Origin of the sequence: Bradyrhizobium sp. 61 (assembly GCF_023073075.1) — a bacterium.
Classification (GTDB): domain Bacteria; phylum Pseudomonadota; class Alphaproteobacteria; order Rhizobiales; family Xanthobacteraceae; genus Bradyrhizobium; species Bradyrhizobium barranii.
On the sequence record NZ_JADPIU010000084.1, the window covers coordinates 114462 to 229804 of the forward strand.

Here is a 115343-nt window from a genome sequence, read left to right on the forward strand (position 1 = left end):
GGTGTCGCCACGCGTCGGTGTCCTGTTCAAGCCGCTCGAAAACCTGTCGATCTACGGCAGCTACAGCATCTCGTATCTGCCGAGCGCCGGCGACCAGTTCAGCGCTCTGACACCGGGCCTGGCCATCGCAGCGCCCGAGAAGTTCGTGAACAAGGAAGTCGGGCTCAAATACGACATCTTCCCGTTCCTGCAGTTCGCTACGGCGATCTACGAACTGGACCGGACCAATCAGCGCTTTGCCGATCCCAACAATGCGGGATTCTTCATCCTGAGCGGAGCCACCAAGACCCGCGGCCTCGAAGCGTCTCTGACAGGCTACGTGACGGACGCCTGGCAAATCACGGGCGGCTACGCTTACACGGATGCGCGGATCACCAGCAACAACTCCGCGACCATTGTCGCCGGCAACCGCGTGGGACTTGTGCCGTACAATACCTTTTCTCTCTGGAACAGGTATCAGTTCACGGAGCAGTGGGCCGCGGGCCTCGGTGTGATCCACTACTCGAACTTCTTCGCATCGTCCGACGACACCGTGCTGATTCCGGAGTTCACGCGGGTGGACGCCGCCGTGTTCTTCAGGCTCAACGAGACCTGGCGGGCCCAGCTCAACATCGAAAATCTCCTCGATCGAAAATACTATTCGACCGCCGACGGGAATAACAACATCACGCCGGGGTCTCCACGTGTGTTCAGATTGTCAGCCACGGCGAACTTCTGATGGTTTTGAGATGACACGCGCGAGTGGCCGAGCTGAAGGCAGGTCGACGGCACGCAAGAGCAATCGCGCCGCACAGGCGGCGCGACAGCGCTGCTTCGTGCTGGAGATCAACCAGAGGCCGGTTCTTGCATTCTCGGCCAGCTCACTGCGATCCGCCAAGGCGCGCGTGCAGGAAGCCTGGTTCGTCGAGGAATTGGAGAGCATGCGTTCAGGTGGGCGTCCTCTCCTGTGCCCGGATCATGTCCGACAGGTCAGGCTCGCGCTTCCCGCCGAGATTGCCGCGGTGGAACTTGGACGCGGCCTCGATGAGGCGCGCGGCGAGGACGCCAAATATGGCTTCGCGTTTCTCGTTCCGATCGACGTGCCGCCGAATTAACGGCGCCGACCGCTTTTTCTATTGAACCGCGAAGCGCGCGAGCGCCTCGCGGTCGATATCGATACCCAGCCCCGGTCTGTCAGGCACCCGCACGAAACCCTTCTGGTGCTCGATCGGCTCCTTCAAAATCGCCTGTCGGATTGGATGCTCGGTGCGGTCGAATTCGAGCATCGGCTCGATCGGCGCAAGCGAGGTCGGCGTGTGTGACGGCAGCACGGCGAGAAGCTGCAGCGAGGCCGCGATCGCGATCCCGGTGCCCCAGACATGCGGATTGTAGCGGATGCCGAACGCCTCGCTCATGTCGGCGATCTTCTTGCATTCGGAGAGGCCACCTGCCGCGCAGGTGTCGGGCTGGGCGATGTCCAGCGCATGCGATGCGAACAGGTCGCGGAAGCCGAAGCGGGTGAATTCGCATTCGCCGCCGGCGATGGGAATCGTCAGCGCGGATCGCACGGCGCGATAGCCCGCGACGTCTTCCGGCGGCACCGGCTCCTCGAACCAGCCGATGTCATCGCGCTCGATCATGCGGCCGAGCCGGATCGCCGCCACCGCGTCATAGGCGTGGTTCGCATCGACCATCAGCGCGACATCCGGGCCGATCGCCTCGCGCACCGAGCGCGTGACCGCGGCGTCCTCGGCGATGCCGAAGCCGACCTTCAGCTTCACGGCGCGGAAACCTTCCGCGGCGTAGCCGGCCGCTTCCTCCGGCAGGTATGTTAGCGGATCGCCTGATTTGCGCCGGTAGAGCCCGGTCGCATAGGCGGCCACCTCCTTGCGCGCGGCGCCGCCGAGAAGCTGATGCGCGGGCACACCGAAATGCTTGCCCTTGATGTCCCACAACGCGATGTCGATGCCGCTCAGGCCCTGGATCACGACGCCCTTCTGGCCGTGATCGCGCAAGCGGGCGTAGACCGTCTGCCACAGCACGTCGGTGCGCAGCGGATCCTCGCCGATCAGCCAGGGCGCGATGCTCTGCACCACCGCCGCCGTCATCCGCGCCGGCCCGTAGCATTCGCCCCAGCCGGTCAGACCGTCATCCGTCTCGATCTCGACCAGCATCGCGGTGCGCGTGTCGTACCAGGCGCGCGAATAGGCGAAGGGCTGCGAGAGCTTTGCTTCGAGGATGTGCGTGCGCACCTTGGTGATCTTCATCGTCGATGTTCCTTCAATCCGTTCACCGCGCCTCGTCCAGCACGCACGTCACCGTGCAGACGACGCCGCGTGGCAGGAAGTCGACCGTCGCCTCGCCGCCGAGCTGGTCGCGCGCGCTGCGCTCGATCAGGCGCGATCCGAAACCGCGCTGCACCGGCTCCGTCACCGGTGGTCCGCCGATCTCACTCCAGATCAGCCGCAGCCGGGGCTTCGGCGTGTCGGCGATGACCTCCCAGTCCAGCGTAACCCGGCCGGTCTCGTTCGACAGCGCGCCGTATTTCGCGGCGTTGGTGGCGATCTCGTGCACGATCATCGACAGCACCACGGCGAGCCGCGGCGACAGCGGCACGGCGGGGCCGGCCATGCGGATGCGACCGGGATTGCTCAGCAGGAACGGCTGGAGCACGCGCGCGATCACATCCCTCAGCTCCGATCCCGCCCATTTCTCCTGGCTCAGGAGATTGTGCGCCTCGGCGAGCGCACCGAGTCGTCCCTCGAACTTCGTCCGCTCGTCCCGGCTTGAACTTCGGAAGGTCTGCACTGCGATCGCCTGCATCAAGGCCAGCGTGTTCTTGACGCGATGGTTGAGCTCCTCGATCAGCAGATTGTGCAGCATCTCGCCGCGCGCGATCGTGGTCGCCATCCGTACCGCGAAGGTCAGGCCGGTCAGCAGCAGGATGCCGCCGATCAGGCTGGTGATCGCGATGTCGCGCCAGAGCGGGGCGATCAGCGATCTCTCGGCGACACCGGCCACGACCGTCCAGCCGGTCAGCCGCGATCTCGTATAGGCGGAGGACAGCGCGACGCCGTCGAGCGAAACGGTGGAGAGGGTCGCCTCCGGGGTCCGGGCCATCGCATCGTTCAGTGCGCCGGAGGCCTGCTTGCCGAACGTCTCGGCCGGATTGGGCGCGCGCGCGAACACGCGACCCTTGGTGTCCAGCAGCGACACCGTCCACTGATCGTTCGGCCGCTGCTGCTCGACCAGTTTCTGGAATGTCGCGATTGGCGGGCTGAAGGAGAGCGCGTAGACGACCTCATCGTTGCGCAGCACGGGAACTTCGACGGTCACGATCGGCCGGTTCTTGGTCGAGCCGGTGAACAGGTCGGAATATTGCGGTGACTTGCTCGCAAATACCCGCTCGACGATCTCGCGATTGTTGCGGGGCGGCAGGTTTGTCGTTTCACTCGTGACGGTCGAGAACAGCTGGTGCCCGCTCCCGTCCGCCACCAGCAGGACGCTGTCCTCGCCATATTGGCTGATGAACCCGGTTGCCAGCCGGCGGAAGTCGTCGAAGTCGCCGCTTTGCAGGGCGTTGCTGAGCGCCAGCACCTGCAAGCCGCCGGTCATTCGCTGCACTTCGGAATCGAGCACGAGGCGCATGCTTCGCACCGTCTCCAGCACGCGTCGTGTCGCGTCGCTGCGGTCCTGGCGATAGTTGGAATAGGCAATACCGACCGCAAAGACGATCAGCGGCAACATCGTTCCCGTGACCAGAAGAGCGAGCCGGACCGGCAGAGTGAGCTTTGACAAACGCGGGCGTCCCGGTTCCAGCGCCGAGGCGCCGGATTATGATTTTGGGGAGACCATACGGGTGAGACTTGCACCGCGCCACGGTTTTCGCGGCCGGCGAGCACGTCAGAGAGGGATTTTGCAGCGCGGTCGCGGGCGTCAAGTCGCGCACCGAGGCCGAAAGCGGCATGAAGACCGTCAAGGTCTGCACGTCCAACTGAGGAGGATGACGCAGTTCTGATTTTGTGGGCCGTGCCCGCCGTTCTGGTGCTCGGCGGCTGAATTTATCTGATCGGCCATATGCACTAGGCAACGACGGGCCCTCGCGATCGATCGCGAGGGCCCGTTCTTGTTGAGACGCAGATCAGAGATTGCTCTCGGTGATCGCGGCATAGACCATGCTGCGCAGTTCGCGCCGGAGCGGATAGGCGCTCGACGGCAGCACCTGCGTCATGAAGATGGTGATCAGCTCCTCGGCCGGGTCGATCCAGAACGAGGTCGTGGCCGCGCCGCCCCAATTATATTCGCCCGGGCTGCCGGCGATCAGCGTCTCCGCCGGCCGCATGGTCACGGCGAAGCCGAGACCGAAGCCGATGCCGTTATAGGTGGCTTCGGAGAACAGCGAACGCGATACCTCCGGCAGCGCGCGGCCGCCCGGAATGTGGTTGCTCGTCATCAGCGCGAGCGTCTTCGGCCCGAGCAGGCGGACGCCGCCCAGCTCGCCGCCATTGAGCAGCGCACGGCAGAAAGTGAGATAGTCGGCGACTGTCGAGCATAGTCCGCCGCCGCCCGAGATGAACGAGGGCGGGGACAGGAACGAGCTCTTGGTCGGGTCGTCCTGGAGCGTCAGGCCCTCGCGGCGCTGGCCGGCATGGAAGGTCATGCCGCCACCCGGATCGGCGGAGTAGCAGGCGGCGAAGCGATGCGCCTTGGCGGCCGGCACGTGAAAATCAGTGTCGGTCATGCCGAGCGGATCGAGGATGCGCGTTTTAAGGAACTGCTCGAAGGGAATCCCGGAGATCTTTCCGACGAGATAGCCGAGCACGTCGGTCGCCACCGAGTAGTTCCAGGATTCGCCCGGCGAGAACTCCAGCGGAATCTTTGCCAGCGCCTCGATCATGGTCTGCAGCGTGCCGGCTTTCTCGACCTCGCCGATCTTTTCGGTGCGATAGGCGGCATCGACGTTGGAGCGCTGCTGGAAGCCGTAGGTGAGACCGGCGGTGTGCCGCAGCAGGTCGACGATCAGCATCGGCCGGGACGGCGGCCGGGTCAGGAAGGCCGGCGCGGTGCCGGCGACGAACACGCCGACATCCTTCCATTCCGGAATGTATTTGGCGACGGGCTCGTCGATCGCGACGAGGCCTTGCTCGACCAGCATCATGAAGGCGACGCTGGTGAGCGGCTTGGTCATGGAATAGATGCGGTAGATGGTGTCGTCCTTGACCGGCGCCTTGCGCTCGACGTCGGCAAAGCCCTGCACCGAGCTGTGGGCGACCTTGCCGCGGCGGTAGACCAGCAGGTGCGTGCCCGGAAAGCGGCCGGCATCGATGTAGCGGCTCTTCAGATGCGCATCGACGCGGTCGAGCGCGGCCTTGGACATGCCGACGGATTCGGGCGAGGCGGGGGTAGGGGCGAGCATCAGTTCCTCCGGGGCGTTTTGTCGGAAAGTTGATAGCGAAATGCCGGCCCCATTCCAAGCCGGTTGCGCTTAACGCGGCCGGGCCTGCTGGTGTAGGCTGCACTCTGGAACGCCTCCAAGGAGCCCATCCGGGCCAACGAGAAAACTCAGGGCAAACGCACCATGACCCAGTTCAACGAGACCGAACTCACCGAAGCCGTCGTCAAGAGCTTCGACAATACGCCTGATCCGCGGGCAAAATTCCTGCTCCAGGAATTGGTGAAGTCGCTGCACGATTACGTGAGCAAGACCGGTCTCACCTTCGAGGAATGGGAATACGCCATCGATTTCCTGACCCGCACCGGCCACAAATGCACCGACACAAGGCAGGAGTTCATCCTGCTCTCCGACGTGCTCGGGGTCTCCATGCTGGTCGACGCCGTCAACCACAGGGATCGCGAGGGCGCCACCCAGACCACGGTGCTCGGCCCATTCTATGTCGGCGAGCACAAGGTCACGGCCCACGGCACCGACATCTCGCCGAACAATCAGACCGGCGAGCGGATGTTCGTGCAGAGCCGCGTCACCGACCTCAAGGGCAAGCCGCTCGCGGGTGTCCCCGTCGACGTATGGCACGCCGACGATGACGGCTTCTACGATTCACAGAAGCCGAACTACGACGAGGTCGGCGCCTCGGCGCGGGCGCGCTTCATCACCGACAGCGACGGCCGCTTCTTCTTCCGTACCATTTTGCCGTGCAGCTATCCTATTCCGACCGATGGCCCTGTCGGCGAGATGATCATGCAGACCAAGCGCCATCCGATGCGTCCCGCTCATGTGCACTTCCTCGTCAATGCGAAAGGCTATGAGCCGCTGATCACGCACGTCTTCATGGACGGCGACAAATATCTCGATTCCGACGTGGTGTTCGGGGTCAAGGACGACCTCGTCGCCAAGGTCGAGCCGCGCAACGACCCGGCGATGCCCGACGGCTCCAAGGCAAACGGGCAGTGGCACCTGATGACCTACGAATTTCACCTCAAGCCGGGCGGCGGCATGGCGCCGAAGCCGCTGGGCGTGAAGGCGGAGGAGCCGGCGTGAGGGCCCGCAGCTGGAGCGCACATTCGGCCGCTCGGTAGTCAGGGCGCGTGCGACGTCCGCTGTGCTTCTGGTAGCTGCGCAACAGCGGACCTCACTGGATGTCCGAGTTGGGCCAACAACAAACATACTGCGAACATAAAGAAGACGCGAGGCGAGCCGGCCTTAACGCCCCCGGAGCGTCCCGATTAAGCAGGTCGGATACCGCCTGTTCGTGCAGCGCGTGGGTTCACATGCCACTCCCTCCGCCACCGCCGCCGCCACCACCAGCTTGTCTGGACGCTTCGAGATTTCTGTCTAAACGACTGGGTTCATTAGGCGCGTAACCGAAAGCTCCCGGATAGCCCTTCTTCGATCCCATTGTTTGCAGCTCATGCAACGGAGCGTAGCCGGGGGCGCCCGGGTGATGTCTCTTAGAGATCTTATGCTGCAGACCAACTGCTTTGCCTGGTACACCCTGCGCAAGCGCGGCTGGTGCGGCGGCGATGAGAGCGGCGGCACAAAGTGCGATGATCGTTGTCTTCACTTTTCGGTCCTCCCTCCTTGAAACAAAAGAGCCCGCGTTGCGGATTCAACGCCGTCGCGACGGCATAGTCGAGCGCAAAAACGTCTAGCCGCAATCAACCTTTAAACCCGGCTAATCGCGCGATGTTTGGGCTATTTGGCCGATGTCGCATATGGGTCACCAGCGGCAATGCTCTGGCGAACGATAATGGTTCCACTTGGCCGCTAGAAGTGGACGTCTGCGCCCTATCGCCCGTGCAGCAGCGCCAGCAGCACGACGACTGCGCAAGCAAGCGCTGCCGTGGTCAGCTTCCAGAACATCAGCGGGCTGCGCTCCAAGAGCGGCGTGATCCGTGTGTCGAGATGGGCCGGATTGGGCGTGCGAAGCTCGAAGACGAATTCGGACAGATCCTCGTGCCGCTTGTAGGGATCCGGATGGAGCGCGCGCCTGAGCGCGCCGTCGACCCAGGCCGGCACGTTGCGATCGTCGCCGGCCGGGCGATATTGAAGTCTCCGCACGTCTGCCTTGCGCCGGATCCTGGCGATCTGGGTGCCATAGGGAAGCTTTCCCGTCAGCATCTGGTAGCAGATCACGGCCAGCGAAAACATGTCGGAGCGCGGCGAGCCGCCTTGCCCCAGAAAGTACTCCGGCGCCGTGTACTGGACCGTTCCCAGGATGTCGTCGGCCTCGTCTCGCGGCGCGGCTTCCGCGACGCCCGCGACCCTGACCGACCCGAAGTCGATGATCTTCGCGGTGCCCGTCTTGTCGATCAGGATGTTGTCGGGCCTGAGGTCCTGATGCAGCATTTCCATGCGGTGGAAGGCGCGCAGCCCCGCGGCGATCTGCTCGATGATACCGCGGACGGTTTCGAGGTCGGGGCGCGGATTGTCGGTCATCCACTGTTTCAGGGTCTGCCCTTCGACGAATTCGGTCGCGACGTAGAGGTAGCTGCGCCGTCTCGACTGTGACAGCGGCTTCAGCACGTGCGGGCTGTCGATCCGGCGCGCGATCCACTCCTCCATCAGGAAGCGCTTGAGATAGGCGGCGTTGTCGCGCAAGTCGATCGACGGCAGCTTTAGCGCGACCGGCTGGTCGGTCTCCACATCGACGGCGAGATAGATATGACTGCGGCTGCTGCCGTGGATTTCCCGGATAATCCTGTAACCGTCGAAGACTGCGCGCGACTCCGGCAGCGGCGGAAGCGGCAGCTGTGACGTCTGATTGAAGATACCGGACGGCTCGCGCTGCGGCACCGCGTCGATGCGCAGGATCTGGACGGTGATGTTGTCGTCGCTGCCGCGCCGGTAGGCTTCCTCGACGATCGCCTTTGCCGCGCCGTCGAGCTCGGCTGCGTGCTCGCCGAGTGCGCTGGTGATGAAACGCTGATCGACGAATTCATAGGCACCGTCGGTCGCCAGGATAAAGGTATCGCCGGCCTCGATCTCGAAAGTCTGGTAGTCGATCTCGAGCTGCGGATTGATGCCGAGCGCGCGGCCGAGATAGGTCTGCTCCGACGACACGATGATGCGGTGATCGTCGGTCAGTTGCTCGAGCGCCTTGCCGGCGACGCGGTAGACGCGACAGTCGCCGACATGGAAGATGTGCGCCGTGGTCGCCTTGATGACCATGGCGGTCAGGGTGCAGACATAGCCCTTGTCGCGATCATAGGCATATTGGCTCTTGCGCGTCTGCGCGTGCAGCCAGGAATTGGTCGCGTCCAGCACGCGGCGGGCGGAGGTCTTCACCGTCCAGGATTCCGACGTGCAGTAATAGTCCATCAGGAAGCTCTTGACCGCCGACTCGCTGGCGATCTGGCTCACCGTGCTGCTGGAGATGCCGTCGGCGAGAACGGCCGCGATGCCCTTCAGGCTGAGCAGCGGCTCTTCCGGAATCAGGACGCCGTGAAAATCCTGATTGACGGGCTTGCGCCCCTTGTCGGAGTGCTGGCCGACAGAGATCAGGAGTCCGCGGGTCATCGTCATCACCAGGCGAAGGGAGCCTCACCCTGGTCGGGCGAGGCTCCTCTGTCGAGACGTATCAGGCCGCAACGCGGGTCGGCGCGGCCTTGCCGGCCTGGCGCTTCGGCTTGGTCATGACGTGGGTGGCATAGAGGGTCATGCCGGTGAAGGCGAGGCCGCCGACGAGGTTGCCGAGCACGGTCGGGATCTCGTTCCAGATCAGATAGTCCATGATCGAGAACTTTGCGTGCAGCATCAGGCCCGACGGGAACAGGAACATGTTCACGACGGAATGCTCGAACACCATGTAGAAGAACAGCATGATGGGCATCCACATCGCGATGACCTTGCCGGGGACCGAGGTCGAGATCATGGCGCCGACGACGCCGGTCGAAACCATCCAGTTGCACAGCATGCCGCGCATGAACAGCGTCGCCATGCCGGCCGCGCCGTGCGCGGCATAGCCGAGCGTTCGGCCTTCGCCGATGTTTCCAATGGCCGCTCCGACCTTGTCGGGGTCTTGCGTGAAGCCGAACGTCGTCACGAAGGCCATCATGAAGGCGACGGTGAAGGCGCCGGCGAAGTTGCCGACGAAGACCAGGCCCCAGTTGCGCAGCACGCCGCCAAGCGTGACGCCGGGACGCTTGTCGATCAGGGCGAGCGGCGAGAGCACGAACACGCCGGTGAGCAGATCGAAGCCGAGCAGGTACAGCATGATGAAGCCGACGGGAAACAGTATCGCGCCGATCAGCGGCTGGCCGGTGTTCACGTTGATGGTGATGGCGAACCATGCGCCGAGTGCGAGGATGGCGCCGGCCATGAAGGCGCGGATGGCAGTATCCCGGGTGGACATGAAGATCTTGGACTCGCCCGCATCCACCATCTTGGTGACGAATTCCGAAGGCGCGAGATACGACATCAATGGTTCCTTTTGCTTCGTAAGTGAGATCGACACGCCCGAGAGAGCGCAGCTGAACATCATTGGCCGTGCGGACAGCTCTGCCGCGCACGAGGGCTATGGAAGGTTTGGAAGCCTTGGGAATCGCGTCACGAGGACTGAGCCGGGGAGGGCCGCGAAGCAGTTGAGCTTCCGGGATGCAGCCGCCAGAGGCTGCAACAATGCGGCGAGCCGCAGTCTTCGTTGACGTCGGTGAGGAAGCAAGTTGCGTGCCGTATGGGCGTGTTAGAAAAGGCTAGTGATATCAGACGGATGCTGCGCGCGTTCAGCTGACTTTTGCGGACGCACGGCCTTTTGCTTGGGCGGCTGCATAAGATTTGTGCGGCGCACAAGGAATGAGCAATCCGCAAATTCCGCGTGCGCAGCAAGCCTGCGACAGTCTGGCGCGGCATCAATAACCCATTCATTTTTCGACGTTTTTCGGAGTGGCGGGCTTGGCATGAAGCTTGAATCATTCAAGCCGACGCCATTGAAGCCGTCCCGCGAGACTTCTCATCCGATTTGCCGACGCCACCAGACGGGGGTCTCCCCCGCCATGCGTTCGCATGCGCCTCTTTCTGGCGTCACGGACGGACGGGCCGCTCGCGCGCACTGACGCCATCAATTCTGCAACGATGCAAAGGACGACACTGCCTATGACCAAGCGCACCCGCCAGCCCTCGGGCCTGAGCCGCCGTCAATTGTTGAAGGCCGCCGGCAGCACCGCCGCTCTTCTCGCCGCCGCCAAGCTGAATTTCCCCGCCGGCGCCTTCGCGCAGGACGCAGGCCCCGAGGTCAAGGGCGCCAAGCTCGGCTTCATCGCGTTGAGCGATGCCGGTCCGCTCTTCGTCGCCAAGGACAAGGGCCTGTTCGCCAAATACGGCGTGCCCGACACCGACGTGCAGAAGCAGGCCTCATGGGGCACCACGCGCGACAATCTCGTGCTCGGCTCGGAGGGGAACGGCATCGACGGTGCGCACATCCTGACCCCGATGCCGTATCTGATTTCCGCCGGCAAGGTGACGCAGAACAACCAGCCGACGCCGATGTACATTTTGGCGCGGCTCAATCTCGATGCGCAGTGCATCTCGGTCGCCAAGGAATATGCCGACCTCAAGGTCGGTGCCGACGCGTCGGTGCTGAAGGCGGCGTTCGAGAAGAAGAAGGCCGATGGCAAGTCGGCCAAGGTCGCGATGACCTTCCCGGGCGGCACACATGACCTCTGGGTCCGCTATTGGCTCGCCGCCGGCGGCATCGATCCCGACAAGGACGTCGAGACCATCACCGTGCCGCCGCCGCAGATGGTGGCGAACATGAAGGTCGGCACCATGGACGCGTTCTGCGTCGGCGAGCCCTGGCCCGGGCAGCTCGTGCATCAGGGCATCGGCTACACCGCCGTCAACACCGGCGAGATCTGGAGCAAGCATCCCGAAAAGTCGCTCGGCATGCGCGCGGCCTGGGTCGACAAGAACCCGAAGGCTGCCAAGGCGATCCTGATGGCCGTGATGGAGGCGCAGCAATGGGCCGACAAGATGGAGAACAAGGAAGAGCTCGCGACCATCATGGCGAAACGGCAGTGGATCAACTGCCCGGTCGAGGACATCGCCGATCGCGCCAAGGGCAAGTTCGACTACGGCAATGCCGGCAAGGTGGTCGAGAACTCACCGCACATCATGAAGTACTGGCGCGACTTCGCCTCCTATCCGTTCCGGAGCCATGATCTCTGGTTCATGACCGAGGACATCCGGTGGGGCAAATATGAAGCTTCCTTCGACAGCAAGGCGCTGATCGGCAAGGTCAACCGCGAAGACATGTGGCGCGATGCGGCCAAGACCCTCGGTGTCGCGGCTTCCGAGATCCCGGCCTCCACTTCGCGCGGCAAGGAGACCTTCTTCGACGGCAAGGTGTTCGATCCCGAAAATCCGGCTGCCTATCTGAAATCGCTCGCGATCAAGCGCGTCGAAGTCTGATGGAGCCCGCGGCCGCCGTCAGGCGGCCGCGTCGTCCTTTGAAGCCGGAGAGGGATTTTCAATGAACATGCCTGCCACGAAGATTGAGGTTGAGACCGCAACGCCTGCGGGTGCTTCCGCGCCGGTCGTCGCGATGACGCTCAAGCGTCCGCCGCGCAGCGAGGCCTACGCGCGTATGGCGAGGGAGACCGCCGTGCGCGTGATTCCGCCGCTGGTCGTGATCGCGCTGTTGACGCTGGTGTGGGAGCTGGTGTGCCGCCGCGCCGGCTCGGCGCTGCCGCCGCCGTCAAAGGTGTTCAAGGACACCAAGGAACTGATCTTCGATCCGTTCTTCGATCATGGTGGCATCGACAAGGGCCTGTTCTGGCATCTCTCTGCAAGCCTTCAGCGCGTCGCGCTCGGCTATTCGTTGTCGGCGATCGCCGGCATCGCGCTCGGCGTGCTGGTCGGGCAGTCGGTCTGGGCGATGCGCGGGCTCGATCCGCTGTTCCAGGTGCTGCGCACCATCCCGCCGCTCGCCTGGCTGCCGCTGTCGCTCGCGGCGTTCCGCGACGGCCAGCCATCGGCGATCTTCGTCATCTTCATCACCTCGATCTGGCCGATCATCATCAACACCGCGGTCGGTATCCGCAACATCCCGCAGGACTACCGCAACGTCGCCGCGGTGGTGCAGCTCAATCCGCTCGAGTTCTTCGGCAAGATCATGATCCCGGCGGCGGCGCCCTACATCTTCACGGGCCTTCGCATCGGCATCGGCCTGTCCTGGCTCGCCATCATCGCAGCCGAAATGCTGATCGGCGGCGTCGGCATCGGCTTCTTCATCTGGGACGCCTGGAATTCCTCGCAAATCAGCGAGATCATCCTGGCGCTGTTCTATGTCGGCATCGTCGGCTTCGTGCTCGACCGCCTGATCGCGGGCATCGGCAAGATCGTCACCCGCGGCACGGCGCAGAACTGAGGGAGAAGGGCACATGACCGCCTATCTGAAGCTCGACCATATCGACAAGGTCTTTACCCGCGGCGTCGCCAGCACGGAGGTGCTGAAGGACATCAACCTGACGATCGAGAAGGGCGAATACGTCTCGATCATCGGCCATTCCGGCTGCGGCAAGTCGACCCTGCTCAACATCATCGCGGGCCTGACCGGCGCCACCACCGGCGGCGTGCTGCTCGAGAACCGTGAGGTCAACTCGCCGGGGCCCGATCGCGCGGTAGTGTTCCAGAATCACAGCCTGCTGCCGTGGCTGACCGTCTACGAGAACGTCAAGCTCGGCGTCGACAAGGTCTTTGCCAGGACCAAGTCCCGCGCCGAACGCGACGCCTGGGTCATGCACAATCTCAACCTGGTGCAGATGGCCCACGCCAGGGACAAGCGTCCCTCGGAAATCTCCGGCGGCATGAAGCAGCGCGTCGGCATCGCCCGTGCGCTGGCGATGGAACCGAAGGTGCTGCTGCTCGACGAGCCGTTCGGCGCGCTCGACGCGCTGACCCGCGCGCATCTGCAGGACTCGGTGATGGCGCTGCATCAGAAGCTCGGCAACACCATTCTGATGATCACCCACGACGTCGACGAGGCGGTGCTGCTATCCGATCGCATCGTGATGATGACGAACGGGCCGAGCGCGCGCATCGGCGAGGTGCTGGAGGTGCCGCTCGCACGTCCCCGCAAGCGGCTCGATCTTGCGACCAACTCCACCTATTTGAAGTGCCGCCACCGCGTGCTCGAGTTCCTCTACGAGCGTCATCGCTTCGTCGAGGCCGCGTAAACCAAGGTTTAACGAGGATGATAAGCGCGCCTAAATAATCGACACCTCGCTCAATCCTTGTGCGCCGCACAAGGATTGAGCGAACCGCTAAATTTGCGAGCGAAATACGCCTGCAAGAACTTCGGGCAATGCGAACAAGCTCCTGAATTCCCTGTATTTCCCGTACGCGCGCAATTGGCACGGAAATTGAAATACCTTTTCCGACGCCAACGACGACGTCCCTCAACATCATCAATCAGCATCGTGAACTCGCCACCGGGGCATGGCCTCGGCGCGCGCCTCCGCGTGGAGGCTGAGCCTGCAACGACGCAGCGGTGAGCCAAGAAGGGATTATCAATGACGACGAATCCGACTCGAAATCCGACGTGGATTTCTGATTGGCGCCCCGAAGACGAGGCGTTCTGGAATGCGGGCGGCAAAGTGATCGCCCGGCGCAACCTGATCTGGTCGATCGTGGCCGAGCATATCGGCTTCTCCGTCTGGCTGATCTGGAGCATCGTCACCACCAAGCTGCCGCAGGCGGGCTTCCACTACACCACCGACCAGCTGTTCCAGCTCGTCGCGGTGCCAGGGCTGATCGGCGCATTGATGCGCTTCCCCTACACGTTCGCGGTCACCACCTTCGGCGGCCGCAACTGGACCATTTTCAGCGCGGCTGTCCTGTTCATCCCGACGCTGTCGCTGGCCTATTTCGTCAGCCAGCCCGACACCCCGTTCTGGCTGATGCTGCTGATCGCATCGACCGCGGGTCTCGGTGGCGGCAATTTCGCCTCCAGCATGACCAACATCTCCTTCTTCTTCCCTGACCGGATGAAGGGGTGGGCGCTGGGGCTGAACGCGGCCGGCGGCAATATCGGCGTCTCCAGCGTGCAGCTGCTGACCCCGATCCTGATGACGCTCGCGGTCATCAACCTGTTCCAGGCGTCCCCCGTCGACGGCATCTTCCTCCAGAACGCCGGCCTGATGTGGGTGCTGCCGATCGCGATCGCGGTGTTCGGCGCGGTGTTCTTCATGAACAACCTGACCACGGCCAAGTCGTCGATCAAGAACCAGCTTGCCGTGGTCAAGCGCAAGCACACCTGGATCATGGCGTATCTCTATATCGGAACGTTCGGATCCTTCATCGGCTACTCGGCGGCGTTCCCGCTGCTGATCAAGACGCAGTTTCCGGCGATCTCGATCTCGATCGCGTTCCTCGGGCCGCTGGTCGGTTCGTTGTCGCGACCGCTCGGCGGCTTGCTCGCCGACAAGATCGGCGGCTCCATCCTCACCTTCTGGAATTTCATCGCGATGGCGGGCGCCACCGTCGGCGTGCTCTACTTCGTCGGGCACAAGGACTTCACCGGCTTCCTTGCGATGTTCCTGATCCTGTTCGTGACGACGGGCATCGGCAACGGCTCGACCTACCGCATGATCCCCTCGATCTTCCGCGAGCAGAACCTGTTCAGGGTGCGCGGCAAGGGCGATGCGGCGCGCGCGGCGGCCTTGAAGACCGCGAGCATCGAGAGCGGTGCGGCGGTCGGCTTCATCGGCGCGATCGGCGCGGTCGGCGGCTATCTGATCCCGACCGGTTTCGGCAAGTCGATCGCCATGACCGGCGGCCCGTCGCTCGCGCTCGCGATCTATCTCGCTTTCTACGCCTCCTGCCTCGGACTGACCTGGTGGTTCTACCTGCGTCGCAGCCCGCAGGGTGAGGGCGCGTCAAGCCTCGCGGAAGCGCGAGTCTGAGTTTGGCACGAATGTCGCTTCTCCCCGTACGCGGGGAGAAGACTCTCTGATGACGTTTGACCCATGAACCTTGTTCGCAATGGCGCGGACAAAGGCAGACCGAAACAGATAGGAGAACATCATGACTTCAGAACAGATCACCCTCGTCCAGCAGAGCTTTTCCAAGGTCGCGCCGATTTCAGAGGCGGCCGCGGTGCTGTTCTACGATCGCCTGTTCGAGGTGGCGCCGTCCGTGCGCGCGATGTTTCCCGAGGACATGACCGAGCAGCGCAAGAAGCTGATGGGCATGCTCGCCGCCGTCGTCGGCGGACTGTCGAAGCTCGAGACGATTCTTCCCGCGGCCTCGGCGCTCGCCAAGCGTCACGTCGCCTATGGCGCCAAGGCCGAGCACTATCCGGTGGTCGGCGCGACCTTGCTGTGGACGCTGGAAAAGGGCCTCGGCGAGGCCTGGACGCCCGAACTCGCCACGGCCTGGACCGACGCCTATGGCGTGCTGTCCGGCTACATGATTTCCGAGGCCTACGGCGCACAGGCGCAGGCCGCCGAATAGGAGATGCCTTGTGAGTGAACCGCTGGTCATCGTCGGTAACGGTATGGCGGCCGCGCGTCTGGTCGACGAGCTCGCCAAGACCTCGCTCGGCCGCTACGCGGTCGCGGTGATCGGCGAAGAGCCGCGGCTCGCTTACAATCGCGTGCTGCTCTCCTCCGTGCTGGCCGGCGAGACCGGCTCGCACGAGATCGAGCTGAGACCGGCGGACTGGTGGCGCCATCGCGGCATCACGGTGCGCTACGGCTACCGCGTCACCGAGATCGACACCGGCCGCCGCGAGCTCAAGATCGAAGGTGAAGAGAGCGTGGAATATTCCAAGCTCGTGCTCGCCACCGGCTCGACGCCGCTGCGGCTCAACGTCCCCGGCGCCGATCTCACCGGGGTGCACACCTTTCGCGATACGCGCGACGTCGATCTGCTGCTGACGCTCGCTGCGGCGAAGAAGCGTGTCGTCGTGGTCGGCGGCGGCCTGCTCGGGCTCGAAGCGGCCTATGGCCTCGCGAAAGCCGGCGCGCCGGTGACGCTGCTGCACCTGATGGACCGGCTGATGGAGCGCCAGCTCGATCTGCCGGCGGCCGACCTGCTGAAGACGCTGGTCGAACGCAAGGGTATCCGCATCCTGCTCAACGCCTCCACCGCCCGCATTCACGGCGAGGGCCATGTCGAAGCCGTCGAGCTGGCCGACGGCACGCGCATCGAGGCGGATGCCGTGATCTTCGCCGCCGGCATCAGGCCGAATGTGGCGCTTGCCAAAGAGGCGGGCATCGCGGTCAACCGCGGTATCGTCGTCAACGACGAGATGCAGACGGCCTCTCCGGACATCTACGCGCTCGGCGAATGCGCCGAGCATCGCGGCACCTGCTATGGCCTGGTCGAGCCGGCCTACGAGCAGGCGCGCGTGCTGGCGCGGCATCTCGCCGGACGTCCCGCCGCCTATCAGGGCAGCGTGGTCTCGACCAATCTGAAGGTCTCCGGCGTCAGCGTCTTCTCCGCCGGCGACTTCATGGGCGGGGATGGCAGCGAGAGCCTGGTGCTGTCAGACCGCAGGCGCGGCACCTACAAGAAGCTCGTCATCGCCGACGGCCGGCTCACCGGCGCGGTGCTGATCGGCGATACCGTCGATGCGCTCTGGTATCTCGAGCTGATCCGCAATCGCGACAAGGTGACGGCGATCCGCACCGACATGATGTTCGGCCGCGCGCTGGCGCGTCCTTCCAAGGCGGCTTGATAAGGCAGCTCGATATGACGGCGATCGATCCCACGCTCCGCGCCACCAAGACGACCTGTCCCTATTGCGGCGTCGGCTGCGGCGTGCTGGCGACGCCCGACGGCAAGGGCGGGGCGGCGATCGCGGGCGACCCGGATCATCCCGCCAATTTCGGCCGGCTGTGCTCCAAGGGCTCCGCGCTCGGCGAGACCGTCGGGCTCGAGAGCCGGTTGCTCTATCCGATGATCCGCTGCAAGGGCGTGCTCGAACGCGTCGCCTGGAGCGATGCGCTCGACCACGTTGCCCACCGCATGCAGCACATCGTCGCGCGCGATGGCGCCGACGCGGTCGCGTTCTATCTCTCCGGCCAGCTTCTGACCGAGGACTATTACGTCGCCAACAAGCTGATGAAGGGCTTTGTCGGCACCGCCAATGTCGACACCAATTCGCGGCTCTGCATGTCGTCCTCGGTCGCCGGCCACCGCCGCGCCTTCGGCGCCGACACCGTGCCCGGCTGCTACGAGGATCTCGACCAGGCTGACTTGCTGGTCTTCGTCGGCTCGAATGCGGCCTGGTGCCACCCCGTGCTGTTCCAGCGCATGGTGAAGAACCGGCAGGAGCGCGGCGCACGCATGATCGTGATCGATCCGCGCCGGACCGACACGGCCAGCGACGTCGATCTGTTCCTCGGCCTCAAGCCCGGTACCGACACCGCCTTGTTCTCCGGCCTGTTCGTCCATCTCGCCGACAGCGGCGCGCTCGACCAGGATTACATCGCGCAGAACACGTCTGGCTTCGATGACGCGCTGGCGCGCGCGCGCAACATCGCCGGCAGTGTCACCGCGACCGCGCTGGCGACGGGCCTGTCCGAACAGGACGTCGCCGCCTTCTTCAAGATGTTCCGCGACACCGAGCGCGTCGTCACGCTCTATTCGCAGGGCGTCAACCAGTCGGCGCAGGGCACCGACAAGGTCAACGCGATCCTGAACTGCCATCTCGCCACGGGGCGCATCGGCAAGCCGGGCGCCTCGCCGTTCTCGCTCACCGGCCAGCCCAACGCGATGGGCGGCCGCGAGGTCGGCGGCCTCGCCAACCAGCTCGCCGCGCATATGAACTTCACGCCGCCCGACATCGACCGTGTCAGGCGGTTCTGGAAGGCGCCGCGCATCGCCACCCATGAAGGGTTGAAGGCGGTGCAGCTGTTCGAGGCGATCAACCGCGGCGAGGTCAAGGCGCTGTGGGTGATGGGCACCAACCCGGCGGTGTCATTGCCGGACGCGGACGTCGTGCGCGAAGCGCTGAAGAAGCTCGAGCTGTTCGTGGTCTCCGAGAACGTGCTCTCCAACGACACGGTCGAAGCCGGCCCGCACGTGCTGCTGCCCGCGCTCGCCTGGGGCGAGAAGTCGGGCACGGTGACCAACTCCGAACGCCGCATCTCGCGCCAGCGCTCGTTTCTGCCGGCGCCGGGCGAGGCGCGGCCGGACTGGTGGATTCTGAGCGAGACCGCAAAGCGGCTCGGCTTCGGCGACAGCTTCAACTACAAATCCGCCGCCGATATTTTCCGCGAGCATGCCGCGCTCTCTGCTTTCGAGAACGACGGCAGCCGCGATTTCGACATCGGCGCGCTGACCGCGCTCTCGGACGAGGCCTTCGACGCCTTGAAGCCGGTGCAGTGGCCGGCGCGCGAAGGCGAGGCGGCCCGCGAGCGCTTCTTCGCGAACGGCGGCTTCTTCACCAATGACGGCAAAGGCCGCTTCGTCGCGCCGGAGGTGCCGTCACTGCGCGGCGAGACCGGCCCGTCGCGCCCGCTGCGGCTCAACACCGGACGTATCCGCGACCAGTGGCACACCATGACGCGCACGGGTCTCAGCCAGCGTCTCGGCGCGCATCTGCCGGAGCCGTTCGTCGAGATCCACCCGGATGATGCCAGCAAATACGGCATCGCGCATGATGGCTACGCCCGCATCACCACCGATTACGGCCAGTGCATCCTGAAGGCCGTCGTCAGCGACCGTCAGCAGCGCGGCACGCTGTTCGCGCCGATCCACTGGAGCGCGATGAACGCCTCGCACGGCCGCGTCGGGGCGCTCGTGCAGTCCTTCACCGATCCGTTCTCGGGCCAGCCGGAGTCGAAAGCCACGCCGGCGGCGATCTCGCCTTATGAGTACGTCTTCCGCGGCTTTGCGCTGTCGCTCAAGCAGCTCGATCTGCCGCAGAACCTGATGTGGACCCGCGTCACGGTCGCCGGCGGCTTCGGCTATCTCTTCGCTGACAATGCGGATCTGTCGCGCTGGCCGGCCTGGCTCGACGGCGTCGCCGGCGAGGACGTCGCCGACTATCGCGACTTCGGCGGCGGCGTTTATCGCGCAGCCTCGTTCGCAGGCGACCGCATCGAGACCTGCCTGTTCGTCGGCCCCGCGCATGATGCCGGCGACTGGGAGGTGGTGAAGAGCCTGTTCGTGGCCGATCACGTCACCGACGAGCAGCGCCGCATGCTGCTGTCAGGCAAATCGACGGAGGGCGCGGCCTCGACCGGCCCCATCGTCTGCGCCTGCTTCGGCGTCGGCCGCGGTACCATCTGCGACACCATCGCGAGCGGCGCGCGCACGGCGGCCGAGATCGGCGCCAAGCTCAGGGCCGGCACCAATTGCGGGTCATGTATCCCCGAGCTGAAGCGGCTGATCGCGACGACGGAAGTGGCGCCGGCGAAGCAGGCGAAGGTCGCGGCGGGGTAGGTCCCTTTCTACGGGACTGCCTCGTGCCCCGGACGCTGCGCAGCACGAAGTGATGCGCTGCAGAGCCGGGGCCCATCTAAAGCAGAGTGTTTGGCCTTTCTGGGTCCCGGCTCTGCGCAGCAGCGTTTCACGCTGCAGCGCGTCCGGGACACGAGAGTGACGTGGACGCAGCCATGTCCTTCGCCCAATCGACGCGCCCGCGATTGTGCCCTATGTTGCCGCGATCCCCCTCCACATGCACAAAAACAACAATGATGTACCTGGAAACGCCGCCGCGCCTGATCGAAACCAAGATCTTCTCCACCATGCCGGACCAATTCCGCCGCAAGGGCGTGCGGACCGATTGGGCCGATGCCAACCGGCCGGGTGTGCCGACCGATAGTTTTGTCGAAGGGCCGTCGTTCGACAAGGACGGCAATCTCTACATCGTCGACATTCCCTTCGGCCGCATCTTCCGCATCGCGCCTGATGGCGCGTGGTCGCTTGTGATCGAGTACGACGGCTGGCCGAACGGATTGAAGATCGCCGCCGACGGCCGCATCCTCGTGGCCGACTACATGCACGGCATCATGGAGCTCGACGCCGGGGCAGGGCGCATCAGGCCCATCCTGACCGCCCGCAACTCGGAATCGTTCCGTGGCTGCAACGATCTGCATCTCGCCTCCAACGGCGATATCTTGTTCACCGATCAGGGCCAGACCGGCCTGCACGACGCAAGCGGCCGCGTCTATCGCCTGACGCCGAGCGGCCGGCTCGATTGCCTGCTCGACACCGGCATCAGCCCGAACGGCTTGGTGCTCGACCCCAGCGAAACTGTGCTGTTCGTCGCCATGACGCGCGACAATGCGGTGTGGCGGTTGCCGTTCATGAAGGACGGCAGCGTGTCGAAGGTCGGCCGCTTCTGCTCGCTGTTCGGCACCAGCGGTCCTGACGGCATGACGATGGACGCGGCCGGTCGCCTGTTCGTCGGCCACGCCTCGCTCGGCCACGTCTTCGTGTTCGCGCCGAACGGAGAGCTGATCGCGCGGATCAAGTCGTGCGCGGGTCCGAGCTGCACCAATGTCGCCATCGGTGGCGTCAAGAAGGATCGGCTCTATATCACGGAGTCAGGGACCGGCAGCGTACTGGTTGCGGATATCAGCGGATTGTAGTTCTTCGCCTCTCTCCGCTTGCGGGGACCCCGTAAGGACGGGGAGAGGGAGAATGAACAGCGGAGAATGACATGAACACAAAACCCTTCGGCAAGACCGGCGCGAACGTCTCCGTCATCGGGCAGGGCACCTGGTATCTCGACCATGGCGACCGCAAGCGCGCGATCGCGGCGCTTCAGCGCGGGCTCGATCTCGGCATGACCCACATCGACACCGCCGAGATGTACGGCGATGCCGAGCTTGTCATCGCCGATGCGATCGCAGGCCGCCGCGATGAAGTGTTCCTGGTCTCAAAGGTGCTGCCGAGCAACGCCTCGCGCGGCGGCACCATCACGGCGTGCGAACGCTCGCTGAAGCGGCTGAAGACCGATCGTCTCGACTGCTATCTGCTGCACTGGCGCGGTTCCTATCCGCTCGAAGACACGGTTGCCGCGTTCGAAGAGTTGGTGAAGGCCGGCAAGATCAAATCCTGGGGGGTCTCCAATTTCGACGCCGACGATCTCGACGAAATTCTCGACGTCTCCGGTGAAGGCCGCATCGCGTGCAATCAAGTGCTCTATCATCTGAAGGAGCGCGCGATCGAGCATGCGGTGATCCCGTGGTGCGAGAAGCGTGGCGTCGCTGTCGTTGCATACTCTCCTTTCGGCCACGACGATTTTCCCGCAAGCAACAGCAAGGGAGGCGCGGTGCTGGCACGCATCGCGGAGGTGCGTCGTGTGACACCGCGGCAGGTCGCGCTGGGCTTCCTTACCCGTGCGACTACGGTGTTCGCGATCCCGAAGGCCTCGTCCGCGGAACATGCCGGCGAGAATGCGGCGGCCGGCGATCTCGTGCTGACGAAAGACGAGATTTCGGCGCTCGATGCGGCGTTTCCGCGCGGTTCGAAGCCGCGCAGCCTACCCATGCTGTAGTGCACAAACGCCTATTATTAATGGAGTATTGACGCGCGGGGTCGTCAGCGCATATCGGCATCCTGTTTTCGGAAGTTGTGAAAGCGGCGCATTTGTCGTTTTTTACGATCGTTCCCGAATCGTAGTTTTCCCAGGTTCCAGCCGTGACACCGCCGCCCGCCGTAGCCGCAAGGCTCGACAGTATTCCCATGCCCGTGCCGGAGAAGAAGCAGGAGGCTCGCCGCGCGCCTGCGCGCGTCGATCATCCCTTCAAGGGCATCGCGCTGGTGCTGCTGTCGACGGTATTCCTCGGCTGCTCCGACGTCACCGCAAAGTATCTGTCGACGAGCCTGCCGTCGATCGAGATCACCTGGATCCGCTTCGTCACGTTCGCGCTGATGTTCACGCCGGTGATGCTGCCGGGCTCGCCGCTGCATGCGATGCGCACCGATCGCCTTGGCCTGCAATTGATGCGCGGCGTCGCGCTGCTCGGCTCCTCGCTATTCTTCATCACCGGTCTCCGTTTCCTCCCCATCGCGGAAGCCTCGGCCACCGGCTTCGTCTCGCCGCTGTTCGTCACCGCGCTGTCGATCATCTTCCTGAGCGAGAAGGTCGGCATGCGCCGCTGGATCGCGACTGCGATCGGTCTCATCGGCGTGATGATCATCCTGCGTCCGGGCTCCAATGCGTTCCACGCCGCCGCGTTCTTCCCGATCATCTCGGCATTCTGCTGGGCTGCTGCGCTGATCCTGACGCGCATGATGAGCGGGCGCGAAGCCGTCCTCACCACCATGGCCTATTCGGCGCTCACGGGCGTTGCGATCCTCAGCCTGATGGTGCCGTTCGTCTGGGTGACGCCGAGCTGGACCGCGATCGGGCTCGGCATCGTGATCGGCGTCGCGTCCACCGTGGGCCAGTGGATCATCGTGCTGGCCTATCGCTACGGCGATGCCTCGGTGTTGGCGCCGTTCTCGTACACGCAGTTGCTGTGGGTCAGCATTCTGGGCTTCTTCCTGTTCGGCGAAGTGCCTGACGTCTGGACCGTCACTGGTGCTGCCTTCATCGTCGCCAGCGGTCTCTACATCGCTCATCGCGAGCGCATCCGCCGCGCCCAGCTGCTGGTGCTGGAAGAGCGTTCCCCGAACCCCTGACGCAAGTTCGCGCGTCCCGCTTCGTGCTATCAACGGCTCCAACAACACGGGAGGAGCCGGATGCGCGCTGCGATTTTCAGGAACGGTGAGATTGTCGTCGACCGGATGGTCGAGCCGAAGCCGGGCCCCGGCCAGGTGCTGGTCAGGACGCTCGCCTGCGGCATCTGCGGCTCCGACCTTCACGCGCGCCTGCATGCTCCCCGCATGGTGGAGATGGCGAAGAAGACCGGCCGCAAGCCGATGGATCTCGCCCGCGACGTCGTGTTCGGCCATGAGTTCTGCTGTGAGATCGTCGATTACGGTCCCGGAACCGCGCGCAAGCTCAAGCCCGGCACCCGCGTCTGTTCGCTCCCAGCGCTCGTGACGCTACAGGGCATCGAGGGCATCGGCTATTCCAACGACAATATCGGCGGCTATGCCGAGGCGATGCTGCTCAGCGAGCCCCTGCTGCTTGAGGTGCCCAACGGTCTAGCGCCCGAACATGCGGCGCTAACCGAGCCGCTCGCCGTCGGCGTGCACGCCGTGGCGAAAGCCAACATCCGGGGCGGCGAGGTACCGCTCGTGATCGGCTGCGGCCCGGTCGGGCTCGCGGTGATCGCAGCGCTGAGGATCAAGGGTCTGCATCCGATCGTCGCTGCCGACTATTCGCCGGCGCGGCGTGCACTGGCCGCAAAGCTGGGGGCCGATATCGTCGTCGATCCCAGGGTGACGCAGCCCTACGCGACCTGGGCCGAGCACGCGCAGATGTCGGAGGCCGAGAAGGCGGCGCGCCCGCCGTTGCAGGCCATGCTGCCGGCACTGAAGCCCGCGATCATCTTCGAATGTGTCGGCGTGCCCGGCCTGTTGCAGCAGGTGTTCGAGGGCGCCCCGCGTGATGCGCGCATCGTGGTGGTCGGCGTCTGCATGGAGACCGACAGGAGCGAACCCATGCTCGGCATCATGAAGGAGCTCAATGTTCAATATGTGCTCGGCTACACGCCGGATGAGTTCGCAGCGTCACTGCGCCTGATCGCCGACGGGCAGGTCGATGCGGCCGCGATGGTCACCGCCGAGGTCGGCCTCGATGGCGTCGCAAAGGCGTTCGCCGATCTCGCCAATCCTGAGGCGCACACCAAGATCATCGTGCAGCCGTGGAAATAGGGAACGGCTGAAGCACGCCGCCGTCGGGTTTCGCCGCGACGTCGGCATCGCTCATCTGGACGATCACGGCGCGGCGATCGACGATCGCCTGGTGGAATTGCGCCAGCACGAGACCGAAGGCGGTGAGGTCGCCGTCTTCGATGGCGCCGTCCTCGTGACAGGCCAGCGTCTCGCGCAGGATGTCGTCGGCTGCGCTCTGCATCGCCGCGAGATCGTCGAGCGACGTCGCCTCCCGCACGCTCGAGATCGCCGTCAGCAACCGGTCGCGATGCAGCGCGTTCTCGCTGCGCTCCTCGCGCCGTAGATAGTGCCGCAGCCACGCGGCCACCGAGCCGAGGCCCGAGAGCAGCAGCACCAAGCCCCAGATGTAGTCGCTGTACTTGTCCATGAAGCTGCGCTCGTTGCCGTCGATATAGGCGGCAGCTCCCGGATGGGCCGGCAGCGCGGCGTCCTTGTCGGTGTCAGGCTTCTGGATGTGACTGGCGCCGGGCAAGTCCTTCACGAGCGACTGACGGACCGTAAACAGCTCGCGGGTGAAGGCAGCGACCGTGTCCTCGGACAATGAAGCAGGCGCGACAATCAGATGATTGACGGCGATGGTGTCGATCTTGTCGTCCGGCCGCTGCGGCGTTGTGGAGAATGCGCTCGCGGGAATTTCCTCGGATTCGTAGAGCGGATGCCGCTCGGCGATGGCGTCGGAGACGTCGACGGACAGGAACTTGGGCTCGCCGCGCAGGCGTGCGGTGGTGGCGATCGTGCTTGCGATCGCCTTGTCGTCGAGTGCGCCCACCATCATGAAGGCGTCGAGCGTTGAGTCCTGGGCCATCTCGGAGATGCGGTCGATACTGAACTGTGCGATCGTGACCTTCTGCGGATTGACGCCTGACTCGGCGAGGATGACACGGAGCAGATTGAGATTGGCATCGCCAAGGCCGACGACACCGATGCGGCGCCCGGTGAGGGAGGCGATCTCCATGATCTTCGGCCTGGCGGCACCCTTGCGCGCCGCTGGCGCCCACAACACCACGAAATTCCGCCGCAGGATCGCCACCGAATTGGTGTCGGCCGGCATGGCGAAGTCGCCGCGAGCCACCGCGAGGTCGGCCTTGCCGGCGCCGAGCAGATTGAGGCTTTGCAGTGTGCCGTCGGTCTCGATCGGCACGAGCCGCACCGCGCCACCCCTGGCGTCGAACGCCTTCGCCACCGCCGCAATCAGCGCCTGGTCGTCACTGCCGGCCGGCCCGACCGCGATGCGTAGCGTCGCCGGCTGCCAGACCCAATAGGCGAGGGCAAGAACGACCGTGAGCACCGAGAGCACGCTTGCGAGCGCGAGCCACGGGCCAAAGCGATTGCGGCGGCGAGACGACGCGTCTCTCCTCACGCTCAGATCGCTCGGCACGGGCATCTCGCTTTCCTCATCGGCAAGCTCGCCAGCCGGCAGGCGCGGCGGGTGCCGTCAGTATTTCGAAGGCACGTACATCTCCGGCGGAATCGGGCCGCGGTGGTAGTCGGGGTTGCGCACGCGCGGCGGCAGCACCACGGGCACGCGGGCGACCTCCTGGTACGGCATCTGGCTGAGCAGATGCGCGATGCAGTTGAGGCGGGCGCGCTTCTTGTCGACGGCGTCGACGATCCACCACGGCGAGTCCGGAAGATGCGTGTGCTCCAGCATCGTCTCCTTGGCCTTGGTGTACGCCTCCCAGCGGCTGCGTGCCTCGACGTCCATCGGGCTCAGCTTCCACTGCTTCAGCGGATCCCTGATGCGCATGCTGAAGCGGAACTGCTGCTCGTCGTCGGTGATCGAGAACCAGTATTTGACCAGGATGATGCCGGAGCGGATCAGCATCCGCTCGAACTCCGGCACCGTCTTGAAGAACTCCTGGTATTGCTCTTCGGTGCAGAAGCCCATCACGCGCTCGACGCCGGCGCGGTTGTACCAGCTGCGGTCGAACAGCACGATCTCGCCGCCGGCCGGCAAATGCGACACATAGCGTTGGAAGTACCATTGCGTGCGCTCGCGCTCGCTCGGGGCGGGGAGCGCCGCGACACGGCAGATGCGGGGATTGAGCCGCTGGGTGATGCGCTTGATGACGCCGCCCTTGCCGGCGGAATCGCGGCCCTCGAACAGCACCACGACCTTCTTCTTCTCGCTCTGTACCCAGTCCTGGAGCTTGACCAGTTCGCCCTGGAGGCGGAGCAATTCCCGGAAATAGAGCCTGCGATCCACCGTCGGGCGGAGCGCGTCCGTCTCGTCCAGCAGCTCGTCGAGCCTGCTGTCATCGAGCTCCATTTCCAGCTCTTCGTCGAGATCGTCGGTCATTTCCCGGATGATGCGCTCGCGTTTGGCCATTTCAGGGGTGCGGTCGGATGCGGTCATGGGTCCTTCTTTCGGCAGGGTGCCTGTCGTCCGTGACCATCGGCGGGGTTTATTGCGCCCATGTGACACCGGTTCCGAAATAGCCCGGCGGGGCCGTCAGACCGGCAGGGCGATCGAATATTTGACCTGGCTGAGCGCGAAGCTCGACTCGATCGAGGCAATGCCGTCGAGCCGGGTCAGCTTGGTCTTCAGGAAGGTCTCGTAGGAGGCGAGGTCGGCCGCCACCACGCGCAGGAGATAATCGCGGTTGCCGGTCATCAGATAGCACTCCAGCACCTCGTCCCATTTCGAGATCGCGCGGGCGAAACGATTCAGATCCTCCTCCTTCTGCCGCGCCAGCTTGATCGAGATGAAGACGCTGACATGCAGCCCCAGCGCCTTCTGGTCGACGGTCGCAATGTAGCGGCTGATGACCCCGCGTTCCTCCAGCAGCTTGACCCGGCGATGGCAGGGCGACACCGAGAGCCCGACCTTGTCGGCCAGTTCCTGCATGGTCAGCCGGCTGTCGTTCTGGAGCAAAGCGAGGATTTTACGGTCGATGGCGTCGAGGTCTGGCATTGGGATGAAACCTGTCTGAAGTGCTGATCCATTGGTAAAGTATCCCAATATTTGGGGGTATGGCGTGAAAAATTGAGAAGTTTGGCGCCGCCCGCAGGCGTATCATCGTCGGACCTGTTTCCGGGAGCCATTGTGATGCCCGTTGATACCGCCCGTCTGGACACACTGACCGCGCTGGCCCGCAAAGCGCTGTGGCTGTCGTCATGGACCATCCACCACGCCAACCACATCCGCCCGAGCACGGACGGCCTCAAGGTCGGGGGACACCAGGCCTCGTCGGCCTCGCTCGCCACCATCATGTCGACGCTGTATTTCAGCGTGCTGCGGCCTGAGGATCGCGTCGCGGTGAAGCCGCATGCGAGCCCGGTGTTCCACGCCATCCAGTACCTGTTCGGCCGGCAGACGCGCGAGAAGCTGGAGAACTTTCGCGGGTTCAAGGGCGCGCAGTCCTATCCCTCGCGCACCAAGGATGTCGACGACGTCGATTTCTCCACCGGCTCCGTCGGCCTCGGCGTCGCGCAGACGCTGTTTGCCTCGCTGGTGCAGGACTACGTCAAGGCGCATGGCTGGATGAAGGATCGCCGCGAGGGGCGGATGATTGCCCTCGTTGGCGATGCCGAGATGGACGAGGGCAACATTTTCGAAGCGCTCGCCGAAGGCTGGAAGCACGGCCTGCGCAACACCTGGTGGGTGGTCGACTATAACAGGCAGTCGCTCGACGCCGTCGTGCGCGAAGGGCTCTGGGAAAAATTCGAGACCATGTTCCGCAATTTCGGCTGGGACGTGGTGATCGTGAAATACGGCCGCCTGATGCGCGAGGCCTTTGCCGAGCCCGGCGGCGAGGCGCTGAAGCGCTGGATCGACAATTGCCCGAACGCGCTCTACGCCGCGCTGTGCTTCCAGGGCGGCGCCGCCTTCCGCAAGCATCTGCACGACGAGATCGGCGACCAGGGCCCCATCACCAAGCTGATCGACAAGCGCAGCGACGAGGAGCTGCTGGCGCTGATGTCGAATCTCGGCGGCCACGACATGGCGAGCATGCTGGAGGCGTTCGAGTCGATCGACCACGATCGCCCGGTCTGCTTCATCGCCTACACCATCAAGGGCGTCGGCCTGCCGTTCCAGGGCCACAAGGACAACCACGCCGGCCTGATGACGGTCGCGCAGATGGAGAAATATCGCGAGAGTCAGAACATTCGCCCAGGCCACGAATGGGAGAAGTACGAAGGCCTCGCGCAGGACGCTGCGGAGCTCGACGCCTTCCTCGCGCGCGTGCCTTTCAACCAGGACGGACGCCGGCTGACCGCGCCCGTGGTCGAGGTGCCCCAGCAACTCGCGTTCAAGCCGTCGCCGCAGATGTCGACGCAGCAGGGCTTCGGCCTCGTGCTGAACGAGATCGCGCGTGACGACAGCGAACTGGCCAGACGCATCGTCACGACCTCGCCCGACGTCACGGTCTCGACCAATCTCGGTCCGTGGGTGAACCGGCGCGGCCTGTTCGCGCGGGGCGAGAAGGCGGACTTATTCCGCAGCGAGAAAATTCCCTCCACGTTCAATTGGGACTTCTCGCCCAAGGGCCAGCATCTCGAGCTCGGCATCGCCGAGATGAACCTGTTCATCATGCTCTCGGCGCTGGGCCTGTCGCACCAGATCAATGGCGAGCGGCTCTTGCCGGTCGGCACCCTCTACGATCCCTTCATCGAGCGCGGCCTCGATGCATTGAACTACGCCTGCTACCAGGATGCGCGCTTCATGGTGGCGGCGACGCCCTCGGGCATCACGCTGGCGCCTGAAGGCGGCGCGCACCAGTCGATCGCGACGCCGTTGATCGGCATGGCGCAGGACGGGCTCGCCTCGTTCGAACCAGCTTTCGTCGACGAGCTCGCCGTGATCATGGCTTGGGGCTTCAATCACATGCAGCGCGATCCGGGCGAGGGCGGCTCGGTCTATTTGCGGCTCTCGACGCGCAGCATCGAGCAGGCGCAGCGGATCATGACGCCGGAGCTTGCGCAGGGCATCACCGACGGCGCCTATTGGCTGCGCAAGCCGGGGCCCAATGCCGAACTCGTGATCGCCTATACCGGCGCGGTCGCGCCCGAAGCGATCGAGGCGACCGGCTTCATCGGCGAGAGCCGCCGCGACATCGGCCTGCTCGCGATCACCTCGGCGGATCGTCTGCATGCGGGTTGGACCGCTGCGCGGAAATTGCGGCGCGATCGGCGGGGTGTGCAGCATCTCAGCCACATCGAAAAGCTGCTCGCGCCGCTGCCGCGCGACTGCGGCATCGTGACCGTGATCGACGGCCATCCCTCCGCGCTCGGTTGGCTCGGCAGCGTCCGCGGCCATCGCGTCGAGGCGCTCGGCGTCGAGCAGTTCGGCCAGACCGGCACCATCGCGGACCTCTACCGCCATTACGGCATAGATGCGAACGCCATCATCGATGCGGCCGAAAGCCTCACCACCGGCGCACCGGTGCTGCATCGGAAGATGGCGGTGTAGTTGAGGTAACTGCCCTGTCATTCCGGGGCGACGCGTAGCGTCGAGCCCGGAATCCATACTCCCGATCGTGGTTATGGATTCCGGGCCCGCGCCAGGTGGCGCGTCCCGGAATGACACCTGAGGGAGCCTTGCCTCGTTCCCGCCATCGGCTCATATATCCTCCGTCCGCCGCAACGCTGGCCCCGCATATGGCGGGTTCAATTGCCGGCGCTTTCGTGCAAGGATGCCTGCCGAAACGCCCCCTCCAAGCCCCCAAGAAGAGGTTAACGATGGTCAATCGCATGCAATTCTACATCGACGGCGCCTGGGTCGATCCCGCCGTCAAGAAGTCCACCGCCGTGGTCAATCCCGCGACGGAAGAGGCGATGTACGAGGTTGCGCTGGGCTCCAAGGCTGACGTTGACAAGGCCGTCACTGCTGCCAAGCGCGCCTTTGCAACTTTCTCCCAGACCAGCCGCGAGGAGCGCGTCGCGCTGCTCACGAAAGTCATCGAGGTCTACAAGGGTCGGCTCAAGGAGATCGGCGCCGCCGTCTCCGACGAGATGGGCGCGCCGCTGCCGATGGCGGAGAAGCTCCAGGCCGGCGCCGGCCTCGGCCACCTCATGACCACGCTCGACGTGCTCAAGAACTATCATTTCGAGGAACCGGTCGGCACCGCCATGGTGCTGCGCGAGCCGGTCGGCGTGGTCGGCATGATCACGCCCTGGAACTGGCCGCTCAACCAGATCGCCTGCAAGGTCGCGCCTGCGCTCGCCGCCGGCTGCACCATGATCCTGAAGCCGTCGGAGTTCACCCCGACCTCGGCTTTGATCTTCGCGGAAATCCTCCACGAAGCGGGTGTGCCGAAGGGCGTGTTCAACCTCGTCAACGGCCTCGGCCCCGAGGTCGGCGCCGCCATGAGCGAGCATCCTGATATCGACATGATCTCGTTCACCGGCTCGACCCGCGCCGGCATCGACGTGGCCAAGCGCGCCGCGCCGACCGTGAAGCGCGTCAGCCAGGAGCTCGGCGGCAAGTCGCCGAACGTCATCCTCGAAGGTGCCGACCTGACCAAGGCGGTGACCGGCGGCGTGATGCACATGTTCAACAACTCCGGCCAGTCCTGCAACGCACCCTCGCGCATGATCGTGCCGCTGTCGAAGATGAAGGAAGTCGCTGCGATCGCGAAGGCTGTCGCCGACAAGACCAAGGCCGGTGATCCCCGCGCTGAAGGCACTACCATTGGTCCGGTCGTCAACCGCGGCCAGTGGGACAAGATCCAGGGCCTCATCAAGAAGGGCATCGACGAGGGCGCGACGCTCGTCGCCGGCGGCCCGGGCCTGCCTGAGGGCGTCAACAAGGGCTTCTACGTCCGTCCGACCATCTTCGCCGACGTCACTCCCGACATGACGATCGCCCGTGAAGAGATCTTCGGACCGGTGCTGACCATCATCGGCGCCAAGGACGAGTCTGAGGCCGTGCACATCGCCAACGACACGCCGTATGGCCTTGCCGGCTACGTCTCGGGCGCCTCGGTGGAGGACGCCAAGCGCGTCGGCCGGCAGATCCGCGCCGGCAACGTCAACCTCCAGGGCGTGCCCAACGACCGCTCCGCGCCGTTCGGCGGCTACAAGCAGTCGGGCAACGGCCGCGAGTGGGGCAAGTACGGTCTCGAGGACTTCCTCGAAGTGAAGGCCGTCGCCGGCTTCAACGCGGCGTAAGTTTTTTCGCCTGAACGAACAAAGCGCCGGAGCGGGAGACCGCTCCGGCGTTTTCGTTTTGCTCCGTTGTCATTGCGAGGAGCGCAGCGACGAAGCAATCCAGGCTGTCTCCGCGAAAACAGTCTGGATTGCTTCGCTTCGCTCGCAATGACGGAGGAGGGACCTCGTAGGGTGGGCAAAGGAGCCAAGCGACGTGCCCACCATTCCGCGACGAACAAGAAGCGGTGGGCACGCTTTCGCTTTGTCCACCCTACGAGACCGTCTCTGCGGAACGCCTATCCCCCGACCGCGCCTTGCGTGTTCACATACAGCGCGTAGATCGACTGGCTTGCCGCCATGAACAGGCGGTTGCGCTTGACGCCGCCGAAGCAGAGATTGGCGCAGCGCTCGGGCAGCGCGATGCGGCCGATCATGACGCCGTCGGGCGCGAACACCACGACGCCGTCCAGCTCGGGATCGCCCATGCCCCAGCCGCACCAGAGATTGCCGTCGATGTCGCAGCGCATGCCGTCCGGAGTGCCCGGGCCGGCATCGATGTGGACGCGCTTGTTGGAAATCGTGGTGCCGTCGGGCGAGACGTCATAGGCGAGGATCTTTCGGTTCGGCACGCCGCGCGATTCCACGACATACAGAATCTTCTCGTCGGGCGAGAAGCACAGCCCGTTGGGACCGAGTACGCCCTCGGCAACAATGGTCGCCTTGCCGGTCGCGGGATCGAGCCGATAGACGTTCGGCTCGATCTCGGGCTCCGCCTTGTAGCCCTCGTAATTGCCAAGCAGGCCGAAGGTCGGATCGGTGAACCAGATCGAGCCGTCGGACTTCACCACCACGTCGTTCGGCGAGTTCAGCCGCTTGCCGCCGAACGAGTCCATCAGCACGGTGATGCTGCCGTCATATTCGGTGCGCACCACGCGGCGGCCGCCATGCTCGCAGGTGACGAGCCGGCCCTGACGATCCCTGGTGTTGCCGTTGGCGAAATTCGAGGGCTTTCGGAAAACCGAGACGGTTCCAGTCTCCTCCTCCCACTTGATGATGCGCTGGTTCGGGATGTCGCTGCACAGGAGATAGCGGCCGTCGCCGAACCACACCGGACCCTCGGCCCAGCGCAGGCCGGTCGCCAGCCGCTCCACTGCCGACAGCTTTAGCCAGTATTTTTCGAAGCGGGGGTCCAGTGCTTTTATCGCCGGATCGGGGTAGTAGGTCGCCGGCCGCCAGCCTTGAGTGTGGGACGATGCATCGTTCATGTGCAGGTCTCTTTGTTGCGTTCCCTCTGTCCAAGTCTGCTAGCATCAGTTATCTACGGCCGCAAATCGGTCACCACAGGCGAGGGAAGACATGCCGCGTATTTTGATGACGGGAGCTTCGGGCGGAATCGGCACGAGCCTGCGAAAACTGCTGCCGCCGATCTATCCGGATCTCCTGCTCTCCGACATCAAGCCGCCCGCCGATCTCGGCGCGAACGAACAATTCAAGGCGGCGGATCTCGCCGATCTCGCGCAGTGCGAGGCGATCTGCGAGGGCGTCGACGGCATCATCCATTTCGGCGGCTATTCGGTCGAAGGCACCTGGGACCAAATCCTCCAGGCCAACATCATCGGCGGCTACAATTTGTTCGAGGCCGCCTACCGCAAGGGCGTCAAGCGCGTGGTGTTCGCCTCGTCCAACCACGCCGTCGGCTTCTATCCCCGCCACCACAAGATCGGGACCGACGTCACCCCGCGCCCCGACGGTCGTTATGGCGTCAGCAAGGTGTTCGGCGAGGCCGTCGGCGCGCTCTACGCCGACAAGCATGGCCTGAGGGTGACCTGCCTGCGCATCGGTAATTTCGGCGACATGCCGCTCGACCAGCGCCGGCTCTCGATCTGGCTGAAGCCCGACGACCTCGTGCAGCTCTGCCGCATCGGGCTCGAACATCCCGACATCCATTTCGAGGTCTTCTACGGCGCCTCCCTCAACGAGCGCGCCTGGTGGGACAACCACCGCGCCTACGAATTCGGCTATCGCCCGACGGGGCGCGCCGAGGATTTCCGCGAGCACGCGATGGCCGAGCAGGCCAAGCTGAAGCCGGATCCGGTCGGCGACCACTACCAGGGCGGCGCGTTCTGCAGCAACGAGTTCGACGGCGATGCGAGCCGGATCATTGATTGGAATAAGCGCTGAAATGCCATGCCCCCTCTCCCCAGTTATGAGGTGAGGGGGCCTCTCCGCGGCACTCGTGCCGGCATGCAGCCTAGTCCATGCCTTCATCGGGAATGTTCAAGACGGTGCCACACGCTTTGCAATGCACCGCGTCGACATCGTGGCGCTGCAGGGCGCAAACCGGACAGGGGAAGCGTACCTTGGAGGGCGCGAGCAGCGCCTTGGCGAGATTCAGGAAAAGGGTCACGCCAAAGATCATGATGACGACGGTGATCAGGCGGCCGACGGTCCCGGGCAAGGTGATGTCGCCGAAGCCGGTCGTGGTCAGTGCGGTGACCGTGAAGTAGAGCGCGTCGGCATAGTTGGCGATCTGGTGATTGTGAGACTTCTGCGTCTCGTAGACGATCCCGGTCATCACGAAAATGAACACGCCGAGGTTCACGACGGCAAAAACGACTTCCTCGTTTCGGCGGAAGAAGGGGCTGTCGACCCGGAGGCGCGCCACCATCTGGTAGTCGCGCAGCAGCCGCAATGTTCGAAATGCGCGCAAGAAGCCGCCGGCCTCTCCGGCGAGCGGCGCAAGGAACGAGATGATGACGACGATGTCGGTCCAGGTCGAAAGCCGCGCCAGGTCGTGCAGCGGCCGGCGGCTGATGATCATCCGTGCGGCGAAGTCCGCAAGGATCAGGACGCCGAACACGACATCGAGCGACTCGACGGCCCTGTTGCGAGGCAGGAACGAGGTCGCGATGATGAACAGAACCGTGACGATGTCCAGCGCGAGCAGGGCGTATCGGAATTTTATGCAGCCGAACGTGTCGCCTTCGTAAAGTTGCCGGATCCTGCCCTTCAGGGCCTCAAATGGGACGGCGACGGCGTCGAGCGGCCCATGTCCCTTCGTACTGTTGCGATAAAATGCCATGGTCAGCGACCGCCGCGCCTATCTCGGTAGCCTACGCTTCCGAAGGATCGAGCATTTCGCCGATCTTGTTGACGGCGACATTGATCGACATGCCCAAGTAGTCGCCGGGATCGCCGAACCACGAGCCAGTCAGCGGCACGGCCTGGCCCGGATGCCGCGCAATGGCCACCGGAATGAGGTCGAAGCCGGCGCTCAAACTGTTGGTTGGATCGTAATCCAGCCAGCCGGCGCCGGGCAGGAATACCTGCACCCATGCGTGGGTCGCGCCGGAGCCGGTCATGCCCACGGCGCCGCCATCGAGCGCCGCATCATAGAGATAACCGCTGACGAAGCGTGCGGCAAAGCCGAGCCGGCGCAACGTCTCGATCATCAGCCAGGCGAAGTCCCGGCAGGTGCCCGATTTCGTGCGCAGCGTTTCGCCGGGTGACTGTGTGCCTTCGGCATCTCTGCCGTGATAGCTGAAGTCGCTCCGAAACTTGCCGAGCATTCGGCGCAGCACGTCGGCGGTCTGATCCTGATCGCCGGCAACGAAGCTCTTGGTCCACGCCGCATGACTGCCGTCTGCATCGTCGGCATGCGGGCGCAGGTAACCGGCAAGGTCGGTCCATTCGTCCGGGGTGTACTGCACGGGGACCTCCTCGGCCCGGGGCTCCAGCGGAAATGTCTCCAGACCCTTGATGCCGAAATAGACGCCACGAACCCTAAACGTGAATGTCAGCTCGCTGCCGGGTTCGCTGAAGTCCATCACGGTGACGGCATTGGAGCGGGAGTCGGTGACCCAATGCACCTTTGACGGCAGGCTGGTAGCAGCGGACCAGCGAAGCAGCCGGGTCGCGGCGCCGCGCCGCGGCAGGAACATCGCCCGGTGCGTGCCGAACGTCACCGGCTTTGCATAGCGGTAGGTCGTGGTGTGCGTGATCTCGCCAATGATCGCCATGCATTGATCCGCTTCGCGTTGCGGAGCGCATTGAGCGCCTTCCCGCGCAAGAGAGAGCAGGCGCCAGCTTTCGGCCCGGCCGCTTCCACCCATTGATCTAGATCAACGTCGTTCCCGGGATCGTCTGGCCCATCAAGCGATCACGCATTCCTTCAGACGTTGATGTGCAAACCGACCGAATGGAGCGATGGACATGGGTATCCTTTGGACGATCATCATTGGATTTATCGTCGGCGTGGTCGCGAAATTCATCATGCCCGGCGACAAGTCCGAGCCCACGGGGTTCATCCTGACGACGGTCTTGGGAATCGTCGGCGCGTTCGTCGCGACCTGGCTCGGTCAAGCCGTGGGCTGGTATCATTTCGGAGAGGCCGCCGGCTTCATCGGCAGCGTGGTCGGAGCCATCATCCTCCTCTTCCTGTACGGCCTTGTCATGGGTCGTCAGGGGCGCGCTTGAAAATCACGCTATCAGCCGTCGCGATGCTCGCGATGATCGTGACAGGACCATTGCAAGCCGCAACGCTCAGCGACGCCGAGGCGACGTTTCTCGACCAGCTCGTCACCGCATCCGTGGTGCTGGAGCAGCGATGCGACGGTTACGAGGTCGACGGCGCCGGCGGCGTTCAGCTCGGCGCCCGGCTTCTCGGTAGCCCTGAGGCGGCGATGGCCATGATCGACACCTATGCTGCCGCCATCAAGGCCCGCGACGGCGAGACCTACGATCCCGGCAAGTTCCGCCCCGAGGTGTCCGACGCGGCGGGCAAGACGTTCAGGCGCGTCCGGACGGACTTGATCAAGAACCCGACAAGGGGCTGCGCTGACTACGGCGATGCCAGCGTGGACCGCGGTTTGCTGAGGCGGTACTGAACGCGAACAAGCTCTGATTGAGAAGGACCTGTCACTCGCGTCATGCTATCGTCTGTTCCGGGACGTGCATTGCCGTCCCAGGCAACAAGAACAGGGAGGATGGCTATGAAGACGTTAGCGATGTCAGCGTTAATCCTTGCTACCTTGTCGATCGCGCCGGTGAGCGCCGCACCGATCGGTCCCGCGGCTCACCTGAACCCAAACCAACGTCCGGGATGCTCGCTCTCCGGCGGCGCGGTTGCGAATTGCAAGAACGTCCTCAACTTCAAGTCCTACTACGAGTGCCGTAGTAACCGCATGGAGCGAGGCTGGACGGGCGTTGAGAGCGGCTACTACTGCCGGGCTCTCGACCTCAAATAAGAGCGCGGGTCAGTTCAGAATTTTGGGAGGCCGCCTGCGTTGGCGGCCTCTTCTATCGCGATGAGTGTCAGGCACGCATCCCGATCGCCGGACGAAATGGCGGGCCGTCCCAGGGCTGCGGTGCGGCGGCATAGCGGTCGAAGCGCATTGTGTGGCGGGCGAGCCCCTGGCTCAACACGCGCAGGCTGTTCGCATAGCCGAACATCGCTATGAGCGGTACCGTCGCATCGATCGCGACCGTGTCATCGTCGACGACCCTGGAGTGGGCGGTCCCACGCCGTGATGTCAGGTCGTCAACGATCGATTGTGCGAACGGCGTCGGTGTCACCACTTCGACCTTCATGATCGGTTCAAGCAAGACCGATTCCGCCGTTTGCAGGGCCTTGCGGAAGGCGGCATTGGCCGCGATCTCGAAGGCGAGCGGTGAAGAATCGACGTCGTGATACTTGCCGTCGATCAGCTGGACCCTGACGCCGGCCACCGGAAAGCCCGCAATCACGCCGCAGGCCAGTACGCTTTCGAGCCCTTTCTCGATCCCGGGCATATATTTGTTCGGTAGCGCATCCACACCAGTCTTGCGTTCAAGCTGGTATCCCGTGCCAGGCTCATTCGGCTCGATGGCAAGCTTGACGGCGGCAAACTCCCCCTTGGGCCCGTAGATCTTTTTGTGAGTGTATTCCGCCTCCGCACGTTTGGTCGGATGCTCAAGAAATGCCACCTGCAGGGCACCAATATTGACGGCTATTCCAGAGGTCCGGTTGAGGGCGTCGATCGCGCTCTCGATGTGGGTTTCGCTCGTTCCCTTCAGGATGATCTGAGCAGAGTCTTGATCGACCGACACGGCGAGCGCTCCGTCCTTGGCGGTGAGCTTCAAGAGCGCAGCAACGAGCTTCTCATGATCGGCCCTGGACTTCGCTTCGATGGCGACGTCAACAAGCAGGGGTGGCGTGCTCACATCATGCGGCATTGTAAGACCTGTAGCGTTGCCTTGGTCTAGCGTCAGCTCTCCTCACCCGCAATCCTTGCCAGATAATCCGACTTGCTGAACTGCATGTGATCCACACACAGCTGCGCCAGCGCCCAGCTGTCGCGGCCCTTCAACAGCTCGATCATCAGCTCGTGCTGGCGCCGCGATTGCGCCAGTCCCTCGCGGTCGGCGAGGTTCTTGGCGCGCATCGGCAGCGTCAGGTTCATGTAGTCCTGGAGCGATCCGACGAGATACGGATTGCCGCAGGCCGAGAACAGCGCGAGGTGGAAGGCGTCGTTGGCCTCGTGGATGCCGCGCAGATCCCGCACATCGGCCTTCGCGCAATATTGCCGCTGCAGTGCGGTCAGCTCGTCGATCAGGCCTTGCGGCGCGGGCAGGGGAATCATCAGCGCGGCCTGCCGCGTCAGCATCTCGCGCACCTCGTAGATCTGCCGGACTTCCTCGGCCGAGTAGAACCGCACGGTGGCGCCAACGTTCTTCTCGCGGCGGACGATGCCGCGGCGCTCGGCATCCACCAAGGCCTGCCGCACGAAGTGTCTGGAGGTGCCGTAGCGCGACATCAGCGCGTCTTCGGTGAGGCGCGCGCCCGGCGGCAGGCGGCCGAAGATGATGTCCTCTTCCAGCCGCGCGACGACGTCGTCCGGATCGTCGCGCCGGACCGGCATGGCGTCTGCGGTGCGAATGTCGGACATGCCCTCAGCCTCCGGCATCTGCCGGTTCGTCTTGTGGAGCAGGGCGAGGTCCGATTGTCAATAATTTGTGTCCGCAGGCAGTGTCTGGAGCCAGAAAGCGCGGCGATCCGGCCCAATCTTATTGACAATCAGGGGGCAGGCTGTAGCACAATGGCAAGCGAGAAGGAGCGGCATGATGACGAGTGGTTTGCGCAAGGGTCTGACGAGCTATGGCGATGCCGGCTTCTCGCTGTTCCTGCGCAAGGCGTTCATCAAGGCCATGGGCTATTCCGACGACGCGCTGGAGCGCCCGATCGTCGGCATCACCAACACCTATAGCGACTACAATCCCTGCCACGGCAACGTCCCGCAGATCATCGAGGCCGCCAAGCGCGGCGTGATGCTGTCGGGCGCGATGCCGTTCGTGTTTCCGACCATTTCGATCGCCGAGAGCTTTGCGCATCCGACTTCGATGTATCTGCGCAACCTGATGGCGATGGACACCGAGGAGATGATCCGGGCCCAGCCGATGGATTCGGTGATCGTGATCGGCGGCTGCGACAAGACCCTTCCTGCGCAGGTCATGGCCGCGATCAGTGCTGATTTGCCGACCGTCGTCATTCCCGTCGGTCCCATGGTGGTCGGCCATCACAAGGGCGAGGTGCTCGGTGCCTGCACCGATTGCCGCCGTCTCTGGGGCAAGTATCGCGCCGGCGAAATGGATGATGCCGAGATCGAGGCGGTCAATGGCCGCCTCGCGCCGTCGGTCGGCACCTGCATGGTGATGGGCACGGCCTCGACCATGGCCTGCATGATCGAAGCCATGGGTCTGTCGCTGCCGATGAGCGCGACGATTCCCGCGCCGCATGCCGAACGCTTTCGCCTTGCCGAAGCGAGCGGCAGGGTTGCCGCCGAGATGGCCAAGACCAAGGGGCCGAAGCCGAGCGAATTGCTGACGCCGGCGTCTTTCAAGAATGCGCAGGTCGTGCTCCAGGCGATCGGCGGCTCGACCAACGGCCTGATCCATTTGACGGCAATGGCGCACCGCTCGCCCCACCGCCTCGATCTCGAGGTGTTCGACCGGATTGGCCGCGAAGTGCCGGTGCTGGTCGACCTCAAGCCGTCGGGCGAACACTACATGGAGCATTTCCACCACGCCGGTGGCGTGCCGAAATTGCTGGCGCAGCTCGGCGATCTCGTCGATCTCGACGCGAAGACCATCAGCGGCCAGACGCTGCGCGATGTCGTCGCGAATGCGGAGGACGTGCCGGGCCAGGATGCGATCCGTCCGCGCGACAATCCGATCAAGAAGGAAGGCGGCCTTGCCGTCCTGCACGGCAACCTCGCCCCGCGCGGTGCCGTCATCAAGCAGTCGGCCGCGAGCCCCAAGCTGTTGCAGCACACGGGGCGTGCGGTGGTGTTCGAATCCGTCGAGGACATGACCTTGCGGGTCGACCATCCCGATCTCGACGTGAACTCCGACGACGTGCTGGTGCTGCGCAACGCCGGCCCTAAGGGCGCGCCCGGCATGCCCGAGGCGGGTTATCTGCCGATCCCGAAGAAGCTCGCGCGCGGCGGCACCAAGGATATGGTGCGCATTTCGGATGCGCGCATGAGCGGCACCGCGTTCGGCACCATCGTGCTTCACATCACGCCGGAATCCGCTGTCGGCGGACCGCTCGCGCTGGTAAAGAACGGCGACATGATCCGGCTGGATGTTGCCAAGCGCAGCATCGAGCTGCTGGTCGATGCCGCCGAGCTGGAGCGTCGGCGCGCCGCATTGAAGCCGGCCGCAGCACCCGATGAGGCGCGGCGCGGCTACGCCTGGCTGTTCAACGAGACCATCATGCAGGCCGACGAGGGCTGCGACTTCGATTTCATGCAGAGGACTGGGAAGCAGACTGAGAAGGGGTGACGAACCACCCGAACGAGCGCTCAGACCGCACAAGCGGCGGGCGATAAAACAGGGGGAAACGATGATTGCACGATCCATGCGTGGGTTGGTGGCCATGGCCGCCGTACTTTTCGTCACCGGGGCCGGGGCACAGGAGGTGAAGCATTATCGCTTTGCCTACGATCAGCCGCGCAACACCGGCTATTCCATCGCGGGCGACCTCTTTGCCGATAAGCTCAAGGAATTGAGCAAGGGCACCATGATCATCGACCAGTATCCGGGCGCGCAACTCGGGCAGGAGCCGCAGGTGCTCCAGCTCGTGAAGGCCGGCGACATCGAATTCGCCATCATCTCCTCGGCCAACACCGCGACGATCTCCCCGCAGGCCGGCGTGATGTCGCTGCACTTCCTGTTCCGCGACGAGAACCACGTGGTCAAGGGGCTGGCCGATCCCCGCGTGTTCGAAGCGCTCAAGACCATGATCGACGAGACCACGCAGGGCCTGCACGTGATTGCGACCGGTTCGCAGGGTGTGCGCCACATGTACTCCAAGAAGGAGATCCACAATGTCGGCGACATCAAGGGGCTGAAGATCCGCGTCCAGGCGACCGCGACCGAGGACATGATGTTCCCGGCCTACGGTGCCCAGACTGTGCACATGCCATTCGGCAGCGTCTACACCAGCTTGCAAACCGGCGTCGTCGACGTCGCCGAGAACAGCATCAACGTCTACCTCGTCAACAAGCACTACGAAGTCGCCCCGGTCCTCAACATCACCGAGCACGAGGCCAACAACGCGCTGGTGTTCGTCTCCGACAAGCTCTGGCAGAGCCTGTCGGCGCAGCAGAAGGGGTGGGTGCAGGCGGCGGCCAACGAGGTCAGCACGAAAGAGCCGCAGAAGGCGTTCGACCTCGAGCGCACCGCGGCCGACAAGCTGAAGAAGATGGGCGTGAAGATCGTCGACAACGTCGACAAGAAGAGCTTCACGGTGATCGCCGATCCCTATCTCGACAAGCTCGCCAAGGAGCTCGGCCCGCATGCCGAGAAGATCAAGAATTTGATCCGGTCGGTGAACTAGTTCCAGCAAAGTCGTCATGCCCGGGCAGAAGCGCGAAGCGCGCCTTCGCGCCAGATGTCCCGGGCATCCACGTTCTTCCCTCGAGCCCGCACCAAGTGCGTGGATGGCCGGGACAAGCCCGGCCACGACGGAAAGCTGCAGCCGGGAGCAACAATGCCCATCGCCGACAAACTGCTCGTTCAACGCCAGCGTCACCTCAAGTGGCGCTGGCTCGACTGGCTCGAGCTTGCGCTGATGATCCTCTGCGGCGTGCTCTGCTTCGGCTTCTCGCTCTCGGTCACCGCCGACATCGTCACGCGCACCATCGGCCACCCCTGGCTGTGGCTTCAGGAAGTCACCTCGACGCTGTTCATCTATGCGATCTTCGTCGGGACCGCGGTCGCGACCCGGCGCAACGATCACCTCTATCTCACGGCGATCTCCGAAGCGATGCACGGCACGGCGCGGCTGATCGTCGAAGTGATCATTCGTCTCGTCGTGCTCGGCGTCGCCTTCTGCCTGATCTGGTACGGCTATCAGAACTATCTCCGCGGCTTCGGCAGTTTTCGCCTGCCGTCGGGCACCCCGATCGCCTCGCTCTATGCGATCATCCCGCTGTCCGGCGTGCTGATCGGCCTGTTCACCATCGAGCAGCTCGTCAACGGCTTGCGCAACGGCTTTGACCATCACGAGCCGCCCGAAGAGGACGGAGCGCCCGTCATCACGGACGTGCAGATGAGGGCGCAGCCGTGAGCGCACCCGTTGTCCTGGCGTTGATGTCGATCTGCTTCCTGTCGTTCGGCTATCTCGGCGTGCCCGTGCCGTTCTCGCTGATGGCCGGCGTGTTCATTGGTGCGCTCCTCTCCGATGTCTCGCTGGCCGCGATCATCCAGAAGATATTTGACGGCGTGGACTCCGAGGCGTTGTTGGCAATCCCGTTCTTCCTGCTGGTCGGCGAGCTCATGAGCTCGGCCAACGTGGTGGTACGAATAGCCAACCTGTCAGTATCGCTGGTCGGACACATCAGGGGCGGGCTGTCGCAGGTCGTCGTTGTCTTCAGCATGTTCTTCTCGGAAATGTCGGGCTCGACCACTGCCGACGTCGCCGTGATGAGCCGCGCGCTGGGCGGCCCGATGAAGCGGGAGGGCTATGAGCCCGCCTTCATCGCGGCGATCATCGCCTCCGCCTCGACGATTGCGGCGCTGGTGCCGCCGAGCATCACGGCGGTGGTCTATGGCGCCGTCGGCAACGTCTCGATCGCCGGCCTGTTCATGGCGGGCGTGGTGCCTGGGCTGATGATCGGCTTCGGGTTGATGATCTATTGTTACTTCTTCGGCCCTTCCGGCCTGCGCAAGCCGCGCGCGCCGCTGCGGCAGGTGGTGTTCGCCGCGGGTGACGCCGCCCTGCCGCTGATGATCCCTGTCATTTTGCTCGGCGGCATCCTCACCGGCTGGTTCACGCCGACGGAAGCCGGCGTCGTTGCGGTGGTCTGGATTGTCGTCGTCGTGATCCCCGCGCTGAACCGCGGGCATATCAAAAAGATCCCATATGATTTCTGCCTTGCAGGCCTGATCTTCTCGCTGCCGCTGATCACGATCGGCGCTGCCAATGCCTTCGGCTGGATGCTCGCTTACTTACGCGGTGCGAGTTACATCGCCGACATGATCACCTCGATTGCCGGCAACGATCCGCATCTGATCATGCTGCTGATGGTGCTGCTCTTCACTGTGGTCGGTGACTTCATCGAGCCAGTGCCGACCATCATCATCTTCATGCCGCTGGTCAACGCGCTGACCGAGGCCGGCGACATCAACGCCGTGCATATGGGCGTGGTGCTGATCGCCACGCTCGCCTTTGGCCTGATCACGCCGCCATACGGCCTGGTGCTGCTGATGGCCTCGAAATTCGTCGGCATCAGTTTTGCGAAGGCCTTACGCGCCGCCTTGCCGATCTATGTGGTATTCCTGGCCACGATCGCGTTCGCGATCTACTTCCCGAGCGTGGTGCTGTGGCTGCCGCAGCACGTGCTGCCGGAATCGGTCGGCTGCTTCAAGTCGCCGGCAGGGACGGGCTACATCTGTCCTAAGTGACGAGCTGCTCGACGCGCCATTGCTCGCCTTCGCGCACGTAGCGAAACGGCGTGCCGTGGCTGTTCTTGAAATAGCTGCCGGCGAGCGATTTCGCCATTCCCTGCATCACCGCGTCGTGGCAGACGAACAGGAAGTCGTCGTCAGGATGACGGTCGAGCCATGCGGAGACGCAAGCCAGCGACCGATCGGTCATGGCGTCCCAGTTTTCGCCGTCGGCGGGCAGGATCGAGACGAGGCCCGTCGCTGAGTTGATGCCGTGCTTGATCATGAGGTCGCGGACAGGCAGGCCCTCAAAGCTTCCGAAATCGAACTCGATGATGCCGTCGTCGATCGAGAGCGGCACTGAGATGGCGTCCGCGATGATCTTGGCCGTTTGCGCCGCGCGCACCAGCGGGCTCGCGACGATGCGGCTGATGCCGGTCCCGCGCAACATGTCCGCGGCCTCGTGCGCCTGCGCGAGGCCGTCCGCGTTCAGCGGGTTGTCGGTTCGTCCCTGAAACAGCCCCTGCCTGTTCCAGTCGGTCGCGCCGTGGCGCAAGCCGCAGAACGAGCGCGCCGGTGCCGGCGCGCTCACTTGCCTTTGCTCGTGAATTTTTTAACGGCGACGCGGAAATCCTCCGTGTTCATCGCCATGATGATCTTGTGCTCCTCGGCATCGAGCTGCTGCTTCACCGGCGTGGTCGCGGCCTGGTAGACCAGCGACTTGGTGCCGGCGATCGCCCCCGGCGGATTCTGCGCCAGGCGCTCGGCGAGTTTTCGCGTGGCCGCCTTCAACTCCGCGGCGGGGACGACCTTCGCAACCAGGCCCCATTCATGGGCCTGCTGCGCGGTAAAATTGTCCTCCGACAGGAAGATCTGGAGCGCACGTCGCGATCCGACCGTACCGACGATCCCGACCGTCGAGCCGCCGTCCGGCGACACCCCGATCTTGGCATAGGCCGGCGTGAACTTGGCATCCTCCGCGGCGATGCAGAGATCGGTGACGAAGGCGAGGCCCATGCCGGCGCCGGCCGCCGAGCCGTGCACGCTGGACAGCGAAATCTTCGGCATGCGCCGGATGATCTCGATGAAGGCATGATAATGCTTCAGCAGCTCGCCGACGACCGGCGTGACCGTGCCGGTTTCGGCCGCAGCGCCGATCGTCTGCAGATCGCCGCCGGCTGAGAAGGCGCGGCCTTCTCCTTCGAGCACGATGACCCTGATGTCGTCGGCGCCTTCGAGATAGGCCGCGAGCTGTTCGAGCTTCTGCGCGATTGCAAGGTTGACCGAGTTGAACGCGGCGGGGCGGTTGAGCGTGATGGTTGCGATCGGGCCGTCGATCCGCAGCAGGGCGGGATCTTCGGGTTTTGAGACGGGAGCTGGCATCTGGAATATCCCCGGCATGAGGTCGTTGCTGCAACTAAATCGCAGAAGGTCGGGGGTGACAATCCCCGCATGCCGCTCTTGCGCAGGACGGAATGATGGGCTCAAATGGGCCGCCTTCGTTTAGGAACGGACACGAGCGCCGGCTCCTCCTGGGCAAGCCAAGCCAATATCAGCGAGAGAGGAGACGACATGGGTGACGCTCGTGTCTCCGGAAATGGGCTGTTCCAATGACGGGTGGTCCGGTGATCATTGTCGGTGCCGGCCATGGCGGCTATCAGGTCGCGGCATCCCTGCGTCAGGCGGGCTTTTCCGATCGCGTCTGCCTGATCAACGACGAGGCGCATCTGCCCTATCAGCGGCCGCCGCTGTCCAAGGCCTATATCAAGGGCTCGGCCGGGCCGGAGAGCCTGATGTTCCGGCCGGAGAAATTCTACCAGGATCAGAAGATCGAGCTGATCGCGGGCCGCGCGGTGTCGATCGATCGCGCCGGCCACAAGGTGCATCTCGCATCCGGCGAGACGCTGCCTTACGGCCACCTGGTGCTGGCCACGGGCGCGCGCAACCGGCTGCTTGATTTGCCGAATGCGAATTTGCCCGACGTGAAATATCTGCGCATCCTCGACGACAGCGAGGCGCTGCGACAGATCATGCCGTCGAAGTCGCGTCTCGTGGTGATCGGCGCCGGCTTCATCGGCCTCGAATTCGCGGCCACCGCGCGGATCAAGGGCCTCGAGGTGGACGTGCTCGAACTCGCCCCGCGCGTGATGGCGCGCGCGGTGACGGCGGAGGTCTCGGAGTATTTTCAGGCGCGGCATCGCGAGGCCGGCATCCGCATTCATCTCGGTGTGCAGGCAACCTCGATCGAGGCTGAGGGCGGCAAGGTCACCGGCGTTTCCTTGAGCGACGGAAGGCATCTGCCGGCCGACCTCGTCGTGGTCGGTGTCGGCGTGCTGCCGAACATCGAGCTTGCGGCGGAGGCGGGGCTTGCCGTCGCCGCCGGCATCATCGTCGACGAATATCTCTCGACGTCCGATCCTGACATCTCCGCGATCGGCGACTGCGCGCTGTTCGCCAGTCCGCGCTTCGGCGGATCGCAGCGGCTGGAGTCGGTGCAGAACGCCACCGATCACGCCCGCTGCCTCGCGGCGCGGCTGACCGGCGACCGCAAGGCCTACGACAGTCACCCCTGGTTCTGGAGCGACCAGGGCGACGACAAGCTCCAGATGGCGGGGCTGACCACCGGCTACGACCGCGTCGTGCTGCGCGGCGATCCCGCGAAGAAAGCGTTCTCGGCGTTCTGCTACAAGGGCGACAGACTGCTCGGCATCGAGTCGGTCAACCGTGCCGGCGACCACATGTTCGGTCGCCGCCTGTTCGGACTGGAGCGCTCGATCACGCCAGAGCAGGCCGCGGACGAAGGCTTCGACCTGAAGAGTGCGCTGGCCTGATCATCCGGCCTTGATGACGGCGGCGACTTCCGCGGCCGTCGGCATCGACGGCCCGGCGCCCATCCGCTGCACGCTGATCGAGGCGGCCGCGTTGGCGAAAGCGAGCGCGGTACGCAGGGGCACGCCCTCCGCCAGCTGCGCCGCAAGTGCGCCGACGAAGCAATCGCCGGCGCCGGTGGTGTCGACCGCCTTCACCGCGCGGCCGGGCACCGCGAATTCCTCGCGGCCGGCGAGCGCGAGCACGCCCCGCTTGCCGAGCGTGACGCAGATGGTCTGGTCCTCGCGTGCCTGAAGTTGCCGCGCGACGTCGATGATTGTTGCGGCCTCGTCGCCGTCGGAGAGCTCCACGCCCGCGAGGAAGCCGAGCTCGGTCTCGTTCAGCACGAGGATGTCGACGAGCGCCAGCAGCTCGGCGGACATCTTTTGCGCCGGTGCCGGGTTAAGCAGCGTCGTGGCGCCGGCGCTACGGGCGCGCTGGAAGAAGGCGGCAATCGTCGGCAGCGTAATCTCGAACTGGCTGACGGCCACATCGCCCTTCGCCAGCGGAACGTCCGCGACATCGTCGGTGCTGACCAGCGCATTGCTGCCGGGGATGACGACGATGGTGTTGTCGGAGGCTGCCACCGTGATGATCGCGGTGCCGCTATGCGTGTCGGCGTCCCGAACAGGGCCGAGATCGATGCCCTGCGCACCGAGGAACGTCCGCAACTCAGCGCCAAAGGAATCCTTGCCAAGCCGGCCGATCAGCGTGGTCTTTGTACCGAGCCGTGACGCCGCGACGGCCTGGTTCGCGCCCTTGCCGCCGGGAAAATACAGCACCTGCCGGCCGGCGACGGTCTCGCCGACTTTGGGATGGCGATCGGCGGTCGCCACGACATCCATGTTGATGCTGCCGGCGATAAAGACGCGCCCCATGATATGCCCTTACAAAACCCTAGACCCTGACTTCGAACTCGTGCCTGACTTTGGCGATGTCCACAAGGGTCGGCAGCCCGGCCTCGTTGCCGAGGCGCTGGATCTTGAATGTCGAGGCGGCGCGGGCAAAATCAAAATGCTCGCGCCAGCTTTTGCCGGGGTGGGCGAGGTAGGAATAGACATAGGCGCCGTGGAAGACGTCGCCGGCGCCATTGGTGTCGATCACGCGCTCGCGCGGGATCGGCATCGCCGGCATGACCTCGACCGCACCCGTCTCATTGTACCAGAGCAGGCCCTTCTCACCCATGGTGACGCCGCCGATCTTGCAGCCGCGGCTCTTGAGGTAGTCGAGCATCTTCTCGGGCGTCAGGTCCATCTGCTCACACAGGCGTTCGGCGACGATGGCGACGTCGATGAATGCGAGCAGCTCATGCGTGTTGGTGCGCAGGCCGCCGCCGTCGAGCGAGGTCAGGATTCCGGCCTCGCGGCAGACCTTTGCATAGTGGATCGCGGCATCGGGCTGATGGCCGTCGATGTGCAGGGCGCGGCAGCCACCGAGATTGAGCATCGGGAACGGATGGATGTGCTCGTCGTCGCGGCAGCGGACAATGGCGCGCTTGCCGTCCTTGGGCATGATGAAGGACAGCGAGGACTGGTTCACCTTCCGCCCGTGCAGCGAGATCGCGTATTTCGCGCACATGTCCTGGAACATCCGCCCCAGCCAGTCATTGGCCGCCGTGGCGATGAGGTCGGGCACGATGCCGAGCTTGGCGCAGCAGAACGCCGCCGTGACCGCGTTGCCGCCGAAGGAGACCGCGTAGTCCGTTGCCACGTGCTTTTCGTCGCCGGTCGGCATGTGGTCGGTGATGAAGACGACGTCGATATAGGTCTGACCGATAAAGAGAGCCTGCATTGGTTGTCCGTGATGCGCTGGGTGGTCCCGGCCGGCGAGCTTACTCTAACACCGGTTCCGCTCTAGGGACGCTGAAATTATTCGCAAATCTGCCGCCCGAGCGCTTGAGGTCGGCATGGGGCCGGAATACGACCATCACCGGTCCATGCCAAGCCCGGACAAACGCCGTCCTTCGGAATGGTTCCAGGTCGATCAAGGGGGGAATGATGATCACCGGCCTCGATCACGTCGTCGCCCTGGTGAGGGATATCGGTGCGGCCAAGGCGGCGTATCAGACGCTGCTCGGGCGCGCGCCGGCCTGGCAGAATTCCGGCGAGGGCGCCGACCGCGTGCTGTTCACGCTTGCGAACATGACGATCGAGCTGATGGCGCCGAGCGGCTTTAACGTTGCGGCGGACCGGATCCGCGCGCTGCTCGACGACCGCGAGGGCGTGCTCGCCAGCCTGTGCTTTCGTGTCGCAGACATGGGCAAGATGCACCGGCGGCTGGAACGGGTGGCCTTGAGGCCGGATCCGGTCGCCGAGGTCGAAAGCAACGACGTCGAGAGCGGTGCGGTCCTGCACTGGAAACGCACGCGTGCCGCAACCGAATTGACGCGCGGCGTGCGCATGTTTTTCCTCGAACTCGCCGAGGAGCGGCCGCTGTCGGCTGCGACCGACATCGCGCCGATCGATGGGCTCGACCACGTCGTGGTTACCACCGAGGATTCCGACCGCGCCGCCGCGCTCTATGGCGCGCGGCTCGGCCTTGATCTCGCACTGGACCGCTCGCACCAGGATTGGGGCCAGCTGATGTTCTTCCGCTGCGGCGATCTCATCGTCGAAGTGGTGCGCCGTCCCGTGGCGGGCGGGGATTCCCTGCATGACCGTCTCTGGGGCCTGAGCTGGCGGGTCGCCGACATCGACACCACGCGCGCCCGCCTGCTCGCCGCCGGCCTCGACGTCACCGAGGTGCGCAACGGCCGCAAGCCGGGCACGCGGATCATGACGGTGCGGAACGGCACCTGCGGGATCCAGACGGTGCTGCTGGAGCGCTCGCCGAAGCCGGTGGAGTGAAGGGGCGGCCTCCCGTTCGTCATTGCGAGGAGCTCTTGCGACGAAGCAATCCAGGCTGTCTCCGCGGTGGCAGTCTGGATTGCTTCGCTGCGCTCGCAATGACGAAACTATGCGGCGGGCCTCGCGCATGATAAATGCGATCTGGACGATCACCCAGCGGGCACCCGGTTTGGCGAAAGCAACGGCAAAGCGAACTCTGAAATGGCAGCGCGACCCCGAGGGGATGCGGCTGCGCATTCTCGAAGCCGCCAAGCAGGAGTTTTCGGCGCACGGGCTCGCGGGCGCGCGTGTCGACCGCATCGCGGCGAAGGCCGGCGCCAACAAGCGCATGCTCTACTATCACGTCGGCAACAAGGACGAGCTCTATCTCGCGGTGCTCGAAGGCGCCTATGACAAGATCCGTAGCGAGGAGCGGGGGCTGGATCTCGAGCATCTCGATCCGCCCGAAGCGATACGGCGGCTGATCGAGTTCACCTGGAACTACTTCCTGCGCAACCCGGAATTCCTGTCGCTGCTCCAGACCGAGAACCTCGCGCGCGCAAAGCACCTCAAGCGCTCGACCAAGGTCAAGTCGATGCACTCGCCCTTCGTCGAGATGATCCGCACCGTGGTGCTGCGCGGCGTCGACAGCGGCGATTTCCAGGTCGCGGTCGATCCGGTGCAGCTCTACATCTCGATCGCGGGGCTCTGCTTCTTCTATCTCTCCAATTCGGCCACGTTGAGCGTGATCTTCGGCCGCGATCTGCTGGCCAAGGACGCCAAGGACGAGAGGCTTTCGCACATGGTCAGCCTCGTGCTGGCCGCGCTGACGGGCCGATCGACCGCGCTGTTCGAGATCGCCAAGGCGCCGAAGTCGCGCAGCGCCGTGGCGCAGACGGTTTAGCGGCCTAGTCCGCGCGTTGGTGGACTAATCGTCCGTCGTTTCCTCAATCCCCGCCGTCATTGCCCGCGAAGGCGGGCGATCCAGTATTCCAGAGACGGTTGAGATTGAACCGAGAAGCCGCGGCGTACTGGATTCCCCGCCTTCGCGGGGAATGACACCGAGGGTGAGGCGGTCTCGTGCCCCGGACGTAGCGCAGCAGCGCGTCCGGGACACGAGAGGAGGCCAGGAACCGGCACAAAACGTCACAGGGAAAGCTCTGGACAGTATTTATCCAACGAGTTAATTTCTCCCCCGAACGAAGAAGAATGCCGGGAGTGAGACGTGGCTGAGTTGAAGCCGCAAGGTGCGGTATCCAAGATGCTGAATGCGGCCTGGGTCCGGCCGTTCCTGTTCCTGGTCTTCATCGTCGTCGCCTGGGATCTTGCGATCCGCCTGTTCAAGATCCCCGCCTATCAGATCCCGGCGCCGGGCGATGTTCTCGCTGTGCTGCGCACCGAATGGCCGGAACTGCTGCGCCAGTCCTGGCCGACCACCTATGCGACCGTCTGCGGCTTCCTGCTGTCGGCGCTGTTCGGCATTCCCGTCGCCATGCTGATCGCGGGCTCGAAGACGGTGGAGAGCTATGTCTATCCGCTGCTGGTGTTCTCGCAATCCGTGCCGAAGATCGCGATCGCGCCGCTGTTCGTGGTCTGGTTTGGCTTCGGCATTATTCCCAAAGTGATTTCCGCCTTCCTGCTCGGCTTCTTCCCGGTGGTGGTCTCCGCCGTTCAGGGCTTCAAATCGGTCGATCCCGACATGGTCGATCTCGCGCGCGCCATGCAGGGCAGCCGGTTCCGGGTTTTCCTCGCGGTGAATTTGCCGCATGCGCTGCCGGCGATCTTCTCAGGCCTCAAAGTGTCGGTGACGCTGGCCGTGGTCGGCGCCGTCGTCGGCGAGTTCGTCGGCTCCAATTCCGGCATCGGCTACGTGATGCAGCGCTCGATCGGCACGTTCGATCTGCCGACGATGTTCGCGGCGCTGGTGATCCTAGCGCTGCTCGGGGTGATCCTGTTCTGGATCGTGGACCGGATCGAGAAGCTGGTCATTCCCTGGCATGTCAGCCAGCGTGAGGACGTGATTTTCGCCTCTTAACTCAAGCAACGAACGGCCAACGCAACAAGGGCAAGGGAGAGAAACGATGAAGCGGTGGATAGGAGCTGTCTCGGCGGCGCTGATGGTGTTCGCGGCGATGCCGGCACAGGCAGCCGACAAGGTCGTTCTGATGCTGAACTGGTACGTCTATGGCGAGCACGCGCCGTTCTATTACGGCAAGGCCAAGGGCATCTATGCCGCCGAAGGCATCGATCTCGAAATCCAGGAAGGCCGCGGATCGGCTGCGACCACGCAGGCCGTCGCCGCCAAGACCGCCGATTTCGGCTATGTCGACGTCCCCACTATGATGCGCGCCGCGATCAAGGGCGCGCCTGTCGTCGCGACCGGTGTGCTGCTCCAGACCAGCCCGATGTCCGCCATGGGTTTTGCCGACAAGAACATCAAGAAACCGGAGGACATCAAGGGCAAGACGGTGGCGATCACGCCGGCCGACTCCATGACCCAGATCTGGCCGCTGTTCCTGAAGAAGACCGGCCTCAAGGAGAGCGATTTCCAGACGGTCGCCGGCGACGGCCAGACCAAGCTCAACGCCGTCATCAACGGCCAGGCCGATCTGCTGCTCGGCTACGTCATGGACCAGTCGATGAAGATCAAGGACGCCACCGGCAAGGACGTATTCCCGATCAAGTTCGCCGACTACGGCATCAACATGGTCTCCTCCGGCATCATCGCCAACTCGGACTATGTGAAGGCCAATGCCGACCTCGTCCGCCGCTTCATGTCGGCGACGACCAAGGCGGTCGAAGCCGCCGAGAAGGAGCCGAAGGCGGCTGCGCAAGCGATCCTCGATGCCAACCCCAAGGGCGGCAAGATCGACACGCTGACGCAGGGATTTGAGCTGACCATTCCGCTCTACCGGACCGCTGAGACCAAGAGCAAGCGGCCGTTCCAGGTCACCGACCAGAACATGACGGACTCCGTCAATCTGATGGTCGAATATGGCGGACTGGATGCCAAGGCCAAGGAGAACCCGAAGGCCTTCTACACCAACGATTATCTGCCGAAGAGCGGATCGTGAAGCAAGCCGCAGTAGCGAGTGAAACCGTGCAGCAGGCCGCGCATCTGAGACTGGTGAGCGACCGGGCTGCCGGCGATGCGTCGGGCATCAAACTGTCCGGCGTGTCGAAGACCTACCGGACGCGCGACGGCGACGTGCCGTCGCTGCGTCCGCTCGATTTCCACATCAACGACGGCGAATTCTTCGTCGTGGTCGGCCCAAGCGGCTGCGGCAAGTCCACGCTGCTCAAGCTGATCTCGGGGTTGCTGCCGCCGACATCAGGCGAGGTTCTGGTCGAGGGTGAGAAGGTCACGAAGCCGCACGGCAATGTCGGCATCGTCTTCCAGAACGCGCTGCTGCTGCCCTGGCGCAACATCCTCGCGAACGTGATGCTGCCGATCGACATGAAGCGGCTGCCGCGACAACACTATCTCGATCGCGCCAAGGCGCTCTTGAGGTTGGTCGGCCTCGAAGGTTTCGAGAAGAAGCTGCCCTGGCAGCTCTCCGGCGGCATGCAGCAGCGCGCCTCGATCTGCCGTGCGCTGGTGCACGATCCCAAGATCATGCTGATGGACGAGCCGTTCGGCGCGCTCGACGCGTTGACGCGCGAGCGCATGAATGTCGAGTTGATGCGGATCCAGCGCGAGACCAGGAAGACGGTGCTCCTGATCACGCATTCGATTCCCGAGGCCGTGTTCCTCGCCGACCGCGTGCTGGTCATGACCGAGCGGCCCGGCGCGATCGCTGCGATCTACGACGTGCCGCTGCCGCGCCCGCGGTCGCTCGATGTGATGGCCGATCCTGTCTTCACCGAGCTCGTGCAACGCATCCGCAAGCATTTCTTCTCACAGGGTGCACTGGACTGACGATCATGGCGCCGCGCCTGAAGCTGCGAGACATCGCTTTCTTCGAACGTCCCGTGCATTTCGCGCGGCCGTTCCGCTTCGGCGCGATCACGATCAACGCGACGCCGCAGCTGTTCGTGCGGGTCGAGATCGAGGTCGAGGGCAGGGGAGCTGCGGTCGGCGCCAGTGCCGAGCTGCTGGTGCCGAAATGGTTCGACAAGCGGCCGGAGCTATCGCCGGCGCAGACGGTCGACGGCCTGCGCCGGTCGCTGGAGATTGCGCGGGGCCTTTATCTTGCGCGGACTGGATTTTTGACGGCGTTCGATCTGCATGCCTCGTGCATCGGCGCGCAGGTCGCGACTTGTGCGAAAAAGAACATTCCGGCGCTTGCTGCCGCTTATGGCCCGGCGGAGATCGACAAAGCAATCCTCGATGCGCTGCTCCGCGCCGGCGAGACCAACTTTTTCGACGGGATGGCCGGCAACATTGCCGGCATCGATGCGCGGCTTTCGCCGGACCTCAAGGAAGCGGATATCGCGCAGTTTCTCGCGGGCCGAAAGCCGCTGCCGCGCGTTGCCATCAGGCACACCGTGGGCCTCGACGATACCGTCGAAGGTGAGGGCGGTGTTGCCGATGCACGCGAGAACGCCGGTGCCAATTACTTCAAGCTGAAACTGTCGGGCGATCCCGCTGCCGATGCAGGACGGCTGGCGCGGATCGGCAAGGAACTCGACGCGCTCGGGCGCGACTACAAGGTGACGCTCGACGCGAACGAGCAGTACGCCGATCTTGCCGCACTACAGGCACTGATGGACCGGCTTGATCGTGATTCCGCGCTGCGCCCGATCGCCTCGCGCTTGCTCTATGTCGAACAGCCGATGCCGCGAGACATCACCCGGCAATGCCCGCTCGGCTCGCTGGCCGCGCACGGCTTCATCATCGACGAGGCCGACGATTCTTACGATGCCTTCCCGGCGGCGCGTGCGCTCGGCTATTGCGGCATTTCCTCGAAGTCGTGCAAGGGCCTCTACAAGTCCATCGTCAACGCGACCCGCGCGGCGAAATGGAGCGTGGACGGCGCGCGGTTCTTCGTGACCGGCGAGGACCTGACTTGCCAGGCCGGTCTTGCCGTGCAGCAGGATCTCGCGCTCGGCGCCTTCATCGGCGTCACCCATGCGGAGCGCAACGGCCATCACTATGTCGACGGATTTGGCGAGACGCCGACCGCTGAAGCGCAGGCTTTCGCGCTCGCGCATCCCGATCTCTATGCCGATGCCGGGCAGGGCATCCGCCTCTCCATTCACAACGGCGATCTCCTGACGGGATCGCTTCATGCAACGGGCTTTGCGACGTCGGTCCATCCGGACTGGTCGGCGCTCCGGCCGCTCGAACAGCCAACATCACTTCAGGAGCAATTGGTATGACCACCCAACGCCTCGGCCTCATCATGAACGGCGTTACCGGCCGCATGGGTCTCAACCAGCATCTGATCCGCTCGATCGTCGCGATCCGCGAACAGGGCGGCGTCCGGCTGAAGAACGGCGACCGCGTGATGCCCGATCCGATCCTGGTTGGCCGCAGCGCCGACAAGGTCGAAGCCCTCGCCAAGCGCTACGACATCGCGCGCTGGACCACCGACCTCGATGCGGCGCTCGCCGACAAGAACGACACCATGTTCTTCGACGCCGCGACCACGCAGGCGCGGCCCGGCCTTCTGACCCAGGCCATCAACGCCGGCAAGCACGTCTATTGCGAGAAGCCGATCGCGACGAATTTCGAGGAGGCGCTCGAGGTCGTCAAGCTCGCCAACTCAAAGGGCGTCAAGCATGGCACGGTGCAGGACAAGCTGTTCCTGCCGGGCCTGAAGAAGATCGCCTTCCTGCGCGATTCCGGCTTCTTCGGCCGCATCCTCTCGGTGCGCGGCGAGTTTGGCTATTGGGTGTTCGAAGGCGGTTGGCAGGAGGCGCAGCGGCCGTCCTGGAACTACCGCGACGAGGACGGCGGCGGCATCATCCTCGACATGGTCTGCCACTGGCGCTACGTGCTCGACAACCTGTTCGGCAATGTCCAGAGCGTGGTCTGCATCGGCAACACCGACATCCCCGAGCGTTTTGACGAGCAGGGCAAGAAGTACAAGGCGACCGCGGATGATTCCGCCTACGCGACCTTCCAGCTCGAGGGCGGCGTCATCGCCCATATCAACATGTCCTGGGTGACGCGCGTCTATCGCGACGACCTCGTCACCTTCCAGGTCGACGGCACACACGGCTCGGCGGTCGCGGGCCTGTCGGATTGCATGATCCAGGCGCGGCAGGCAACGCCCCGGCCGGTGTGGAATCCCGACGAGAAGCGGCTGCACGACTTCTACGGCGACTGGCAGAAGCTGCCTGACAACGTCACCTACGACAACGGCTTCAAGGAGCAGTGGGAGATGTTCATCCGCCACGTCTACGAGGACGCGCCCTACAAGTTCACGCTGCTCGAAGGCGTCAAGGGCGTGCAGCTCGCCGAATGCGCGCTGAAGAGCTGGAAGGAGCGGCGCTGGATCGACGTCGCCCCGATCAAGGCCTGAGGAGGGACACATGAACAAGCCCGTCCAGCCGGTGTCGTCATTGTCGCTGAAGTTGCCGAAAGCGGATCGTTCGATCGAGACCTACCGGCTCGCGGCGTCGCGAACATTTCCAGCGAAACTCGAGGGACCGCTGAACCGCATCGCGTTCTCGGCCGTGCACACGGTTGTCGATCCCTTTGCGGACAACGATCCCTGGCTCTCCGCCGCTGTCGACTGGGACAAGACCATCGCCTTCCGCGAGCACGTCTGGGACCTCGGCCTCGGCGTCGCCGAAGCCATGGACACCGCGCAGCGCGGCATGGGGTTGGACTGGCCGACTTCGCTGGAGCTGATCACCCGCTCGGTCGGCGCCGCCAAGCGGCGCAACGCGCTGGTGTTCTCCGGCGCGGGCACGGATCATCTTGCGGTCGAGGATGCCAAGAGCCTTGACGATGTGATCCGCGCCTATGAGGAGCAGCTCTCGGCCGTCGAGAAGGTCGGCGGCCGCATCATCCTGATGGCGTCGCGTGCTCTCGCAAAACTCGGCCGCAGCGCCGACGATTACGCCAAGGTCTATAGCCGCGTGCTGTCGCAGGTCCGCGAGCCCGTGATCATCCACTGGCTCGGCGATATGTTTGATCCCGCTCTGACCGGATATTGGGGCACCAAGGACCTCGACAAGGCGATGGACGTTGCGGTGGCCATCATCAACAACAACGCTGCCAAGGTTGATGGCGTCAAAGTCTCGCTGCTCGACAAGCAGCGCGAGATCGACATGCGCAGGCGCCTGGACAAGCGCATCAAGATGTACACCGGCGACGATTTCAACTACGCGGAGCTGATCGCCGGCGACGACCAGGGCTTTTCGCACGCACTGCTCGGCATCTTCGATGCCATCGCGCCGGCGGCGTCCTACGCGCTGTCGCGGCTCGCGGCTGGCGACGAAGCAGGTTTCCACGACGTGCTGGGGCCGACGGTGCCGCTGTCGCGTCATATCTTCAAGGCGCCGACGCGCTTCTACAAGACCGGCGTGGTGTTCATGGCCTATCTCAACGGCCACCAGGATCATTTCACCATGGTCGGGGGACAGGAGAGCGCGCGCTCGATGCTGCATCTGGCCGGGCTGTTCCGGCTTGCCGATCAGGCCGGCCTGCTCGCCAATCCGGAACTGGCGACACGGCGGATGAAGACCGTGCTGGCCTCGCACGGACTGGAAGACTGATGCGCGATTTCTCGTCCGACCATCGCTGGCTGTCGCTCAACACGGCGACGGTGCGCAAGCAGGGTGACCTCGTCGAGATCATCGACGCCTGTGCGAAGCACGGCATCCGCGCCATCGATCCCTGGCGCGATCAGGTCGCTTCCGTCGGTCTGGATCGCGCCGCGCGCGCGGTGCGCGAGGCCGGCCTCGAGCTGTCGGGCTACTGCCGTGGCGGCATGTTCACCTCGGACGCATCGCGTCGCGGCGAGGTTCGCGATGACAATCGCCGCTGCGTGGATGAGGCCAAGGCGCTGGGCGCGCCCTGCATCGTTCTCGTCGTCGGCGGCCTGCCGCAATATTCGCGGCCGGGCAGCGAGGCGTCCAAGGACATCGTCGCAGCGCGCGGTCAGGTCGAGGAGGCTCTCGCCGAGATGCTCGACTATGCCAGACAGGCAAAGCTGCCGCTGGCGATCGAGCCCTTGCATCCGGCCTATGCCGCCGACCGCGCGTGCGTGAACACGACGAAACAGGCGCTCGACATCTGCGATCGGCTCGACCCGGGCCGCAGCGGCATGCTCGGCGTCGCGCTCGACGTCTATCACATCTGGTGGGATCCGGAGCTGATGGCCCAGATCGCCCGCGCCGGCAAGGATCGCCTGCTCGCGTTCCATGTCTGCGACTGGCTGGTGCCGACCAGGGACATCCTCAACGACCGCGGCATGATGGGCGACGGCGTCATCGACATCCAATCGGCGCGCGCCGCGGTCGAGGCGCAGGGTTTTGCCGGCTATTCGGAGATCGAGATCTTCTCCAACGACTGGTGGGGCAAGCCGATGGACGAGGTGCTGCGCACCTGCATCGAACGGCACAGGGCGGTGGTGTAGTTCCCACGCGCGCTGTCCTCACGGGCTTGCGACTTGTTGCCGCGTGTTGAAGCACGCCTTCCGCTTCACGGCGCCGAAGCGGCCGGCTCGAGCGAATTCAGCGAGCCGGTTGGAGTACCACCAACGAGAGGTGGACAGCCGTCAGCTTTCAGGCAGAATGATATCATCCCGATGCCGCAGCCTCGCCACGGTCTGCGCCAGATCGGATGCGGTAATCAGTGGCATCAACGATCGGCAGGCACGGCGGATGTACCCACGCCTGATGATCTTGGATGGCCCCGACGCGCAATCGTCGGGGCCATTGTTGTGATCGGGCATGCCGGAGGGCCCCGGCGTGATCCAGCCCCGGCCCTGTTCTATTGCGGCGATAAGGAAAGACCGCCCGAAGGCGGTCTTGCAGTCCAATGTGCCGGGCCAAAATAGTTTCGGGATCAAACCTTGTCCGGCCCGGTCTGATCGCCAGCTAACCACTATCGCGGGAAGGCCGCTGACAATTAAGATTTCAGTCCTGAAATGAATGCACCTGCGACTTGGGAACCCGTCGTTCGACGCGAGTCTTGTTGCGCGCCTGCGTACAGCGCTGGCCGAAGGGGCTGCGGCGCTGAGAGCTCGACTAGCTCTCAGGGCTGGAGCTGCTCACGTCGGTGAAAAGTCAGACGATTGCGCTATCATCGATTGACCGTCAAACACCGGACTATCACTCGTCAATTCAATCTGCGAAATTGTGACAACATAAATGCGCTTGTAAACAAGCTGGCGCGAAGGGAGGTTCGCAGTGGAGGCAGTGGAGAGAGTGCAGCGCTTGCGTGCGATGGGTTCGCTGTGCCGCCAACAGGCCGCGTACAACAGCATGAACAAATGGAAGCTGCTCGCAGAAGCAGAATACTGGGACCACCTGGCCGATCTTGAGTTGTCTGCTCACTCCCAGCAACGCAGCGCCATCAGCTCGGATGAGAAAGAGCGGCCTCAAGCGATCCCAACCGCGAATGACGCTGGACCGAAGACGATTTCCGTCGCGTGAGGTCAAGACGAGGCGGTTGTTTGCATTCCGTGCCACCGCACTTCTCGCAGAGAGAAGCGGCCCGGACACGCGTGTTCTGGTCGAGCTGTGGAGCAGGGCGATGATGGCACCCCGCGTCGCTCGGCCGCTGCTCGAATTGCAGCGAGAGAATGCGACGCTGCCTTCACGGGCCTGCGAGCTGTTGCAGCGTGTTGAAGCGCGCCTTCTGCTCGCTGCTCAGCGTGGCATAGAACTCGTCCAGGGCGGGCTCGACCAGCTTGGCGGCCTGAAGCATGGCCTCGAGCCGGTGCTGCATCGCCTCCAGTCGTCCGACCGGCGTCAGCGGCACATCGTTCGGACAGGCCGCCTGTAGGCCCTCAACGCCCTTCGCCGTCGCTTCGCCGAGGCGGTCGAGCGCTTCCTTCTGCTTGCCCGCGGGGTGGAGTACAGCCTCGATCCTCTGGATCGGCAACTGGGTCAGGCCGGACTTCGGATCGCCGCAGCCTTCGGCACTGGCTTCCTGGGCATTGGCTTGCTGCTGCCGAGGCGAGCGGTCGCCGATGTTGGGGCCGAGCGCGTTGAAGCGGGCCTGCTGCTCGTCACTGAGCGAGTTGTAGAAAGTCTCCAGTGCCGGTCGCACGATCTTGACCGCATCCAGTGTCGCGCTGACGCGGTTCATCATCGCCCGCAAGCGGCCAGGCGGCGTCAGTGCATAAGTCTCTGCGCAGGAGTCCTTGAACACACCGGCGGCGTTGGCCGCCGCGGTCTTCAAAGCGTCGAGCAGCGCGCGTTGCTCCGCCGTCGGCCGCACCGCCCGCGTGATATCGTCAAGCGGCCAAGCGGTGACGCCCTTGTCCGGTGTGCCGCACAATTGCTGCAGCGTTTGCGGGCTCACGCTGGCGCGCTGGCGCGCGCGGGTGCCGCCGCCGGCTTGCGGATAGTCATTCGGGTTGGTGCTGGCATAGGCGGAATAGGGGCCGTCATCGCCCCAGAACACGGTGTCGACGAAGTTGTCATACGCGTACGCCCAATAGCCGGGCTCGTAGGCATAGGACCAGAACGTGTAGTCAAAAATGTCGGAATAGGCGTAAGGCCAGAACACGGGCCCAAGCCATGCCACGAACACCGCGGGATGGCGGTGTCGCCAGGCCTTCCGGGGAGCCCAGCCGCTGTGGCGGGCGACGAGGGCCGCCTGGGTTTGCGCAGTCGCCCGCTCGCGGAAGTGCGCGGCAAACCGCCCGCGCGCGGCGGCAGCCGCTGCGGCTGTTGCAGCGGGGGCCTGCGGTCCCAGCCTCTGCTGGCGCGCCAGATCGATTTGCTGCGCCCGTTGCTCGTGCTGCAGCAGACGGTTTTGCGCCTGCAGTGCGCGTTGTGCGCGTGCGCCTTCAGGTTTTTGCGACTGCAAGGTCTGCACACGTTGCTGGAGGCGATCGATGCGGGTCTGGCGCTCCGTGGTCTGGCGCGACAGCATCTCGCGCTGTCGCTGCTCGACGTGCTGCTCACGCTGTTGTACGCGCTGCTCGCGCTCCAGCAGCCTATTCTGCGACTGCAGCAACCGCTGCTGCTCGCGTTGCGCTCCCGCGCCTTCCGGCTTTTGCGACTGCAATGTCTGCACACGCTGTTGCAAGCGGTCGATGCGGCCCTGGCGTTCTGAGGCTTGGCGCGACAGCGTCTCGCGCGGCTGTTCCCGCCGCTCGCTCACGGCCGGCGGCGCGCTTGGGTGTGAGGGGGCGGCGATATGCAGCGTCGGCCGCGGTGCCATCGCCGGACGTTGCGGAGCTGCCGGCGCGCGATGGAATTCAGGTCGCGGTGCCGCCACGTGCGGGGCAGCTCGCGGCGGTGGTGCAGCGAAGTGCGGGGCCGGGCGCGGCGGCGGTGAGGCCATGCGAGGCGTCGGATTCGGCGCCATGGCCGGTCGCTGCGGCATGGCCGGGGGATGAAATGCCGGCGCGGCGGGACGCGCCATCGCAGGTGGTGCCGTCGGTCGGGCCATCGCAGGCGGCGCTGCCGGCCGGGCAGCCGCTCCCGGCGGCCCACCCCGACCATGATGGTCCTGGGCGGACGCACCGACGCTCGCCGCGAGCATCGACACACCGACTAAAAACGCCGAAAGGCACACGGCACGCGGAAGCATGATCGCAACTCCACGCTCGTCCCAGTCGCCCGGAACCGTTCAACGCGCAGGTGGCGAAATCGTTCGTTGTTGACTGCCAGCGGCCTTGCGGTCTTCCGACGCAGGCAGAGCTCAGGCGAAATCCTGCGTCAGGGTGGCAGCGATTCTCTCCAAGGCCCAATCAACCTGGTCACTGGTAATCACCAGCGGCGGGGCGAAGCGGATCGTGTGCTCGTGGGTATCCTTGGCGAGGATGCCTTCGGTCTGCAGAGCTTCACAGTAGCGGCGCGCACGGCCGGCTTCAGGATTGAGCTCGACCGCCAGCATCAGCCCGCGTCCGCGCACGTCGCGCACCGTGTTGGCGCGGATGCTTCGGAGGCCTTTCAGGAAGCGCTCACCTTGCACCGCAGCGTTCTCGATCATCCCTTCCTCGACGAGAACGCGGAGCGCCGCGCGCGCCACCGCGCAGGCGAGCGGATTGCCACCGAATGTTGAGCCATGCTGACCTGGTTTCAGCGTGCCGAGGACCTCGTTGTTGGAAAGCACGGCCGAGACGGGATAGAAACCGCCGGACAAGGCTTTGCCGAGCAGCGTCACATCAGCCTCGATACCCTCGTGCTGTTCCGCAAGCAGCTTGCCGGTGCGGCCGAGTCCAGTCTGGATCTCGTCGAGGATCAGCATCACGTCGTGCGCCGTGCAGAGCTCGCGCACCCCGGTGAAATAGCCTGCCGGTGGAATGATGACGCCGGCTTCGCCCTGGATGGGTTCGACCAGGAAGGCGACGGTGTTCGGCGTGATGGCGTCTTCGAGCGCGGCGAGATCGCCGAAGGGAATGATTTTGAAGCCCGGCGCAAAGGGGCCGAAATGTTCGCGCGTGGCCGTGTCGGTCGAGAAACCGACGATACCGAGGGTGCGTCCATGGAAATTGTTGGCGCAGACGATGATCTCGGCTTGCCCGTCGGGCACCCCCTTCACCTCATAGCCCCATTTGCGCACGGACTTGATCGCGCTCTCAACGGCTTCGGCTCCGCTATTCATCGGCAGCACCTTGTGAGAGCCGGTGAGTTCCGCGATCTCCTCGTAGAAGGGAGCAAGCTGGTCGTTGTGGAATGCACGCGAGGTCAAGGTCAATCGGCCGGCCTGCTCGACCATGGCGGCCAGGATTTTCGGGTGGCAATGGCCCTGGTTGACCGCCGAATAGGCGGAGAGGCAATCCAGATATCGGTTGCCCTGGGTGTCCCAAACGAAGACGCCTTCGCCGCGCGACAGGACAACGCCAAGCGGCTCGTAATTGCGGGCGCCGAAGCGCGCCTCCCTCGAGATGAAATCAGCGACTGGCGGACTACTCATTCGTCATTCCAGCTCACGTGCCTTGCGCATTCTAACAGATAATGCGTGGCTCGTTCGAAATGATGCCCGCTGGCCTCAACCTATGGAGCAGGGCACGCTCAGGAAGCCGCGGAACCGCACCCGCCCGCCCCGCACCGGATGGCGGCTCACGGCATAGTTCGGGAAGCGCGCCAGGAAGCGCGAGATCGCAATCGCGCCTTCGAGCCGCGCCAGCGCCATGCCGGCGCATTGATGTGCGCCGGTGGCGAAGGCGAGATGCCGGTTCGGCGTGCGTGCGATGTCGAAGCGTTCGGGCTCCTGAAACTGGGCGGGATCGCGGTTGGCCGCCCCGATGCACAGCGTCACCGACGTGCCGGCGTCGAGCATGACGCCGCCGAGCTCGATCTTCTCTGTCGTCATGCGGTTGCCGAGCTGGTTCGAGCTCTCGTAGCGCAGCATCTCCTCGACTGCAGTCTTGATCATGTCGGAGTTTTCGATCAGCCGCTGCTTCTGGTCCGGATTCCGGTGCAGCGCGACGAGGCCGTTGCCGATCAGATTGGTGGTGGTCTCGTGCCCGGCATTGAGCAGGAAGATGCAGTTGTGCAGCAGCTCCTTCTCGGTCAGCCGCTCGCCGTTCTCCTCGCCGTTGCCTTCTCCCTGGATCAGGCGCGTCAGCACGTCACGCTCGGGATTGCCCGGCTTTTGGCGCCTGCGCGCGACCAGGGTTTCGAGATAGGCGAGGAAGTCCTTCACCGCCTTGTTGCCGCGCGCAGCCACTTCGGGCGACACCACCGGTTCGAGTGCACCGAGGATCGCCAGCGACCAGTCGCGCAGCGGCTCGCGTTCGTCGTGCGGAACGTCGAGCAGATTGCCGATCACTTCGATGGGGATCGACGCGGCGAAGTCGTCGATCAGCTCGCAAGCCCCCTTGGCGGCGATGGCATCGAGCAGGCCGTCGACCAGCTTGACGATATCAGGCTCCATCCCCGCGATCGCGCGCGGCGACAGTGCGCCCATGATCAGGCGGCGCACGCGGGTGTGGGCGGGCGGGTCGTTGAAGACGAGGCTCGTGGTGTGGTGCTCGTAAAGCGGGGTGTCGCCGTATTTCGGCGCGAACTCGCGCTTCTTGTCCGAACTGAACGACTTTGTGTTTTTGTAGGTGGTGACGAGATCGTCATAGCGGGTCAGGAACACAGTGCCGTTCGGGAGGCGCTTGACCGGCTCGTTTTCCCGCAGTGCACGATAAGTCGGGTAGGGATCGTCGTAGAATTCGGGTGTCAGCTTCTCCAGATCGAAATTGGCCGCCAGTTCTTTCGCACTTGCGTTCATCGCCGCCATACTCGCCGGTTGAGACCGATATGCTGTTTTCGCTCTTTCGAGCGGCTCGGCTCACCGTCTACAGTCGTGTCGTGATTTGCAAGCCGACCGGACAGGAAAATGCACGCCCGCGCTGACGCTGCTGACACGGCCCCGAATTGGCCCGACGATATTTTCGCGACATTGCAACGCTTCGACGTCCGGCAGGTGCCTTACGTGCCAGATGCCGGCCATTCGAAGCTGATCCAGCGCGTGCTGGCCTCATCCACGATGCGCGGCATTCCGCTGACGACGGAGGAGGAGGGCGTCGCGCTCCTGGCCGGGGCCTGGACGGGCGGACAACGCGGCGTGCTTCTGATGCAGTCGAGCGGGGTCGGCAATTGCATCAACATGCTGTCACTGATCCCGATCCTGCGCTTTCCGTTCCTCACGCTCGTGACCATGCGCGGCGAGTGGGGCGAGTTCAATCCATGGCAGGTGCCGATGGGATCGACCACGCAGGGCGTGTTCGAACTCTCGGGCGTCCAGGTGCTGCGCGCGTCCAATGCGGCCGAGGTGCCGGCCGTGCTGGAGGCGGCCGCAGCGCAAGCCTACAACGCGCTCACGCCCACCGCCGTCCTGCTGTCGCAGCGCCTGATCGGCGCCAAGGTTTTCACCAAATGAGCAAGGCCAATCTCCTCGACCGCCGCCAGGTGGTGTCCACCCTGCTTGCGAACCGCAAGGACGTGGTTGCGATCGGCGGCCTCGGGGCCTCCACCAACGACATGTGTGCCGCCGGCGACCACGCGCGCAACTTCTACCTCTGGGGCGGCATGGGCGGCGCGGCGATGATCGGGCTTGGCCTGGCGCTGGCGCAACCAAAACTGCCGGTGCTGGTCATCACCGGCGACGGCGAGATGCTGATGGGGATGGGGAGCCTTGCCACCATCGGCCTGCAGAAGCCGTCCAACCTCTCGATCGTGGTGCTCGACAACGAGGCCTATGGCGAGACCGGCGGTCAGACCAGCCACACCTCCGCGGCTGCCGACCTCGTCGGCGTCGCCAGGGCCTGCGGCATCGGGGACTCCCGCGCGATCTCGACCATGGCCGAGGTCGAGGCCTACGCCAAAGCCGTCCACGACGTCTCGGCGGGGCCGCGATTTGCCAATGTGAAGATCGACAGCGCCAGCCTGGAACGGATTCTCCCAGTCCGGGACGGGACTTACATCGTCAACCGGATCCGTGGCGATCTCGGCTTCCAGCCGATCTAGCCCCGCTTGGCTCAGTCCTGAGCTACGTCCCGGGCCCTCCGGGCGGGGAAGTGTGGCCATTTTCCAACAAGTTTGTACCCACATAGGTTGCGCCGCAGCATTCTGCTTGACTTTTGCGTGGGTGAGTGCTTACTCACTAACATGAGCTCACTGCGAATGACGAGCGACCTGAGGCGTCAATTGATCCTCGGTGCCGCAAAACGCTGCTTTGCCCGACACGGCTATACCGGCACCACGACCAAGAGCGTGGCGGCCGCCGCGGCCATTTCCGAGGCGCTGCTGTTCAAGCATTTTCCGTCCAAGGCGGCGCTCTACGCCGAGATCCTCAGCGACGAGTGCGAAGCCGATCCGGCACTGACGGACCTACTCGAGCGGGAGCCCTCGACGGCCACGCTGGTCGAGTTGATCCGCGGCATGGTCCAGCATTTCCTCCACATCGCCGACGGGCCCGATCAGGAGGAGGCGCAGCGCCTGCGACTGATGGCCACCAGCCATCTGGATGACGGCGAATTCGCCCGTCTGCTATATGCCAAGATCGAGAAGCTGATCGGGGCGGTCTTCCTCGCCTCGCTCGAGCGTACGGTTGCCGCCGGCGACGCACGGCCATTCAGCGGCGATCCGCTCAACCTGTTCTGGTTCGCGCATCATTCGGTGATGATGGCTGCGCTGACCAGGCTGCCGGCCACGCCCTGCCTCGTCTACGGCAAGGCGAACGATCTGGAGCGGCAGCTCTGTGAGTTTCTCCTGAGGGGTATCGGACTTAACGACGCCGCAATTGCTTCGCATTTGGGCCGCGATCAGGCCGCGGATGCGGGCAAGACGGCGATTGCAGAAAGCGCATGACATGAACATCGTAACCGAACACAAGATTTCGGGCGAACCGATCGACACCAAGGCTCCCAAGCGTCCGGTTAGGCCGGTGCTGTGGTTCATCATCGTCGGCACGCTCCTGGGCGTGCTCGTTGGCGGCCTCGTCTGGTTCAATTACTTCCGCGGCCAGATGATCAAGCAGTTCTTCGCCAACAACAAGCCGCCGCCGACCGCGGTCAGCGCGGCCGAGGCGAAGTCCGAGGTGGTGCCGAACCTGCTCACCGCAGTCGGTGGCCTTGCCGCCGTGCACCAGGTCGACGTCAGCGCCGACGTCAACGGCCGCGTCACCGAGATCAAGTTCGAGCCGGGTACACATGTCGATTCCGGCACGCCACTGGTGCAGTTCTTCGACATGCCGGAGCAGGGCGACCTCGCCAACTACAAGGCGCAGGCAACCGTCGCACAGCTCTCGCTCGACCGCGCCAAGCAGCTGGCATCGCGCCAGTTCGGCCCGCAGGCGACCGTCGATAACGCGCAGGCTGCCTACGATCAGGCGCTGGCCGGCATCGCCAAGACCGAGGCGGTGATCTCGCAGAAGCTGGTGCGTGCGCCGTTCTCCGGCGATCTCGGCGTCCGCAAGGTCGAAGTCGGCCAGTACCTGACGGCCGGCACGGCGATCGTCTCGCTGACCGATCTGTCGGAGCTGTGGGCCAACTTCACGGTGACCGAAAAGGACTCGGGGAACCTCAAGGTCGGCCAGCCGGTCCGGCTCAAGGTCGACGCCTACCCCGGCCGCACCTTCGATGCCAAGATCACCACGATCGAGCCGCAGGTCGCGGCCGACACCCGCAACATCCGCGTGCAGGCGACGGTCGCCAATCCGGAGAAGATCCTGAAGCCGGGCATGTTCGTGACCACGACGGTGGTGCTGCCGGCGAAGCCGGCCGTGATCACCGTGCCGGAAACAGCGGTCGATTACACGCTGTACGGCGATTCCGTGTTCGTGATCACCGAGAAGAAGGAAGAGGACGGCAAGACCAGCCTCTCCGCAGTGCGCACGTTCGTGCAGACCGGCAGCCGGGTCGACGGTCGCGTCGAAATCATCAAGGGCGTGAAGGTGGGCGACAAGGTCGTCGCTGTCGGCCAGCTCAAGCTGCAATCGGGCGCCCCAGTTGCGATCTCGACCGATCCGGCGCCGCAGATCCCGGCGCAGCCGCCGCGCTACTGATCCAATACATCCAGGTGATCCGGCCTCGCCGGGTCACTTTTCTTGAGACAAAGAAATCGAGATCGCCGCGATGCGCTTTACCGATATTTTCATCAAGCGACCGGTCCTGTCGGTCGTCGTCAGTCTGCTGATCCTGCTGATCGGCCTGCGCGCGGCAATGGTGCTGCCGATCCGGCAATATCCGAAGCTGTCGAACACGGTCATCAACATCACGACCGTCTATCCCGGCGCGTCCGCAGACCTGATCCAGGGCTTCATCACGACGCCGATCGAGCAGGCGGTCGCCTCGGCCGAAGGCGTCGACTACATGACCTCGTCCTCGGTGCTCGGCACCTCGACGATCCAGGTCTACATCAAGCTGAACTTCGATCCGAACCAGGCGCTCACCGAGGTGCTCGCCAAGACCAACTCGGTCAAGTACCTGATTCCAAAGGAATCCAACGACCCGATCGTCACCAAGACCACCGGCCAGACCACGGCCGTGATGTATCTCGGCTTCTCCTCCGAAGAGCTATCGGGCTCGGCGATATCAGACTATCTGACGCGTGTGGTGCAGCCGGTGCTGTCGACGGTCGACGGCGTGGCCTCGGCCGACATTCTGGGCGGCCAGACCTTTGCGATGCGGCTGTGGCTCGATCCCATGAAGATGGCCGGCCGCAACGTGTCGCCGGCCGATGTCGCCGCCGCGATCGCCGCCAACAACTTCCAGTCCGCAGCGGGGCAGACCAAGGGCTATCTGATCGTTTCCAACATCTCGACGAACACCAGCCTGACTGACGTCAACCAGTTCAGGAAGATGATCGTCAAGGCCAAGGACGGCGGCTTTGTGCGGATGGAGGACATCGCCACAGTCGAGCTCGCCGCCCAAAGCACGGATGCCAGCGTCGCCTTCAATGGCGAGCATGCGATCTTCATTGGCGTGAACGCGACGCCGCAGGGCAACCCGCTGACGCTGGTCAAGGGCGTGCGCGCGCTGTTCCCCGAACTCGAGCGCAATCTTCCGCCGTCGATGAAGATGAAGGTTGCCTACGACTCGACCAAGTTCATCCAGTCTTCGATCGACGAGGTGGAGAAGACGCTGGGTGAAGCCGTGATCATCGTGATCGTGGTCATCTTCCTGTTCCTGGCCTCGCTCCGTTCGGTCATCATTCCCGTCGTCACCATTCCGCTGTCGATGATCGGCGTCTGCACCTTGATGCTGGCGTTGGGTTTCAGCTTCAACCTTCTGACCCTGCTCGCGATGGTGCTCGCGATCGGCCTCGTGGTCGACGACGCCATTGTCGTGGTGGAGAACATCCATCGCCATCTGGAGGAGGGGAAGACGCCGGTTCAGTCGGCGCTGGAAGGCGCGCGCGAAATCGTTGGGCCGGTCATCTCCATGACCATCACGCTCGCGGCGGTGTACGCGCCGATCGGCTTCCTCGGCGGCCTGACCGGTTCGCTGTTCCGCGAATTCGCCTTCACGCTCGCGGGCTCGGTGATCGTGTCAGGTGTGATCGCGCTGACGCTGTCGCCGATGATGTGCTCTATTCTGCTCAAGAATACCGAAGAGGGCCGCTTCGCCAAGCTGGTCAACAAGGTGTTCGGCGCTTTGACGCGCTGGTATGGGCGCAGGCTCGACCGCTCGCTCGATTACAAGGCGATCACCGGTCTGTTCGCGGTGACGATCCTCGGGCTGGTCGGCTTCCTCTACATGCACACCTCGAAGGAGCTGGCGCCTGAGGAGGACCAGGGCATCGTGTTCGCGGTGACCAAGGCGCCGAAATACGCCAACATCGACTATGTCGATTTCTACGGCGAGAAGCTCGACGAGAAATTCCAGAAGTTCCCCGAAACCGATCTGCGCTTCGTGCTGAACGGCATCAACGGCCCGCAGGGCGGCATCGCCGGCATGCTGCTGAAGTCGTGGGACGAGCGCAAGCGCTCGTCGATCCAGTTGAAGCCGCTGGTGCAGGCCGAGCTTTCCAAGATCGAGGGCGTGCAGGCTTTCGCGTTCAACCTGCCGCCGTTGCCGGGTGGCCCCGGCGGTCTGCCGGTTCAGATGGTGATCAATTCCACCGCGGGCTTCCAGACGGTCTATGAGCAGATGGAGAAGCTGAAGGACGCCGCGCGCAAGAGCGGCATGTTCATCGTCTCCGACAGCGACCTCGCCTACAACCAGCCGAACGTGGAGGTCACGATCGACCGCACCAAGGCGCAGGATCTCGGCGTTAACATGCAGAACCTCGGCTCTACGCTCGCGGTGCTGCTCGGTGGCAACTACATCAACCGCTTCAATCTGGAGGGCCGGTCCTACCAGGTGATCCCACAGGTGCCGCGCAGCAGCCGGCTCTCGCCGGAATCGCTCGGCGGCTATTATGTGACGACCAACACGGGCCAGCAGCTCCCGCTGTCGACCGTGGTCTCGGTCAGGACCAAGACTGATCCGAATTCGCTGACGCATTACAATCAGCTCAATTCGGCGACGTTCTCGGCTGTGCCGATGCCCGGCGTGACGGTCGGATCGGCGGTCGACTTCCTCGAAGGCGAGGCCAAGAAGCTGCCGGCCGGCTTCAGCCACGATTATCTCGCGGACTCCAGGCAATACGTGCAGGAGGGCAACCAGCTTGCGATCACCTTCGGTTTTGCGTTGATCATCATCTTCCTGGTGCTGGCGGCGCAGTTCGAGAGCCTGCGTGACCCGTTCGTGATCATGATCTCGGTGCCGATGGCGATCGTGGGTGCGCTGATCCCGCTGTTCTTTGGCATGGCGACCATGAACATCTACACCCAGGTCGGTCTGCTGACCCTGGTCGGCCTGATCACCAAGCACGGCATCCTGATGGTGGAGTTCGCCAACGAGCTCCAGGTCAACGAGCGGCTCGACCGCCGCTCGGCCATCGAGATGTCGGCCCGCATTCGTCTGCGGCCGATCCTGATGACCACGGCCGCGATGGTGACCGGCCTGATCCCGCTCCTGACTGCGTCCGGCGCGGGCGCGGCCAGCCGCTTCTCGATCGGCCTCGTGGTGGTCGCCGGCATGTCGATCGGTACGCTGTTCACGCTGTTCGTGCTGCCCGCAGTCTACGTCGTGCTGGCAACCGACCACCGCGCGGCGGCCGATTCCGAGCGGAACAAGGAGGTCAACGATCTCGACCTCAATTCCAAGGCGCTGCGACCGACCTGAGCTGCAGGTCAGCGAACCAGAAGGGCGGCAGCGGCATCCGTTGCCGCCCTTTTCATTTGCCCCGCAGCCTGCGGACGCCGTCAGGCTTAGGGGGAGCCCTTTCCGCGTTGGCGAGAGACAAGTTCCGGCCTTCTTGCTAGATTCGCCGGGATGAGCATCTCCCTCCACCCCGATACCCCGCAAGCCAGGACGGTGCCGAGCGCGGCCGCGGCTGGCGTTGCGCCCGGCCAGGCGGCGGGGCGGGGGATCAGGACCCGGCTCTTCACCAAATATGTCGCGCTGTTTGTGGCCGTCGTCGCCATAGCGCTGCTGGCCAACGGGCTGTTCGAGGTCTTCTTCTATTATCGCGAGCACAAGGCCGCGCTGATCCGGGTCCAGCATGAGCAGGCCGAGGCAGCGGCGGCCAAGATCGGCCAGTTCGTCAAGGAGATCGAGAGCCAGCTCGGCTGGACCACGCAGCTGCCCTGGTCGGCGGGCTCGATCGAGCAGCGCCGGTTCGACGCGCAACGGCTGCTGCGCCAGGTGCCCGCGGTCACAGAGCTCGCCCAGGTGGATGCGACCGGCAAGGAGCGCTTGCGGGTCTCGCGGCTGGCCATGGACGCGATCGACAGCGGGATCGACCTGTCGGCCGACCCGAAGTTCACCGAGGCGGTCGCGCACAAGGTCTATTACGGCCCGGTCTATTTCCGCAGGGAGTCCGAGCCCTACATGACGCTCGCGCTGGCCGGCGCGCGCAAGGATGCCGGCGTCAGCATCGCGGAGGTCAATCTCAAGCTGATCTGGGACGTCGTGTCCCAGATCAAGGTCGGCGAACACGGGCACGCCTATGTGGTCGGCCCGGAGGGACGCCTGATCGCGCATCCCGACATCAGCCTGGTCTTGCGGAACACCGACATGTCCGGCCTCGTGCAGGTGCGCGCTGCGCAGGCTGGAGGCGGCACCCTGTCCGACGCGCTCCCCGAAGCGCGCAATATCCAGGGGCAGAAGGTGCTGACCACATCGGCGCCGATCGAGCCGCTGCATTGGACCATGCTCGTCGAGCTGCCGGTCGAGGAGGCCTATGCGGCGCTCTATGCTTCGCTGCAGCGGCTGGCGATCGTGTTGCTCGCAGCGTCGATCTTCGCGGTGCTCGCCGGGATTTTTCTCGCACGCCGCATGGTCGGACCGATCCAGGCCCTGCGCAGCGGCGCCGAGCGGATCGGCGGCGGCGATTTCTCGCAGCGCATCTCGATCAAGACCGGCGACGAGCTTGAAGGACTCGCCGACCAGTTCAACGACATGGGCGCGCGGTTGCAGGAATCCTATGCGGATTTGGAAAACAAGGTCGAGCGGCGGACGGCTGAATTGTCCGAAACGCTCGAGCAACAGACGGCGACTTCTGAGGTGCTGGAGGTCATCAGTTCCTCTCCGGGCGAACTCGCTCCCGTGTTCTACAAAATGCTCGAAAATGCGACGCGGGTCTGTGGCGCAAGTTTCGGCGTCATGAATCTCTGGGACGGTGAAAGCTTCACGATTGCGGCGGATTACAATGTGCCGGCTGCGTTCGCTGCTTCGCGAAAAGATGTGGAAATCCGACCTCGTCCGAACAGCGCGCTCGCCGAGGTCGTCAGGACACGTGAGGTCGTCCACGTTCACGATGTGCGAAACACACCTGCCTATCTTGCTGGTGGGCCTGCCGTTCGCGCGATCTCAGACGTCGCCGGCGCCCGTACGATCGTCATCGTGCCGATGCTGAAGGAGAACGAGCTGATTGGCACGATCGCGGTCTATCGCAAGGAGGTCCGTCCGTTCGCCGACAAGCAGATCGCACTGGTTGAGAATTTCACCAAACAGGCTGTGATTGCGATCGAGAACGCTCGACTGCTCAAGCAGCTTCGTGAGCGTACCACGGAGCTGTCGCAGTCGCTCGACAATCTGCGTACCGCGCAGGATCGCCTGATCCAGACCGAGAAGCTCGCCTCCCTCGGCCAGCTCACGGCGGGGATCGCCCACGAGATCAAGAACCCGCTCAATTTCGTCAACAATTTCTCCTCGGTCTCGACCGAGCTGATCGATGAACTCAACCAGGCCCTGCAATCGGCTTCGCTCGACGGCAAGACGAAGGAGGAGGTCGAGGAGCTGACCGGCATGCTCAGGAGCAATCTCGAGAAGGTGGTGCAGCACGGCAAGCGCGCCGATTCCATCGTCAGGAACATGCTGCTGCATTCGCGCGCGGGTTCCGGCGAGCATCGTCCCAGCGATATCAATGCCATCGTCGAGGAAAGCCTCAATCTCGCCTATCACGGCGCGCGCGCGGAACGGCCCGCCTTCAACGTCACGCTCGAGCGCGAGTTCGATCCCGGGGCCGGGATGGTCGATGTCTATCCGCAGGAGATCGCGCGCGTCTTGCTCAATTTGATCTCGAACGGCTTCTATGCTGCGGCCAAGCGCAAGGAGAGCGCGACGGACGGCTTCGAGCCCACCTTGAACGCGGCCACCAAAAACCTCGGCGACAAGGTCGAGATCCGGATCCGCGACAACGGCACAGGGATTCCGCCCGAGGTGAAGGCGAAACTGTTCAATCCGTTCTTCACCACCAAGCCGGCCGGCGAGGGCACCGGGCTTGGCCTGTCCATGAGTCATGACATCGTCGTGAAACAGCACGGCGGCACGATCGACGTGAACACCACACCCGGTGTATTCACCGAATTCATCATCACGCTGCCGCGCCAGATGGCGGCGGACGATACTCCCGGAGGCAAGAGTTGAACGTTTACATCCTGGTCGTCGATGACGAGCCCGACGTCGAGGCGCTGTTCCGGCAGCAGTTCCGGCGTGACCTACGCGCCGGACGCTTCCAGATGGAATTCGCGCCGTCCGCGTCCGATGCGCTCAGGCTCGCCTCCGAGGTGCGCGACCCCTCGTTGATCCTGATCCTGTCCGACATCAACATGCCCGGCATGAGCGGGCTCGACATGCTGCCCAAGGTGCGCGCCGAGCATCCGGACGTTCCCGTCATCATGATCACGGCCTATGGTGACGCCGAGACGCGCCGGAAGGCGATCGAGCGTGGCGCCATCGGGCTCCTCACCAAGCCGATCGATTTTGCGCTGCTGCGGCAGGAGATCGACACGAGGCTCGAGCAAGCCGCATGACTTCGACCATCCTCTTCGTCGATGACGAGCCAGACCTCGAGGCGCTGATCCTGCAAAAGTTTCGCAGGCAGATCCGCGACGGGCTCGTCGACATCATGTTTGCACGCGACGGCGTCGAGGCGCTGGAATCCCTCGAGCAGAACCCGCATGTCGACATGGTGGTCTCCGACATCAACATGCCGCGGATGGATGGGCTGTCGCTGCTGGCGAAGCTCCAGGAGGCCGAGGACAAGAAGTCGACCATCATCGTCTCGGCCTATGGCGACATGAGCAACATCCGCACCGCCATGAACCGCGGCGCGTTCGACTTCCTCACCAAACCGATCGACTTCGCCGACCTGGAAGCCACGATCGAGAAGACCATTCGCCATATCGAGATGCTGCGCGAGGTACGGCGCCGTCAGATGGAGGCGGAGCGGGCCCATGCCGCGCTATCGCGCCATTTCTCGCCCGAGCTCGCCAAGCGTCTGGTGGCTGGCGGCGAGGGTGAGGGGATCGAGGTGCAGTGGCGCGATGTCGCCACCATCTTCACCGATATCACCGGGTTCACCTCCCTGGTCGAGAGCGCGCCGCCCGAGACGCTGGGCGCGCTCCTCAACGAATATGTCGGCGGGATGACCGAAACCATCTTCGCGCATGAGGGGACGGTCGCAAAAATCATCGGCGATGCGATCCAGGTGCTCTTCAATGCGCCCGGCGATCAGCCGGACTATGCGACGCGTGCGGTCGCCTGCGCCCATGACCTCGATGCCTGGGCGCAGGATTTCTGCGCGCGCCAGAGGGCCGTGGGCGTGAACTTCGGCACCACCCGCATCGGCATTCACGCCGGGCCGGCTCTGGTCGGCAATTTCGGAGGCAACCGCTTCTTCGACTACACCGCGTATGGAGACACCATCAACATCGCGGCGCGACTGGAGGCGGCCAACAAGCATCTGGGAACACGCATCTGCGCCAGTGCCAGCGTCGCCAAGGCGGCCGAGCATTTTCAAGGCCGTCCCGTCGGTGATCTGATGCTGCGCGGACGCAGCGAACCGCTGCGTGCGTTCGAACCGTTGCCGCAGGAAAAATTCGAAGCGCCAAGGACGGCGCAATATTCCGAGGCCTTTGCCAAGATGGAGGCCGGCGACGTCGCGGCGATGCCGGCCTTTGCCGCGCTGGTCGGGATGCACGCCGACGATTCCCTGGCCGGCTTTCACCTGAAGCGCCTGCTCAACGGCGCCAAGGGTGTCCGCATGAAACTGGAATAGGAGTTCGACATGATTGGTGATTTCTCCGCCGGCAACTATCGTTTCATTCCGTCCGTGTTCCAGTATTCGGCGGGTGCTGCCGCTGACGACGGCTACGAGATCGAGCGCGTCCGCTTCGACCGCCTGGTGCCGCTGGCCGAGGGATTTGCGCTCGCGGCGAAGTATATCCGGGAAGCAGGCCGGCCGCTGACGGCGTTCTGTGCCTGCGAGTTGCGCTCACCGGCGGCCTTCAGCGAGGAAGGCTTTCGCGCATTCAACCTGCACTATGTGAAGACGCTGTCCGAATGGGGCATCTTCGACGGCACCACCAATCCGGTGGCGCGCAGCAATGTCTGTCCGGAGTTCGATCCGCCATCCGAACCGTCGTTCTATGCGTTCTCCTTCACGCGTCCGACGACATCGAAGGCGCCGTCCTTCGTGATCGCCGGTGGCGCTGAGGCGCGCGAGGGCGGCGGCACCTATGTCGAGCGCACCGTGCGCTATCGCGACCTCAGTCCGGAGGGTCTTCGCGAGAAGGTGCGGTTCACCACCACGTCGCAGATGGAGAACCGGATGACGGCGTTCGGCTTCGGCTGGAAGGACACCACCGGCGTGCAGGCCTACTCCGTGCACGATTTCCACCACGCGCTGGTCGACGAACTGGTCCGCCGCGGCGCGCTACGCTCCGGCCTGACCTGGCATTTTGCCCGGCCGCCGGTGGTCGACCTCGAATACGAGATGGATTCCCGTCGCGTGATGCGCGAGACCGTGATCTAGCGCTGGCGCGGGTCGAGCGCGTCGCGCAGGCCGTCGCCGAGCAGGTTCAGCGACAGCACCACGAGGAAGATCGCTAGGCCCGGCCAGATCGCCATCCACGGCGCCTGGGTCAGGAAGCGCTGCGCCGCGTTGAGCATGCTGCCCCAGGACGGTGCGGGCGGCTGCTGGCCGAGGCCGAGGAAGGACAGCGCGGCTTCGGCAATGATGGCGGCGGCGATCGACAGTGTCGCCTGCACCAGCAGCGAGGGCAGGATGTTCGGCAGGATGTGCGAGAACGCGATCCGCCACGGCGGATTGCCGAGCGCGCGCGCCGCCTCGACATAGTCTTCGGCCTTGACGCTCAAGACCTGCCCGCGCGTCAGACGGATGAAGATCGGCGTTGCCGAGATGCCGATTGCGATCATGGCATTGCCGAGGCTGGGACCGAGGAAGGCGGCCAGCGCAATCGCCAGGATCAGGAACGGGCAGGCCAACATTGCATCGGTGATCCGGCTGATCAGCGCATCGACAAATCCGCCGCGATAGCCGGCGAGGAGGCCAAGAGGGACGCCGATTCCGAGCGCAATCGCGACCGAGATCAGACCCGCCATCAGGGAGGCCCGCGCGCCGTAGATGACGCGGCTGAGGATGTCGCGGCCGAGATCGTCGGTGCCGAACCAGTGGGCGGCGGTGGGCGGCTTGCGCACCAGGCTCCAGCTCGTGGCAATGGGATCATAGGGCACGACCAGCGGCGCAAGGGCCGCAAGCAGGATGAAGGCCGTGATCACGACAAGCCCGAAGACCGCGGCCTTGCGCTGGAACAGGCGCCGCCGCGCACGGCGGGCCGGGCTGTCCAGCTCGTAGGCCTGGGTGGCGGGACTGGCTGGCAGTGCGGCGTCGGTCATCGTCTAACCTCGCAGCCGCGGATTGACGAGGACATAGGCGACGTCGGCAACGAGATTCAGCGTGATGTAGACCGTGGCCGTCACCAGCACCACGCCCTGCACCACCGCATAGTCACGGTTGAAGACGGCATCCACGATCAGCTTGCCGAAGCCGGGAATGGAAAAGATCTGCTCGGTCAGCACCGCGCCCGACAACAGCGTGCCGAGTTCGAGCGCTCCGAGGGTGATGATCGGCGTCAGCGCGTTGCGCATCGCATGCTTGAGGATCACCGAGCGCTCGGAGAGACCTTTCGCGCGCGCGGTGCGGACATAGTCGCTCTCCAGAACCTGGAGCATTGCGCTGCGCGTGTGCCGCATCAGGACCGCCGAAATCGCGTTGCCGAGCACGAAGGCCGGCATGATGGTGGCTGCCAGGCTCGCGCGCCAGTCCTCAGTGAGCGGCACATAGCCTGAGGCCGGCAGCCAGCCCAGGTGAATCGAGAACAGGAAGATCATGAGGATTCCGAGCCAGAAATTCGGCGTCGAGATACCCCACAGCGCGAACAGGTTGGCACCATAGTCCCAAACCGTGCCCTTCTTCACCGCGGAGATGATGCCGGCGGGAATGCCGATGAGGAACGCGATCAGGATCGCCATCGAGCCGAGCTGGAGCGTCACCGGCAGTTTCTGCGCGATCAGCTCGCGCACCGGCATCTTGTTGCGCAGCGACTCGCCGAAATTGCCTGAGAGAACGCCCTTGAGCCAATAGACGTACTGCACGGGGATCGGCTGATCCAGCTTGTACTGCTGGCGGATCTGTTCGATCACGGCGGGATCGCGCTCCTCGCCGGCCATCACCAGCGCGGGATCGCCCGGCAGCAATTGCTGGAGCGAGAAGATCAGCACCGACACGAAGAACAGTGTCGGCACGATCTGCGCGATTCGGTGGGCGAGGAAGTTCAGCATGGCTCCACGCGCGTCCCAACCGCTGCCGTGATCACTTGAACTTCAATCCGACCACACGCACCAGCCCATCGGGCATCTGCCTGTAGCCGTCGAGCTTCTTCGTGTGCGCGATCAGCAGTGTGCGGTGGTAGATGTAGATGATCGGCAAATCGTCAAGCAGGATCTTGGTCAGCTTTTCGTAGATCGCCTTGCGCTCCTCGACGTTGGACGTCATGCGTCCATCTTCCATCAGCTTGTCGGCCTCGGGGTTCGAATACACGCCGTCGTTTTGCGGCGCCTTGCTGCGCATGAAGATGTAGGAATTGCCGTCGGGATCGATGCGGCCGCTCCAGTTGATCTGGAAGATCTGGAACTCGCCGGCCTGGGCCTGCTTGAAGGTCGTCGCGAATTCGACCGCGCGGATCTTGATGTCGAAGCCCGCTTCGGCGGCCATGGACTGCACGACCTGGGCGACGGCTTCGTTCTCCGCGCCCTTGGGGATCATGTAATCCACGGTCACCGGCGTGGTGACGCCGGCTTCCTTCAGCAGCGCCTTGGCCTTCGCGATATCGCGACCGCGGACCGGGAATGCCTTCTGGTAATAGGGATGCTTCGGGCTGACCCACTGGTTGCCGGGTGTGAACTCGCCGTTGAAGACGACCTGGTTGAGGGCTTCGCGGTCGATCGAGAGATCGAGTGCCTGGCGGACCTTCGCCGACTGGCTCAGCGGCCCCTTGGTTTTGTCGTTTCCGATATTGACGGTCAGGCCGAGATAGCCGAGCTCCGGCGCGGTCGACAGCACGAGGCGGGAATCGGCGCGCACGCCCTTGATGTCGGTGGCGAGCACGCGCTCGATCAGATCGAGCCCGCCGGACTTGAGGTTGGCAAGGCGCACCGTCGCGTCGACAATCGGCAGGAACACGACGCGGTCGATATGGATGTTGTCCTTGTTCCAGTAGTCGGCAAACTTCTCGAACACCATGCGGTCCTGCTGGACGCGCTCGACGAATTTGTAGGGGCCGGCGCAGACCGGATGCAGGCCGAACTTGTCGCCCGCCTCCTTCGCCGCTTTTGGCGAGACCATCATGCCGGAGCGGTCGGTGAGCTGGGCGATCAGCGGCGAGTAAGGGGTCTTGAGCACCAGCTTGATGGTCAGGGGATCGACCACCTCGACATGGTCGACGCTGGCAAGCTCCGACTTCCGGAACGAGGTCGGCAGCGTCATGTGACGCTCGAGCGAGAACTTTGCGGCTTCGGCGTCCAGCGGCTCACCGTCATGGAATTTGACGTTGGGCCGGAGCTTGATCGTCATCTCCTTGCCGTCGGCCGAAGTCTCGTAGGACAGCGCGAGCTGCGGCACGATGTTGAGCTTCTCGTCGATGTCGAACAGCTTGTCGCAGAAGGCGGAGAAGACGATGCGGCCGACATAGGTGCGGCCGATGCTGGGATCGAGGATATCGGGGTCTTCGGCGATGCCGATGCGAAGCGTGGTCTGAGCCTGGGCTGCGCCCGCGAGCGACGTCAGCACAGCCGCCGCCAGGATTGTCAAACGCATGAAACTCATCGCTCTCAACCTCTGTTTTGCGGTTATGCCGGGTCCGTTCCCAATGAACTAACCCCGCCGCCGCGGACTGCTTCCGGGCCGCCGCTGAAGGCGGCGACCAATTTTTCAAGGACCGGCGAGAAGCCGCCGTCGGACGGGACGATCGCCGCGGAGGACGGCAGTTCCGACGTTCGGTGACAGGCCGTTGCATGTCCGATGCCATCCGGCACGAGCTGCGGCATTTCACTGCGGCAGCGGTCGATCACGTAGGGGCAGCGGGTGTGGAAGCGGCATCCCGGCGGCGGATTGAGCGCGCTCGGGATCTCTCCCTGCAGCACAATCCGGCTGCGCTTTGCCCGCGGTTTAGGCATGGGGATCGCGGACAGCAGCGCGCGGCTGTAGGGATGGCGGGGTGCCGCGAACAGGGCGTCCGCCTCGGCTGTCTCGACGATCTGGCCGAGATTCATCACGGCGACATGGTCGGCGATGTGCTTGACCACAGCCAGATCGTGCGAGACGAAGATGTAGGCCAGCCCAAGCCGGTCCTGCAGCTCGCGCAGGAGGTTGAGGATCTGCGAGCGGATCGAGACGTCCAGCGCCGAGACCGGCTCATCGCAGATGATCAGTTTTGGTTCGACCGCGAGCGCGCGAGCGATGGCGATGCGCTGGCGCTGGCCGCCGGAGAATTCGTGCGGATAACGCCGCTCGAGCCGCGGCTCGAGGCCGACCAGCCGCAAGATTTCCGCGACGCGCTCGCGCCGTTGCGCCGGCGGTACCAGATCGTGCAGCGCCAGTGGCTCGGTGAGAATCTGGCCGACGGTCATGCGCGGATTGAGCGAGGCGTAGGGGTCCTGGAAGATGATCTGGGCTTCGCGGCGGAAGGCGCGGAGTGCCCCGGCGTCCAGCGAGAGCAGGTCACGGCCGGCGAAACGCACCGTGCCTGCATCCGGCTCGATCAGCCGCAGCACCAGGCGACTGACGGTGGATTTGCCGCAACCGGATTCGCCGACCAGGGCCAGCGTCTTGCCGGCGTCGAGAGAGAAGCTGACGCCATCGACCGCTTTGACATGCCCCAGTGCCCGGCCGAACAGCGAGCGCCCGGCGACAAAATGCTTGACCAGGCCTTCGACCTCGAGAAGCGCCATCACGACACCAGACGTTCGAGCGGTGCGCGGATGCAGCGCGAGAGGTGGCCGGGGCTGACCTCGACCAGCGGTGGCGGTGCCTTGGTGCAGGCGTCCAGCACGAAGGGGCAGCGCGCGGCGAAGCGGCAGCCGGCGGGTGGCTGCGCCATGTTCGGCACCATGCCCTCGATCGTGGCAAGCTGCTCGGCGCGATGATCGAGCCGCGGGATCGAGCCCAGCAGGCCGACGGTGTAGGGATGCTGCGGCATCGCGAACAGCTCGTCGACCGGCGCGCGCTCGACGATCTCGCCGGCATACATCACCGCGACCTCGTCGCAGACTTCGGCGACAACACCGAGATCGTGAGTGATGAGGATGATGGCGGCGCCGCTCGCCGCCTTCAGTTCGCGCATCAGCTCCAAAATCTGCGCCTGCAGGGTGACGTCGAGCGCGGTGGTCGGCTCGTCCGCGATCAGCAGCCGCGGATCGCAGGCGAGCGCCATCGCGATCATCACGCGCTGGCGCATGCCGCCGGAGAGCTTGTGCGGATATTCGTCGATCCGCCGCTCCGGCGAGGGGATGTGGACGCGGCGCAGCAGCTCGATGGCCCGTTCGCGCGCGCTGCGCCGAGAGCCGCCGCGGTGGCGCAGAATGGTCTCGATGATCTGGTCGCCGATGGTGAAGCTCGGATTGAGCGACGTCATAGGCTCCTGAAAAATCATCGCCAGCCGGTTGCCGCGGAGGTCGCGCAATGTCTGGTCAGGAGTCTTCAGCAGGTCGAAGCCGTCGAAGCGGATTGCGCCCGAGATCTCCGCGCTTTGCTTCGGCAGCAAACCCATGATCGCCAGCGACGTCACGCTCTTGCCGCAACCGGATTCGCCGACGAGGCCGAGCGTCGCGCCATTGGCGACGCTGAGATCGACGCTGTCGACGGCGTGGGTCACGCGGCCGTCGTCGCCGTGGAAGCGGATGCGCAGATCCTTGATCTCGATGAGAGGACTTGCGCTCATGATTGCCTTGCTCGGCTCGCAGCAATGCTGGCGTCGATGACGCTGCGATCGGTGTTGCCTGCCGGGTTCTGCCGCGTCGGCATGGAAGAGCGGAAATGCACCCAGAGTTCCTGACTGACGCGCTCCAGCCGTTCGAGTTCGCCCAGCGGATCGAGATGATCGTCGGCGCGAATGTCCAGCGCCGGCCATTCCTCCTCGCCGTGGATCAGGAGCGCAGCGGATTGCTTGCCGCGCTTGTCGCCGCCGGCGGCCTCGCCCGCGCGCATGGCGGCGAGCAGGCGGCGCGGGAAGGGCAGGCTGTCATTGGCGATATAGGTCTTCGCGGTCTCGTCGAGCACGTCGGCGCCGGCAAGCATGTTGCCGGCGATCGAGAAGCCGCTGCCGGCGATGTGCCCGCACCAGTCGACGCAGTCGCGCCCGGTATGCGCGGCGATCGCGCCGCTGGCGTCCATGATGTGGATCTGGCGGCTCTCGCGGCCGTCGTCGGTCGCGAGCTGTGTGGCGAGAACGTCATGCGCATTCAGGCCCTCGCGCAGCAGCTTGACGCCGTCGATGCCGTAATAGGGATTGACGAAGGCCTGGGTCGCGATGGCGCCGAGACCGGCCGCGACGTAGGGCACGCGCGCACCGACGGCGAAGAAGCGGGTCGCTACCGCGATGCCGAACTGGCCGGTGGCAGGATCTCGCGCGATGATCGACCAGGTCATGTGCTGCTTTCAGCGCCCTGCGGCGTAGCCCTGCATGCCGCGCGGGTTAGCGGCGGCGCGGCGACGCACCCCGACGCGCGAGGCCGCGGTGAGGCGACCTTCCGACCAGTCGGGGCCGACCTCGACAATGTGTCCGCGCTCGCGAAGGTTCTCGATCGTCGCCTTCGGCACGCGGTTCTCGACCACGAGCACGCCGGGGCGCGCGGTGCGCGGCCAGAACGAGATCGGGAAATGCTCGGAGTGCCAGGCCGGCGCGTCGATCGATTCCTGGAGATTGAGGTTGCAATGGACGTGCCGCAGGAAAAACTGCGTGATCCACTGATCCTGCTGGTCGCCGCCGGGCGAGCCCCAGGCGAGGTACGGCTCGCCGTCGCGTAGCGCCATGGTCGGCGACAGCGTCGTGCGCGGCCGTTTGCCCGGCGCAAGCGCGGCGGGATGGTCTTCCTCCAGCCAGAACATCTGCGCGCGGCTGCCGAGGCAGAAGCCGAGCTCCGGAATGATCGGTGAGGATTGCAGCCAGCCGCCCGATGGCGTCGAGGACACCATGTTGCCGGCCTTGTCGATGATGTCGAAATGCACGGTGTCTCCGCGCACTTCGCCGAAACGCCCGACTGTCGGCTCGCCCGCGCCAAGCGCGCCGACCGCCTCGCGCTGCCCCTCGGCGCGGCGCAGCTTGACCACGCCGCCAAAACCTTCGACCGAACCGGGGAGGAAGTCGAGCGAGGCCTTGTCGGTGACGAGCTTGCGGCGCTCGTCGTTATAGGCGTCCGACAGCAGCGTCGCGATCGGGATCTCGCTGAATTTGGGATCGCCGTAGAACTTTTCGCGGTCTGCGAAGGCGAGTTTTGCGCATTCGATCTGGAGGTGGATGAATTCCGGCCCGGTCGGATCGAGCCCGTCGAGGGCAAAGCCCTTGAGCACCGCGAGTTGCTGGAGCGTCACCGGACCCTGGCTCCAGACGCCGGCTTTGCAGACGGTGTAGCGCCCGTAGTCGTAGGTGAGCGGTGCCTCGATCGTCGGCTGCCAGCGGGCCATGTCGTCGGCCGAGAGCACGCCGCGATGCGGCGAGCCGCTGACATCCATCACTTCCTGGGTGCGGCAGAACTTGTCGATGGCTTCCGCAACGAAACCTTGCGACCAGGCCTTTCGCGCGCGCTCGATCTCGGCGTCGCGGTCACCGCCGCCGCTCTCGGCTTCGCTGAGAATGCGGGCGTAGGTCGCAGCCAGCGTCTTGTTGGTGAAGAGCGTGCCGGGCTTCGGCACTTCGCCATTGGGCAGATAGACCGCCGCCGAGGTCGGCCAATGCTTGCGGAACAGTTGCTCGACGGTCTGGATCGTGGCGCAGGCGCGCTCGACCAGCGGATAGCCGTCACGCGCATAGGAGATCGCCGGCTCCAGCACGTCGCGCACGCGCATCGTGCCGTAGTCGCGCAGCAGCATCATCCAGGATTCGAACGTGCCGGGGACGCAGGCCGCGAGCAGGCCGGTGCCGGGCACCATGTCGAGGCCTTCGCTCTTGTAGTGGGCGATGGTGGCGCGCGCCGGCGCCGGGCCCTGGCCGCAGATCACCTCGGTGCGTGCGCGTTTGACGTCATGCACGATGATGGGCACGTCTCCGCCCGGGCCGTTCAAATGCGGTTCGACGACCTGGAGCGTGAACGCCGTGGCGACGCCGGCGTCGAAGGCATTGCCGCCCTTTTCCAGGACGGCCATGCCGACCGCGGTCGCGATCCAGTGTGTGGTGGCGACGACCCCGAACGTGCCCTCGATCTCGGGGCGCGTCGTGAAGGGATCGGGATTGACGTTGCTGGCCATGGGATTTCGCTACCTTATTTGTCGCGCGCGCAATTGATCACAGGCGATGCCGTGCCGCCAATGCGTGGACCGCATGGCACGCGCGCGTCACGCCGGGACCGGCGCGGTGTTCACCGCATGGCAGGCGACGCCGGCGATCAGTTCCGGGGCTTCCTTGCGGCAGAGATCGAACGCCAGCGGGCAGCGCGGATTGAAGGCGCAGCCGGGCGGCGGATTGATCGGATTCGGGATCTCGCCCTTCACCGGAATACGCTGGCGGCCCGACATTGCGAGATCGGGCACGGCGCCCAGCAGCATCTTGGTGTAGGGCATGCGCGGTCGGGCGAACAGCTCGCGTCCCTCCGCGATCTCGACGATGCGGCCGAGATACATCACGCCGACGCGGCTCGCCATGTGGCGGACCACGGCGAGGTTGTGGCTGATGAACATGTAGGTCAGGCCGAACTTGTCCTGGAGGTCGCGCATCAGGTTCAGGATCTGTGCCTGCACGGAGACGTCGAGCGCCGAGGTCGGCTCGTCGCAAACGATGAACTCCGCATCGGAGGCGAGCGCTCGCGCGATCGCGATGCGCTGGCGCTGGCCGCCGGAGAATTCGTGTGGAAATTTCAACCGGTCGTCGGGATGCAGCCCGACAAGGCTGAGCAGTTCGCCGACGCGCGCCTGGATGTCGCGCTCGCCCTGGATCAGGTCGAAGGCGCGGATCGGCTCGGAGATGATGGCATCGACCCGGAAGCGCGGGTTCAGGCTCGCATAGGGGTCCTGGAAGATCATCTGGATGCGGCGGCGCAGTTTTCGCCGCGCCTGCGCCTGCCGTGGATCGGTCATCGAGATGCCGTCGATCAGCACGTTGCCGGAACTCGGCGGCAACAAGCCGACCACCATTCGCGCCACCGTGGTCTTGCCCGAGCCGGACTCGCCGACCAGCGCAAAGGTCTCGCCCTTCCTGATGTCGAAGCTAACGTGATCGACAGCCTTGAGATATTCGAGATGCCCGCCTTCGAGCACGCGGTTGAGCCAGGGTTTTGAGACGTCGAAGACGCGGCGCAGATTTGTGGCCTGGACGAAGGGCGTGCTCATGCCGCGCTCTCCGCAGGCACGGTGTCGTAGAGATGGCAGGCAACGGATTGTGTGCCGCGCGATAGTGGCTCCGGCCGTTCAACCCGGCAGCGATCGAAGGCGAAGGCGCAACGCGGATTGAACGAGCAGCCGCGCGGGATCGCCGACAGGCGCGGCATGGAGCCGGGGATCTGCACCAGGCGCTTGTCGTCCCCGGCAAGCGTCGGAATCGCGCCCATCAGGCCCTTGGCGTAAGGATGCAGCGGATTCTTGACGACGTCCTGTACCGGGCCGATCTCGGCGACGCGGCCGGCGTACATCACCGCGACGCGGTCGGAGGTCTCCGCGATCACGCCCATGTCGTGGGTCACCAGCATCACGGCGGTGCCGTGGTCGCGGCCGAGCCGCTTGATCAGCGAGATGATCTGCGCCTGCACGGAGACGTCGAGCGCGGTGGTCGGCTCGTCCGCGATGATCAGCTCGGGCTCGGCGCAGATCGCCAGCGCAATCACCACGCGCTGGCGCATGCCGCCGGAGAATTCGTGGGGATAGCCGTCGATGCGCTTTTCCGGCGCGGGAATACCGACCTCGGCGAGCAGGTCGATGGCGCGGCGGCGGGCGGCCGTCTCGGACAGGTTCAGGTGGGTTTTGATCGTCTCGATGATCTGGTCGCCGACGCGGTACAGCGGATTGAGCGAGGTGAGGGGGTCCTGGAAGATCATGCCGATCCGTTTTCCCCGGATGCGGCGTATCTCCTCGGCCGGCAGATTGTCGATGCGCTGGCCGGCGAGACGAATCTCGCCGCCGGCGATGCGACCGGGCGGATCGATCAGGCCGATCACCGCCAGGCCGGTGACGGACTTGCCGGCGCCGGATTCTCCGACCACGCCGAGCACCTCGCCCTTGGCGATGTCGAACGAGACGCCGTCGATCGCGCGCAGCGTGCCGCGGCGAGAGGCGAACTTGACCTGAAGATTGCGCACGGAGAGAACGGGTTCGGTCATGGGCGAGGCGTTTTCATCGAAGCTTTGCTCATCGAAGTTTCGGGTTGAGCGCGTCGCGCAGCCAGTCGCCGAGCAGGTTGATCGACAGGATCAGCGCGGCCAGCGCGATGCCGGGGAAGGCGACGATCCACCATTCACCCGCGAACAGATAATTGTTGCCGATGCGGATCAGCGTGCCGAGCGACGGCATGGTGTCGGGCAGGCCGACGCCGAGGAACGACAGCGTCGCCTCGGTGATGATGGCGAGTGCGAGGTTGATGGTGGCGATGACCAGGATCGGACCCATCGTGTTCGGCAGCACGTGGCGGAACATGATCTTCGGCGCGGGCAGGCCAATCAGCTGTGCCGCGGCCACGTAGTCCTTGTTCTTCTCGACCATGACCGAGCCGCGCACCGTCCGGGCATATCCCACCCAGAAACTCAGGCCGATCGAGATCACCAGCACCACCAGCATGCTGTTGGCATCCAGCCGGTTGCCGAGGATCGATTTCGCGATGCCGTTGACCAGCAGCGCGATCAGAATGGCGGGGAAGGTGAGCTGCACGTCGGCGATCCGCATGATCACGCCGTCGACCGCGCCGCCGAAATAGCCGGCGATCAGGCCGAGCGCGATTCCGAGCGCGCCGGCGAAGACCACGCCGGCGACACCGACGGCGAGCGAGATGCGCAAGCCATACAGGATGGCGGAGAACACGTCGCGGCCCTGCTCGTCGGTGCCGAGCAGGAACGGGCTCTGGCCGTCGGCGGTCCAGAGCGGTGAGATCCGCGAGTTCATCAATTGCAGCTGCGCCGGATCGAACGGGTTCTGCACCGCGAGTGCCGATGCAAAGATCGCGAGCAGGAAGAACAGCACGGTAATGGCCGCCGCCACCATGGTCAGCTTGGAGCGGCGGAACGAATAGAAGATGTCGCTGTCGAGCGCGCGGCTGAGCCAGCTGCGGGCGGCATGCGTCGGCAGCGTGCTCGGCTTGTCGGAATTTGAGGCGACTACGTCGGACATGGAGGCTGCCTTATGCGGCGCGGCCGATGGTCGAGCGCAGGCGCGGATCGACCACGGTGTAGAGGATGTCGACCACCAGATTGATGGTGACGAAAATCAGAGAGACCATCAGCAGGTAGGCGGCCATAATCGGGATATCGACGTTTTGCACGGCCTGCACGAACAGAAGTCCCATGCCGGGCCATTGGAATACGGTTTCGGTGATGATCGAAAATGCAATAACCGAGCCAAACTGCAGTCCGGCCACCGTGATGACGGGAATGAGCGTGTTCTTCAGTGCGTGGCCGAAATGGATGGCACGGGTGGTCAGCCCGCGGGCCCGAGCGAAGCGAATATAGTCGGTCCGAAGCACTTCCAGCATTTCCGCGCGCACCAGCCGCATGATCAGGGTCATCTGGAACAGGCCGAGCGTGATCGAGGGCATGATCAGCGCCTTCAGGCCCGACAGCGTGAGCAGCCCCGTCGTCCACCAGCCGAGCTTGACCACCTCGCCGCGACCGAACGAGGGCAACCAGCCCAATGTCACCGCGAACAGATAGATCAGGAGAATGCCGATCAGGAAAGTCGGCAACGAGATGCCGATCAGCGAAACCGCCTGGAATAATTTGGCGAGCACGGTGTCGCGTTTGAGCGCCGAATAGACGCCCATCAGGATGCCGAACACCATTGCGAATACGGTCGCACAGATCGCCAGTTCCAGCGTCGCGGGCATGCGCTCCATCAACAGCGTAGAGACCGGCTGGCGGAACTGATAGGAGACGCCGAATTTGAACTGCGCGGCGTTGCCGAAATAGCGGACGAACTGCACCGGCACGGGATCATCGAGGCCGAGCGATTTGCGCACGGCTTCGCGTTCGGCCGCCGACGTATCGATCGAGACGATCTGGTTGACCGGGTCGCCGGCGAAGCGGAACATCGAGAACGCGATGATGCCGACGGCGAACATGACGCCGATGGCCTGAAGGGCGCGGCGAAGAGTGAAAGCGAGCATGCCTTCCACTATCCTTGGGTGTGCGTTTGGCTGACGTCTTTGTCAGCCGGAAAAGGAAAGGTCCCGGAAGCCTGACGCTGCCGGGACCTCGTGTTCAACTGTCGCTATTCCTTCTTGGTCGCCCAGTGGAACATGACCAGATTGTCGGCGCGCTGCGGCAGGTTGACCTTCTTTGATACGCCCCAGGCCAGCGCCTGCTGGTGCAGCGGGATGTAGGACCAGTCCTTGTTGCCGATTTCGTAGGCCTGCTTGATCAGCTGGTTGCGCTTGGCGGTGTCGGTTTCGACCAGCACCTTGTCGGTGATGGCGTCGAACTCCTTGTTGCAGTAACCGCCGAGATTGGCTTCGCCGCGCGAGGATTTGGCATCGTCGCGGCAGCCCATGATGTCAAAGAGCACGTTGTGGGAATCCATCGTGCTCGGCGTCCAGCCCAGCATGTAGAACGAGGTCTGGTAGCCGCCTTGCTTCAACACCTTGGCGAAGTATTGCGCCTTGGGCTGCGCCAGCAGATTGATCTTGACGCCGATGCGGGCGAGCATGCCGACGACGGCCTGGCAGATCGCGGCGTCGTTGACGTAGCGATCGTTCGGGCAATCCATGGTGACCTCGAAGCCGTCGGGGTAGCCGGCCTCGGTCAGGAGCTTCTTGGCGCCTTCAGGGTCGAATTTCGGCCGGGTGAACTCCTTGGACAGCAGGAACAATTCCGGAGCGATCATCAACGCCGACGGCGTCGACAGCCCGCGCATCACGCGCGTCTTGATCAGCTCGATGTCGATCGCCTTGTAGAAGGCCTCGCGGACGCGGATGTCCTTGAATGGGTTCTTGCCCTTGATGCTGGAGTAGAGCAACTCGTCGCGGACTTGATCGAAGCCGATGAAGATGGTGCGCAGCTCCGCCCCCTTCAGCACCTGGGCGTTCGGGCTCGAATCGACGCGGGAGATGTCCTGGATCGGCACCGGCTCAATGACGTCGACTTCGCCCGACAGCAGCGCGGCGACGCGGGTGGCGTCGGAGGCGATCGGGGTGAAGATGATCTCCTTCAGGTTACCTTCGACCTTGCCCCAGTAATTGGGGTTGGCCTTGAACACCGTCTTCACGCCGGGCTGGTGGCTCTCGATGACGAAGGGACCGGTGCCGTTCTCGTGGAGCGAGGCGTAGCTCGGCGTGGTCGCCGCCACCGGCGTCGGGTCGACGACGTTGTTCTCCTCGGCCCATTTCTTGTCCATGATGTACCAGACATCCCACGCGTTATGCAGGATGGGATTGGGCGAGGGCAGGACGAAATCGACGGTGTAGTCGTCGACCTTGATCACCTTGACGTCCGGAGCAAGGCGGGTCTGCATGTTGGACCCCTTCTTGCGGACGCGATCGGCCGAGAACAGCACGTCGTCGGCGGTGAAGGGATCGCCGTTGTGGAATTTCACGCCTTTGCGCAAATGGAAGCGCCAGCGGGTCGGCTCCGGGGTTTCCCAGCTTTCCGCCAGCGCCGGAATGATCTTGAGGTCCTTGTCGCGCGCGGTGAGGCCTTGATAGACGTGACCGAGATGGGCGTGGGTGGTGCTCTCGTTGAGGGTATAGGGATCGAGCGACTTCAGGTCACCCTGGTTGGCATAACGTAGCGTCTGGCTCGACGCCGACGAGATCGTCAACGCAAGCGTACCGGCGAGCGTCGCCGCAAACAGAGTTCGACCGACTGACATTCTTGACCCTCTCCACTCTGCCGCGCCGTGATTTTTGATTGTTCGGCGGGCGTCCCAATCCATGTTGCCCAGAGTTCACGACCCGTGCAAGCGCCATTCCAGCAAGGAACGCGCCAAGTTGCGCCGCTGTGCAGCAATGCTGGCCGACAATCTGGCGGCGAGGGGTTCGCGGGCGATATTCGACTTTCGATCGGTGAAGTCCCCGGCCGCGGGGCCCTCGTGCCCCGCCGGGCGCCGAGGAAGCGGGCTCATGGCGGGCGCGATTTCATTGACCATATCCGCCGATCGCGGAAGCAAGGCCGGCCGCCAGCCTCAGGTCGCTTGCGTTGCACACCGTCTCGCGGCGATACTGCGACAGGCCGCTCGAATCTCATCTGGAGGGGACATGAAAGTTAACATCGAAATTGACTGCACCCCCCTTGAAGCCCGCCAGTTCTTCGGACTACCCGACGTGATGCCGATGCAGACCGCCGTGATGGACAAGTTGCAACAACAGATGATGTCCAACATCGACAAGGTCTCGCCGGAATCGCTGATCCAGAGCTGGTTCACCTTCGATCCGAAGATCGCGGAGCGGTTTCAGGACATGTTCGTCACCATGGCCGGCCTCGGCAGCCCGCGCAGCGGCGACAAGAAGAAATAAATGCCGCCCGGGCCGGACGAGCCGCAGGTGTCGGGCCGGCTTCGTCCGCCGAGCCTCGGCATGCTGCTGGCCGAAGCGCGTGGACTGTTCGAATTCAACGCCAGCCTGATGCTGTCGCCGCTCCTGATGCGCGCGCCCAGGGGCGACGGCCATCCGGTGCTGGCACTGCCGGGCTTTCTTGCCAGCGATCTCTCGATGGCACCGATGCGGCGCTATCTTAGCGAGCTCGGCTATGAGGCGCATGCCTGGCGGATGGGTCGCAATCTCGGTGGGCTGGGGCGGACGAGGGAAGCCTTGCGCACGCGCCTCGTCGAAATCCACGCCACGAGCGGACGCAAGGTCAGCCTGGTCGGTTGGAGTCTCGGCGGCGTCTATGCCCGCGATCTCGCGCTCCAGGCGCCCGAGATGGTCCGTTATGTCGTCACGCTCGGCAGCCCGTTTGCCAACGACGTGCGGGCGACCAACGCCACGCGGCTGTACGAAGCGCTGTCCGGCGACCGTGTCGAGGACTTTGCCGAACTGCGCGAGGCGATCGCCGGCGATCTGCCGGTGCCGGCGACGTCGATCTACTCGCGCGCCGACGGTATCGTGAACTGGCGAACCTGCTTGTTGCGTCCCTCCGACCGTGCCGAGAACATCGAGGTGCATCTGGCGAGCCATATCGGGCTCGGTGTGAACCCCGCGGCGCTGTGGGCCGTGGCGGACCGCCTGGCGCAACCGGAGGGGGAATTCTGGCCCTTTGACCGGGCAGGGCCGTTTGCCATTGCATATGCCCCGCCGGAACGGGCAGTATCGGCCTGACGAGAAGCGCCGGCAAAGGCGCCCGTCAAAACGAGCGGAGGGAACTATGGCTGACGGTAAGAAGCTGTCGTCGCTGGACGCATCATTTCTCTATCTGGAAACGCCGGAGATGCCGATGCATGTCGGCAGCATGGCGATCTTTCGCCTGCCTGACGACTACAAGGGCGACTTCTTCGAAGACTTCAAGGCGATGATCGTCTCGCGCCTGCACATCGCGCCGATCCTGAAGGCACGGCTGGAGAAGGCGCCGCTTGATATCGATCATCCCTCCTGGGTCGAGGACGACCAATTCGACATCGACCGCCACATCTTCCGCGCCAGCCTGCCGCAGCCGCGCGACCGCGCCACGCTCGAACGGATCGTCGGCTGGATGCACGCCAAGCTCTTGAACCGCGCCCGGCCGCTCTGGGAGTTCTACGTGTTCGAGGGCATGAAGGACAACGAGGTCGGGCTCTATTCCAAGATGCACCATGCCGCCATCGACGGCGGCGCCGGGGCGGCGCTGACCAACATGATCTACGATATCTCGCCCACCCCCCGGAAGGTCGATCCGCCGACGGCGGGCAGTAAGCCCGGACAGGAGCCGCGCGACATCGCCGCCAACCTGCTCGATTCCTATCAGCAGCTCTTCACCCAGCCGCTCGATGCCTCGGCCGCCGCGAAGAACCTGCAATTGCCGCGCACGGGCAAGAGCGACATCGGTTCGATCCTGTTCGACAATGCGATGTACCAGATCGAGAGCGCGGTGCGCTTCGCTGGCAACATCCCGACCATGGTCAAGAGCGTCTCCGACGTGCTCGGCAAGATCTCCGATCCGAAATCCCGGGAAAGCCTCGCCAGCATGGTGTCGCCGCCGACCATGCTGAACAAGACGATTTCCTCGGAACGCAGCTTTGCCGGCGTCTCGATCTCGCTGTCGCGTTCAAAGGCGCTCGCCAAGCAGGCCGGCGGCAAGCTCAACGACGTGGTGCTGGCGCTCGCCTCGGGCGTGGTCCGGCGTTACCTCCAGCAATATGGCACGCTACCGGCGAAATCGCTGACCGCCGCCGTGCCGATCTCGCTGCGCGAGGAAGGCAACACCGAGGCCAACAACCAGGTGTTCGGCATGATCTGCTCGATCGCGACCAATATCGACGATCCCAAGGCGCGGCTGGAGGCGATCATCGCGCAGTCGACCAAGTCCAAGGAGATGTCGCATCCGTTGCGGGCCCTGATGCCGCAGATTTCCAACATCTCGATGCTGGGTGCGCCGATGATGGTGCAGGTTCTGGCGCTGCTCTACAGCCGCTCGAACCTGTCGGACGTGCTGCCGCCGGCGGCCAACATCACGGTGTCCAACGTGCCGGGGCCGCGGCAGACGCTCTATGCCGCCGGCGCGGAGCTGTTGCACATCTTCCCGGTGTCGATCTCGACGCATGGACAGGCGCTCAACATCACCGTGCAGAGCTATCGCGACCAGCTCGACTTCGGCTTCATCGTCGGCGCCAACATCATTCCGCACGTGCAGGTGATGTGCGACATGCTGCCGGAGGAGTTCGCCGCGCTGGAGGCGGCCTACGCGCCGCCGGCGGCCGACGTCAAGGGCGCCGCAGAGTAGGAATATTGCGATGATTGAGATGCCACCGCTCAAGTTCGTGCAGACGAACGGAATCCGCATGGGCTACTACGAGGCGGGCCCGGTCAGCGACAAGCCGCCGATGGTGCTGTGCCACGGTTGGCCGGAACTCGCCTTCTCCTGGCGTCACCAGATCAAGGCGCTAAGCGAGGCCGGCATCCGGGTGATCGCGCCGGACCAGCGCGGCTATGGCGCGACCGACCGGCCCGAGCCGGTCGAGGCCTACGACATCGAACATCTGACCGGCGACCTCGTTGGGCTCCTCGATCATCTCCAGATCGACAAGGCCATCTTCGTTGGTCACGACTGGGGCGGCTTCATCGTCTGGCAGATGCCGCTGCGGCACATCGACCGGGTTGCGGGGGTGGTCGGCATCAACACGCCTCATACCAACCGTGCCTGGGCCGATCCGATCGAGCTGTTGCGCGCTCGCTTCGGCGACAAGATGTACATCGTGCAGTTCCAGGATCCGGCGCGCGAACCCGACAGGATCTTTGGCAGTCGCGTCGAGCAAACATTCGATGCGTTCATGCGCAAGCCGGCGCCGCGCCCGCCCGATGCGCCGGCAGAGGAAGTGATTGCCGGCGTGGGCGCTTCGCCGCGGGTCAATCTGGCGTTTCCGCAGATGATCGCGGCTTACGACGCGAAGCACGATCCGCGCACGCCGATCCTGTCGCCGGAAGAGAAAAAGGTGTTCGTCGACAATTTCACCAGAACGGGCTTCACCGGCGGCATCAACTGGTACCGCAACATGTCGCGCAACTGGACGCGCGCCGAAGGGCTCGATCATACGGTGCGGGTGCCGTCGCTGATGATCATGGCCGAGAACGACGCGGTGTTGCCGCCGTCTTCCGCCGACGGCATGGACAAGCTGATTCCCGATCTCGAAAAATACCTGGTCCGCGACAGCGGCCATTGGACGCAGCAGGAGAAGCCGGAAGAGGTCAGTGCCAAGCTGATCGAATGGCGTAGAAGGCGGTTTGGCTAACGCTCGTCGTTGCGAACGCGTCATTGCGAGGAGCGAAGCGACGAAGCAATCCAGACTGTCTCCGGATATATTCTGGATTGCCTCGCTTCGCTCGCAATGACGACATTGAGGCAGGGGGACTACATTTCGATGTCATCCAAGAACCGTCTGGACCCGATTCCGCAGCCGCCGACCAAGCCGGTGGTCGGCAACATGCTGTCGCTGGATTCGGCCGCGCCGGTGCAGCACCTGACCCGGCTTGCCAAGGAGCTCGGGCCGATCTTCTGGCTCGACATGATGGGCTCGCCGATCGTCGTCGTCTCCGGCCACGATCTCGTCGACGAGCTCTCCGACGAGAAGCGCTTCGACAAGACGGTGCGCGGTGCGCTGCGCCGCGTGCGCGCGGTCGGCGGCGACGGCCTTTTCACGGCCGACACCCGCGAGCCGAACTGGAGCAAGGCGCACAACATCCTGCTTCAGCCGTTCGGCAACCGCGCCATGCAGTCCTATCACCCGAGCATGGTCGACATCGCCGAGCAGCTCGTCAACAAATGGGAACGGCTCAACGCCGACGACGAGATCGACGTCGTCCATGACATGACCGCGCTGACGCTGGACACGATCGGCCTGTGCGGCTTCGAGTACCGCTTCAATTCCTTCTACCGGCGCGACTACCATCCCTTCGTCGAGTCGCTGGTGCGCTCGCTCGAAACCATCATGATGACGCGCGGCCTGCCGTTCGAGCAGCTGTGGATGCAGAAGCGCCGCAAGACGCTCGCCGAGGACGTCGCCTTCATGAACAAGATGGTCGACGAGATCATCGCCGAGCGCCGCAAGAGCGCGGAAGGGATCGACGACAAGAAGGACATGCTCGCCGCGATGATGACCGGCGTCGACCGCTCGACCGGCGAGCAGCTTGACGACATCAACATCCGCTACCAGATCAACACGTTCCTGATCGCGGGCCACGAGACCACCAGCGGCCTGCTGTCCTACACGCTCTATGCTCTGCTCAAGCATCCGGACATTCTCAAGAAGGCCTATGACGAGGTCGACCGTATCTTCGGCCCCGACATCAACGCGAAGCCGACCTACCAGCAGGTGACGCAGCTCACCTACATCACGCAGATCCTCAAGGAAGCGCTGCGGCTGTGGCCGCCGGCGCCGGCCTATGGCATCTCGCCGCTGAACGACGAGACTATCGGCGGCGGCCAGTACAGGCTCAGGAAGGGCACCTTCATCACCATCCTGGTGACGGCGCTGCATCGCGATCCCTCGGTCTGGGGTCCGAATCCGGAGGCCTTCGATCCCGAGAATTTCAGCCGCGAGGCGGAGGCCAAGCGGCCGATCAACGCCTGGAAGCCGTTCGGCAACGGCCAGCGCGCCTGCATCGGCCGCGGTTTTGCGATGCACGAGGCGGCACTCGCGCTCGGCATGATCCTCCAGCGCTTCAAGCTGATCGACCATCAGCGCTATCAGATGCATCTGAAAGAAACGCTGACCATGAAGCCCGAGGGCTTCAAGATCAAGGTACGTCCGCGCACCGATCGCGAGCGCGGTGCTTATGGCGGGCCGATCGCAGCTGCAGTTTCAGCGCCGAGAGCACCGCGTCAGCCGACGACGCGGCCCGGCCACAATACGCCGATGCTGGTGCTGTACGGCTCCAACCTCGGCACGGCCGAGGAACTCGCGACGCGCATGGCCGACCTTGCCGAGATCAACGGCTTTGCCGTGCATCTCGGGCCGCTCGACGATTACGTCGGCAAGCTGCCGCAGGAGGGTGGCGTGCTGATCATCTGCGCCTCCTATAACGGCGCGCCGCCTGACAATGCGACGCAATTCGTCAAATGGCTCGGCGACGATCTGCCGAAGGATGCCTTTGCCAATGTGCGCTACGCTGTGTTCGGCTGCGGCAACAGCGATTGGGCGGCGACCTATCAATCGGTGCCGCGCTTCATCGACGAGCAATTGTCGAAGCATGGTGCGCGCGCGGTCTATCCGCGCGGCGAAGGCGATGCGCGCAGCGATCTCGACGGCCAGTTCCAGAAATGGTTCCCTGCGGCCGCGCAGGTTGCCACCAAGGAATTCGGCATCGACTGGAATTTCACCCGCACCGCGGAGGACGATCCGCTCTATGCGATCGAGCCGGTGGCGGTGACCGCCGTCAACACCATCGTGGCCCAGGGCGGTGCTGTCGCGATGAAGGTGCTGGTCAATGACGAGCTTCAGAACAAGTCCGGCGCCAATCCGTCGGAGCGTTCGACGCGCCATATCGAGGTGCAGCTGCCGTCCAACATCATCTATCGCGTCGGCGATCACTTAAGCGTCGTTCCGCGCAATGATCCGACGCTGGTGGATTCGGTTGCCCGTCGCTTCGGCTTCCTGCCGGCGGACCAGATCAGGCTTCAGGTCGCCGAAGGCCGGCGCGCGCAGCTGCCGGTCGGCAATGCCGTCTCGGTCGGACGCCTGCTCAGCGAGTTCGTCGAGTTGCAGCAGGTGGCGACACGGAAGCAGATCCAGATCATGGCCGAGCACACCCGCTGCCCGGTCACCAAGCCTAAGCTGCTGGCCTTCGTTGGCGAGGAGGCCGAGCGGCTCGAGCGCTATCGCACCGAGATTCTGGCCAGGCGCAAATCGGTGTTCGACATGTTGCTCGAATATCCGGCCTGCGAGTTGCCGTTCCACGTTTACCTGGAAATGCTCTCGCTGCTGGCGCCGCGCTACTATTCGATTTCGTCCTCGCCGTCGGTGGACCCGGCGCGATGCAGCGTCACGGTCGGCGTGGTCGAAGGGCCGGCCGCCTCCGGGCGCGGTGTCTACAAAGGCATCTGCTCGAATTATCTCTCCAACCGGCGTGCGGGCGATGCGATCTATGCCACCGTGCGCGAGACCAAGGCCGGCTTCCGGCTCCCGGATGAGTCATCGGTCCCGATCATCATGATCGGCCCGGGCACCGGGCTTGCGCCGTTCCGCGGCTTCCTCCAGGAGCGCGCTGCGCGCAAGGCGAAGGGCGCCGCGCTCGGTCCGGCCATGCTGTTCTTCGGCTGCCGCCATCCCGACCAGGATTTTCTCTACGCGGATGAGCTGAAGGGGATGGCGGCAAGTGGCGTCACGGAGCTGTTCACCGCGTTCTCGCGCGCGGACGGACCGAAGACCTATGTGCAGCACATGCTTGCGGCGCAGAAGGACAGGGTCTGGCCGCTAATCGAGCAGGGCGCAATCATCTATGTCTGCGGCGACGGCGGCAAGATGGAGCCCGATGTAAAGGCCGCGCTCGTCGCGATCCATCGCGAGAAGAGCGGCAGCGATGCCGCCGCGGCTGCGCGCTGGATCGAGGAGATGGGTGCGAAGAACCGGTATGTGCTGGATGTCTGGGCGGGAGGGTGATTGTTCGTCCGATCGTGCTAAAGCTCTCGCATGATTCCCTGGGAAAAGATCGACACCGCAAAAATCCCCGGCTCCGACGAAGAGCTCCGCCTGATGCGGCGCGGCAAGGAGTTCTCCATCAAGCTCGGCACCAACGAGCTGATGAACAACCGCCTGTCGGGCTCTGAGGCCGCGCTCGCGACACTGGCGGCGAAGCAGATCGAGAAGGTCGCAAAGCCCGTTGTCCTCATCGGAGGCCTCGGGATGGGCTTTACGCTGCGCGCAGCGCTCACTGTGCTCGGGAGCAAGGCGAAGATCGTGGTCTCCGAGCTCGTGCCGGCGGTGGTCGCCTGGGCGCGCGGCCCGATGGCCGAGGTCTTTGGCGACAGTCTCGATGATGTCAGGGTGAAGATCCGGGAAACCGATGTCGGCGAGATCATCCGCGCGCAGCGGTCGGCCTTCGACGCCATTCTGCTCGACGTCGACAACGGGCCGGAGGGGCTGACCCGGAAGGGCAATAACGCACTCTACAATGCGAGCGGGTTGAAAGCGGCGAAGGTGGCGCTGCGGCCGGGCGGCGTGCTCGCCGTCTGGTCGTCGGGACCCAACCCGGCCTTCACCAAGCGCCTCGGTAGCGCCGGCTTCGATGTGAACGAAGTCAATGTCCGGGCCACCGGACGAGGCGGCGGCGCGCGCCATGTGATCTGGATTGCGCGGAAGAGCTAGGCGGCGATTTGTAGCCCGGATGGAGCGAAGCGAAATCCGGGGCGGTCGATCCGCAAAGAGTGGTCCCGGATTACGCTGCGCTCCATCCGGGCTACGGCTCTAGAACATCGTATTGTTGTTCGCCGGATTTTCCGGGATGTCCTGAACGACGTCCCAGTGTTCGACGATCTTGCCGTTCTCCAGCTTGAAGATATCCACGATCGCGCGGCCCCTGCTGCCGGGCTCCCGAACGGAGTGAACGTGCAGGATGACAAAGTCGCCATCGGCGAATGAGCGCTTGATCTCGCTGTGCGAGTTCGGGAACTTTTCGCGCAGGAAGCCGATGAACTTGCGAAAACCGTCCGGACCATCGGGCGCATTCGGATTGTGCTGGACATAACGGTTGCCGACATAGGCGAGGGCGGCGTCGGCGTCCTTTTGGTTAAGGCCCTTCTCGTCGAAGGCCAGTACGGCGGCGCGGTTGGCTTCTTCCTGCGCGCTGGCGGCCAGCGCAGCGCCGTTGCCGAGGGACAGCATGAGAATGGAAGCCGCAATCATTGCGACGGACCGGACGATGAGATGCATGTGAGCTCCGAGAGGCCGCAGCCTCTGTCTTGCGATTGAGGAAGGCCTGTATAGCTTTCGCCCCGGCTCGCGTTAAGAGAGTAACCGGAAGCTCACATGGTCACCGCGAGGAGACCGGTCGCGTCTACGCCGCCTGCGCCGCCGCCCCATGAGCGTGCTTGTCGATGGCGCGGATGATGTCGGGCCAGAAGCGCATCGGCAGCGCATGGCCCATGCCGTCGATCATCAATAGCTTTGCGCCGGGAATCGACTCTGCGGTGTCCTTGCCGCCTTCGGGCCGCACCAGCGGATCGACGGTGCCGTGAATGACCAGCGTCGGTGTTTTCACGCCACGCAGCCGCTCCTTGCGGCTGGCGGAGGCGAGTACGGCGCGGAGCTGCCGGCCGACGCCGGCCGGATTGAGGCCGCGTGCGAAGACGCGCTCGGCACGATCGGGGTCGAGCGCTTCCTCTTCCGGAAAGGACCCGGCGCGCAGCACCTTCCAGGTCTCGCCGAAGCGGACGATGAACTCCTCCTTGCTGCGTGGCGGCGGTGCCATCAGCATCGCGGAGGCCTCGCGTGTCGGCGGCGGCACACGCGGATTGCCTGTCGTCGACATGATCGAGGTCAGCGAGCGCACGCGCTCTGGAAACGACAGCGTCACCTCCTGCGCGATCATGCCGCCCATCGAGGCACCAACCAGATGCGCGGACTTGATGCCGAGCGCATCCATCAGGCCGACCGTGTCCTTCGCCATGTCGATCAGCTTGTAGGTCGCGGCGACGGGAATCCTCAGAAAGCGCAGCTTCAACAGCTCGAGCGGCGTCAGGCGTTTGCCGCCCGTCAGATGGCTCGACTTGCCGATGTCGCGATTGTCGAAGCGGATCACGCGAAAGCCATGCACGGCGAGCTGCTCGCAGAACGCATCGTCCCAGTGGATCATCTGCGCCCCGAGCCCCATGATCAGCAGCAGCGGCTCGGCGTTGTCGTTGCCGAAGATCTCGTAGCAGATGTCGATGCCGTTGGCGCGGATGGTCTGGGGCGGCTGATGGGTGGTCACGGGCGCGTTCCCTCCTGCTGATCGATGCTGTATCGCACGGTTTGCCGCCGCAAAGAAGCCGTGTGCGCCGCACCGCGCGACCTGCCGGTTGACCGCTCCCTCGCAACGGTGTGGTATGGCGAAAAAAGAAGGGCATCGCAGCTCTCGATATCAGGAGGACGCCGATGACCGACAAGACCAATGACCCCGTCGCCATGTGGCAGAAGATGGTTGGTGAGATGGAGAAGGGGTTCAACTCCTTCGCCAACCAGGCCATGTCGTCGCCCGAGTTTTCACAGGCGATGAACCGCGCGGGAGGGGTTGCTGCAGGTGCTCAGAAGCAACTCGGCGAGCTCATGGAAAAATATCTGGTCTCCATGAACCTGCCCAGCCGCGATCAGGTCACTGGCCTTGCCGAAAGGTTGCAAGCCATCGAAGGCCAGATCGGTGAGATCAAGTGGATGCTGAGCCAGATGGCGGCACGTTCCGGCGTATCTCAGGGCTCCGATACGGCATTGCGACCGCCGCGCACCAGGCGCGCGCCGTCCGAGGGCGGAGAGCAGACATGAATGCAGCCACCGGACTAGATCTCGCATCGATCCCGGATCGCATCCAGTCCGAGGTGCAGCGCGCCATCCAGCGCAGCATCAAGGGCGTCGAATATTTCTCGACTTCGGGCCCTTCGCTCGGCTCGACGCCGAAGGACGTGCTGCATTCGCGCGGCACCATGAGCCTCTATCACTACCGGCCGATGTCCGACGAGATCTACCGCGTGCCGGTCTTGATCGTGATGGCGACCACCAATCGCGGCTACATCCTCGATCTCGTGCCTGGTCAGAGCTTCATCGAGTTCCTGCTCAAGCGCGGCTACGACGTCTACATGCTGGACTGGAGCGCGCCGCGGCCGGAGGAGAAGAGCCTGCGCATGGAGGACTACGTCCTCGACTTCATCCCGGATTGCGTCCGCCGCGTGCAGGCCGATTCCGGCGAGCAGGACGTCTCGGTGATCGGCTATTGCTTCGGCGGCGTGCTGTCGCTGCTCTACGGCTCGATCCACAAGGACGGGCCGATGAAGAATTTGATCTGCTTCACCACCCCGATCGATTTCCGCCAGATGAAGCTGTTCTCCAATTTCTCCGACCGCCGCTATTTCGACGTCGACCGCCTCGTCGACAGCGTCGGCAACGTGCCGCCGGAGATGATCCTGTCCTCGTTCGAGATGCTGCGCCCGGCCTCGCGCACGGTGAGCCAGATCCAGCTTTGGGAAAACATCTGGAACGATGAGTTCGTGAAATCGTATCGCATGTTCGACCGCTGGGCGACCGACACGCTGCCGCTTGCGGGCGAGTATTTCCGCACGATCACCAAGGATCTGATGTGGGACAACAAACTGTTCAACGACACTATGTCGGTCGGCGGCCGCGCGGCGAAGCTCGAAGACATCAAGGTGCCGTTCCTTCATGCGGTCGCCGAGCACGATCACATCGTGCCGTATGACGCCGCAAAACACCTGATCGCGAAGATCGGATCCGATGACAAGGAAGAGGTGATGCTGAAGGGCGGTCACGTCTCGCTTGTCGCCGGCGCCAACGCCGTGAAACGGCTGTGGCCGAAACTGGATTCCTGGCTGGGGAAGAGATCGACATGAGTGAGCAGCGTTCCTATCCGCGTCAGGTCAAGACCGACGCTGGCGATATCGAGATCCGCCTGATGTCGCCTCCGGACGAGGCCGCGATGCTGGCCTTCGGCAAGGGCCTGCCGACCCATGATCTGTTGTTCCTGCCGCGCAACATCAGCGAGCCGAAGGTGCTCTCGGCCTGGGTCAAGGAGATCGAGCGCGGCGCGATTACCAGCCTGCTCGCGGTCAGGGACGCCAAGGTCGTCGGCTGCGGCACGCTGGTGCGCGATCCGCATTCCTGGTCGCCCCATGTCGGCGAGATCCGGATGGTTGTTTCCCTCGACGTGCGCGGGAAGGGGGTCGGGCGGGCGCTCTCGCAGGAGACCTTTGCGCTCGCGCTCGGCGCCGGCCTGGAAAAGCTTTCGGTCCAGATGACGGTCGACCAGCAGGCGGCGATCGCCCTGTTCGAGAGCCTCGGCTTCAAGGCCGAGGCGCTGCTGCGGGACCATGTCCGGGACGTCGACGGCAAGACCCACGACATCGTCGTGCTCGGGCACAATATTGCGCAGGTCCAGGCCCAGATGGAGGCCTATGGGCTGCCGGGTGCCGTCCAGCATTAGGGGCCGCCGGCTCGTTATCCGGGAACCCGTCTGGCCAGGGAGGCGGCAAATTGCCTTCCATTAAGGCTGTTCACGATTTCGTGATATCGCGGTGCAATACGAATATTGCATCGCACCATTAATTATGTCATATAAGCCGTGCCCCGGGCCAATGAGGACGGGGTGAGCCCATAGCTCAACCCAATGAGGATGGAGAGAACCCCATGACCACCGAAACCAACACTGCCTTCGAGGGCTTCAAGGACGCTTTCAAGAACATCCAGAACCTGGAAGTTCCCGAGGCCGCCCGCGAGTTCGTCAAGAAGTCCGCCAACACCGCCAAGGACCGTGCTGCCGAGGTGTTCGCTGGCTCCGAGCGCGTGACCGCCGCCGTCGAGAACGCGGTGACCGAGTCCGTCACCGAGGCCGGCAAGATCAGCCGCAACATCCAGCAGGCGATCTACGAGGACGCCGAGGCGTTCTTCTCTGGCATCGACAAGCTCGCGTCCGCCAAGTCGATCAGCGAAGCCGTCGAGATCCAGTCGAGCCTGCTCCGCGCCCGCGGCGAAGTCTTCGTCTCGCGCGCCAAGGCGACCGCCGACTATGTCGGCAAGCTCGCTGCCAACGGTGCGAAGTCGGCTCAGGACAACTTTGCCAAGGTCTACACCAAGACCGCTTGATACGGCACCCTGAGTACAAACTGAAATTTGAGGCCCGCTTCGGCGGGCCTTTGTTTTTTGTGCTGCCGTCATTGCAAGCGCAGCGAAGCAATCCAGTGTCTTTCCACGGAGGCAGACTGGATTGCTTCGCTTCGCTCGCAATGACGGGTACTGTAATCCAGTGATGACTCCACCCGCCACCTTCTCCTTCGACACCCCCGGTGACGCCGAACGCGCGGCGGAGCTTCGCCGCGTCAAGGCGCTGGCGACGCTGGTGCTGGCCTCGACGCTTGCCCTGTTCGTCGTCGCCAAATGGCTTCTGCCAGTGCATCCCGCGTTCGGCTTCATCGCCGCCTTCGCGGAAGCCGCGACCATCGGCGGGCTCGCCGACTGGTACGCGGTGGTCGCGCTGTTCAAGCGGCCGCTCGGCCTTCCGATCCCGCACACCGCGATCATCCAGAGCAATCAGGCCCGCATCGCCGACAAGCTCGGCGAGTTCATCCAGGTGCATTTCCTCGAGGCCCGCCCCGTCGAGGCCAAGCTGAGGGAGATCGATTTCGGCTCCTTCGTCGCCGACTGGCTGCGCGACCGCAAGCGCAGCGATGATCTCGCGCGTTTCGCACTGCGCCTGCTGCCGGAGGCGGTCTCCGCGACGGAAAGCTCGGGTCTGATGACCTTCATCATTCGCCGCATGTCCTCGCAGCTCCAGGCGATCGACCTTGCGCCGCTCGCGGCCGGTACGCTGCGCGGCTTCGTCGCGGAAGGGCGGCATCAAATCCTGTTCGACGATCTGCTGCGCGTGATGCACGAGACGCTGAACCAGACCGAGACGATGGCGATGATCCGCGAGAAGGTGCGCGCGGAGTTGCCGACCCTGCTCAGGCTCTATCGCGCCGACAAGTTTCTGGTGAACAAGATCGTGGCGTCCGCCACCGCTTTCTTCAATGAGGTGCGCAGCGATCCCAAACATCCGTTTCGCGGTGAATTCGATCGCATGGTGCTGGGCTTCGTCGATCGGCTCGGCACCGATCAGGCCTATATCGATCGTATCGATGGATTGAAGCGCGATCTGCTCGCCCGGCCCGAGCTTGCCGATCTCGCCCGCACCGTCTGGGCCAACACGCGCTCCTTCATCGAGCGCAGCGCGAGCGGCGAGACGCAGGTGCTGCAGCATCATCTCGCCGGGATGTTCGTCGCAGCCGGCGAGGCGCTCGCCGGCGATGCCGAGCTCCGCGGCGAGATCAACAAGGGCCTGGTGGCGGTGCTGCGCAGCTTCGTTGCGGATCAGAAGAGCGGCGTCTCGACCTTCATTTCCGACCAGGTCAAGGCGTGGGATATGGCGCAGTTGATTTCGCTGATTGAAATCAACATCGGCCGCGACCTGCAATACATCCGCTTCAACGGTTCGTTGATCGGCGGGCTCGCAGGTCTTGCGCTCTACTCCGTAGAATTCCTGCTTCGATGGTTGTGACTTTTGCGTCACGGACGCTGGCATTCACGTGCGGGCCTATTGTCGCCTAGGGCTTCACCCGCTTGAATGTCCGGAACCGGCCGCCTAGCTGATTCATGCTGCGTTGCGGAACGTTCAAGAAGCCGGACTGTTGGAATTCGTACCCATTTGCCGGCATCGCAACCGGTAGCCTTTTCAGCAATTCTGCCCAGGGGACCATTGATGACCGCTACTGCCCAGACGCTGCGTCCGCCGTCCCGTACCTTGATGTTCCTGGAAGGGCGCGCGATCCACGAGTTCGGTGCATTCCTCGGCGCGCTGCCGCTGCTGAGCCTCGCGCCCCGCGGCGATGGGCATCCGGTGCTGGTGTTCCCGGGCCTCGTGGCCTCCGACGCGTCGACGCGCGCGCTGCGCTCGTTTCTGACCAGCAAGGGCTACGCGGCAAGCGGCTGGCGCCAGGGCCGCAACTACGGCCTGCGCGAGGGCGTGCAGCATGCGATGGTCGATCTCGTGCAGGAGCTCAGCGACAAGCATGGCCGCAAGATCAGTCTGGTCGGCTGGAGCCTCGGCGGCCTCTATGCGCGCCAGCTCGCCAAGATGATGCCGGCGCGCGTGCGCCAGGTGATCACGCTCGGCAGCCCCTTCGCGGGCGATCCCCGTTCGACCAATGCCTGGCGCGTCTATGAATGGGCCAGCGGCCGGAAGTCCGACGAGGTCGATCCGCAGTTCGGCGGCGAGCTTGCCGTCGCGCCGCCGGTGCCGACCACCGCCATCTTCAGCCGCACCGACGGCGTCTGTGCCTGGCAGGGCTGTATGGAGAAGACGGGCGCACAGACCGAGAGCATCGAGGTCGAGAGCAGCCATTGCGGCATGGGCCATCATCCCGCCGCCGTCTATGCGGTCGCCGACCGCCTCGCGCAGAAGGAAGGCCAGTGGCGGCCGTTCGACCGCAGCGGCTGGCGCAGCATGGTCTATCCCGATCCGCATCGGTAAGCGCGGCCTGCATGTTTCGAGACGCACGGCTTTGCCGCGCTCCTCACCATGAGGACTGAGAGCTAGTGACGCCGCGCGAAAGCGATCAGACCTCATCCTGAGGAGGCGCGAAGCGCCGTCTCGAAGGATCGAGCCCGGCTCTCGCTTTGATTGTCGTCTCCGTCCATTGTCGCAGCCGCACCAAACGCGCTATGCCTCGCGCATGGCGCATCCATTGTCCCGCATCATCGACCAGCTCAAGCGTGAGCCGTCACGCACGGGCTCCATCGTCATCACCGTGTTCGGCGACGCCATCGTGCCGCGCGGCGGCTCGGTGTGGCTCGGCACGCTGCTGGAGTTCTTCGAGAGTCTGGACATCGATGCCGGCGTGGTGCGCACCGCGATGTCGCGCCTTGCTGCCGATGGCTGGCTGATGCGCGAAAAGGTTGGCCGTAACAGTTTTTATCGCCTGGCTGACAAAGGAAGTCAGACCTTCGAGGCCGCCACGCGCCACATCTACGATCCGCCATCGCCGGACTGGACCGGGCGCTTCGAGCTGCTCCTGATCGGCAACGGCGAGGATCGCGACGTCTCGCGCGAAGCGCTGCGCAACGCGGGCTTCGGCAGTCCGCTGCCCGGCGTGTGGGTCGCGCCATCAGGTGTGCCGGTGCCGGACGAGGCTGCCGGAGCGATCCGTCTTGAAGTCTCGGCTGAGGATGACAGCGGGCGCCGTCTGCTCAGCGCGAGCTGGCCGCTGGATCGCACCGCAGACGCCTATCTGAAATTCATGAAGACGTTCGAGCCGCTCCGTGGCGCTATCGCGCGCGGCGCGGATCTGTCCGAGGCCGACGCCTTCACCGCGCGCATCCTGCTGATCCACTACTATCGCCGCGTCGTGTTGCGCGATCCGCTGCTGCCCGAGAGCTTGCTGCCGGGCGACTGGCCTGGCAGGGCAGCACGCGAACTCTGCGGCGAGGTCTATCGCGCGCTGCTTGCGCCGTCGGAACAATGGCTTGATAGCCATGGAACCAATGAGAGGGGGCCACTGCCACCGGCTCGAAAGCTCCTGGAGCGGAGGTTCGAGGCCTGATTTATATGTTACAGAAATATATTGCATGAAGTAATTTTTGTTATATATTGCCTCCCAATAAACGGGAGGATGCGCATGTATACCCAGGCGCTGAACACGGCCGAGACCGACGATCGCGGTCTCGAGGACGCGGCCAAGGCTGCTCAGTTCCAGGCCCGCATCGATGCCGAGGAGCGCATCGAGCCGAACGACTGGATGCCGGCGGCCTATCGCAAGACGCTCACCCGCCAGATCTCCCAGCACGCCCATTCTGAAATCGTCGGCATGCTGCCCGAAGGCAACTGGATCACGCGCGCGCCGACCCTGCGCCGCAAGGCGGCGCTGCTGGCCAAGGTGCAGGACGAGTGCGGCCACGGGCTCTATCTCTATGCCGCCGCCGAGACGCTCGGCACGTCGCGCGAAGAGCTGGTCGACGCCATGCTTGCCGGCAAGGCCAAATATTCCTCGATCTTCAACTATCCGACGCTGACCTGGGCCGATATCGGCACCATCGGCTGGCTGGTCGACGGCGCTGCGATCATGAACCAGATCCCGTTGTGTCGCTGCTCCTATGGCCCGTACGCACGCGCGATGATCCGCGTCTGCAAGGAGGAATCTTTCCACCAGCGCCAGGGCTACGAGATCATGCTGACGCTGTGCCGCGGCTCGGATGAGCAGAAGGCGATGGCACAGGATGCGCTGAACCGCTGGTGGTGGCCGGTGCTGATGATGTTCGGCCCGCCCGATGCGACGAGCCAGCACAGCGACACATCGACGAAGTGGAAGATCAAGCGCTTCTCCAATGACGAGCTGCGCCAGAAGTTCGTCGATGCCACCGTGCCGCAGGCGCAATATCTCGGCCTCACCATTCCCGATCCCGGCATGACGCAGGACGCCGAAGGCCACTGGCGCTACAGCGAGATCGACTGGACCGAATTCAAGCAGGTGCTGGCCGGTAACGGCCCCTGCAACCGCGATCGGCTCGCCGCGCGTCGCAAGGCGCACGATGAGGGCGCCTGGGTGCGTGAGGCGGCAGCTAGCTATGCCGCAAAGCGGGCGCGGCGTCAGACCGCACAAGCCGCGGAATAAGGAGATCACGATGGCCACGCCAAACACGCCGCTGTGGGAAGTCTTCATTCGCAGCCGCAACGGGCTCGCGCACAAGCATGTCGGCTCGCTGCATGCGAACGATGCCACCATGGCCCTGCAGGCCGCGCGCGACATTTACACCCGGCGCGGCGAGGGGCTGTCGATCTGGGTCGTGCCGTCGACCGCGATCACCGCGAGCGATCCGGCCGAGAAGGGCATGATGTTCGAGCCGGCGGAATCGAAGATCTACCGGCATCCGACGTTCTACGAGGTGCCCGAGGAAGTGGGGCACATGTGATGCTTGTGGCCAACATCCAGGTCGCGGAAACACCGCTGGTGCTCTACGCGCTGCGCCGCGCCGACGATGCGCTGATTCTCGGTCATCGTCTGTCGGAATGGTGCGGGCATGCGCCGATGCTGGAAGAGGACATGGCGCTCTCCAACATCGCGCTCGACCTCATCGGCCAGGCGCGTGAGCTCTACACCTACGCCGCCAAGGCCGAAGGCAAGGACAACAACGAAGACAAGCTCGCCTATTTGCGCGACGTCAGGCAGTACCGCAACCTGCTGCTGGTTGAGCAGCCGAATGGCGACTTTGCCCAGACCCTGGTGCGGCAGTTCTTCTATTCCGCCTTCGCCGACCTCTATTGGCGGGCGATGATGGCCTCGCGTGATCCGACGCTCGCGGCCATTGCCGCCAAGTCCGAGAAGGAGAGCGCCTATCATCTGCGCCATGCCTCTGAGTGGATCATCCGGCTCGGTGACGGCACGGATGAGAGCCATCGACGTGCGCAAGCCGCGATCGATCATCTCTGGGCCTTCACCGGTGAGATGTTCGCCGTCGATGACGGTGAGCGCGCCCTGATCCATGCCGGTATCGCCATCGATCCCGGAACCCTTCGTGGTCGCTGGCTGACGACGCTCTCCGATGTCGTCAGCGAGGCAACGCTCACGCTGCCGCAGAACGACTGGATGCAGCAGGGCGGCCGCGTGGGCCGCCACAGCGAGCATCTCGGCCATCTCCTGTCCGAGCTGCAGTCGATGCAGCGTACTTTTCCGGGGCAGACATGGTGACGGTGCTTGAACGCGACAGCGAGCTGCGCCGGCGCGCCTGGGACGCCGCGGCGAGCGTCGTTGACCCGGAAATTCCGGTGCTGACCATCGCCGATCTCGGCGTGCTCCGTGATGTCGTGCTCGACGGCGATCATGTCGAGGTCGCGATCACCCCGACCTATTCGGGCTGCCCTGCGATGAACATGATAGCGCTCGAAATCGAGCTTGCGTTGGAACGCGCCGGTTTTCGCCAGCCGAAAGTGCGCACCGTACTGTCGCCGGCATGGACCACCGACTGGATGAGCGAAGAGGGGCGCCGGAAGCTGCGCGCCTACGGCATCGCGCCACCGCAGGCGTCAAGCTCACGCCGCGCGCTGTTCGGCGAACAGGCCATCGCGTGCCCGCAATGCGGCTCTGACAGGACCGAGCTTCTGTCCGAATTCGGCTCGACCTCCTGCAAGGCGCTGTGGCGCTGCAAGGCCTGCCGCGAACCCTTCGATTATTTCAAGTGTCATTGATCATGTCCGCAGCCGCACCGCGCTTTCATCGACTGACCGTCAACGATCTCCGCCGCGAGGCGGCCGACGCCGTGTCGCTGACCTTCGCGGTCCCCGGCGAGCTTGCCGGCGATTACGCTTTCGCGCCCGGCCAGTACCTCACGCTCCGCACCATGCTCGATGGCGAGGAAGTCCGGCGCTCCTATTCGATCTGCTCGGGTCCTGACGATGGCGAGATCCGCATTGCCGTGAAGAAGGTCGACGGCGGAGCATTTTCGAACTGGGCGGCGGATGAACTCAAATGCGGCGACGATCTCGACGTCATGACGCCAACCGGACGCTTCGGCGTGATCCCGCCTGCAGATAGCGGACGCATCCATGTCGGCTTTGCCGCAGGCTCCGGCATCACGCCGATCCTGTCGATCGTCAAGGGCGTGCTCGCGCGCGAGCCGGACAGCCGCTTCTTCCTGTTCTACGGCAACCGCGCCACCGACAACATCATGTTCCTGGAGGCACTCGAGGAGCTCAAGGATCGCTTCATCGATCGCCTCTCGATCTTCCACGTCATCTCCGGCGAGGAGCAGGACATCCCGATCCTGCATGGCCGGCTCGATGGCGACAAGGTGAGGGTGTTGCTACGCTCCCTGGTGCCGGCCGCCAGTGTCGACCATGTCTTCATCTGTGGCCCCCTTGGTATGAGCGAGGAGATCGAGGTGACCTGCCGCGATCTCGGTATCGCGGAAGAGCGCGTCCACGTGGAGCGCTTCGTCTCCGAATTCGGCGGCAAGCCGCGACCGAAGAAGATCGTTGCACCCGACGCGCCACCGAAGGCGATCGCCTCGCTGATCATCGACGGCAAGCGCCGCGACGTGCCGGTTGCCGAGGACGAGGCGATCCTCGATGCCGCGCTGCGCGCCGGCGTCGATCTGCCCTTCGCCTGCAAGGGCGGCATGTGCTCGACCTGCCGCGCCAAGCTGGTCGAGGGCGAGGCGCCGATGGACATCAATTATTCGCTGGAGCCCTGGGAGTTGAAGGCCGGCTTCGTCCTGACCTGCCAGGCGAAGCCGTCGTCAGAGCGGGTCGTGGTCGATTACGATCACGTTTGACAGTTATGGCCGGGCAGCAGAGCATTGTGGCCAAACATTTGGCCGGGAGAAGCGCGTGAACGTCAAAGCCAACCTGTCGCCCGAGGATATTGCCCGCGCCTGCGCCGACGCGATGTGGGCGGAGGATGATGCCTCCAAGGGTCTCGGCATGGAGATCGTCGAGATTGGTCCGGGCTTCGCGACGCTGGCGATGAATGTGCGGCCGGACATGGTCAACGGCCAGCGCATCGCCCATGGCGGCTTCATCTTCACGCTGGCCGATTCCGCCTTCGCCTTTGCCTGCAATTCGCACAATGAACGTGTCGTGGCGGCACAGGGCCAGATCACCTTCATCAAGCCGGGCAAGCTTGGTGACCGCCTCGTTGCAAAAGCGCGCGAGGTCAGCCGTAGCGGACGCTCAGGCATCTACGACGTGCGCGTGACAGCCGGCGACACCGTCATCGCGGAATTCCGGGGGCATTCGCGTGTCATTCCCGGCACGTGGCTGCCGACGCAAGAACAGTAAGAGTCCAATAAGAAGAACCAACCAATGTGGGGAAACGAGGATGGCTCTGACGAGGCTCAAGGAAGGTGGCAACGCCTATCGTGCCGAGATGGACGCGCATGAGCGCGCGTCGCGTGATGAGATCATGGCGCTGCAAAAGCAGCGGCTGGCCTGGTCGCTGAAGCACGCCTACGACAACGTCGCGCATTACCGCCAGGCCTTCGACAAGGCCGGCGTGCATCCGTCCGATTTTCGCGAACTCTCCGATCTCGCGAAATTCCCGTTCACCGTGAAGACGGATCTGCGCGACAATTATCCCTTCAACATGTTCGCCGTGCCGCGCGAAAAGCTGGTGCGCGTGCATGCCTCCTCCGGCACCACGGGAAAGCCGATCGTGGTGGGCTATACGCAACGCGACATCGACACCTGGTCGGAGGTGATGGCACGCTCGATCCGCGCCGCCGGCGGCCGCACCGGCATGATCATCCACAACGCCTATGGCTACGGCCTGTTTACCGGCGGATTGGGTGTGCACTACGGCGCCGAAAAACTCGGCTGCACCGTGGTGCCGATCTCCGGCGGCATGACCGAGCGGCAGGTGCAACTCATCAACGACTTCCGACCCGACATCATCACGGTAACGCCGAGCTACATGCTGGCGATCCTCGACGAGTTCAAGCGCCAGAAGCTCGACCCGCGCCAGTGCTCGCTCAAGGTCGGCATCTTCGGCGCCGAGCCCTGGACCAATGCGATGCGCGGCGAGATCGAGGACGCCTTCGACATGGACGCGACCGACATCTATGGCCTCTCTGAAGTGATCGGCCCCGGCGTCGCGCAGGAGTGCATCGAGACCAAGGACGGCCTGCACATCTGGGAGGACCATTTTTATCCCGAGGTGATCGACCCGGAGACTGGCGCGGTGCTGCCGGATGGCGCGAAGGGCGAGCTGGTCTTCACCTCGCTGACCAAGGAAGCTTTCCCGGTGATCCGCTATCGCACCCGCGACCTGACGCGGCTGCTGCCGGGCACGGCGCGGCCGGGCATGCGGCGCATGGAGAAGGTGACGGGTCGCTCGGACGACATGATCATCCTGCGCGGTGTCAATCTGTTCCCGACCCAGATCGAGGAGGTATTGCTCGCGACCGACTGGTGCGGCGGGCATTTCATTCTTGAACTCACCCGCGAAGGCCGCATGGACGAGCTGACCATCATTGCCGAGGCGCGCCCGGAGAGCTGGGACGGCCGGGGGCTCGTCGATCACGCCGACCGCATTTCGACCCATATCAAGAACACCATCGGAATCAGCTCCAACGTGCGGGTGGTCGCCCCCGCCACGCTGGAGCGCTCGCTGGGCAAGGCCAAGCGCCTCTACGACAAGCGGCCGAAGGACTAGCTGTCGCTCCTCATGGTGAGGAGCGCCGAAGGCGCGTCTCGAACCATGAAGGCCCGGATGCTGCAGCGCGGGCTTGTATCCTTCGAGACGCCGCTCGCGCGACTCCTCAGGACGAGGGGAGGCGGTTGACTTGACCGGTCCCAAAGGCGACAAGGCCCGCGAGAAATCGTGGGTCTTTCGATGTCACCAGCCGATCGCAAAACCGTCGAAGCGCGCTGCGTCCGCCTCAATGCCAAGGCCGATAATGCTGCGGCGATCGCGCCGCTGATCGAGCATCATATGCTCGCGCGCGGTCCGAAGGATCTCCTGATCGAGATAAGGGCCGCCGCCGTCAACCCCTCCGATGTGAAGGCTGCGACCGGGCTGATGCCCTATGCGGTCTTCCCCCGTACGCCCGGCCGCGATTATGCCGGCGTGGTGATTGACGGGCCGGCCGATACGATCGGCCGCGAGGTGTTCGGCTCCTCCGGCGATCTCGGCATCCGCCGCGACGGCACCCACGCCAGCCATCTCGTCGTCGAAGCCGACGCCGTGGTGGAGAAGCCGAAGACGGTGTCCTGGGAGGAGGCCGCCGGCATCGGCGTGCCCTTCGTCACCGCAATGGAAGGCTTTCGCCGCGCCGGCATTCCGAAGCCAGGCGAAACCGTGCTGGTGTTCGGCGTCAACGGCAAGGTCGGTCAGGCCGCGGTCCAGATCGCGACCTGGCAGGGCGCGCGCGTCATCGGCGTGGTGCGTAAGGCGGAAGCCTACGAGGGCCATGCCAACGCAGCCATCGAGGTGATTGACGCCTCGGCGACCGATGCCGCCACGCGTGTGCGCGAACTGACCGGCGGCAAGGGGGCCGACATCGTCTTCAACACCGTCGGCGATCCCTATTTCCAGGCCGCACACAAATCGCTCGGATTGCGCGGCCGCCAGATCCTGATCGCCGCGATCGACCGCATCGTGCAGTTCAACATCCTCGAATTCTACCGCGGGCAACACACCTATGTCGGCATCGACACGCTCGGGCTGTCCTCGGCGGCGACCGGCGCGGTGCTGCGCGACCTCGGCCCCGGCTTTGCGAGCGGGCACCTGAAACCGTTCCCGATCAAGGCGAATGCCGTCTATCCGCTGGAGCGCGCCAAGGAGGCCTATGTCGCGGTCGCCGGTTCGTCGCGGGATCGCGTGATCCTGAAGCCTTGACCATGGACTCGTCCACTCAACTCGTCATCCTCGCCGGCCTCATCATCGGGCTCATCTATGGCGCCGTGGGCCTGCTCAGCGGCTTCTGCCTGATGAGCAGCATGCGCGGCTGGCTGGCCGAAGGAGACGGGCGGCTGGTGCGGACCTTTGCAATGGCGATTGCTGTTGCGGTTGCTGCGAGCCAATTCCTTGCCGGTAGCGGCATGGTCGATCTCGGCAAGTCGATCTATCTGCAACAATCCTTTTCAGTGCCGGTGCTGTTCCTCGGCGGCCTGTTGTTCGGCTACGGCATGGTGTTGTCGAATGGCTGCGGCTCGCGGGCGCTGGTGCTGCTCGGCCGCGGCAATCTCCGCTCCTTCGTCGTCGTGATCGTGCTCGCCATCGCCGCGCAGATGACGCTCAAGGGCCTGATCGCGCCGGTGCGCATTGCGCTGGTCCAGGCCTCGCAAACGACCGTCAACGCCAACTCGCTGCCGTCACTGTTGGCGACGCTCGGTCCCGGTGAAGGGGTCACGCGCGCGCTGAGCGCTGCTGCAATCGCCGTTGCGCTGATCCTGTTTGCGTTTGCACACCCGGCATTCCGGCGTTCGCCGGGCCAGATTGCAGCCGGTGTCGTCGTCGGGCTCCTGGTCGCCAGCGGCTGGTTCGTCACCGGCTATCTCGGCGCCGACGATTTCAATCCCGTCCCGGTGACGTCGCTCACCTTCGTCGCGCGGATCGCGGACGCGCTGCAATACGCCATGCTCTCGACCGGGCTGACGCTCAACTTCGGTATCGCCACCGTTGCCGGCGTCCTCGCCGGCAGCCTGGTCACCGCGCTCGCCACGGGTCGTTTCCAGCTCGAAGGCTATTCGTCGCCGCGCCACATGCTGCGCTCGGCCGGCGGTGCGGCGCTGATGGGGATCGGCGGCGTGATGGCGTTCGGCTGCTCGATCGGGCAAGGGCTCACCGGCGTATCGACACTCGCTCTGGGCTCGTTCGTCGCGGTCGCCGGCATCCTGCTCGGCACGACGGTCGGCCTGCGCGGTGCACTGCGGGTTCAGCCGCTCGCGGTGGCCTGACCGCGCAGCAGCCGGTCGCCCAGCGTCGCAAGACCGATGCCGGTGACGATCAGTCCGGCCGCGACAGCAAGACTCATGTCGATCGGCTCGCCCAGCAGGATCGCAGCACTGGCGATACCGACGAGCGGCGTCCCCGTGGTGCCGAGCGACGTCGTCAGGGCCGAGATGCTCTTGTTGACCATCGACATCGCCCAATAGGCCAGCGCCGTTCCGATCAGGCCGGAATACAGGAAAAGCAGCACGAGCTTCCACGACCATTCCGCGTGCGGCGGGCCTTCCGTGATAACAGCCGATCCCGTCAGTACGAGCGTCGCCACGAGCACCTGCCAGAGCAGGAGCTGGAGCGGCGATGCAATCCAGCGATGCGCGCTCATATAGATGATGTTCGCGGCCCAGGACATCGCGGCCAGGACGACCATGCCGGCCCCGAGCAGGACGTTGGTATTGGTCCAATCGATCGACGTGGGGTTCAGGATCACGGCAAGGCCGATCAGCCCGAGCAAGGCGCCGGCGAGCTTGGGCGCCGTCAGCGTATCCTTCCCCAGCAAGGGCGCGGCGATCGCGACCCAGAGCGGCGTGGTGTAGCCGAGCACGATGGCCTTGCTCGCGGGCAGGAAGCGCACACCGGCGGCAACCAGGACCGAGAACACCGTCATGTGTAGCAGCGCGACGCTCAGGATCACCGGAATGTCGCGCCGCTCCGGGATCATCAGATTGTTGCTCAGCCCGAGGATCGCGAACAATCCGGCCAGCGCGATCCAGCTCCGGATCGCCGAAGTCCATAGTGGCGGAAGGAACTGGACGAGTTGCTTCGTCACCGACCAGTTCACGCCCCAGGCCAGCACGACGATCAGGAACAGGCCGACGGCCGCGCGGGAGGAGAGGGAGTTCATCGCAAAATCCTTGAAGCAGTCCAGTCCGGCGGATAGCATCCGGATTGGCACCTGAAAAAGTGCCAGATCTGAAAGGAATAAGGTGCCAGTTTCGGAAGGTGTGATCTCCGCCCTGATCGAGCTGAAGCGGACCGACGACGAGGGGCTGACGGCGCAACTGACGAGCCAGCTGCGAGACCTGATCGCGACCGGTCGGCTCGGCAAAGGCCGCGCGCTGCCGTCGAGCCGTCGGCTTGCGAGCGATCTCGGCGTGTCGCGCAACACCGTCACTTATGCCTTCGAGCAGCTCGCCGCCGAGGGATATCTCGAGGCGTCGCACGGTCGTCGTCCCATGGTCACGGTCGATGGCGGCCGTAACGAAGGGACAGGCGCGGTCGCACCGAGCGTCCGCTCTGGCAAGCCGCGGCTCTCGCCCTGGGCGTCGAAGCTCAAGCAGGCCGACTGGCCGATGTCCTATCAGGCGCCGCTAAAACCCTTGCGTCCGGGGCAGGGAGATGCGCGGGAGTTTCCGAACGAAGTGTGGGCCCGCTGCCTGCGCCGCAGCGCGGTGCGCGCAGCCAAGCGCGAGCTTGGGCCGGTCAACCGGACGCGTCTGCGCCAGGCGCTGGCGCATTATCTGGCCGCCAGCAGGGGCGTCCGCGCCACCGTAGACCAGATCCTGATCCTGCCGAGCGCGCAGGCCGCGCTGACCCTGATTGCGGCCGCGCTCATCACGCCCGGCGACGACGTCTGGGTCGAGGATCCCGGCTATCCCGGTGCTGCGGCGGCCTTCCGTGCCTCCGGCGCGCGCGTGATGGGGATGAAGCTGGATGAACAGGGCATGCAGCGGATGCCGGGACTGGCCGCGCCAAAGCTCATCTTCATGACGCCCTCGCATCAGCATCCGACCGGGCGGCTGATGTCGCTCGCGCGCCGCACCGAATTCTTGGGCATGAGCAGGCCAGGCGAGACCTGGATCGTCGAAGACGATTACGATGGCGAATTCCACTATGACAGCCGGCCGGTGCCGGCCTTGCAGGGGTTAGACGCCCATGGCCGCGTGTTCTATGTCGGCACGTTTTCGAAAGCGATGACGTCGGATATCCGGCTCGGCTATGTCGTCGCGCCACCGGGGCTGGTCGGCACCCTCGAGATCGCACAGCGGCACATCGGGCTGATCGCCTCCAGCCACATCCAGGAAGCGCTGGCGGAGTTCATCGCCGACGGGCATTTTCTCGCGCATCTGCGCCGGATGCGGCGGCTCTATCACGCGCGCCGCGATCACCTCGTCGAGGGACTGGAGCGCCATCTGGGCGAAGTTCTGTCCGCTGAAGTGCCGTCGGGCGGCATCCAGCTGGTCGCCCGCCTCAAGCGCGGTCGCGCCGATCAGGCGGCGGTGCAAAGGCTGGTCGAGGCAGGCGTTGAAACGCGGGCCCTGTCCAGCCTGGCGCTCGGCCGTCCACGCGACCATGGCCTGCTGCTCGGCTTCGCGGCCTGGCGCGAGAATGAGATCAGCGCAGCGGTGCGGACGATGGCGTCGTGCTTCTAGAGCATGATCCGGAAAAGTGTGAAGCGGTTTTCCGAAAAGATCATGCTTAAACAATAACGCGCTAGTCCACGGCCTTCGTCACGATGCGGATCTCCGAGGTCAGCGTCCGGTGCACCGGGCACTTGTCGGCGATCTCCATCAGCTTCTTGCGTTGCTCCGCATCGAGCGCGCCGTCGATCGCGATGTCGCGCTCGATCTGGTCGAGCATGCCATCGCGCGTCTCGCACTCCGCGCAGTCCTTGGCGTAGATTTTCGAATGCTTCAGCGTGACCGTGACGCGATCGAGCGGCAGCGATTTGCGATCGGCATAGAGGCGCATGGTCATGGAGGTGCAGGCACCCAGCCCGGCGAGCAGGAAGTCGTAAGGGCCGGGGCCGGCATCCTCGCCGCCAGCGGCGACCGGCTCGTCAGCCACCAGATGGTGCGGGCCGACGGTGATGAGCTGGTTGAA

General features: G+C 64.4%; 105 protein-coding genes (2 of these 105 cut by a window edge). 69 read left to right on the plus strand and 36 right to left on the minus strand.

Going from position 1 to position 115343, the window contains the following annotated elements; translation table 11 throughout:
* Positions 1–718, plus strand: the 3' end of a protein-coding gene (locus IVB46_RS34060) for a TonB-dependent siderophore receptor (protein WP_346016151.1). The gene continues 1556 nt to the left of window position 1, outside the view; the window shows 718 of its 2274 coding nt (coding positions 1557–2274); the start codon falls outside the window, past its left edge; the stop codon is at positions 716–718.
* 10 nt (positions 719–728) lie between these two features.
* Positions 729–1094, plus strand: coding sequence for a hypothetical protein (locus IVB46_RS34065; protein WP_247307890.1), 366 nt, complete (start codon positions 729–731; stop codon positions 1092–1094).
* An 18-nt stretch (positions 1095–1112) separates the two neighbouring features.
* Here IVB46_RS34065 and IVB46_RS34070 read toward each other — a convergent pair whose 3' ends face one another.
* Both IVB46_RS34070 and IVB46_RS34075 read right to left on the minus strand, forming a co-directional pair.
* Positions 1113–2246, minus strand: coding sequence for a mandelate racemase/muconate lactonizing enzyme family protein (locus tag IVB46_RS34070; protein WP_247307892.1), 1134 nt, complete (start codon positions 2244–2246; stop codon positions 1113–1115).
* A gap of 22 nt (positions 2247–2268) precedes the next feature.
* A complete protein-coding gene (locus IVB46_RS34075) occupies positions 2269–3726 on the minus strand; it encodes a sensor histidine kinase (protein ID WP_063984801.1) in 1458 nt (485 codons plus the stop codon).
* Positions 3727–3845: 119 nt separating this feature from the next.
* Here IVB46_RS34075 and IVB46_RS44965 point away from each other — a divergent pair, with 119 nt between their 5' ends.
* A complete protein-coding gene (locus IVB46_RS44965; protein ID WP_256468681.1) occupies positions 3846–3977 on the plus strand; it encodes a hypothetical protein in 132 nt (43 codons plus the stop codon).
* A gap of 143 nt (positions 3978–4120) precedes the next feature.
* On the opposite strand, the gene IVB46_RS34080 is transcribed toward IVB46_RS44965, so the two are convergent.
* The gene (locus IVB46_RS34080; protein ID WP_247307894.1) at positions 4121–5395 is read right to left on the minus strand and encodes a serine hydrolase domain-containing protein; all 1275 of its coding nucleotides are present in this window, start codon (positions 5393–5395) and stop codon (positions 4121–4123) included.
* Positions 5396–5557: 162 nt separating this feature from the next.
* On the opposite strand from IVB46_RS34080, the gene IVB46_RS34085 reads away from it, so the two are divergent.
* Entirely contained in the window at positions 5558–6475 is a 918-nt protein-coding gene (locus tag IVB46_RS34085) for an intradiol ring-cleavage dioxygenase (RefSeq protein WP_028157042.1), read from the plus strand.
* Positions 6476–7222: 747 nt separating this feature from the next.
* Here IVB46_RS34085 and IVB46_RS34090 read toward each other — a convergent pair.
* Positions 7223–8959, minus strand: a complete 1737-nt coding sequence (locus IVB46_RS34090) for a bifunctional protein-serine/threonine kinase/phosphatase (RefSeq protein WP_247309085.1) — start codon at positions 8957–8959, stop codon at positions 7223–7225.
* A 55-nt stretch (positions 8960–9014) separates the two neighbouring features.
* A complete protein-coding gene (locus IVB46_RS34095; protein WP_028146778.1) occupies positions 9015–9854 on the minus strand; it encodes a formate/nitrite transporter family protein in 840 nt (279 codons plus the stop codon).
* Positions 9855–10528: 674 nt separating this feature from the next.
* On the opposite strand from IVB46_RS34095, the gene IVB46_RS34100 reads away from it, so the two are divergent.
* The 11 genes from IVB46_RS34100 (at position 10529) to IVB46_RS34150 (ending at position 24160) form a co-directional block, all read left to right on the plus strand.
* Positions 10529–11842 (plus strand): CmpA/NrtA family ABC transporter substrate-binding protein, encoded by a 1314-nt coding sequence (locus IVB46_RS34100; RefSeq protein WP_247307896.1) that lies wholly within the window; start codon positions 10529–10531, stop codon positions 11840–11842.
* A gap of 61 nt (positions 11843–11903) precedes the next feature.
* Positions 11904–12800, plus strand: coding sequence for a nitrate ABC transporter permease (gene ntrB / locus IVB46_RS34105; protein WP_247344522.1), 897 nt, complete (start codon positions 11904–11906; stop codon positions 12798–12800).
* Between the two features lie 13 nt (positions 12801–12813).
* Positions 12814–13608: an ABC transporter ATP-binding protein gene (locus IVB46_RS34110; protein WP_247307900.1), complete on the plus strand. Its 795-nt coding sequence runs from the start codon at positions 12814–12816 to the stop codon at positions 13606–13608.
* Positions 13609–13944: 336 nt separating this feature from the next.
* Entirely contained in the window at positions 13945–15336 is a 1392-nt protein-coding gene (locus IVB46_RS34115) for an MFS transporter (RefSeq protein ID WP_247307902.1), read from the plus strand.
* Positions 15337–15457: 121 nt separating this feature from the next.
* Positions 15458–15886: a globin family protein gene (locus IVB46_RS34120; RefSeq protein WP_063986572.1), complete on the plus strand. Its 429-nt coding sequence runs from the start codon at positions 15458–15460 to the stop codon at positions 15884–15886.
* A 10-nt stretch (positions 15887–15896) separates the two neighbouring features.
* Positions 15897–17114: an FAD-dependent oxidoreductase gene (locus tag IVB46_RS34125; RefSeq protein WP_247307904.1), complete on the plus strand. Its 1218-nt coding sequence runs from the start codon at positions 15897–15899 to the stop codon at positions 17112–17114.
* 14 nt (positions 17115–17128) lie between these two features.
* Positions 17129–19828: a nitrate reductase gene (locus IVB46_RS34130; protein WP_247344526.1), complete on the plus strand. Its 2700-nt coding sequence runs from the start codon at positions 17129–17131 to the stop codon at positions 19826–19828.
* Between the two features lie 254 nt (positions 19829–20082).
* Positions 20083–20979 carry an SMP-30/gluconolactonase/LRE family protein gene (locus IVB46_RS34135; protein ID WP_247309087.1) on the plus strand — a complete coding sequence of 299 codons (897 nt, stop codon included), beginning with the start codon at positions 20083–20085 and terminating at the stop codon, positions 20977–20979.
* A 71-nt stretch (positions 20980–21050) separates the two neighbouring features.
* The gene (locus IVB46_RS34140; protein ID WP_247307912.1) at positions 21051–21890 is read left to right on the plus strand and encodes an aldo/keto reductase; all 840 of its coding nucleotides are present in this window, start codon (positions 21051–21053) and stop codon (positions 21888–21890) included.
* Positions 21891–22078: 188 nt separating this feature from the next.
* Positions 22079–23020, plus strand: a complete 942-nt coding sequence (locus tag IVB46_RS34145) for a DMT family transporter (RefSeq protein WP_175618334.1) — start codon at positions 22079–22081, stop codon at positions 23018–23020.
* Positions 23021–23080: 60 nt separating this feature from the next.
* Positions 23081–24160, plus strand: a complete 1080-nt coding sequence (locus IVB46_RS34150) for a zinc-binding dehydrogenase (RefSeq protein WP_247307915.1) — start codon at positions 23081–23083, stop codon at positions 24158–24160.
* Here the strand turns inward: IVB46_RS34150 and IVB46_RS34155 are convergent.
* The 3 genes from IVB46_RS34155 to IVB46_RS34165 form a co-directional block, all read right to left on the minus strand.
* The gene (locus IVB46_RS34155) at positions 24138–25565 is read right to left on the minus strand and encodes a TAXI family TRAP transporter solute-binding subunit (RefSeq protein ID WP_247307917.1); all 1428 of its coding nucleotides are present in this window, start codon (positions 25563–25565) and stop codon (positions 24138–24140) included. The two genes, IVB46_RS34150 and IVB46_RS34155, sit on opposite strands and share 23 nt — an antisense overlap.
* Before the next feature lie 51 nt (positions 25566–25616).
* Positions 25617–26537, minus strand: coding sequence for a polyphosphate kinase 2 (ppk2, locus tag IVB46_RS34160; RefSeq protein WP_247307920.1), 921 nt, complete (start codon positions 26535–26537; stop codon positions 25617–25619).
* Between the two features lie 96 nt (positions 26538–26633).
* Entirely contained in the window at positions 26634–27095 is a 462-nt protein-coding gene (locus IVB46_RS34165) for an Lrp/AsnC family transcriptional regulator (protein WP_014497003.1), read from the minus strand.
* Positions 27096–27230: 135 nt separating this feature from the next.
* Between IVB46_RS34165 and IVB46_RS34170 the strand changes: the two genes are divergently transcribed.
* Positions 27231–29594, plus strand: a complete 2364-nt coding sequence (locus tag IVB46_RS34170) for a transketolase (protein ID WP_247344530.1) — start codon at positions 27231–27233, stop codon at positions 29592–29594.
* Positions 29595–29863: 269 nt separating this feature from the next.
* Positions 29864–31294 carry an aldehyde dehydrogenase family protein gene (locus tag IVB46_RS34175; protein WP_247307924.1) on the plus strand — a complete coding sequence of 477 codons (1431 nt, stop codon included), beginning with the start codon at positions 29864–29866 and terminating at the stop codon, positions 31292–31294.
* Positions 31295–31569: 275 nt separating this feature from the next.
* Here the strand turns inward: IVB46_RS34175 and IVB46_RS34180 are convergent, their stop codons facing one another.
* Positions 31570–32538: an SMP-30/gluconolactonase/LRE family protein gene (locus IVB46_RS34180; protein ID WP_247307926.1), complete on the minus strand. Its 969-nt coding sequence runs from the start codon at positions 32536–32538 to the stop codon at positions 31570–31572.
* Positions 32539–32629: 91 nt separating this feature from the next.
* On the opposite strand from IVB46_RS34180, the gene IVB46_RS34185 reads away from it, so the two are divergent.
* Positions 32630–33454, plus strand: coding sequence for an NAD(P)-dependent oxidoreductase (locus tag IVB46_RS34185; protein WP_247307928.1), 825 nt, complete (start codon positions 32630–32632; stop codon positions 33452–33454).
* A 70-nt stretch (positions 33455–33524) separates the two neighbouring features.
* Here IVB46_RS34185 and IVB46_RS34190 read toward each other — a convergent pair whose 3' ends face one another.
* Positions 33525–34355, minus strand: a complete 831-nt coding sequence (locus IVB46_RS34190) for a potassium channel family protein (RefSeq protein WP_247307930.1) — start codon at positions 34353–34355, stop codon at positions 33525–33527.
* 31 nt (positions 34356–34386) lie between these two features.
* On the minus strand, positions 34387–35292 hold the full coding sequence (locus tag IVB46_RS34195; RefSeq protein ID WP_247307932.1) for a transglutaminase family protein: 906 nt from the start codon (positions 35290–35292) through the stop codon (positions 34387–34389).
* 193 nt (positions 35293–35485) lie between these two features.
* On the opposite strand from IVB46_RS34195, the gene IVB46_RS34200 reads away from it, so the two are divergent.
* The 3 genes from IVB46_RS34200 to IVB46_RS34210 all read left to right on the plus strand — a co-directional run bounded on the left by IVB46_RS34200 (position 35486) and on the right by IVB46_RS34210 (position 36519).
* Positions 35486–35749 (plus strand): GlsB/YeaQ/YmgE family stress response membrane protein, encoded by a 264-nt coding sequence (locus IVB46_RS34200; RefSeq protein WP_063986569.1) that lies wholly within the window; start codon positions 35486–35488, stop codon positions 35747–35749.
* Complete coding sequence (locus IVB46_RS34205; RefSeq protein ID WP_247307934.1) at positions 35746–36159, plus strand: hypothetical protein; 414 nt, start codon at positions 35746–35748, stop codon at positions 36157–36159. The genes IVB46_RS34200 and IVB46_RS34205 overlap by 4 nt, the downstream gene beginning before the upstream one ends.
* A gap of 105 nt (positions 36160–36264) precedes the next feature.
* Entirely contained in the window at positions 36265–36519 is a 255-nt protein-coding gene (locus tag IVB46_RS34210; protein ID WP_247307936.1) for a hypothetical protein, read from the plus strand.
* A 67-nt stretch (positions 36520–36586) separates the two neighbouring features.
* On the opposite strand, the gene IVB46_RS34215 is transcribed toward IVB46_RS34210, so the two are convergent.
* Together IVB46_RS34215 and IVB46_RS34220 are read right to left on the minus strand one after the other, a co-directional pair.
* A complete protein-coding gene (locus tag IVB46_RS34215; protein ID WP_247307939.1) occupies positions 36587–37486 on the minus strand; it encodes a hypothetical protein in 900 nt (299 codons plus the stop codon).
* A gap of 32 nt (positions 37487–37518) precedes the next feature.
* Positions 37519–38199 (minus strand): GntR family transcriptional regulator, encoded by a 681-nt coding sequence (locus IVB46_RS34220; RefSeq protein ID WP_247307940.1) that lies wholly within the window; start codon positions 38197–38199, stop codon positions 37519–37521.
* A 175-nt stretch (positions 38200–38374) separates the two neighbouring features.
* On the opposite strand from IVB46_RS34220, the gene IVB46_RS34225 reads away from it, so the two are divergent.
* From IVB46_RS34225 to IVB46_RS34240, 4 genes are all read left to right on the plus strand, one after another.
* Positions 38375–40093 (plus strand): IlvD/Edd family dehydratase, encoded by a 1719-nt coding sequence (locus tag IVB46_RS34225; protein WP_247309089.1) that lies wholly within the window; start codon positions 38375–38377, stop codon positions 40091–40093.
* Positions 40094–40154: 61 nt separating this feature from the next.
* The gene (locus IVB46_RS34230) at positions 40155–41150 is read left to right on the plus strand and encodes a TRAP transporter substrate-binding protein (protein WP_247344534.1); all 996 of its coding nucleotides are present in this window, start codon (positions 40155–40157) and stop codon (positions 41148–41150) included.
* Between the two features lie 153 nt (positions 41151–41303).
* Positions 41304–41882 (plus strand): TRAP transporter small permease, encoded by a 579-nt coding sequence (locus IVB46_RS34235; protein ID WP_208085568.1) that lies wholly within the window; start codon positions 41304–41306, stop codon positions 41880–41882.
* The gene (locus tag IVB46_RS34240) at positions 41879–43219 is read left to right on the plus strand and encodes a TRAP transporter large permease (RefSeq protein ID WP_247307946.1); all 1341 of its coding nucleotides are present in this window, start codon (positions 41879–41881) and stop codon (positions 43217–43219) included. The genes IVB46_RS34235 and IVB46_RS34240 overlap by 4 nt, the downstream gene beginning before the upstream one ends.
* Here IVB46_RS34240 and IVB46_RS34245 read toward each other — a convergent pair.
* Positions 43212–43793 (minus strand): histidine phosphatase family protein, encoded by a 582-nt coding sequence (locus IVB46_RS34245; protein ID WP_247307949.1) that lies wholly within the window; start codon positions 43791–43793, stop codon positions 43212–43214. The two genes, IVB46_RS34240 and IVB46_RS34245, sit on opposite strands and share 8 nt — an antisense overlap.
* The gene (locus IVB46_RS34250) at positions 43790–44584 is read right to left on the minus strand and encodes an enoyl-CoA hydratase-related protein (RefSeq protein ID WP_247307952.1); all 795 of its coding nucleotides are present in this window, start codon (positions 44582–44584) and stop codon (positions 43790–43792) included. The genes IVB46_RS34245 and IVB46_RS34250 overlap by 4 nt, the downstream gene beginning before the upstream one ends.
* A 227-nt stretch (positions 44585–44811) precedes the next feature.
* On the opposite strand from IVB46_RS34250, the gene IVB46_RS34255 reads away from it, so the two are divergent.
* A complete protein-coding gene (locus tag IVB46_RS34255) occupies positions 44812–46032 on the plus strand; it encodes an FAD-dependent oxidoreductase (RefSeq protein WP_247307954.1) in 1221 nt (406 codons plus the stop codon).
* Here IVB46_RS34255 and IVB46_RS34260 read toward each other — a convergent pair whose 3' ends face one another.
* Both IVB46_RS34260 and IVB46_RS34265 read right to left on the minus strand, forming a co-directional pair.
* A complete protein-coding gene (locus IVB46_RS34260; protein ID WP_247344538.1) occupies positions 46033–46947 on the minus strand; it encodes a ribokinase in 915 nt (304 codons plus the stop codon). It lies immediately after the preceding gene.
* Positions 46948–46966: 19 nt separating this feature from the next.
* Positions 46967–47860, minus strand: coding sequence for a sugar kinase (locus tag IVB46_RS34265; protein WP_014496984.1), 894 nt, complete (start codon positions 47858–47860; stop codon positions 46967–46969).
* Positions 47861–48066: 206 nt separating this feature from the next.
* Between IVB46_RS34265 and IVB46_RS34270 the strand changes: the two genes are divergently transcribed.
* From IVB46_RS34270 to IVB46_RS34315, 10 genes are all read left to right on the plus strand, one after another.
* Positions 48067–48915: a VOC family protein gene (locus IVB46_RS34270; protein ID WP_247309091.1), complete on the plus strand. Its 849-nt coding sequence runs from the start codon at positions 48067–48069 to the stop codon at positions 48913–48915.
* Between the two features lie 127 nt (positions 48916–49042).
* Positions 49043–49798, plus strand: a complete 756-nt coding sequence (locus IVB46_RS34275; protein WP_247307960.1) for a TetR/AcrR family transcriptional regulator — start codon at positions 49043–49045, stop codon at positions 49796–49798.
* A gap of 321 nt (positions 49799–50119) precedes the next feature.
* On the plus strand, positions 50120–50929 hold the full coding sequence (locus IVB46_RS34280; protein WP_166099348.1) for an ABC transporter permease: 810 nt from the start codon (positions 50120–50122) through the stop codon (positions 50927–50929).
* Positions 50930–50975: 46 nt separating this feature from the next.
* On the plus strand, positions 50976–51968 hold the full coding sequence (locus IVB46_RS34285) for an ABC transporter substrate-binding protein (RefSeq protein ID WP_247307963.1): 993 nt from the start codon (positions 50976–50978) through the stop codon (positions 51966–51968).
* On the plus strand, positions 51965–52813 hold the full coding sequence (locus tag IVB46_RS34290) for an ABC transporter ATP-binding protein (RefSeq protein WP_247307968.1): 849 nt from the start codon (positions 51965–51967) through the stop codon (positions 52811–52813). Before IVB46_RS34285 ends, IVB46_RS34290 begins: the two co-directional genes overlap by 4 nt.
* 5 nt (positions 52814–52818) lie before the next feature.
* Entirely contained in the window at positions 52819–54216 is a 1398-nt protein-coding gene (locus IVB46_RS34295; RefSeq protein ID WP_247307971.1) for a hypothetical protein, read from the plus strand.
* Positions 54213–55364 (plus strand): Gfo/Idh/MocA family oxidoreductase, encoded by a 1152-nt coding sequence (locus tag IVB46_RS34300; RefSeq protein ID WP_247344541.1) that lies wholly within the window; start codon positions 54213–54215, stop codon positions 55362–55364. The genes IVB46_RS34295 and IVB46_RS34300 overlap by 4 nt, the downstream gene beginning before the upstream one ends.
* 10 nt (positions 55365–55374) lie before the next feature.
* A complete protein-coding gene (locus tag IVB46_RS34305; protein WP_247307980.1) occupies positions 55375–56565 on the plus strand; it encodes a dihydrodipicolinate synthase family protein in 1191 nt (396 codons plus the stop codon).
* Positions 56565–57428 (plus strand): sugar phosphate isomerase/epimerase family protein, encoded by an 864-nt coding sequence (locus IVB46_RS34310; protein WP_247307982.1) that lies wholly within the window; start codon positions 56565–56567, stop codon positions 57426–57428. The genes IVB46_RS34305 and IVB46_RS34310 overlap by 1 nt, the downstream gene beginning before the upstream one ends.
* Before the next feature lie 775 nt (positions 57429–58203).
* Positions 58204–58449: a hypothetical protein gene (locus IVB46_RS34315; protein ID WP_247307984.1), complete on the plus strand. Its 246-nt coding sequence runs from the start codon at positions 58204–58206 to the stop codon at positions 58447–58449.
* A 163-nt stretch (positions 58450–58612) separates the two neighbouring features.
* On the opposite strand, the gene IVB46_RS34320 is transcribed toward IVB46_RS34315, so the two are convergent.
* A complete protein-coding gene (locus IVB46_RS34320) occupies positions 58613–59530 on the minus strand; it encodes a Spy/CpxP family protein refolding chaperone (RefSeq protein ID WP_247307987.1) in 918 nt (305 codons plus the stop codon).
* Between the two features lie 69 nt (positions 59531–59599).
* On the opposite strand from IVB46_RS34320, the gene IVB46_RS45145 reads away from it, so the two are divergent.
* Entirely contained in the window at positions 59600–60082 is a 483-nt protein-coding gene (locus IVB46_RS45145) for a hypothetical protein (protein ID WP_247307990.1), read from the plus strand.
* 591 nt (positions 60083–60673) lie between these two features.
* Here IVB46_RS45145 and rocD read toward each other — a convergent pair.
* A complete protein-coding gene (gene rocD, locus IVB46_RS34330; protein WP_247307992.1) occupies positions 60674–61891 on the minus strand; it encodes an ornithine--oxo-acid transaminase in 1218 nt (405 codons plus the stop codon).
* Between the two features lie 75 nt (positions 61892–61966).
* Positions 61967–63199 (minus strand): cytochrome P450, encoded by a 1233-nt coding sequence (locus IVB46_RS34335; protein WP_247307995.1) that lies wholly within the window; start codon positions 63197–63199, stop codon positions 61967–61969.
* Between the two features lie 108 nt (positions 63200–63307).
* Between IVB46_RS34335 and IVB46_RS34340 the strand changes: the two genes are divergently transcribed.
* The 9 genes from IVB46_RS34340 to IVB46_RS34380 all read left to right on the plus strand — a co-directional run bounded on the left by IVB46_RS34340 (position 63308) and on the right by IVB46_RS34380 (position 74778).
* On the plus strand, positions 63308–63850 hold the full coding sequence (locus IVB46_RS34340) for a hypothetical protein (protein WP_014496966.1): 543 nt from the start codon (positions 63308–63310) through the stop codon (positions 63848–63850).
* Positions 63847–64437, plus strand: a complete 591-nt coding sequence (locus IVB46_RS34345) for a thiamine pyrophosphate-dependent enzyme (protein ID WP_247307998.1) — start codon at positions 63847–63849, stop codon at positions 64435–64437. The genes IVB46_RS34340 and IVB46_RS34345 overlap by 4 nt, the downstream gene beginning before the upstream one ends.
* A gap of 141 nt (positions 64438–64578) precedes the next feature.
* A complete protein-coding gene (locus IVB46_RS34350) occupies positions 64579–65280 on the plus strand; it encodes a TetR/AcrR family transcriptional regulator (RefSeq protein WP_166105944.1) in 702 nt (233 codons plus the stop codon).
* Between the two features lies 1 nt (position 65281).
* A complete protein-coding gene (locus IVB46_RS34355; RefSeq protein ID WP_085404398.1) occupies positions 65282–66475 on the plus strand; it encodes an efflux RND transporter periplasmic adaptor subunit in 1194 nt (397 codons plus the stop codon).
* A gap of 70 nt (positions 66476–66545) precedes the next feature.
* Entirely contained in the window at positions 66546–69641 is a 3096-nt protein-coding gene (locus IVB46_RS34360) for a MexW/MexI family multidrug efflux RND transporter permease subunit (RefSeq protein WP_071915899.1), read from the plus strand.
* Positions 69642–69791: 150 nt separating this feature from the next.
* Positions 69792–72389, plus strand: a complete 2598-nt coding sequence (locus IVB46_RS34365; RefSeq protein WP_247308005.1) for an ATP-binding protein — start codon at positions 69792–69794, stop codon at positions 72387–72389.
* Positions 72386–72775: a response regulator gene (locus tag IVB46_RS34370; protein ID WP_014496960.1), complete on the plus strand. Its 390-nt coding sequence runs from the start codon at positions 72386–72388 to the stop codon at positions 72773–72775. Before IVB46_RS34365 ends, IVB46_RS34370 begins: the two co-directional genes overlap by 4 nt.
* On the plus strand, positions 72772–74022 hold the full coding sequence (locus IVB46_RS34375) for an adenylate/guanylate cyclase domain-containing protein (RefSeq protein ID WP_166350852.1): 1251 nt from the start codon (positions 72772–72774) through the stop codon (positions 74020–74022). The genes IVB46_RS34370 and IVB46_RS34375 overlap by 4 nt, the downstream gene beginning before the upstream one ends.
* A gap of 9 nt (positions 74023–74031) precedes the next feature.
* Entirely contained in the window at positions 74032–74778 is a 747-nt protein-coding gene (locus IVB46_RS34380; protein WP_247308008.1) for a hypothetical protein, read from the plus strand.
* On the opposite strand, the gene IVB46_RS34385 is transcribed toward IVB46_RS34380, so the two are convergent.
* The 12 genes from IVB46_RS34385 to IVB46_RS34440 all read right to left on the minus strand — a co-directional run bounded on the left by IVB46_RS34385 (position 74775) and on the right by IVB46_RS34440 (position 88536).
* Positions 74775–75662, minus strand: a complete 888-nt coding sequence (locus IVB46_RS34385; protein ID WP_247308010.1) for an ABC transporter permease — start codon at positions 75660–75662, stop codon at positions 74775–74777. The two genes, IVB46_RS34380 and IVB46_RS34385, sit on opposite strands and share 4 nt — an antisense overlap.
* Positions 75663–75665: 3 nt before the next feature.
* Entirely contained in the window at positions 75666–76607 is a 942-nt protein-coding gene (locus IVB46_RS34390) for an ABC transporter permease (RefSeq protein ID WP_071915894.1), read from the minus strand.
* Positions 76608–76638: 31 nt separating this feature from the next.
* Entirely contained in the window at positions 76639–78150 is a 1512-nt protein-coding gene (locus tag IVB46_RS34395; protein ID WP_247308012.1) for an ABC transporter substrate-binding protein, read from the minus strand.
* Between the two features lie 23 nt (positions 78151–78173).
* Entirely contained in the window at positions 78174–79274 is a 1101-nt protein-coding gene (locus IVB46_RS34400) for a dipeptide ABC transporter ATP-binding protein (protein WP_247308014.1), read from the minus strand.
* The gene (locus IVB46_RS34405; RefSeq protein WP_247308015.1) at positions 79274–80263 is read right to left on the minus strand and encodes an ABC transporter ATP-binding protein; all 990 of its coding nucleotides are present in this window, start codon (positions 80261–80263) and stop codon (positions 79274–79276) included. The genes IVB46_RS34400 and IVB46_RS34405 overlap by 1 nt, the downstream gene beginning before the upstream one ends.
* A complete protein-coding gene (locus IVB46_RS34410) occupies positions 80260–80970 on the minus strand; it encodes a DUF1028 domain-containing protein (RefSeq protein ID WP_208085619.1) in 711 nt (236 codons plus the stop codon). The genes IVB46_RS34405 and IVB46_RS34410 overlap by 4 nt, the downstream gene beginning before the upstream one ends.
* Before the next feature lie 9 nt (positions 80971–80979).
* Positions 80980–82785 (minus strand): gamma-glutamyltransferase family protein, encoded by a 1806-nt coding sequence (locus IVB46_RS34415; protein ID WP_247344545.1) that lies wholly within the window; start codon positions 82783–82785, stop codon positions 80980–80982.
* Between the two features lie 87 nt (positions 82786–82872).
* A complete protein-coding gene (locus IVB46_RS34420; protein WP_085404388.1) occupies positions 82873–83862 on the minus strand; it encodes an oligopeptide/dipeptide ABC transporter ATP-binding protein in 990 nt (329 codons plus the stop codon).
* Entirely contained in the window at positions 83859–84845 is a 987-nt protein-coding gene (locus IVB46_RS34425; protein ID WP_247308017.1) for an ABC transporter ATP-binding protein, read from the minus strand. Before IVB46_RS34425 ends, IVB46_RS34420 begins: the two co-directional genes overlap by 4 nt.
* Before the next feature lie 28 nt (positions 84846–84873).
* Positions 84874–85845, minus strand: coding sequence for an ABC transporter permease (locus tag IVB46_RS34430; RefSeq protein ID WP_071915888.1), 972 nt, complete (start codon positions 85843–85845; stop codon positions 84874–84876).
* Between the two features lie 10 nt (positions 85846–85855).
* Positions 85856–86836, minus strand: a complete 981-nt coding sequence (locus IVB46_RS34435) for an ABC transporter permease (protein WP_063984746.1) — start codon at positions 86834–86836, stop codon at positions 85856–85858.
* A 104-nt stretch (positions 86837–86940) separates the two neighbouring features.
* Positions 86941–88536 (minus strand): ABC transporter substrate-binding protein, encoded by a 1596-nt coding sequence (locus tag IVB46_RS34440; RefSeq protein WP_247308018.1) that lies wholly within the window; start codon positions 88534–88536, stop codon positions 86941–86943.
* Between the two features lie 385 nt (positions 88537–88921).
* On the opposite strand from IVB46_RS34440, the gene IVB46_RS34445 reads away from it, so the two are divergent.
* The 6 genes from IVB46_RS34445 to IVB46_RS34470 all read left to right on the plus strand — a co-directional run bounded on the left by IVB46_RS34445 (position 88922) and on the right by IVB46_RS34470 (position 96654).
* Positions 88922–89179: a DUF6489 family protein gene (locus IVB46_RS34445; protein WP_071915885.1), complete on the plus strand. Its 258-nt coding sequence runs from the start codon at positions 88922–88924 to the stop codon at positions 89177–89179.
* The gene (locus tag IVB46_RS34450) at positions 89180–89980 is read left to right on the plus strand and encodes an alpha/beta hydrolase (RefSeq protein ID WP_071915884.1); all 801 of its coding nucleotides are present in this window, start codon (positions 89180–89182) and stop codon (positions 89978–89980) included.
* 46 nt (positions 89981–90026) lie between these two features.
* A complete protein-coding gene (locus IVB46_RS34455; RefSeq protein ID WP_028157105.1) occupies positions 90027–91577 on the plus strand; it encodes a wax ester/triacylglycerol synthase family O-acyltransferase in 1551 nt (516 codons plus the stop codon).
* Positions 91578–91587: 10 nt separating this feature from the next.
* A complete protein-coding gene (locus tag IVB46_RS34460) occupies positions 91588–92583 on the plus strand; it encodes an alpha/beta hydrolase (protein ID WP_028146842.1) in 996 nt (331 codons plus the stop codon).
* Between the two features lie 129 nt (positions 92584–92712).
* A complete protein-coding gene (locus IVB46_RS34465) occupies positions 92713–95949 on the plus strand; it encodes a cytochrome P450 (protein WP_247308019.1) in 3237 nt (1078 codons plus the stop codon).
* 30 nt (positions 95950–95979) lie between these two features.
* Positions 95980–96654, plus strand: coding sequence for a spermidine synthase (locus tag IVB46_RS34470; protein WP_085404381.1), 675 nt, complete (start codon positions 95980–95982; stop codon positions 96652–96654).
* Positions 96655–96753: 99 nt separating this feature from the next.
* On the opposite strand, the gene IVB46_RS34475 is transcribed toward IVB46_RS34470, so the two are convergent.
* Positions 96754–97218 carry a nuclear transport factor 2 family protein gene (locus tag IVB46_RS34475; protein WP_247308021.1) on the minus strand — a complete coding sequence of 155 codons (465 nt, stop codon included), beginning with the start codon at positions 97216–97218 and terminating at the stop codon, positions 96754–96756.
* A gap of 124 nt (positions 97219–97342) precedes the next feature.
* Positions 97343–98257, minus strand: coding sequence for an alpha/beta hydrolase (locus tag IVB46_RS34480; protein ID WP_247308023.1), 915 nt, complete (start codon positions 98255–98257; stop codon positions 97343–97345).
* A 164-nt stretch (positions 98258–98421) separates the two neighbouring features.
* Between IVB46_RS34480 and IVB46_RS34485 the strand changes: the two genes are divergently transcribed.
* The 16 genes from IVB46_RS34485 to IVB46_RS34560 all read left to right on the plus strand — a co-directional run bounded on the left by IVB46_RS34485 (position 98422) and on the right by IVB46_RS34560 (position 112471).
* The gene (locus tag IVB46_RS34485; protein ID WP_247308024.1) at positions 98422–98805 is read left to right on the plus strand and encodes a hypothetical protein; all 384 of its coding nucleotides are present in this window, start codon (positions 98422–98424) and stop codon (positions 98803–98805) included.
* A complete protein-coding gene (locus IVB46_RS34490) occupies positions 98802–99884 on the plus strand; it encodes an alpha/beta fold hydrolase (protein ID WP_247308027.1) in 1083 nt (360 codons plus the stop codon). The genes IVB46_RS34485 and IVB46_RS34490 overlap by 4 nt, the downstream gene beginning before the upstream one ends.
* On the plus strand, positions 99881–100474 hold the full coding sequence (locus IVB46_RS34495; RefSeq protein WP_247308031.1) for a GNAT family N-acetyltransferase: 594 nt from the start codon (positions 99881–99883) through the stop codon (positions 100472–100474). The genes IVB46_RS34490 and IVB46_RS34495 overlap by 4 nt, the downstream gene beginning before the upstream one ends.
* 203 nt (positions 100475–100677) lie before the next feature.
* Positions 100678–101133, plus strand: coding sequence for a phasin (locus IVB46_RS34500; protein WP_071915875.1), 456 nt, complete (start codon positions 100678–100680; stop codon positions 101131–101133).
* 163 nt (positions 101134–101296) lie between these two features.
* A complete protein-coding gene (locus IVB46_RS34505; protein WP_247308035.1) occupies positions 101297–102583 on the plus strand; it encodes a DUF445 domain-containing protein in 1287 nt (428 codons plus the stop codon).
* 201 nt (positions 102584–102784) lie between these two features.
* Positions 102785–103555, plus strand: a complete 771-nt coding sequence (locus IVB46_RS34510) for an alpha/beta hydrolase (protein ID WP_247344549.1) — start codon at positions 102785–102787, stop codon at positions 103553–103555.
* A 202-nt stretch (positions 103556–103757) separates the two neighbouring features.
* Positions 103758–104624 (plus strand): phenylacetic acid degradation operon negative regulatory protein PaaX, encoded by an 867-nt coding sequence (gene paaX / locus IVB46_RS34515; RefSeq protein WP_247308041.1) that lies wholly within the window; start codon positions 103758–103760, stop codon positions 104622–104624.
* 75 nt (positions 104625–104699) lie between these two features.
* A complete protein-coding gene (gene paaA / locus IVB46_RS34520; protein WP_085403974.1) occupies positions 104700–105692 on the plus strand; it encodes a 1,2-phenylacetyl-CoA epoxidase subunit PaaA in 993 nt (330 codons plus the stop codon).
* A gap of 10 nt (positions 105693–105702) precedes the next feature.
* Entirely contained in the window at positions 105703–105990 is a 288-nt protein-coding gene (paaB, locus tag IVB46_RS34525; RefSeq protein WP_014496929.1) for a 1,2-phenylacetyl-CoA epoxidase subunit PaaB, read from the plus strand.
* Positions 105990–106766, plus strand: a complete 777-nt coding sequence (paaC, locus tag IVB46_RS34530; protein ID WP_247308044.1) for a 1,2-phenylacetyl-CoA epoxidase subunit PaaC — start codon at positions 105990–105992, stop codon at positions 106764–106766. The genes paaB and paaC overlap by 1 nt, the downstream gene beginning before the upstream one ends.
* The gene (gene paaD / locus IVB46_RS34535; RefSeq protein WP_247308046.1) at positions 106760–107263 is read left to right on the plus strand and encodes a 1,2-phenylacetyl-CoA epoxidase subunit PaaD; all 504 of its coding nucleotides are present in this window, start codon (positions 106760–106762) and stop codon (positions 107261–107263) included. Before paaC ends, paaD begins: the two co-directional genes overlap by 7 nt.
* 2 nt (positions 107264–107265) lie before the next feature.
* Positions 107266–108348, plus strand: a complete 1083-nt coding sequence (gene paaE, locus IVB46_RS34540) for a 1,2-phenylacetyl-CoA epoxidase subunit PaaE (protein WP_247308056.1) — start codon at positions 107266–107268, stop codon at positions 108346–108348.
* A gap of 55 nt (positions 108349–108403) precedes the next feature.
* Entirely contained in the window at positions 108404–108853 is a 450-nt protein-coding gene (paaI, locus tag IVB46_RS34545) for a hydroxyphenylacetyl-CoA thioesterase PaaI (protein ID WP_166350897.1), read from the plus strand.
* A 40-nt stretch (positions 108854–108893) separates the two neighbouring features.
* A complete protein-coding gene (paaK, locus tag IVB46_RS34550) occupies positions 108894–110225 on the plus strand; it encodes a phenylacetate--CoA ligase PaaK (protein WP_247308059.1) in 1332 nt (443 codons plus the stop codon).
* A gap of 180 nt (positions 110226–110405) precedes the next feature.
* Entirely contained in the window at positions 110406–111410 is a 1005-nt protein-coding gene (locus IVB46_RS34555; RefSeq protein ID WP_247308062.1) for a zinc-binding alcohol dehydrogenase family protein, read from the plus strand.
* Between the two features lie 2 nt (positions 111411–111412).
* Positions 111413–112471 (plus strand): YeeE/YedE family protein, encoded by a 1059-nt coding sequence (locus tag IVB46_RS34560; protein ID WP_247344552.1) that lies wholly within the window; start codon positions 111413–111415, stop codon positions 112469–112471.
* Here the strand turns inward: IVB46_RS34560 and IVB46_RS34565 are convergent.
* The gene (locus tag IVB46_RS34565) at positions 112450–113364 is read right to left on the minus strand and encodes a DMT family transporter (protein ID WP_247344555.1); all 915 of its coding nucleotides are present in this window, start codon (positions 113362–113364) and stop codon (positions 112450–112452) included. The genes IVB46_RS34560 and IVB46_RS34565 overlap by 22 nt on opposite strands.
* A gap of 82 nt (positions 113365–113446) precedes the next feature.
* Between IVB46_RS34565 and IVB46_RS34570 the strand changes: the two genes are divergently transcribed.
* Positions 113447–114892, plus strand: coding sequence for a PLP-dependent aminotransferase family protein (locus tag IVB46_RS34570; RefSeq protein WP_247308073.1), 1446 nt, complete (start codon positions 113447–113449; stop codon positions 114890–114892).
* A gap of 61 nt (positions 114893–114953) precedes the next feature.
* Here the strand turns inward: IVB46_RS34570 and IVB46_RS34575 are convergent, their stop codons facing one another.
* Positions 114954–115343: the final stretch of a bifunctional alpha/beta hydrolase/OsmC family protein gene (locus IVB46_RS34575; RefSeq protein WP_208085643.1), read on the minus strand. Its footprint extends 834 nt past the window's final position; 390 of the gene's 1224 nt are visible here — the last part of the coding sequence; its start codon lies off the right edge, out of view — the gene reads right to left on this strand; it ends in the stop codon at positions 114954–114956.

Coding starts and splice junctions, on each gene's coding strand:
- IVB46_RS34435 (WP_063984746.1), bottom strand. CDS start 86,836: ATGCTCGCTTTCACTCTTCGCCGCGCCCTTCAGGCCATCGGCGTCATG.
- IVB46_RS34170 (WP_247344530.1), top strand. CDS start 27,231: ATGCCCGTTGATACCGCCCGTCTGGACACACTGACCGCGCTGGCCCGC.
- IVB46_RS34365 (WP_247308005.1), top strand. CDS start 69,792: ATGAGCATCTCCCTCCACCCCGATACCCCGCAAGCCAGGACGGTGCCG.
- IVB46_RS34200 (WP_063986569.1), top strand. CDS start 35,486: ATGGGTATCCTTTGGACGATCATCATTGGATTTATCGTCGGCGTGGTC.
- IVB46_RS34500 (WP_071915875.1), top strand. CDS start 100,678: ATGACCACCGAAACCAACACTGCCTTCGAGGGCTTCAAGGACGCTTTC.
- IVB46_RS34495 (WP_247308031.1), top strand. CDS start 99,881: ATGAGTGAGCAGCGTTCCTATCCGCGTCAGGTCAAGACCGACGCTGGC.
- IVB46_RS34295 (WP_247307971.1), top strand. CDS start 52,819: ATGGCGCCGCGCCTGAAGCTGCGAGACATCGCTTTCTTCGAACGTCCC.
- IVB46_RS34390 (WP_071915894.1), bottom strand. CDS start 76,607: ATGCTGAACTTCCTCGCCCACCGAATCGCGCAGATCGTGCCGACACTG.
- IVB46_RS34560 (WP_247344552.1), top strand. CDS start 111,413: ATGGACTCGTCCACTCAACTCGTCATCCTCGCCGGCCTCATCATCGGG.
- IVB46_RS34385 (WP_247308010.1), bottom strand. CDS start 75,662: ATGACCGACGCCGCACTGCCAGCCAGTCCCGCCACCCAGGCCTACGAG.
- IVB46_RS34265 (WP_014496984.1), bottom strand. CDS start 47,860: ATGCAGGCTCTCTTTATCGGTCAGACCTATATCGACGTCGTCTTCATC.
- IVB46_RS34260 (WP_247344538.1), bottom strand. CDS start 46,947: ATGGGGCGCGTCTTTATCGCCGGCAGCATCAACATGGATGTCGTGGCG.
- IVB46_RS34335 (WP_247307995.1), bottom strand. CDS start 63,199: ATGAACGCAAGTGCGAAAGAACTGGCGGCCAATTTCGATCTGGAGAAG.
- IVB46_RS34080 (WP_247307894.1), bottom strand. CDS start 5,395: ATGCTCGCCCCTACCCCCGCCTCGCCCGAATCCGTCGGCATGTCCAAG.
- IVB46_RS34360 (WP_071915899.1), top strand. CDS start 66,546: ATGCGCTTTACCGATATTTTCATCAAGCGACCGGTCCTGTCGGTCGTC.
- IVB46_RS34115 (WP_247307902.1), top strand. CDS start 13,945: ATGACGACGAATCCGACTCGAAATCCGACGTGGATTTCTGATTGGCGC.
- IVB46_RS34555 (WP_247308062.1), top strand. CDS start 110,406: ATGTCACCAGCCGATCGCAAAACCGTCGAAGCGCGCTGCGTCCGCCTC.
- IVB46_RS34405 (WP_247308015.1), bottom strand. CDS start 80,263: ATGAGCGCAAGTCCTCTCATCGAGATCAAGGATCTGCGCATCCGCTTC.
- IVB46_RS34095 (WP_028146778.1), bottom strand. CDS start 9,854: ATGTCGTATCTCGCGCCTTCGGAATTCGTCACCAAGATGGTGGATGCG.
- ppk2 (WP_247307920.1), bottom strand. CDS start 26,537: ATGACCGCATCCGACCGCACCCCTGAAATGGCCAAACGCGAGCGCATC.
- IVB46_RS34120 (WP_063986572.1), top strand. CDS start 15,458: ATGACTTCAGAACAGATCACCCTCGTCCAGCAGAGCTTTTCCAAGGTC.
- IVB46_RS34420 (WP_085404388.1), bottom strand. CDS start 83,862: ATGAGCACGCCCTTCGTCCAGGCCACAAATCTGCGCCGCGTCTTCGAC.
- rocD (WP_247307992.1), bottom strand. CDS start 61,891: ATGAGTAGTCCGCCAGTCGCTGATTTCATCTCGAGGGAGGCGCGCTTC.
- paaC (WP_247308044.1), top strand. CDS start 105,990: ATGCTTGTGGCCAACATCCAGGTCGCGGAAACACCGCTGGTGCTCTAC.
- IVB46_RS34195 (WP_247307932.1), bottom strand. CDS start 35,292: ATGGCGATCATTGGCGAGATCACGCACACCACGACCTACCGCTATGCA.
- paaD (WP_247308046.1), top strand. CDS start 106,760: ATGGTGACGGTGCTTGAACGCGACAGCGAGCTGCGCCGGCGCGCCTGG.
- IVB46_RS34130 (WP_247344526.1), top strand. CDS start 17,129: ATGACGGCGATCGATCCCACGCTCCGCGCCACCAAGACGACCTGTCCC.
- IVB46_RS34410 (WP_208085619.1), bottom strand. CDS start 80,970: ATGACCTGGTCGATCATCGCGCGAGATCCTGCCACCGGCCAGTTCGGC.
- IVB46_RS34310 (WP_247307982.1), top strand. CDS start 56,565: ATGCGCGATTTCTCGTCCGACCATCGCTGGCTGTCGCTCAACACGGCG.
- IVB46_RS34300 (WP_247344541.1), top strand. CDS start 54,213: ATGACCACCCAACGCCTCGGCCTCATCATGAACGGCGTTACCGGCCGC.
- IVB46_RS34445 (WP_071915885.1), top strand. CDS start 88,922: ATGAAAGTTAACATCGAAATTGACTGCACCCCCCTTGAAGCCCGCCAG.
- IVB46_RS34305 (WP_247307980.1), top strand. CDS start 55,375: ATGAACAAGCCCGTCCAGCCGGTGTCGTCATTGTCGCTGAAGTTGCCG.
- IVB46_RS34075 (WP_063984801.1), bottom strand. CDS start 3,726: ATGTTGCCGCTGATCGTCTTTGCGGTCGGTATTGCCTATTCCAACTAT.
- IVB46_RS34210 (WP_247307936.1), top strand. CDS start 36,265: ATGAAGACGTTAGCGATGTCAGCGTTAATCCTTGCTACCTTGTCGATC.
- paaX (WP_247308041.1), top strand. CDS start 103,758: ATGGCGCATCCATTGTCCCGCATCATCGACCAGCTCAAGCGTGAGCCG.
- IVB46_RS34270 (WP_247309091.1), top strand. CDS start 48,067: ATGATCACCGGCCTCGATCACGTCGTCGCCCTGGTGAGGGATATCGGT.
- IVB46_RS34460 (WP_028146842.1), top strand. CDS start 91,588: ATGATTGAGATGCCACCGCTCAAGTTCGTGCAGACGAACGGAATCCGC.
- IVB46_RS34155 (WP_247307917.1), bottom strand. CDS start 25,565: ATGCCCGTGCCGAGCGATCTGAGCGTGAGGAGAGACGCGTCGTCTCGC.
- paaA (WP_085403974.1), top strand. CDS start 104,700: ATGTATACCCAGGCGCTGAACACGGCCGAGACCGACGATCGCGGTCTC.
- IVB46_RS34180 (WP_247307926.1), bottom strand. CDS start 32,538: ATGAACGATGCATCGTCCCACACTCAAGGCTGGCGGCCGGCGACCTAC.
- paaK (WP_247308059.1), top strand. CDS start 108,894: ATGGCTCTGACGAGGCTCAAGGAAGGTGGCAACGCCTATCGTGCCGAG.
- IVB46_RS34255 (WP_247307954.1), top strand. CDS start 44,812: ATGACGGGTGGTCCGGTGATCATTGTCGGTGCCGGCCATGGCGGCTAT.
- IVB46_RS34345 (WP_247307998.1), top strand. CDS start 63,847: ATGAGCAAGGCCAATCTCCTCGACCGCCGCCAGGTGGTGTCCACCCTG.
- IVB46_RS34185 (WP_247307928.1), top strand. CDS start 32,630: ATGCCGCGTATTTTGATGACGGGAGCTTCGGGCGGAATCGGCACGAGC.
- IVB46_RS34350 (WP_166105944.1), top strand. CDS start 64,579: ATGAGCTCACTGCGAATGACGAGCGACCTGAGGCGTCAATTGATCCTC.
- IVB46_RS34395 (WP_247308012.1), bottom strand. CDS start 78,150: ATGAGTTTCATGCGTTTGACAATCCTGGCGGCGGCTGTGCTGACGTCG.
- IVB46_RS34220 (WP_247307940.1), bottom strand. CDS start 38,199: ATGTCCGACATTCGCACCGCAGACGCCATGCCGGTCCGGCGCGACGAT.
- IVB46_RS34230 (WP_247344534.1), top strand. CDS start 40,155: ATGATTGCACGATCCATGCGTGGGTTGGTGGCCATGGCCGCCGTACTT.
- IVB46_RS34070 (WP_247307892.1), bottom strand. CDS start 2,246: ATGAAGATCACCAAGGTGCGCACGCACATCCTCGAAGCAAAGCTCTCG.
- IVB46_RS34150 (WP_247307915.1), top strand. CDS start 23,081: ATGCGCGCTGCGATTTTCAGGAACGGTGAGATTGTCGTCGACCGGATG.
- IVB46_RS34470 (WP_085404381.1), top strand. CDS start 95,980: ATGATTCCCTGGGAAAAGATCGACACCGCAAAAATCCCCGGCTCCGAC.
- IVB46_RS34225 (WP_247309089.1), top strand. CDS start 38,375: ATGACGAGTGGTTTGCGCAAGGGTCTGACGAGCTATGGCGATGCCGGC.
- IVB46_RS34190 (WP_247307930.1), bottom strand. CDS start 34,355: ATGGCATTTTATCGCAACAGTACGAAGGGACATGGGCCGCTCGACGCC.
- IVB46_RS34510 (WP_247344549.1), top strand. CDS start 102,785: ATGACCGCTACTGCCCAGACGCTGCGTCCGCCGTCCCGTACCTTGATG.
- IVB46_RS34110 (WP_247307900.1), top strand. CDS start 12,814: ATGACCGCCTATCTGAAGCTCGACCATATCGACAAGGTCTTTACCCGC.
- IVB46_RS34440 (WP_247308018.1), bottom strand. CDS start 88,536: ATGTCAGTCGGTCGAACTCTGTTTGCGGCGACGCTCGCCGGTACGCTT.
- IVB46_RS34455 (WP_028157105.1), top strand. CDS start 90,027: ATGGCTGACGGTAAGAAGCTGTCGTCGCTGGACGCATCATTTCTCTAT.
- IVB46_RS34135 (WP_247309087.1), top strand. CDS start 20,083: ATGTACCTGGAAACGCCGCCGCGCCTGATCGAAACCAAGATCTTCTCC.
- IVB46_RS34485 (WP_247308024.1), top strand. CDS start 98,422: ATGACCGACAAGACCAATGACCCCGTCGCCATGTGGCAGAAGATGGTT.
- IVB46_RS34450 (WP_071915884.1), top strand. CDS start 89,180: ATGCCGCCCGGGCCGGACGAGCCGCAGGTGTCGGGCCGGCTTCGTCCG.
- paaE (WP_247308056.1), top strand. CDS start 107,266: ATGTCCGCAGCCGCACCGCGCTTTCATCGACTGACCGTCAACGATCTC.
- ntrB (WP_247344522.1), top strand. CDS start 11,904: ATGAACATGCCTGCCACGAAGATTGAGGTTGAGACCGCAACGCCTGCG.
- IVB46_RS34425 (WP_247308017.1), bottom strand. CDS start 84,845: ATGACCGAACCCGTTCTCTCCGTGCGCAATCTTCAGGTCAAGTTCGCC.
- IVB46_RS34235 (WP_208085568.1), top strand. CDS start 41,304: ATGCCCATCGCCGACAAACTGCTCGTTCAACGCCAGCGTCACCTCAAG.
- IVB46_RS34475 (WP_247308021.1), bottom strand. CDS start 97,218: ATGCATCTCATCGTCCGGTCCGTCGCAATGATTGCGGCTTCCATTCTC.
- IVB46_RS34165 (WP_014497003.1), bottom strand. CDS start 27,095: ATGCCAGACCTCGACGCCATCGACCGTAAAATCCTCGCTTTGCTCCAG.
- IVB46_RS34415 (WP_247344545.1), bottom strand. CDS start 82,785: ATGGCCAGCAACGTCAATCCCGATCCCTTCACGACGCGCCCCGAGATC.
- IVB46_RS34490 (WP_247308027.1), top strand. CDS start 98,802: ATGAATGCAGCCACCGGACTAGATCTCGCATCGATCCCGGATCGCATC.
- IVB46_RS34340 (WP_014496966.1), top strand. CDS start 63,308: ATGCACGCCCGCGCTGACGCTGCTGACACGGCCCCGAATTGGCCCGAC.
- IVB46_RS34145 (WP_175618334.1), top strand. CDS start 22,079: ATGCCCGTGCCGGAGAAGAAGCAGGAGGCTCGCCGCGCGCCTGCGCGC.
- IVB46_RS34375 (WP_166350852.1), top strand. CDS start 72,772: ATGACTTCGACCATCCTCTTCGTCGATGACGAGCCAGACCTCGAGGCG.
- IVB46_RS34085 (WP_028157042.1), top strand. CDS start 5,558: ATGACCCAGTTCAACGAGACCGAACTCACCGAAGCCGTCGTCAAGAGC.
- paaB (WP_014496929.1), top strand. CDS start 105,703: ATGGCCACGCCAAACACGCCGCTGTGGGAAGTCTTCATTCGCAGCCGC.
- IVB46_RS34565 (WP_247344555.1), bottom strand. CDS start 113,364: ATGAACTCCCTCTCCTCCCGCGCGGCCGTCGGCCTGTTCCTGATCGTC.
- IVB46_RS34505 (WP_247308035.1), top strand. CDS start 101,297: ATGACTCCACCCGCCACCTTCTCCTTCGACACCCCCGGTGACGCCGAA.
- IVB46_RS34100 (WP_247307896.1), top strand. CDS start 10,529: ATGACCAAGCGCACCCGCCAGCCCTCGGGCCTGAGCCGCCGTCAATTG.
- IVB46_RS34465 (WP_247308019.1), top strand. CDS start 92,713: ATGTCATCCAAGAACCGTCTGGACCCGATTCCGCAGCCGCCGACCAAG.
- IVB46_RS34065 (WP_247307890.1), top strand. CDS start 729: ATGACACGCGCGAGTGGCCGAGCTGAAGGCAGGTCGACGGCACGCAAG.
- IVB46_RS34215 (WP_247307939.1), bottom strand. CDS start 37,486: ATGCCGCATGATGTGAGCACGCCACCCCTGCTTGTTGACGTCGCCATC.
- IVB46_RS34250 (WP_247307952.1), bottom strand. CDS start 44,584: ATGCCAGCTCCCGTCTCAAAACCCGAAGATCCCGCCCTGCTGCGGATC.
- IVB46_RS34140 (WP_247307912.1), top strand. CDS start 21,051: ATGAACACAAAACCCTTCGGCAAGACCGGCGCGAACGTCTCCGTCATC.
- IVB46_RS34285 (WP_247307963.1), top strand. CDS start 50,976: ATGAAGCGGTGGATAGGAGCTGTCTCGGCGGCGCTGATGGTGTTCGCG.
- IVB46_RS34355 (WP_085404398.1), top strand. CDS start 65,282: ATGAACATCGTAACCGAACACAAGATTTCGGGCGAACCGATCGACACC.
- IVB46_RS34400 (WP_247308014.1), bottom strand. CDS start 79,274: ATGGCGCTTCTCGAGGTCGAAGGCCTGGTCAAGCATTTTGTCGCCGGG.
- IVB46_RS34090 (WP_247309085.1), bottom strand. CDS start 8,959: ATGACGATGACCCGCGGACTCCTGATCTCTGTCGGCCAGCACTCCGAC.
- IVB46_RS34175 (WP_247307924.1), top strand. CDS start 29,864: ATGGTCAATCGCATGCAATTCTACATCGACGGCGCCTGGGTCGATCCC.
- IVB46_RS34380 (WP_247308008.1), top strand. CDS start 74,032: ATGATTGGTGATTTCTCCGCCGGCAACTATCGTTTCATTCCGTCCGTG.
- IVB46_RS34275 (WP_247307960.1), top strand. CDS start 49,043: ATGATAAATGCGATCTGGACGATCACCCAGCGGGCACCCGGTTTGGCG.
- IVB46_RS34430 (WP_071915888.1), bottom strand. CDS start 85,845: ATGTCCGACGTAGTCGCCTCAAATTCCGACAAGCCGAGCACGCTGCCG.